Source organism: Pseudorhodoplanes sinuspersici (genome assembly GCF_002119765.1).
GTDB classification, from domain to species: domain Bacteria; phylum Pseudomonadota; class Alphaproteobacteria; order Rhizobiales; family Xanthobacteraceae; genus Pseudorhodoplanes; species Pseudorhodoplanes sinuspersici.
On record NZ_CP021112.1, the window covers coordinates 2726247 to 2837740 of the forward strand.

General features: G+C 61.4%; 112 protein-coding genes, 1 other RNA gene and 1 pseudogene (2 of these 114 cut by a window edge). 57 read left to right on the top strand and 57 right to left on the bottom strand.

Annotated features, from left to right (window positions below; all coding sequences use genetic code 11):
• The 3 genes from CAK95_RS13115 to CAK95_RS13125 form a co-directional block, all read left to right on the top strand.
• On the top strand, positions 1-80 hold the end of the coding sequence (locus CAK95_RS13115) for a TRAP transporter small permease subunit (RefSeq protein ID WP_245303850.1). It extends 415 nt beyond the left edge of the window; only the last 80 of its 495 coding nucleotides appear in the window; its start codon lies off the left edge, out of view; its stop codon occupies positions 78-80.
• Positions 81-1406 carry a TRAP transporter large permease gene (locus tag CAK95_RS13120; RefSeq protein ID WP_086088321.1) on the top strand — a complete coding sequence of 442 codons (1326 nt, stop codon included), beginning with the start codon at positions 81-83 and terminating at the stop codon, positions 1404-1406.
• A 105-nt stretch (positions 1407-1511) separates the two neighbouring features.
• Positions 1512-3365 carry an NAD(P)-binding protein gene (locus CAK95_RS13125; protein WP_086088322.1) on the top strand — a complete coding sequence of 618 codons (1854 nt, stop codon included), beginning with the start codon at positions 1512-1514 and terminating at the stop codon, positions 3363-3365.
• A gap of 115 nt (positions 3366-3480) precedes the next feature.
• On the opposite strand, the gene CAK95_RS13130 is transcribed toward CAK95_RS13125, so the two are convergent.
• Both CAK95_RS13130 and CAK95_RS13135 read right to left on the bottom strand, forming a co-directional pair.
• The gene (locus tag CAK95_RS13130) at positions 3481-4296 is read right to left on the bottom strand and encodes a C1 family peptidase (RefSeq protein WP_157699615.1); all 816 of its coding nucleotides are present in this window, start codon (positions 4294-4296) and stop codon (positions 3481-3483) included.
• A gap of 196 nt (positions 4297-4492) precedes the next feature.
• Positions 4493-5458 carry a metal ABC transporter substrate-binding protein gene (locus CAK95_RS13135; protein WP_157699616.1) on the bottom strand — a complete coding sequence of 322 codons (966 nt, stop codon included), beginning with the start codon at positions 5456-5458 and terminating at the stop codon, positions 4493-4495.
• Between the two features lie 223 nt (positions 5459-5681).
• Between CAK95_RS13135 and CAK95_RS13140 the strand changes: the two genes are divergently transcribed.
• Positions 5682-6101 carry an META domain-containing protein gene (locus CAK95_RS13140; protein WP_086088325.1) on the top strand — a complete coding sequence of 140 codons (420 nt, stop codon included), beginning with the start codon at positions 5682-5684 and terminating at the stop codon, positions 6099-6101.
• A gap of 44 nt (positions 6102-6145) precedes the next feature.
• Here the strand turns inward: CAK95_RS13140 and CAK95_RS13145 are convergent, their stop codons facing one another.
• Positions 6146-7312: a hypothetical protein gene (locus CAK95_RS13145; protein ID WP_086088326.1), complete on the bottom strand. Its 1167-nt coding sequence runs from the start codon at positions 7310-7312 to the stop codon at positions 6146-6148.
• 475 nt (positions 7313-7787) lie between these two features.
• Here CAK95_RS13145 and CAK95_RS13150 point away from each other — a divergent pair, with 475 nt between their 5' ends.
• Positions 7788-8606, top strand: coding sequence for an outer membrane protein (locus CAK95_RS13150; protein ID WP_086088327.1), 819 nt, complete (start codon positions 7788-7790; stop codon positions 8604-8606).
• A gap of 158 nt (positions 8607-8764) precedes the next feature.
• Here CAK95_RS13150 and groL read toward each other — a convergent pair whose 3' ends face one another.
• Both groL and groES read right to left on the bottom strand, forming a co-directional pair.
• Positions 8765-10408, bottom strand: coding sequence for a chaperonin GroEL (gene groL, locus CAK95_RS13155; RefSeq protein WP_086088328.1), 1644 nt, complete (start codon positions 10406-10408; stop codon positions 8765-8767).
• Between the two features lie 146 nt (positions 10409-10554).
• Positions 10555-10851, bottom strand: a complete 297-nt coding sequence (gene groES, locus CAK95_RS13160; protein WP_086088329.1) for a co-chaperone GroES — start codon at positions 10849-10851, stop codon at positions 10555-10557.
• A 326-nt stretch (positions 10852-11177) separates the two neighbouring features.
• Here groES and CAK95_RS13165 point away from each other — a divergent pair, with 326 nt between their 5' ends.
• The 4 genes from CAK95_RS13165 to CAK95_RS13180 all read left to right on the top strand — a co-directional run bounded on the left by CAK95_RS13165 (position 11178) and on the right by CAK95_RS13180 (position 14666).
• On the top strand, positions 11178-11681 hold the full coding sequence (locus tag CAK95_RS13165; protein WP_086088330.1) for a hypothetical protein: 504 nt from the start codon (positions 11178-11180) through the stop codon (positions 11679-11681).
• Positions 11682-11767: 86 nt separating this feature from the next.
• Positions 11768-12409 (top strand): DUF47 domain-containing protein, encoded by a 642-nt coding sequence (locus tag CAK95_RS13170; protein ID WP_086088331.1) that lies wholly within the window; start codon positions 11768-11770, stop codon positions 12407-12409.
• An 11-nt stretch (positions 12410-12420) separates the two neighbouring features.
• Positions 12421-13425 (top strand): inorganic phosphate transporter, encoded by a 1005-nt coding sequence (locus CAK95_RS13175; protein ID WP_086088332.1) that lies wholly within the window; start codon positions 12421-12423, stop codon positions 13423-13425.
• Positions 13426-13463: 38 nt separating this feature from the next.
• Positions 13464-14666 carry an MFS transporter gene (locus CAK95_RS13180; RefSeq protein WP_086088333.1) on the top strand — a complete coding sequence of 401 codons (1203 nt, stop codon included), beginning with the start codon at positions 13464-13466 and terminating at the stop codon, positions 14664-14666.
• A 23-nt stretch (positions 14667-14689) separates the two neighbouring features.
• Here the strand turns inward: CAK95_RS13180 and CAK95_RS13185 are convergent, their stop codons facing one another.
• Both CAK95_RS13185 and CAK95_RS13190 read right to left on the bottom strand, forming a co-directional pair.
• Complete coding sequence (locus tag CAK95_RS13185; protein WP_245303744.1) at positions 14690-15565, bottom strand: prenyltransferase/squalene oxidase repeat-containing protein; 876 nt, start codon at positions 15563-15565, stop codon at positions 14690-14692.
• A gap of 74 nt (positions 15566-15639) precedes the next feature.
• On the bottom strand, positions 15640-16353 hold the full coding sequence (locus CAK95_RS13190; protein ID WP_086088335.1) for a protein phosphatase CheZ: 714 nt from the start codon (positions 16351-16353) through the stop codon (positions 15640-15642).
• 269 nt (positions 16354-16622) lie between these two features.
• Here CAK95_RS13190 and CAK95_RS13195 point away from each other — a divergent pair, with 269 nt between their 5' ends.
• Positions 16623-17414 (top strand): L,D-transpeptidase, encoded by a 792-nt coding sequence (locus CAK95_RS13195; protein WP_425349686.1) that lies wholly within the window; start codon positions 16623-16625, stop codon positions 17412-17414.
• 72 nt (positions 17415-17486) lie between these two features.
• Here CAK95_RS13195 and CAK95_RS13200 read toward each other — a convergent pair whose 3' ends face one another.
• The 3 genes from CAK95_RS13200 to CAK95_RS13210 are packed head-to-tail and all read right to left on the bottom strand — an operon-like array spanning position 17487 to position 20285.
• Positions 17487-18314 carry a DUF2076 domain-containing protein gene (locus CAK95_RS13200; protein WP_086088336.1) on the bottom strand — a complete coding sequence of 276 codons (828 nt, stop codon included), beginning with the start codon at positions 18312-18314 and terminating at the stop codon, positions 17487-17489.
• A gap of 59 nt (positions 18315-18373) precedes the next feature.
• Positions 18374-19210 (bottom strand): ChbG/HpnK family deacetylase, encoded by an 837-nt coding sequence (locus CAK95_RS13205; protein ID WP_086088337.1) that lies wholly within the window; start codon positions 19208-19210, stop codon positions 18374-18376.
• A gap of 10 nt (positions 19211-19220) precedes the next feature.
• Positions 19221-20285 carry a glycosyltransferase family 2 protein gene (locus CAK95_RS13210; RefSeq protein ID WP_086088338.1) on the bottom strand — a complete coding sequence of 355 codons (1065 nt, stop codon included), beginning with the start codon at positions 20283-20285 and terminating at the stop codon, positions 19221-19223.
• Between the two features lie 111 nt (positions 20286-20396).
• Between CAK95_RS13210 and CAK95_RS13215 the strand changes: the two genes are divergently transcribed.
• The 5 genes from CAK95_RS13215 to CAK95_RS13235 all read left to right on the top strand — a co-directional run bounded on the left by CAK95_RS13215 (position 20397) and on the right by CAK95_RS13235 (position 25486).
• On the top strand, positions 20397-20882 hold the full coding sequence (locus tag CAK95_RS13215; protein ID WP_245303746.1) for a GtrA family protein: 486 nt from the start codon (positions 20397-20399) through the stop codon (positions 20880-20882).
• Between the two features lie 115 nt (positions 20883-20997).
• Positions 20998-21930: a LysR family transcriptional regulator gene (locus CAK95_RS13220; RefSeq protein ID WP_086091390.1), complete on the top strand. Its 933-nt coding sequence runs from the start codon at positions 20998-21000 to the stop codon at positions 21928-21930.
• A 163-nt stretch (positions 21931-22093) separates the two neighbouring features.
• Positions 22094-23503 carry a nucleobase:cation symporter-2 family protein gene (locus tag CAK95_RS13225; protein WP_086088339.1) on the top strand — a complete coding sequence of 470 codons (1410 nt, stop codon included), beginning with the start codon at positions 22094-22096 and terminating at the stop codon, positions 23501-23503.
• 27 nt (positions 23504-23530) lie between these two features.
• Positions 23531-24370: a factor-independent urate hydroxylase gene (gene pucL / locus CAK95_RS13230; protein WP_086088340.1), complete on the top strand. Its 840-nt coding sequence runs from the start codon at positions 23531-23533 to the stop codon at positions 24368-24370.
• Positions 24371-24478: 108 nt separating this feature from the next.
• The gene (locus CAK95_RS13235) at positions 24479-25486 is read left to right on the top strand and encodes an SDR family oxidoreductase (RefSeq protein ID WP_086088341.1); all 1008 of its coding nucleotides are present in this window, start codon (positions 24479-24481) and stop codon (positions 25484-25486) included.
• A gap of 1 nt (position 25487) precedes the next feature.
• On the opposite strand, the gene hisG is transcribed toward CAK95_RS13235, so the two are convergent.
• Positions 25488-26459, bottom strand: a complete 972-nt coding sequence (gene hisG, locus CAK95_RS13240; protein WP_086088342.1) for an ATP phosphoribosyltransferase — start codon at positions 26457-26459, stop codon at positions 25488-25490.
• Positions 26456-27595 (bottom strand): ATP phosphoribosyltransferase regulatory subunit, encoded by a 1140-nt coding sequence (locus CAK95_RS13245; protein WP_086091391.1) that lies wholly within the window; start codon positions 27593-27595, stop codon positions 26456-26458. The genes hisG and CAK95_RS13245 overlap by 4 nt, the downstream gene beginning before the upstream one ends.
• Before the next feature lie 194 nt (positions 27596-27789).
• On the opposite strand from CAK95_RS13245, the gene CAK95_RS13250 reads away from it, so the two are divergent.
• Complete coding sequence (locus CAK95_RS13250) at positions 27790-28254, top strand: nuclear transport factor 2 family protein (RefSeq protein WP_086088343.1); 465 nt, start codon at positions 27790-27792, stop codon at positions 28252-28254.
• Positions 28251-28766, top strand: coding sequence for a nuclear transport factor 2 family protein (locus CAK95_RS13255; protein ID WP_086088344.1), 516 nt, complete (start codon positions 28251-28253; stop codon positions 28764-28766). Before CAK95_RS13250 ends, CAK95_RS13255 begins: the two co-directional genes overlap by 4 nt.
• Positions 28767-28848: 82 nt before the next feature.
• On the opposite strand, the gene hisS is transcribed toward CAK95_RS13255, so the two are convergent.
• Positions 28849-30357 carry a histidine--tRNA ligase gene (gene hisS / locus CAK95_RS13260; RefSeq protein WP_086088345.1) on the bottom strand — a complete coding sequence of 503 codons (1509 nt, stop codon included), beginning with the start codon at positions 30355-30357 and terminating at the stop codon, positions 28849-28851.
• A gap of 176 nt (positions 30358-30533) precedes the next feature.
• On the opposite strand from hisS, the gene aptA reads away from it, so the two are divergent.
• Positions 30534-31883, top strand: a complete 1350-nt coding sequence (gene aptA / locus CAK95_RS13265; protein ID WP_086088346.1) for an omega-aminotransferase AptA — start codon at positions 30534-30536, stop codon at positions 31881-31883.
• A 126-nt stretch (positions 31884-32009) separates the two neighbouring features.
• On the opposite strand, the gene CAK95_RS13270 is transcribed toward aptA, so the two are convergent.
• Positions 32010-32987, bottom strand: coding sequence for a glycosyltransferase family 2 protein (locus CAK95_RS13270; RefSeq protein ID WP_086088347.1), 978 nt, complete (start codon positions 32985-32987; stop codon positions 32010-32012).
• 125 nt (positions 32988-33112) lie between these two features.
• On the opposite strand from CAK95_RS13270, the gene CAK95_RS13275 reads away from it, so the two are divergent.
• From CAK95_RS13275 to CAK95_RS13285, 3 genes are all read left to right on the top strand, one after another.
• Positions 33113-34633 (top strand): glycosyltransferase family 39 protein, encoded by a 1521-nt coding sequence (locus CAK95_RS13275; protein WP_086088348.1) that lies wholly within the window; start codon positions 33113-33115, stop codon positions 34631-34633.
• 127 nt (positions 34634-34760) lie between these two features.
• On the top strand, positions 34761-36215 hold the full coding sequence (locus tag CAK95_RS13280) for an EAL domain-containing protein (protein ID WP_157699617.1): 1455 nt from the start codon (positions 34761-34763) through the stop codon (positions 36213-36215).
• 108 nt (positions 36216-36323) lie between these two features.
• Positions 36324-37181 (top strand): TIGR01459 family HAD-type hydrolase, encoded by an 858-nt coding sequence (locus tag CAK95_RS13285; RefSeq protein ID WP_086088350.1) that lies wholly within the window; start codon positions 36324-36326, stop codon positions 37179-37181.
• Positions 37182-37205: 24 nt separating this feature from the next.
• On the opposite strand, the gene CAK95_RS13290 is transcribed toward CAK95_RS13285, so the two are convergent.
• Positions 37206-37604 carry a response regulator gene (locus tag CAK95_RS13290; RefSeq protein WP_086088351.1) on the bottom strand — a complete coding sequence of 133 codons (399 nt, stop codon included), beginning with the start codon at positions 37602-37604 and terminating at the stop codon, positions 37206-37208.
• 206 nt (positions 37605-37810) lie between these two features.
• Between CAK95_RS13290 and CAK95_RS13295 the strand changes: the two genes are divergently transcribed.
• From CAK95_RS13295 to CAK95_RS13330, 8 genes are all read left to right on the top strand, one after another.
• Positions 37811-38287, top strand: a complete 477-nt coding sequence (locus CAK95_RS13295; protein WP_183044259.1) for a MaoC family dehydratase — start codon at positions 37811-37813, stop codon at positions 38285-38287.
• Between the two features lie 58 nt (positions 38288-38345).
• Positions 38346-39329: a bifunctional riboflavin kinase/FAD synthetase gene (locus tag CAK95_RS13300; RefSeq protein WP_086088352.1), complete on the top strand. Its 984-nt coding sequence runs from the start codon at positions 38346-38348 to the stop codon at positions 39327-39329.
• Between the two features lie 143 nt (positions 39330-39472).
• Positions 39473-42457 carry an isoleucine--tRNA ligase gene (gene ileS / locus CAK95_RS13305; RefSeq protein ID WP_086088353.1) on the top strand — a complete coding sequence of 995 codons (2985 nt, stop codon included), beginning with the start codon at positions 39473-39475 and terminating at the stop codon, positions 42455-42457.
• 116 nt (positions 42458-42573) lie between these two features.
• Positions 42574-43095, top strand: a complete 522-nt coding sequence (gene lspA, locus CAK95_RS13310; protein ID WP_245303747.1) for a signal peptidase II — start codon at positions 42574-42576, stop codon at positions 43093-43095.
• A 55-nt stretch (positions 43096-43150) separates the two neighbouring features.
• Complete coding sequence (locus CAK95_RS13315) at positions 43151-43882, top strand: hypothetical protein (protein ID WP_147413656.1); 732 nt, start codon at positions 43151-43153, stop codon at positions 43880-43882.
• Positions 43883-44031: 149 nt separating this feature from the next.
• Positions 44032-45414, top strand: a complete 1383-nt coding sequence (locus tag CAK95_RS13320; protein WP_086088355.1) for a M16 family metallopeptidase — start codon at positions 44032-44034, stop codon at positions 45412-45414.
• Positions 45411-46745, top strand: coding sequence for a M16 family metallopeptidase (locus CAK95_RS13325; RefSeq protein ID WP_086088356.1), 1335 nt, complete (start codon positions 45411-45413; stop codon positions 46743-46745). The genes CAK95_RS13320 and CAK95_RS13325 overlap by 4 nt, the downstream gene beginning before the upstream one ends.
• A 129-nt stretch (positions 46746-46874) precedes the next feature.
• On the top strand, positions 46875-48191 hold the full coding sequence (locus CAK95_RS13330; RefSeq protein WP_086088357.1) for a hypothetical protein: 1317 nt from the start codon (positions 46875-46877) through the stop codon (positions 48189-48191).
• A 58-nt stretch (positions 48192-48249) separates the two neighbouring features.
• Here CAK95_RS13330 and CAK95_RS13335 read toward each other — a convergent pair whose 3' ends face one another.
• On the bottom strand, positions 48250-48537 hold the full coding sequence (locus CAK95_RS13335; RefSeq protein ID WP_086091394.1) for a GIY-YIG nuclease family protein: 288 nt from the start codon (positions 48535-48537) through the stop codon (positions 48250-48252).
• Positions 48538-48665: 128 nt separating this feature from the next.
• Between CAK95_RS13335 and arfB the strand changes: the two genes are divergently transcribed.
• Both arfB and mutL read left to right on the top strand, forming a co-directional pair.
• Positions 48666-49085: an alternative ribosome rescue aminoacyl-tRNA hydrolase ArfB gene (gene arfB / locus CAK95_RS13340; protein WP_086088358.1), complete on the top strand. Its 420-nt coding sequence runs from the start codon at positions 48666-48668 to the stop codon at positions 49083-49085.
• Between the two features lie 659 nt (positions 49086-49744).
• Positions 49745-51586, top strand: a complete 1842-nt coding sequence (gene mutL, locus CAK95_RS13345) for a DNA mismatch repair endonuclease MutL (protein ID WP_086088359.1) — start codon at positions 49745-49747, stop codon at positions 51584-51586.
• Here mutL and rsmD read toward each other — a convergent pair whose 3' ends face one another.
• Positions 51587-52138 (bottom strand): 16S rRNA (guanine(966)-N(2))-methyltransferase RsmD, encoded by a 552-nt coding sequence (gene rsmD / locus CAK95_RS13350; RefSeq protein ID WP_086088360.1) that lies wholly within the window; start codon positions 52136-52138, stop codon positions 51587-51589.
• Positions 52138-53211, bottom strand: a pseudogene (locus CAK95_RS13355) (pseudouridine synthase); the annotation flags it as partial. The pseudogene CAK95_RS13355 and the gene rsmD, both read right to left, overlap by 1 nt.
• Positions 53212-53343: 132 nt before the next feature.
• Here CAK95_RS13355 and CAK95_RS13360 point away from each other — a divergent pair.
• Entirely contained in the window at positions 53344-53790 is a 447-nt protein-coding gene (locus CAK95_RS13360; protein WP_086088362.1) for a nucleoside deaminase, read from the top strand.
• A gap of 2 nt (positions 53791-53792) precedes the next feature.
• On the opposite strand, the gene CAK95_RS13365 is transcribed toward CAK95_RS13360, so the two are convergent.
• From CAK95_RS13365 to purD, 4 genes are all read right to left on the bottom strand, one after another.
• Positions 53793-54617: a patatin-like phospholipase family protein gene (locus CAK95_RS13365; protein ID WP_086088363.1), complete on the bottom strand. Its 825-nt coding sequence runs from the start codon at positions 54615-54617 to the stop codon at positions 53793-53795.
• Complete coding sequence (locus tag CAK95_RS13370) at positions 54614-55699, bottom strand: phosphotransferase family protein (RefSeq protein ID WP_086088364.1); 1086 nt, start codon at positions 55697-55699, stop codon at positions 54614-54616. The genes CAK95_RS13365 and CAK95_RS13370 overlap by 4 nt, the downstream gene beginning before the upstream one ends.
• 5 nt (positions 55700-55704) lie before the next feature.
• Complete coding sequence (locus CAK95_RS13375; protein ID WP_086088365.1) at positions 55705-56604, bottom strand: alpha/beta fold hydrolase; 900 nt, start codon at positions 56602-56604, stop codon at positions 55705-55707.
• Between the two features lie 112 nt (positions 56605-56716).
• Positions 56717-58000, bottom strand: coding sequence for a phosphoribosylamine--glycine ligase (purD, locus tag CAK95_RS13380; protein WP_086088366.1), 1284 nt, complete (start codon positions 57998-58000; stop codon positions 56717-56719).
• 68 nt (positions 58001-58068) lie between these two features.
• Here purD and xseA point away from each other — a divergent pair, with 68 nt between their 5' ends.
• Positions 58069-59499, top strand: coding sequence for an exodeoxyribonuclease VII large subunit (gene xseA, locus CAK95_RS13385; protein ID WP_245303749.1), 1431 nt, complete (start codon positions 58069-58071; stop codon positions 59497-59499).
• A gap of 14 nt (positions 59500-59513) precedes the next feature.
• Here xseA and CAK95_RS13390 read toward each other — a convergent pair whose 3' ends face one another.
• Positions 59514-60353, bottom strand: coding sequence for a dienelactone hydrolase family protein (locus tag CAK95_RS13390; RefSeq protein WP_157699618.1), 840 nt, complete (start codon positions 60351-60353; stop codon positions 59514-59516).
• Positions 60354-60505: 152 nt separating this feature from the next.
• Between CAK95_RS13390 and CAK95_RS13395 the strand changes: the two genes are divergently transcribed.
• Complete coding sequence (locus CAK95_RS13395) at positions 60506-60727, top strand: DUF2093 domain-containing protein (RefSeq protein WP_183044260.1); 222 nt, start codon at positions 60506-60508, stop codon at positions 60725-60727.
• Here CAK95_RS13395 and lpxK read toward each other — a convergent pair.
• Genes lpxK through CAK95_RS13425 form a run of 6 tightly spaced genes read right to left on the bottom strand, consistent with a single transcriptional unit; the run spans position 60724 to position 66191 of the window.
• Complete coding sequence (gene lpxK, locus CAK95_RS13400; RefSeq protein ID WP_086088369.1) at positions 60724-61737, bottom strand: tetraacyldisaccharide 4'-kinase; 1014 nt, start codon at positions 61735-61737, stop codon at positions 60724-60726. The two genes, CAK95_RS13395 and lpxK, sit on opposite strands and share 4 nt — an antisense overlap.
• Entirely contained in the window at positions 61730-63034 is a 1305-nt protein-coding gene (locus CAK95_RS13405; RefSeq protein WP_183044261.1) for a 3-deoxy-D-manno-octulosonic acid transferase, read from the bottom strand. Before CAK95_RS13405 ends, lpxK begins: the two co-directional genes overlap by 8 nt.
• Positions 63027-63740, bottom strand: a complete 714-nt coding sequence (locus CAK95_RS13410; protein ID WP_086088370.1) for a lysophospholipid acyltransferase family protein — start codon at positions 63738-63740, stop codon at positions 63027-63029. Before CAK95_RS13410 ends, CAK95_RS13405 begins: the two co-directional genes overlap by 8 nt.
• Before the next feature lie 18 nt (positions 63741-63758).
• On the bottom strand, positions 63759-64010 hold the full coding sequence (locus CAK95_RS13415) for a DUF4170 domain-containing protein (RefSeq protein WP_086088371.1): 252 nt from the start codon (positions 64008-64010) through the stop codon (positions 63759-63761).
• A gap of 17 nt (positions 64011-64027) precedes the next feature.
• Positions 64028-64852, bottom strand: coding sequence for an inositol monophosphatase family protein (locus tag CAK95_RS13420; protein ID WP_245303750.1), 825 nt, complete (start codon positions 64850-64852; stop codon positions 64028-64030).
• Positions 64839-66191 (bottom strand): TldD/PmbA family protein, encoded by a 1353-nt coding sequence (locus CAK95_RS13425; protein ID WP_086088372.1) that lies wholly within the window; start codon positions 66189-66191, stop codon positions 64839-64841. Before CAK95_RS13425 ends, CAK95_RS13420 begins: the two co-directional genes overlap by 14 nt.
• 240 nt (positions 66192-66431) lie before the next feature.
• Between CAK95_RS13425 and CAK95_RS13430 the strand changes: the two genes are divergently transcribed.
• Positions 66432-66980: a DUF6101 family protein gene (locus CAK95_RS13430; protein ID WP_342588005.1), complete on the top strand. Its 549-nt coding sequence runs from the start codon at positions 66432-66434 to the stop codon at positions 66978-66980.
• Here the strand turns inward: CAK95_RS13430 and ubiA are convergent.
• Together ubiA and CAK95_RS29200 are read right to left on the bottom strand one after the other, a co-directional pair.
• Positions 66977-67912 (bottom strand): 4-hydroxybenzoate octaprenyltransferase, encoded by a 936-nt coding sequence (gene ubiA, locus CAK95_RS13435; RefSeq protein WP_086088374.1) that lies wholly within the window; start codon positions 67910-67912, stop codon positions 66977-66979. The genes CAK95_RS13430 and ubiA overlap by 4 nt on opposite strands.
• Positions 67909-68565 carry a hypothetical protein gene (locus CAK95_RS29200; RefSeq protein ID WP_147413658.1) on the bottom strand — a complete coding sequence of 219 codons (657 nt, stop codon included), beginning with the start codon at positions 68563-68565 and terminating at the stop codon, positions 67909-67911. The genes ubiA and CAK95_RS29200 overlap by 4 nt, the downstream gene beginning before the upstream one ends.
• Positions 68566-68730: 165 nt before the next feature.
• Here CAK95_RS29200 and CAK95_RS13445 point away from each other — a divergent pair, with 165 nt between their 5' ends.
• From CAK95_RS13445 to CAK95_RS13460, 4 genes are all read left to right on the top strand, one after another.
• Positions 68731-69477 carry a 16S rRNA (uracil(1498)-N(3))-methyltransferase gene (locus CAK95_RS13445; RefSeq protein WP_086088376.1) on the top strand — a complete coding sequence of 249 codons (747 nt, stop codon included), beginning with the start codon at positions 68731-68733 and terminating at the stop codon, positions 69475-69477.
• A gap of 315 nt (positions 69478-69792) precedes the next feature.
• Positions 69793-70884: a Gfo/Idh/MocA family protein gene (locus CAK95_RS13450; protein WP_245303751.1), complete on the top strand. Its 1092-nt coding sequence runs from the start codon at positions 69793-69795 to the stop codon at positions 70882-70884.
• A complete protein-coding gene (locus tag CAK95_RS13455) occupies positions 70881-72008 on the top strand; it encodes a Gfo/Idh/MocA family protein (RefSeq protein ID WP_086088378.1) in 1128 nt (375 codons plus the stop codon). Before CAK95_RS13450 ends, CAK95_RS13455 begins: the two co-directional genes overlap by 4 nt.
• Before the next feature lie 62 nt (positions 72009-72070).
• Positions 72071-73057, top strand: a complete 987-nt coding sequence (locus tag CAK95_RS13460; RefSeq protein WP_086088379.1) for a Bug family tripartite tricarboxylate transporter substrate binding protein — start codon at positions 72071-72073, stop codon at positions 73055-73057.
• Here the strand turns inward: CAK95_RS13460 and CAK95_RS30195 are convergent.
• The 4 genes from CAK95_RS30195 to CAK95_RS13475 are packed head-to-tail and all read right to left on the bottom strand — an operon-like array spanning position 73054 to position 75368.
• On the bottom strand, positions 73054-73188 hold the full coding sequence (locus tag CAK95_RS30195) for a hypothetical protein (protein ID WP_280949875.1): 135 nt from the start codon (positions 73186-73188) through the stop codon (positions 73054-73056). The genes CAK95_RS13460 and CAK95_RS30195 overlap by 4 nt on opposite strands.
• Positions 73189-73213: 25 nt before the next feature.
• A complete protein-coding gene (locus CAK95_RS13465) occupies positions 73214-74425 on the bottom strand; it encodes an MFS transporter (RefSeq protein ID WP_086088380.1) in 1212 nt (403 codons plus the stop codon).
• Complete coding sequence (locus tag CAK95_RS13470; protein ID WP_342588006.1) at positions 74422-74910, bottom strand: MaoC family dehydratase; 489 nt, start codon at positions 74908-74910, stop codon at positions 74422-74424. The genes CAK95_RS13465 and CAK95_RS13470 overlap by 4 nt, the downstream gene beginning before the upstream one ends.
• Entirely contained in the window at positions 74907-75368 is a 462-nt protein-coding gene (locus tag CAK95_RS13475; RefSeq protein WP_086088381.1) for a MaoC family dehydratase, read from the bottom strand. The genes CAK95_RS13470 and CAK95_RS13475 overlap by 4 nt, the downstream gene beginning before the upstream one ends.
• Positions 75369-75513: 145 nt before the next feature.
• On the opposite strand from CAK95_RS13475, the gene CAK95_RS13480 reads away from it, so the two are divergent.
• A complete protein-coding gene (locus CAK95_RS13480; RefSeq protein WP_086088382.1) occupies positions 75514-75807 on the top strand; it encodes a DUF4282 domain-containing protein in 294 nt (97 codons plus the stop codon).
• Between the two features lie 17 nt (positions 75808-75824).
• Here the strand turns inward: CAK95_RS13480 and ychF are convergent, their stop codons facing one another.
• From ychF to CAK95_RS13500, 4 genes are all read right to left on the bottom strand, one after another.
• The gene (ychF, locus tag CAK95_RS13485; protein ID WP_086088383.1) at positions 75825-76922 is read right to left on the bottom strand and encodes a redox-regulated ATPase YchF; all 1098 of its coding nucleotides are present in this window, start codon (positions 76920-76922) and stop codon (positions 75825-75827) included.
• 18 nt (positions 76923-76940) lie between these two features.
• The gene (gene pth / locus CAK95_RS13490) at positions 76941-77549 is read right to left on the bottom strand and encodes an aminoacyl-tRNA hydrolase (protein WP_086088384.1); all 609 of its coding nucleotides are present in this window, start codon (positions 77547-77549) and stop codon (positions 76941-76943) included.
• Positions 77550-77585: 36 nt separating this feature from the next.
• Positions 77586-78266, bottom strand: coding sequence for a 50S ribosomal protein L25/general stress protein Ctc (locus CAK95_RS13495; protein ID WP_086088385.1), 681 nt, complete (start codon positions 78264-78266; stop codon positions 77586-77588).
• A 200-nt stretch (positions 78267-78466) separates the two neighbouring features.
• Positions 78467-78775, bottom strand: coding sequence for an accessory factor UbiK family protein (locus CAK95_RS13500; RefSeq protein WP_086088386.1), 309 nt, complete (start codon positions 78773-78775; stop codon positions 78467-78469).
• Between the two features lie 200 nt (positions 78776-78975).
• Here CAK95_RS13500 and lgt point away from each other — a divergent pair, with 200 nt between their 5' ends.
• From lgt to CAK95_RS13540, 8 genes are all read left to right on the top strand, one after another.
• Positions 78976-79806 carry a prolipoprotein diacylglyceryl transferase gene (gene lgt / locus CAK95_RS13505; protein ID WP_086088387.1) on the top strand — a complete coding sequence of 277 codons (831 nt, stop codon included), beginning with the start codon at positions 78976-78978 and terminating at the stop codon, positions 79804-79806.
• Complete coding sequence (locus CAK95_RS13510) at positions 79803-80900, top strand: class I SAM-dependent methyltransferase (RefSeq protein ID WP_086088388.1); 1098 nt, start codon at positions 79803-79805, stop codon at positions 80898-80900. Before lgt ends, CAK95_RS13510 begins: the two co-directional genes overlap by 4 nt.
• A complete protein-coding gene (gene pgeF, locus CAK95_RS13515) occupies positions 80897-81667 on the top strand; it encodes a peptidoglycan editing factor PgeF (protein ID WP_086088389.1) in 771 nt (256 codons plus the stop codon). Before CAK95_RS13510 ends, pgeF begins: the two co-directional genes overlap by 4 nt.
• Positions 81668-81770: 103 nt before the next feature.
• Positions 81771-82454 (top strand): hypothetical protein, encoded by a 684-nt coding sequence (locus CAK95_RS13520; RefSeq protein ID WP_086088390.1) that lies wholly within the window; start codon positions 81771-81773, stop codon positions 82452-82454.
• Positions 82455-82665: 211 nt separating this feature from the next.
• On the top strand, positions 82666-83616 hold the full coding sequence (locus CAK95_RS13525; protein WP_086088391.1) for a ribose-phosphate pyrophosphokinase: 951 nt from the start codon (positions 82666-82668) through the stop codon (positions 83614-83616).
• Positions 83617-83963: 347 nt separating this feature from the next.
• Positions 83964-84464: a type III secretion system chaperone family protein gene (locus tag CAK95_RS13530; RefSeq protein ID WP_086088392.1), complete on the top strand. Its 501-nt coding sequence runs from the start codon at positions 83964-83966 to the stop codon at positions 84462-84464.
• A 93-nt stretch (positions 84465-84557) separates the two neighbouring features.
• Positions 84558-85397: a pyrroline-5-carboxylate reductase gene (gene proC, locus CAK95_RS13535; RefSeq protein WP_086088393.1), complete on the top strand. Its 840-nt coding sequence runs from the start codon at positions 84558-84560 to the stop codon at positions 85395-85397.
• A gap of 275 nt (positions 85398-85672) precedes the next feature.
• The gene (locus tag CAK95_RS13540; RefSeq protein ID WP_183044262.1) at positions 85673-86344 is read left to right on the top strand and encodes a TetR/AcrR family transcriptional regulator; all 672 of its coding nucleotides are present in this window, start codon (positions 85673-85675) and stop codon (positions 86342-86344) included.
• Positions 86345-86379: 35 nt separating this feature from the next.
• Here the strand turns inward: CAK95_RS13540 and CAK95_RS13545 are convergent, their stop codons facing one another.
• The 5 genes from CAK95_RS13545 to CAK95_RS13565 form a co-directional block, all read right to left on the bottom strand.
• On the bottom strand, positions 86380-87666 hold the full coding sequence (locus CAK95_RS13545; protein ID WP_086088394.1) for an NRAMP family divalent metal transporter: 1287 nt from the start codon (positions 87664-87666) through the stop codon (positions 86380-86382).
• A gap of 43 nt (positions 87667-87709) precedes the next feature.
• Positions 87710-88678: a DMT family transporter gene (locus CAK95_RS13550; protein ID WP_086088395.1), complete on the bottom strand. Its 969-nt coding sequence runs from the start codon at positions 88676-88678 to the stop codon at positions 87710-87712.
• A 78-nt stretch (positions 88679-88756) separates the two neighbouring features.
• Positions 88757-89213: RNase P RNA component class A (rnpB, locus tag CAK95_RS13555), an RNA gene on the bottom strand.
• 78 nt (positions 89214-89291) lie between these two features.
• A complete protein-coding gene (locus tag CAK95_RS13560) occupies positions 89292-90089 on the bottom strand; it encodes a peptidoglycan recognition protein family protein (RefSeq protein ID WP_086088396.1) in 798 nt (265 codons plus the stop codon).
• 141 nt (positions 90090-90230) lie between these two features.
• Complete coding sequence (locus CAK95_RS13565; protein WP_086088397.1) at positions 90231-90779, bottom strand: PRC-barrel domain-containing protein; 549 nt, start codon at positions 90777-90779, stop codon at positions 90231-90233.
• A gap of 420 nt (positions 90780-91199) precedes the next feature.
• Between CAK95_RS13565 and CAK95_RS13570 the strand changes: the two genes are divergently transcribed.
• From CAK95_RS13570 to CAK95_RS13590, 5 genes are all read left to right on the top strand, one after another.
• Positions 91200-91688, top strand: a complete 489-nt coding sequence (locus CAK95_RS13570) for a division/cell wall cluster transcriptional repressor MraZ (protein ID WP_425349687.1) — start codon at positions 91200-91202, stop codon at positions 91686-91688.
• Positions 91688-92722 carry a 16S rRNA (cytosine(1402)-N(4))-methyltransferase RsmH gene (rsmH, locus tag CAK95_RS13575; RefSeq protein WP_086091400.1) on the top strand — a complete coding sequence of 345 codons (1035 nt, stop codon included), beginning with the start codon at positions 91688-91690 and terminating at the stop codon, positions 92720-92722. The genes CAK95_RS13570 and rsmH overlap by 1 nt, the downstream gene beginning before the upstream one ends.
• 2 nt (positions 92723-92724) lie before the next feature.
• A complete protein-coding gene (gene ftsL, locus CAK95_RS13580; protein WP_183044276.1) occupies positions 92725-93105 on the top strand; it encodes a cell division protein FtsL in 381 nt (126 codons plus the stop codon).
• The gene (locus CAK95_RS13585; RefSeq protein WP_086088398.1) at positions 93102-94835 is read left to right on the top strand and encodes a peptidoglycan D,D-transpeptidase FtsI family protein; all 1734 of its coding nucleotides are present in this window, start codon (positions 93102-93104) and stop codon (positions 94833-94835) included. The genes ftsL and CAK95_RS13585 overlap by 4 nt, the downstream gene beginning before the upstream one ends.
• A 76-nt stretch (positions 94836-94911) precedes the next feature.
• Positions 94912-95580: an epoxyqueuosine reductase QueH gene (locus CAK95_RS13590; protein ID WP_086088399.1), complete on the top strand. Its 669-nt coding sequence runs from the start codon at positions 94912-94914 to the stop codon at positions 95578-95580.
• Here CAK95_RS13590 and CAK95_RS13595 read toward each other — a convergent pair.
• Genes CAK95_RS13595 through CAK95_RS13610 form a run of 4 tightly spaced genes read right to left on the bottom strand, consistent with a single transcriptional unit; the run spans position 95565 to position 99156 of the window.
• Positions 95565-96428 carry a metal ABC transporter permease gene (locus tag CAK95_RS13595; protein WP_086088400.1) on the bottom strand — a complete coding sequence of 288 codons (864 nt, stop codon included), beginning with the start codon at positions 96426-96428 and terminating at the stop codon, positions 95565-95567. The two genes, CAK95_RS13590 and CAK95_RS13595, sit on opposite strands and share 16 nt — an antisense overlap.
• On the bottom strand, positions 96425-97309 hold the full coding sequence (locus CAK95_RS13600) for a metal ABC transporter permease (protein WP_086088401.1): 885 nt from the start codon (positions 97307-97309) through the stop codon (positions 96425-96427). Before CAK95_RS13600 ends, CAK95_RS13595 begins: the two co-directional genes overlap by 4 nt.
• On the bottom strand, positions 97306-98202 hold the full coding sequence (locus CAK95_RS13605; protein WP_086088402.1) for a manganese/iron ABC transporter ATP-binding protein: 897 nt from the start codon (positions 98200-98202) through the stop codon (positions 97306-97308). The genes CAK95_RS13600 and CAK95_RS13605 overlap by 4 nt, the downstream gene beginning before the upstream one ends.
• A 30-nt stretch (positions 98203-98232) precedes the next feature.
• The gene (locus CAK95_RS13610) at positions 98233-99156 is read right to left on the bottom strand and encodes a metal ABC transporter substrate-binding protein (RefSeq protein WP_086088403.1); all 924 of its coding nucleotides are present in this window, start codon (positions 99154-99156) and stop codon (positions 98233-98235) included.
• Between the two features lie 265 nt (positions 99157-99421).
• Here CAK95_RS13610 and CAK95_RS13615 point away from each other — a divergent pair, with 265 nt between their 5' ends.
• Complete coding sequence (locus CAK95_RS13615; RefSeq protein ID WP_157699619.1) at positions 99422-100279, top strand: transporter; 858 nt, start codon at positions 99422-99424, stop codon at positions 100277-100279.
• A 90-nt stretch (positions 100280-100369) separates the two neighbouring features.
• On the opposite strand, the gene CAK95_RS13620 is transcribed toward CAK95_RS13615, so the two are convergent.
• From CAK95_RS13620 to CAK95_RS13645, 6 genes are all read right to left on the bottom strand, one after another.
• A complete protein-coding gene (locus CAK95_RS13620) occupies positions 100370-100873 on the bottom strand; it encodes a hypothetical protein (RefSeq protein WP_086088405.1) in 504 nt (167 codons plus the stop codon).
• 88 nt (positions 100874-100961) lie between these two features.
• Positions 100962-101324 (bottom strand): hypothetical protein, encoded by a 363-nt coding sequence (locus tag CAK95_RS13625; RefSeq protein ID WP_086088406.1) that lies wholly within the window; start codon positions 101322-101324, stop codon positions 100962-100964.
• 505 nt (positions 101325-101829) lie between these two features.
• Positions 101830-102156, bottom strand: a complete 327-nt coding sequence (locus tag CAK95_RS13630; protein WP_086088407.1) for a hypothetical protein — start codon at positions 102154-102156, stop codon at positions 101830-101832.
• The gene (locus tag CAK95_RS13635; RefSeq protein ID WP_086088408.1) at positions 102153-102461 is read right to left on the bottom strand and encodes a hypothetical protein; all 309 of its coding nucleotides are present in this window, start codon (positions 102459-102461) and stop codon (positions 102153-102155) included. The genes CAK95_RS13630 and CAK95_RS13635 overlap by 4 nt, the downstream gene beginning before the upstream one ends.
• A 121-nt stretch (positions 102462-102582) precedes the next feature.
• Positions 102583-104550, bottom strand: coding sequence for a sodium:solute symporter family protein (locus tag CAK95_RS13640; protein ID WP_086088409.1), 1968 nt, complete (start codon positions 104548-104550; stop codon positions 102583-102585).
• A 14-nt stretch (positions 104551-104564) separates the two neighbouring features.
• Entirely contained in the window at positions 104565-104846 is a 282-nt protein-coding gene (locus CAK95_RS13645) for a DUF4212 domain-containing protein (protein ID WP_086088410.1), read from the bottom strand.
• Between the two features lie 306 nt (positions 104847-105152).
• Between CAK95_RS13645 and CAK95_RS13650 the strand changes: the two genes are divergently transcribed.
• From CAK95_RS13650 to CAK95_RS13660, 3 genes are read left to right on the top strand one after another with little or no spacing between them, the layout of a single operon-like run.
• Positions 105153-105776 (top strand): hypothetical protein, encoded by a 624-nt coding sequence (locus tag CAK95_RS13650; RefSeq protein WP_086088411.1) that lies wholly within the window; start codon positions 105153-105155, stop codon positions 105774-105776.
• Between the two features lie 21 nt (positions 105777-105797).
• A complete protein-coding gene (locus CAK95_RS13655; RefSeq protein WP_086088412.1) occupies positions 105798-107933 on the top strand; it encodes a DUF294 nucleotidyltransferase-like domain-containing protein in 2136 nt (711 codons plus the stop codon).
• Between the two features lie 27 nt (positions 107934-107960).
• Positions 107961-108422 carry a DsrE family protein gene (locus tag CAK95_RS13660; protein ID WP_157699620.1) on the top strand — a complete coding sequence of 154 codons (462 nt, stop codon included), beginning with the start codon at positions 107961-107963 and terminating at the stop codon, positions 108420-108422.
• Positions 108423-108472: 50 nt separating this feature from the next.
• Here CAK95_RS13660 and CAK95_RS13665 read toward each other — a convergent pair whose 3' ends face one another.
• The 3 genes from CAK95_RS13665 to CAK95_RS13675 all read right to left on the bottom strand — a co-directional run.
• On the bottom strand, positions 108473-109381 hold the full coding sequence (locus CAK95_RS13665) for an ABC transporter permease (RefSeq protein WP_086091402.1): 909 nt from the start codon (positions 109379-109381) through the stop codon (positions 108473-108475).
• Positions 109382-109386: 5 nt separating this feature from the next.
• Positions 109387-110340: an ABC transporter permease gene (locus CAK95_RS13670; protein ID WP_086088414.1), complete on the bottom strand. Its 954-nt coding sequence runs from the start codon at positions 110338-110340 to the stop codon at positions 109387-109389.
• Between the two features lie 133 nt (positions 110341-110473).
• Positions 110474-111494: the 3' portion of an ABC transporter substrate-binding protein gene (locus tag CAK95_RS13675; RefSeq protein ID WP_086091403.1), read on the bottom strand. The gene runs 563 nt beyond the window's last position; only the last 1021 of its 1584 coding nucleotides appear in the window; its start codon lies beyond the right edge, outside the window; the stop codon is at positions 110474-110476.

The following is a 111494-nucleotide window of genomic DNA, read 5'->3' on the forward strand; positions in this document are numbered from 1 at the left end:
TCCCGATCGGCTTTGCCATCCTGTTTCTGCAATCGCTGTCCGAAGCGATCAAGAATTACATCGCAATGCGGAGAGCTTAAATGCCGGCGTCGGAAATCCTCGCCATCCTGATGCTGGTATCGTTTTTCGTGCTGCTGATAGCCGGCATTCCTGTTGCGCTGACATTGGCAACGGCAGGCCTTGTCTTCGGCTATCTTGGTTTCGGCAGTCTGCTGTTCAATCTTCTCCCCAGCCGCATCTTCGGGGTGGTCACCAATTCGACGCTCCTCGCGATTCCTCTGTTCGTGTTCATGGGAATGATGCTGGAAAAATCGAAACTGGCCGAAGATCTGATGGATGTGATCGGCCATCTCGCAGGATCGCTGCGCGGCGGACTGGGGATCGGCATCGTGCTTGTCGGCGTTCTACTCGGGGCCACGACGGGCATTGTCGGCGCGACCATTGTCACGCTTGGCCTGCTCACGTTACCCGGCATGCTGCGGCGCGGTTACGATAAGAGGCTTGCTTGTGGTGTGATCTGCGCGTCCGGAACGCTTGGTCAGATCATTCCGCCAAGTCTCATTCTCATTCTGCTCGCCGACATTCTCAATGAATCGGTCGGCACACTGTTTGCCGCGGCGATGGTTCCGGGGCTGCTGTTGGCGGCGATTTATGTCATCTACATTCTCGTACTCGGCATCATTCGCCCCGATATGGTGCCAGCCTTCTCGCAAGAGGAGCGCGACCTTATTTCGAAAAAAGAGCTCTTGACGAAATCCTTCAAGGTGGTCGCGCCTCCGGTCGCCCTTGTCGGTGCGGTGCTCGGTTCGATCATTGCCGGAATCGCGGCGCCCTCGGAGGCCGCTTCGATGGGAGCGCTCGGCGCCATCGTCGTTACGGCCATCGGTGGGCGCCTGAATTGGAGTGTCGTCCGCGAAACCGCGCAAGCTACGACGAAGATCACGGCGATGATGATGTTCATCCTGATCTGCGCGCAGGCCTTTGCGCTCGCCTTCCGCGGATTGCAGGGTGAAAAAATTGTTCACGATCTCTTTGCGTTCCTGCCGGGTGGCGTCAATTCGGACATCTGGTTCCTGATGCTGATCATCTTCATCCTCGGTTTCTTCATCGAGTGGATCGAGATTTCCTACATCGCGGTGCCGTTATTCCTGCCGGTGTTCATTCAGGCCAATGTCGATCTGGTCTGGCTCGCGGCCCTGATATGCATCAATCTTCAGACGTCGTTCCTGACGCCGCCCTTCGGCTGGGCATTGTTCTTCCTGCGTGGTGTGACGCCGCCGGAGGTGACGACCGGCGACATCTATCGCGGGGTGATCCCATTCATCATCATGCAGTTCGTCGCGCTGGTGCTGGTCTTCCAGTTCCCGGCGCTGGCGACGTGGCTGCCCAAGGCGATCGGCTGGTAATTCACCAAGCGAATGCTGTAATCTGTGCTCATATCCCGGGAAGGTGGGATCCAGGATATTTCTGGTTGCCTGCTGGCCTGGGCATGAGCGGAACTTCAGCGTATTATGCCGCACATCACGCGTCGCGATTTCTTCAATGGTTTTGCGCTCGGCATTGCCGCCGGCCTGACACCCGTCCAGCAGCTTTTCGCGCAGGATGCCGTTCGCTATCCGCCGGCTCTCATGGGCATGCGCGGCCAGCATGATGGCTCGTTCGAGGCGGCGCATGCGATGCGCGATGGGCAGACGCCATCGTTCGATCATGTCGCAATCGACGAGCGTTACGATCTCGTCATTGTCGGTGCCGGCATCAGCGGCCTGTCGGCGGCCTTTTTCTACCGGCAGCAGAATCCCGATGCCCGCATCCTGATCCTCGACAATCACGACGATTTCGGCGGTCACGCCAAGCGCAATGAATTTCGCATCGGCGATCGTCTCGTCCTCAGCTATGGCGGCAGCGAGTCGCTGCAATCGCCGATGGGCCTTTACAGCAATGTCGCCAAACGACTGCTGCGCGATCTGAATGTCGATATCGACCGCTTCCGGACGGCGTTCGATCGCAATCTCTATCCCTCGCTCGGCCTGTCGCGTGGCGTATTCTTTCCGCGCGAGCATTTCGGCCGCGATGTCCTGGTGAATGGCGATCCGACCGCAATGGTGGCCGACGATCTTGGTCCCGGATTGCTGAATGAAAAGACGCCGCAGGACTTCGTTGCCGGCTTTCCGCTGCCGGACGACGAGAAGGCTCAGGTCCTCGCATTGTATGATCGGACACGCGATCCGCTGGTGGGAAAGACCACCGAGGAAAAGACCGCTTTTCTCGAAACAGTCAGCTACCGCGATTATCTGATCAAGACATGCGACCTGAGCGAAAAGGCCGCGAACTGCTTCCATGGCCGTTCGCTCGATTTCATGGCACTGGCGAGCGACATGATCCCGGCTGCGGGTGCGCGCGAGATCGGATTGCCCGGTTTTGCCGGCCTTGGGCTACCGGAGCAGGCGAGTCCCGAACGCGACGAGCCCTACATCTATCATTTTCCCGACGGCAATGCCTCGATCGCGCGGCTCCTGGTGCGCGCGTTGATTCCTGGTGCCGCTCCCGGCAACACGATGGAAGACATCGTGCTGGCGCCGTTCTTCTATGAACGCCTCGATCGCGACGGCAATGCCGTGTGTATCCGTCTCGACAGCACCTGCGTGAACGTCAAGTCAACACCGTCAGGCGCAGAGCTGGCTTATGTCCGGCACGGCAAAATGCATCGCGTGAAAGCCACGCACACCATCCTTGCCTGTTTCAACATGGCCATTCCCTACATGATGCCGGACTTGCCGGAAGAGCAGCGCAACGCGCTTCTCCGCAACGTCAAGGCGCCACTCGTTTATACCAAGGTGCTGATGCGCAACTGGAAGGCTTTCGCCAATCTCGGTGTGCACGAGATTTCCGGGCCAATGTCGTTCCACAGCCGCGTGAAGCTCGATTACCCGGTCAGCATGGGCGGTTATCGTCATCCGCGCGATCCTTCGGAGCCCATGGGGCTGCATCTCGTGCATGTGCCGAACGAGTCCAATCCGGGCATGGAAGCGCGCGACCAGTTCCGTCTCGGCCGCATGCAGCTTCTGGACATGACCTTTGCCGATTTCGAAACGCGCATACGCGACGAACTTGACCGCATGCTGGGGGCAGGCGGCTTTTCCAGTGCGCGGGATATCACTGCGATCACGGTCAACCGCTGGTCGCATGGATATTCCTATGGCGCCAATTCACTGTTCGATTCAGGAGAACTGGCAAACACGATCGAACGCGCGCGTCAGCCCGCCGGCCGTGTTGCCATCGCCAATTCGGATTCGGACTGGCACGCCTATGCGCATTCCGCGATCGATCAGGCGCATCGGGCCGTGCGGGAAGTGCTGATAGGGTGAGCTTGGCTGACGTCCTAGAGCTTTCCGGCTTTGATGGAATCAAAGCCGCGGCTCTAGCTTTTTGTTTTGGCGCGTTTTCTGCACGCGAACCGTGCCCACTTCGCTCGAAAACGCTCTAATCTGCGACGTAACAGGCCTGTCCTTCAGCCAGGGCCTGGAACGTGCTGTAGGCCATCCAGACATAGCCGTTGCTGCCCCAGGCCGTTCCCTGGCTATTCTGGATCAGTACCGCGCCTACACCTTCACCGCCCTTGTTGTCGTCATAACCGATGATCAGCATGCAATGCCCAACCGGCTTGCCGTTCTTGCCGACCTTGGGATCGCCATTGCCGACATAGGGCACCGGCTCACCTTGGTATTCTGACCAGTCCGTATAGAGATGCGTTCCATAGGCAAGCGCTCTGTCCGAGGCCAGGACCTGTTTCACGCTGTCGAGGTCGCTGACGTCCACCCACTTGATCGGCCCGATTTTGAACGCAGCATCGGGAGTAAGATTGGCCTTGCCGTATTTCTCCCAAAGCTGCGCGCAATTTGCCACATAGGGCGCAGTCTGCATGGAAGGCGTACCATCGAAGGCAAGGCGACTGAAATAGGAACTGAAACTCGTGTCGCCGCAAGTTCCTGATTGGCCGTTTCCGTTCAACACCTGGATGTAAATGAAAGCCGGGCTTGCCTGGCCAGCGGTTGTAGACGGATCGACCTTTCCCGCTTTTGCTGCCGTGTAGGTTGCGAGCCCGTAAGTCGTGGCCCAGGCGCAGCACGAGCCGGGATAGCCTTCGTTTTCCGTTGTGCCCTGCTGCCCGACGGGCGGTAAGAACTTGCTCGGTATGTTGTGCGAGGACGGCAATGTTTCGACATATCGCGGCCGGGTGACTGGCCTTGCTTCGTGGATTGTCGGATCGTAACCGTAGCCATCAACGTCGGTCGGCATCGAGACAGTCTCCATGCATTCGGATGTGCAACAGATGAGACCGTTTTTATAGCCGCGGGGCTATTGCAGCCGTGTTACCAGATTACTTGCGAACAGATGTTTTGCATTAGACGTGCGATCGCTGTGCAACCGCATTGCACGTACAATGTCCGCGTCGATCATGCGGCAGACAACGCCTTGCAGCCGATGACGACGGCTATTTTTTCTCGTTATTGGCCGCCACCAGCGCATTCACATTGGCATCGAACAGCGCAATGTAATCGTCGGTGTTGGGCAGCATGCCGACAGTGCCGGCCAGATGCACCACCTTGGCGCCGGTGCGGTCAGCCAGCATGTTGGAATGCCGCTCCGGCTGGTTGGCTTCGGCGAGGATCAGGCGGATATTCTTGTCCTTGATGAGCTTGGTCAGTTCGCCGATGCGGCCGAGCTTTGGCGGCGCACCGTCGCGCGCGGTGATGAAATCGACGATGTTCAGGCCGAAGCGATTGGCGAAATAATCCCAGTCGTCGTGGAAGGCGAGCAGCGGCTCTTTCTTCAGCGGCTCAAGCCGTGCCTGCCATTCCTCCAGCTTGTAGTTCAGCCGCGACAGGAAGGTCTTGCGGTTGTCTTCGTAATATTTCTTGTTCTCGGGATCGACCTCCGAAAACGTCTTCACCATCGCGGCGGTGATGGCATCGGCAGTTTTCGGATCGAGCCAGTAATGCAAAACCGGGGCGCCGCGCATGGCGCGCCGGTTGCGCGGGGCGAGGCCGGCGCTGACCAGTGTTGGATCGTTGGCGGCGACGGCGGCGGACGCGTCGAGATGACCTTTCTCGCCACGCTCGATTCCGGTGCGGCCATTCTTCTGCGCCGCGCGTGACAGCAGCTTGTCGAACCAGGGATCGATGCCGGGGCCCGCTCGCACGACGACGCGGGCGCCTTTCAGGACCGAGGTTTCCTGCAGACGCGGGGCATAGCGCTCCGGGCGTTCGCCGGCCGGCACGAGACTGGAGACCACCACGCGTTCCGAGCCCACTGCTTTGACGAGCGCGCGCAGGTCACTGGTCGTCGTGACGACGCGGAGCCGTTCTTGTGCCGAGGCGGTGGAAAGAAGCGCCAGTGAAATCGCGCCAAAAGCGATCAGCTGTTTTCGGAGCAGTTGTGTCCAAAGCAGTTGTGTCATTGTCCCCATCCCGGCCGGCACTATAATGTGTCGCTGGCCGTTAATCCAAGGTCCAGAATTCCAGAAGCCGGCGCCCGTCCCGCGCGGCGCCTCTCATACAGGGGCTGCAATCGAAACGTCATCATTTCGGTGTGATCCCGAAGGGAGCGGTTCCGCCGTTAACCCTGGCCCTCTGTTTCCTCACCATTGTCTCCGCTGATTGTCTCGCCTGACCGGAGTTTGTATGTCGTCTTTGCAAATTCGCCTGCCCCTCGCTTTTTGCCTGCTCACCGGCCTTGCCATCATGGTGTTCGCGCCTGTGCCCGCGGCGGCGCAAAAGGCGTTTCCGTTCGATGCTGAATTGCGGCTCGAGGCCAAACCGCTGCCGGGTTCCAAGCGGGTTCCGTGGCTGCAATTCTCGGAGAATGGCGCGGTCGAGATCGATCTGTGGTGTGCGAACGGGCGCGGGCAGGCGGTGATCGTCGATCAGACGATCACCGTTGTGCCGACCTCGCTGCGCGACAACCAATGCTCGCAGGATCGATTGCAGATGGACAAGGAATTCCTCACCAGCCTGACGCAGGTCACCACCTGGCGCTGGGACGGTGCGCTGCTGGTGCTCGAGGGGCCGCAGGTTTTGCGCTGGCGTCCGGCATCGAATTAATTGATCTGACCCTCCCCACGAGGAGGAGGGTCAACGCCCAAAGTCTACTTCGCCCAGGTCTCCTTGTCCGTATCCCAGACCTGTCCCTTCAGCTCCTTCGCCAGGGCGGCCTGCAATTTATCGCTGCCGACCGGCTCTGATGAATCGCCGTCGTCCTGGGCCGTGTTGATCTGTAGGCGCGGGCCGCTGCCGATATCCTGGATTTCGCTGTCGAGCTGGCCGATGCGCACCACGATCGTGTCTTTCCCACCCGGCTTCTCGCTGCTGAACACGAACGGCGCGCCAATCACCTCGGTAAGACCGAGGCCGGGCACCGTGACATCGGGGCGTTTCACCAGCACGCTGAGTTCGCCGGTGATATCATCCCATTCGATCGTGTCTTGCTCCGCCGACAAGGCCTTGGCTGTTACCGCTGCGATCGTCTTGCCGAGTTTCTCGCGATCCAGCTTGCCGCTCGCATCGCGCCATTCTGCGGCGGGGAAGCGGATCGAGCGGCTGAGATCGATGCCGCCGCTGATCCAGCCTGCACGCGTCACGCCGGGATGCGATTTGGCCTTGGCAATCACATCCAGCGCCCGTTCGGGATCGACCTCGGCTTGGACGTCGAAATATCCGCGTCGCAAGGCTTCGCAACTTGGCGCAATGCTGTAGGCCTGCACCTTCACATTGTCCGAACGCAGGGCCTTCAGAAAGTCGACAAGCGCCGAACGGTTGACGCGAAAGGCGATGGTGCTCGGCGTGACCTCGTGGAAGCTTGCCGGACTCTCGGTGATCGTCTCCTCGACCGCAGTCTGCTCCTGGAATTCCTTGGCGGTCATGTCGGTGACATCGCCAGACGAGGCCTTGAAAGTGCGGTCGCCGTATTTCACCGTGCCGTCGAACGAGAAGGTATCGCCCGACCCGCTACGGACGAGATCGACAGTGACCGGAGTTTTGCTTTCCTGTCCCTGTCCGGTGCCGATAAGCCGCTTGCCTTGCGGTTTCAGTGTCACCACCACGCGGTCGCGGAGCGGCGATCCGGGCGCCAGCGCGTGGCAAAGATCAAGCTCTGCCGATACCACCTTGTCGCCGGCGCGCGTCTCTTTGAGGAAGGCATCGGTCTCGACATCGTCCAGCAGACCATAGACGCCGTTGAAATAGCGAACATTGTTCTGTGCGGCTGCAGCAAATCCGCTGCCCAGCAAGGCAGCAAGCACAACAAGAAAACGCATCAAGATTCTCCCGCGATCCTTTTGCGAATCTAGCATCGGGGTGGTGCGTGGTCACGGTAGAAGCGTGTTCGTCACGCGGCAAAGCAGGAGCTTTGCCGCTATTGGTTGAGGCCAGGTTGGAAAGACCAGCAAGTGTCAAATCAATAAAGGTCGAATCAGCGACATCGCCTGAGAGACGCGCGTAACGGCTCAGCCTTGTGGCACAGCGTGGCCTGGCGTGACCAGAAGGCACCCGTTGAAATGTTGCGGTGGCGATGGCGATCTTGCGGACCGCTCAGGCATGCGATGAACCGTGATGCTGCGCTATGCGCTATTACTGCCTGTGATGGCGGCTGTTGCATCTTTGCATCGTTGACCAAAAAAGCTGGGGTAGTGCCTCCCAGGCAAAGCTGAGTGCGCTCTAAGCCAAGCGGCTCGCGAGAACATCGGCTAAGAATGTCCAGCGTTTGGCTGTATTTTAAAGGACCCCTATTGCATGCGCGCACTGATGCTTGGCGCTCTCGCCGCCACGTTTGTTGCACCGGCCTTGGCCGCGGACATTGCGCCGCGCATGCCGGTCAAAGGTCCGGTGATGGCGCCGGCCTATAATTGGACCGGGTTTTATGTCGGTGGCCATATCGGCTATGGCTGGGATCCTGCAAGCGCCACGTTTAATCCGGCGACATACGCGGCAGCGACCGCACCCACGTTGATCGTCTCCAGCGCCACTGCGCCGTTTGGTTTGTCGGTCGATCCGTCCGGCGTGCTCGGCGGTCTGCAAATTGGCGGCAATATCCAGAACGGTGCGTTCGTTTATGGCCTCGAAGCCGACATCACGTTTGCCAAGTTAAAGGAAGAAGCCAATCGCGGCTTTGCCGTCACGGGCACTGTGGGTGGTGACAACGGCGATTTCACCGGCAATGTCTATCTGCGCCAGAAAATGGATTATTTCGGCACCGTGCGTGGTCGGCTGGGTGTCGCTCATGACACTCTGTTGCTTTATGCGACAGGCGGTCTTGCCTGGGGCCGCGTGAACACGACCTTCGGGGTCAACAACATTGTGCTGGCCAATCCGGCAAACTGGGGTGGCCCCAATCCGCCGCCCTATCCGGTCAGCGCGTCGTCCAGTGACACACGCTTCGGATACGCTGTCGGCGGTGGTCTGGAATGGGCTTTCGCGCCGAAATGGACGATGCGGGGCGAGTATCTCTACATGGATCTCGGCTCGGGTGACGCGCTCATCATTCCAGGTGGCGTCGCCCATTCCGATCTCACAACGCACATTGCCCGCTTCGCCATAAACTACCGCCTCTAAGCGGCTCCGGCCTCGGCCCTAGTAAAAGAGCGGGGCAGCAGCCCCGCTCTTTTGTTTCCAATGCATCAACCCAGAGACCGCCAGACATCGAATGCAAAAAAAGGCTCCGGCATATGCCGGAGCCTTTCGCATTCAGACGATGGCCTGGTAGGACGGGCTTAGAAGCCCATGCCGCCCATACCACCCATGCCACCGCCGCCCGGCATCGCCGGCGCCGGTTCTTTCGGCAGCTCGGCCACCATGGCTTCGGTGGTGATCAGGAGACCGGCGACCGAGGCCGCATCCTGCAGCGCCGCGCGCACGACCTTGGCCGGATCGACGATGCCGGCTTCCAGCATGTCGACATAGCTTTCGTTCGCTGCGTTGAAGCCGAAGGTCTCGGACTTGTTCTCAAGCACCTTGCCGACCACGATCGAGCCTTCGACGCCGGCATTTTCCGAGATCTGACGGATCGGCGCTTCGATCGCCTTCAGGACGATGTTGATGCCGGCCTGGATGTCGGAGTTCTCATTGGTGATCTTGCCGACCGCCTTCTTGGCGCGAAGGAGAGCGATACCGCCGCCCGGAACGATGCCTTCTTCAACAGCAGCCCGGGTGGCGTTGAGCGCGTCTTCGACGCGATCCTTCTTTTCCTTCACTTCGATTTCGGTCGCACCGCCGACCTTGATCACCGCAACACCGCCGGCGAGCTTGGCCAGACGTTCCTGCAGCTTTTCCTTGTCGTAGTCGGATGTGGTTTCCTCGATCTGCGCCTTGATCTGCGCAACGCGGCCCTCGATGTCCTTGGGCTTACCCGCGCCTTTGACGATCGTGGTCTTTTCCTTCTCGATGATCACCTTCTTCGCGCGGCCCAGCATGTTGAGGGTCACGGTTTCCAGCTTCATGCCGAGATCGTCGGAGATGAGCTGGCCGCCGGTGAGGATCGCGAGGTCTTCCAGCATGGCCTTGCGGCGATCGCCGAAGCCCGGAGCCTTCACCGCAGCGACCTTCAGGCCGCCGCGCAGACGGTTGACCACGAGGGTCGCCAGCGCTTCGCCTTCGACGTCTTCAGCGATGATCACCAGCGGCTTGCCCGATTGTACGACGGCTTCGAGCAGCGGCAGCATGGCCTGCAGACCGGAGAGCTTCTTCTCGTGCAACAGCACGTATGCGTCTTCCATCTCCGCGATCATCTTCTCGGCGTTGGTCACGAAATACGGCGACAGATAGCCGCGGTCGAACTGCATGCCTTCGACGATGTCGACTTCGGTGTCGAGGGACTTGGCTTCTTCGACAGTGATGACGCCTTCATTGCCGACCTTCTGCATCGCCTGGGCGATCATCTTGCCGATGGTCTGGTCGCCGTTGGCGGAGATGGTGCCGACCTGTGCGACCTCGGCGGACGAAGCGACCGGCTTCGCGCGCTTCTCGATGTCCTTGAGGACGGCGGTTACGGCGATATCGACGCCGCGCTTCAGGTCCATCGGGTTCATGCCGGCCGCAACCGACTTCGCGCCTTCGCGAACGATGGCCTGGGCCAGCACTGTCGCCGTGGTCGTGCCGTCGCCGGCGCGATCGTTGGTCTTCGAGGCGACTTCGCGCACCATCTGTGCGCCCATGTTTTCGAACTTGTCTTCAAGCTCGATTTCTTTCGCCACCGTCACGCCGTCCTTGGTGATACGCGGTGCACCGAACGACTTGTCGATCACGACATTGCGGCCTTTCGGGCCGAGCGTGACCTTCACCGCATTGGCGAGAACATCGACGCCGCGCAGCATCCGCTCGCGGGCATCGCCGGAAAATTTTACGTCTTTCGCTGACATTGGAAACTCCGATGTTGGTTGCTCCCTATCCGTCGTCATCGCCGGGCTTGACCCGGCGATCCCGCTTAGGGAGGCAGTGTGCTCTCCTCATCGGGATGGCCGGGACAAGCCCGACCATGACGAACGAGAGAGCGCGAAAACTCTGATCAGGCGATCACGCCCATGATGTCCGACTCCTTCATGATGAGGAGTTCTTCGCCTTCGAGCTTCACCTCGGTGCCCGACCACTTGCCGAACAGCACGCGATCGCCCGCCTTCACGTCGATCGGGATGAGCTTGCCGGCTTCGTCACGGCCGCCCGGGCCAACAGCGACGACTTCGCCCTCCTGCGGCTTTTCCTTCGCGGTATCGGGAATGATGATGCCGCCCTTGGTCTTTTCGTCAGCCTGGATACGACGCACAACCACACGGTCATGCAGGGGGCGGAATTTGGTCTTGGCCATGTTTTCCTCGTGGGGATTGCACGCTATCGCGTCTGAATTCGCTGAATTTGCAACTATTTGGCACTCAGCTGAAAAGAGTGCTAGCGGGTTGCGGACATACGGGGCGGAAGGGTCTTCTGTCAAGACAGGATGACGGTCGTTGGCTGTCGCTTGGCCGTCTGCCGCCACCGATCCGGCGGATATCTTCCGGTATAGTGTGGCCGTCTGTGGATGCTGCGCGGGCCGTTTTGCCCAAATGTCTTGCACATTCGAGGACTTAGCCGCAGAGTAGAGAAAATGTGATGTAAAATGGGAGTTTGTACACTCCCTGCAGTCGAGGTTGAACCATGGTGTTTGTGCGGCGTTCTGATCCGATCAAGACTGGTGTGCTTGTTCTGCTTGCAGGACTTGCCGTCGCCGGCTGCGCGAGTCAGGGCCCGTCCGAAGGCACGATCGCACCGGCTGCGACGCCGCCAGATCTTCCGCCGGCGATCAAGCCACAGGAAATCACCGGACGTTGGGGACTTGCGGCCTTCCACAATCAGAGCGACCTCAAGCGAACCGAAACCGCAGCCCGTAACGGCTGCAAACAGCCCTACAATATCGGGATGGGTCCGACCGGCGGCGTGATCATGCATATGCCGGACAAGGCGCAGCCTGAAGAGCTGCGCATGAAGGGCGGCCCGGGTAACAAGACTTATATCGGCCCACCCGGTGAGCCGGCTGGCGGCACGCAGGATCGCGAAATCACCTCGTTCGATGGTCGTACCATGACGGTGCGCTTCCTCGATCCGGAAGTGTCCAGCCGTTATGGCACGCAGATCTACGTCCGCTGTGCGCCGCGGGCGTAAGGCTGAAGCATTGTCATAATAACGTCATCTGCCAGCCTCGAATCGGATAGCGTCCGGCGCGACTGAGCCGTGCCGGAGATGCGCTCATGATGCGCTGGTTCAACGCGCTGCTCCCGAAGGAGGAGCGCTTTTTCGATCTGTTCGCGCAGCATTCGAAAACCCTGGTGGCAGGCGCCGATGCGTTGCGGACCATGCTGGATGGCGGCGATGCCGTCGCCGAGAATTATCAGCTTGTGATGGATCGCGAACACGATGCCGACGTCATCACGCGCGACATTCTCATTGCCGTCCAGCGCACCTTCATCACTCCGTTCGACCGCGGCGCGATCAAAGAGCTGATCACGTCGATGGATAATTCCATCGATCAGATGCAGAAGACCGCGAAGTCGGTGATGATCTTCGAATTGCGCGAATTCACGCCGCAGATGCGCGAGATGGCTGACAAGATCAAGCGCTGCGCGGCTCTTGTCGAAGAAGCCATCCCGCTCCTGCAATCGATCAGCGCCAAAGCCGGACGGCTCAGCGAAATCACCGAAGAGATTTCCAGTCTGGAAGGCCAGGCCGACGAGCTCCACGACAGCGGATTGAAGGAACTTTATCGGCAGCATCGGTCGGACCCGATGGGCTTCATCACCGGCAATGAGGTCTATGACCATCTCGAAAAAGTGGTCGACCGTTTCGACGACGTGGCCAACGTGATCCACGCCACCGTGATCGAACACGTCTGACGGACATCATTGTGGACGGCTCGCTTGTTCTTCCGCTGCTGATTGCCCTGATTGCAGTTGCGCTTGCCTTTGACGTCATTAACGGCATGCACGATGCCGCCAATTCGATTGCGACCATTGTGTCGACGCGGGTGTTGCGACCGCATTACGCGGTCGCCTGGGCGGCCTTCTTCAATTTCATCGCATTCCTGGTGTTCGGGCTGCATGTCGCGAACACGATCGGTACCGGCATCGTATCCGCCGAGATCGTGGATTCACGGCTGATCTTTGCCGCGCTCATGGGTGCAATCTCGTGGAATCTGATCACCTGGTATTACGGCATTCCGTCCAGCTCCTCGCACGCGCTGATCGGCGGTCTGGTCGGCGGCGGTCTCGCCAAGGTCGGCTTTTCCTCCATCGTCTGGTCTGGCCTTGCAAAGACCAGTGCGGCCATCGTGTTGTCACCGCTGACCGGATTCGGACTCGCGCTGATCCTTGTTCTGATGGTGTCATGGGCCTTTGCGCGGTCGACGCCATACGGCGTCGATCTTATCTTCCGGACCGGCCAGTTTCTCTCCGCGTCGCTCTATTCGCTCGGCCATGGCGGCAACGATGCGCAGAAAACCATGGGCATCATCGCCGTGCTGCTCTACTCGCAAGGCTATCTCGGCAGCGAATTCTATGTTCCGTTCTGGGTGGTGATCGCCTGTCAGGCCGGCATGGGTCTTGGGACGCTGATGGGCGGCTGGCGCATCGTCAAAACGATGGGCTCGCAGATCACCCGGCTGACGCCGGTGCAGGGCTTCTGTGCGGAGACCGGTGGTGCGATCACGCTGTTCATGGCAACGGGGCTTGGTATTCCGGTTTCGACCACCCATACGATCACCGGCGCCATTATTGGTGTCGGGGCGGCGAAAAGGGTCTCCGGTGTGCGCTGGAGTGTGGCCAACGGCATCGTCATGGCCTGGATCATCACCATCCCCTGCACCGCGGCGATTTCCGCTCTTTGTTTCTGGGCGACACGTCTGTTCGGTTGAGTGAATCCCCGTGGCGGCGCTAATGTAGGCGTCGCCTCATGCCCCATCCCCGCGATTTCATTTTTGGTCCCTGGCGCGCCGTGCTGGTTCTCGGCGTCACGCAGATTATCGCATGGGGCATTCTGTTTTATCCGCCGGTACTGATGATGCCGCTGATCGCAGCGGAACGCGGCTGGTCGTTGTCCTTCGCGATGGGCGGTTTCTCGCTGGCACTGTTGGTGGCCGGGCTCGTCGCGCCGACAATCGGCGGCTGGATCGACCACTTCGGCGGACATATCGTGATGGCCTGCGGATCGCTGACCGGCGCGCTTGGGCTGGTCCTGCTGGTCACGGTCGCGCATCCCATAGCTTATCTCGGTGTCTGGGTCATTCTCGGCGTTGCGATCGCTGCCAATCTGTACGATCCGGCCTTTGCCTCGCTTGGCCGCATCTTCGGTGCGGCTGCGCGAAAGCCCATCACCATCCTCACACTGGCTGGCGGCTTTGCCTCGACCGTAAGCTGGCCGGCGACACAGCTCTCGCTGACATTCACCGACTGGCACGGGACCTACCTCATTTTCGCGGCTGTTCTTGCTTTTGTATCGGCGCCGCTTCATGCCTTCTTGCTGCCGCGCATGCGCGCCAAGCCGATGCCTCCGGTCGCAGGCGCAAGCGAGGTGGCGACGTCCGCCATTGTCCCGGCCAACGGTTTGATCTTCTTTCTCGTGGCGGCCGGCTTTGCGGTCTATGCGTTCATCCCGTCCGGCCTTGCGGCGCACCTCCTCGCGATGTTCGGCCGCGCCGGTATCGATCCGGCAACCGCCGTGATGATCGGTGCGCTGTTCGGCCCCTCGCAGGTCGCGGCGCGAATTTGCGAGTTGTCCTTTGCCGGGAATGTCCAACCGCTCAATCTTGCGCGTTTCTCGGTTGCGCTGATCCTGCTGGGCTTTGCGCTGCTGGCGATGTTCGGTTTTGCGTTGCCAGTCGCCATTGCCTTCGCCGTGATGTTTGGCGCCGCCAATGGTTTGATGACCATCGCGCGCGGTGCCGTGCCGTTGTCGCTGTTCGGCTATGTTGGTTATGGCCGGGTGTTGGGGCGGATCGCCAAGCCGTTCCAGATCATGCAGGCCTTCGCGCCATTGGCGCTAGCCTTCGTGGTCGAGCGGGCCGGCGATCCGGTGGCGCTATCAGTGACGGCGGCTTTTGCGGTGGCGTCGCTGACGTGTTTGCTGCTGATCCGCAGACCGCTTCACACAACGTGATCGATAGCGGCGAACGGCTCCGCTTATCCTCCACCGGTACATTCTGGCCTTGAACACCAATCGAGCACGCGTAGTGCGCGTAATGTGTTCCAGCGGCTCGCATGCCCGATATCCGTCTCGATGTCGAACGACAGCCGTTTAATGTGATCTTTGTGAATGCCATCGAGAGGCCAGTATCCGGCTTCATCGCGCCGCGCTTTCACCAGCGTTGTGGCCTCGGTGACCCGTTCGTCGGGTGCAACGCTGGCGCTGCGCAGATAATCCAGTCCACGCAAAATGTCGTAATGCCATACGGCTGGAAACGCGAAGCGCATCCAGTGTTGATTGATGATCGCGCCGGTGGTGAGCGATCTCAGCATGGTGCGTTCAAGCAGATAGTCTTGCCCGCGAGTCCGTGCGTCCGTCACCGCGCTTGTGGAGCCGTATGTCTTTTCGTATTCCAGCAGTCCTTCAAGCACACAGATCGTGGAATGAAACGATGATCGCTTGCTCGGCGGCGCCTCGCAATTCCAGCCGCCGTCCTCGAGTTGCTCACCGAGAAGGTGGTCGAGCAACCGATTGCTCGCGACGCCGAAATAAGCGCCCGCCGCGAGAATCCTGCCGTTGATGCAGGCCTCGGTCTCGCCATCGAAAAACGGCCGGCCGTCGAGTTGCCACCAGGTGACGCGGTTCTGCACGAGATCGATCGCGTTACGGACTTTTTCATTTGCGGGATCGACACCGAGAGTCTTCAGTAGAACCAAAGCGTCGATGGTGGTCATCCAGCCATGCTCCTGGTCGTCGTCCCAGTGGCCATCCGATGTCTGACGATCGAGGAGACGCGCGCCCCAGCCTTCGGAGGCAACGCGTGATCGCTCGGCTGCGACCACAGTGTCGGGTTGACCGGTGAGGTCACGCATGACCTGCCACCGTATCGACGGGTCCGAATCAAGCAACCATGTGATGATTGTCGTTCGGTTGTTCATACCGTCGTTCAGTGAAACAGCTTGTCGATATCGTCTTGCGTCGAATGTCCGCTCTCACCGGCGAGTTTCGGGCCATTGATCAATTTGTCGAGGCCGGTTGCCGCCGATTGTGCGGCATCGACATTGAAGCGTTCGATCACGCTCCAGATTTCCATCATCCGCGCGAGATGGTCCTCGACCATCTTCAGAGTCGCGCCGACCTTTGAAATGCGCTGGCCGGTCAGGTCGTGGAAATTGCAGGCTTCGAAGATCGCCGTGACGCGATCCTGAATGTCCTGCGCCAGACCCTGTTCGTGTCCGCCTTTCAACAGGCCCATCAGCGCATTCGCATTCTCGTCGATGTCTTCCGCCGCCTTCAGGATGCGATCCGTTGCGCCGGACGTGTCGTTAAAAACGGCATCCATTTCCTGGATCACGCGCGTGACGCGCGAAGAGTCGAAACCTTGATCCTGCAGCGATACGATTTCCGACCGCGTCTGCTTGATCGCGTTGCCTATGACATCGAGTTCGATCTTGAGCTTGCGCACTTCCTGCGATTGGATCTCGGGACGCGGCTCGGCCGGCGCTGGCGTGCGGGCTTCCATCGCGGCGCGGAGCGCTCGGATCTCGGCAAGGATTTCGGCATGTGCGGCGTTTTCGTTCCGCGTCACCGAAGCGTCGTCCGGCTTTGAAAATTCCTGCAGCGTCTCTTCGATCCGGAAGATCTTGCGTTGTTCCGGCATGCTGTGTCCCTGTGGCCCGGCACCATCAGCGATAAGGCATGCGGCTTAACGCAAAGTTCATGGGTCGATGGATGCTGAGGCAGCAAAGCATTAACCAAGGTCTTTGACTCAAAATAAACGCTAATTTCACGTAAAGGCTGATGGGTCGTGGTTAAGCGCGCGTTGCCTTCGCCGCATTTACCAAACGGATTGAATTTTCGCCTGTAGTCGCTTCGCACGGCGGTGGCGTTTCGTCGCCGGCTTGTTGTTCATGTGTGTGAGTAGCGTCGATGAAGCGTATTAATCGATTGATGTTTGCTGCTCTGTCTTGCGCGGCGTTGCAGGCTGCACTGCTCGATAAGACCCAGGCGCAGGCTTATGGTGAGCCCAATCTCGGCGGCGGGTTCATCGAATTCCTGTTCGGCGGACAGAATGCGCGGTCGCAGCAATTCGCCGGGCCACGCGCAGCCTATCCGGCAGCGCCCGCCTATCAGGACCAATATCAGCGCGCGCCGGGCTTCTATGAACCGGGCATGTATGGCCGGCGCGACGTGACGCCGGAGATGGTGGAGCGTTCATCGCCGCCGCACATGCGGATGGTTGGCGGTGAGCCGGGCGCAATGGCGCAAGGCCGTTTCGATCCGCGCTTTGCCAAACAGATCGTGCCTTATAACGGCGCGGAAAAGCCGGGCACCATCATCGTCGATACGCCGTCGCGTTTCCTGTATCTCGTGCAAGGCGATGGCCAGGCGATCCGCTACGGCATCGGCGTCGGACGTCCGGGCTTCACCTGGGCTGGCGTGAAGTCGATCACCCGCAAGGCGGAATGGCCCGATTGGGTGCCGCCGAAGGAGATGTTGCAGCGGCGTCCCGATCTTCCGCATTTCATGGCCGGCGGTCCGGACAATCCGCTGGGGGCGCGGGCGCTCTATCTTGGTTCCTCGCTCTATCGCATCCACGGCTCGAACGAGCCCTGGACGATCGGCCAGGCGGTGTCGTCCGGATGCATCCGCATGCGCAACGAAGATGTCACCGATCTCTATGAGCGCGTGAAAGTGGGAACGCGCGTTGTCGTGATCTGACATTTACTCCTTTCAAAAAAAAGGCCGCTGCGGGTGACGCAGCGGCCTTTTTCATGTTCGCGCCGATTGCGACTAGACGAAATCGGAATCGCCGAGATCGAAATCGGAATCGTCGCCGGCATCCATGTCGGCGTCGTCATAGCCATCATCGGACGGATCGTAGCCTTGGTCGTAACCCTGATCCTGTCCCTGGCCGGATTGATCGGAAAATCCTGCGCGATCGCTTGCGCCCGACTGGCCGACATGATCGACCCCGGCCTGTTTCGCGAGATCGCTCGACGAAGCGTCGCCGCTGCCGCCCCATGGGTTAGCGTCTTTCGAGCCGCCAAGATCGGCCGCACTCGCGGTCCCGCTTTGCTTTCCGTGCCCAAACATGCCGCCAAGGCTGTTCATCAGCATTGCGCCGCCGATGGTGCCGACAGCCGCGGCTGCGGCCGTACCAAGAAATGATCCGCCGCCCTGCTGCGGTGCCGGCTGCTGTGGAACACCGCCTTGCGGGGGAGCACCCGCGCCGGGATAACCCCCTGCCGCAGGATTGTCGCTGCGATAGCCGGGTGGCAGGCCCATCGGCCGGTCGCTGCCGCCGACAGGCGGAACGGAGCTGCGCGGCCGGGCGCCGCCACCAAAGATCGTATCGCGCATCGAATCGAGGAAGCCGCCGCCTTGCTGCGGCTGTTCCATTTCCATTTGCGCAGCTTCGAGTTCGCGAATGCGGTCGGCGGCGTTGCGCAGGGCTTCGTCCTGCAGCAGCACGGTTTGCACCAGCGCGTAAGTCGCATTCGGTGCCTTGCGCAAACCGGCCATGATGGCCTGTTCGGCATCGGGCTCGCGCGGTTGCGTTTCCAGCGTCGCAAGCTTTTCGAATAAGTCCTCGACGAGCCTGCGTTCCTGCGGTGTCATGGATACCTCCCTCTGGTTCCGCGATGCATGTAGGAAGCAAAAATGCTAGCGGCGAGAGGTCACGCCAAAGTGACGCGGTTCGCCGCCATAATTTTTGGAAAGGTTTCCGCTGAAAAAAAGGCGTATTCGCGTTCCCGCAAATCCGTCAGCGGATCGAGCCGTTTCAGCATGTCGTCGACAAAGCCGGGATGGCACATCACGACGCTGTCCGCAGGTAATCCGTCGAGGAAGCGCGGAAACAAAACCGCAAAATTCGGGTCGGCATGGAAGTCGTAGCTGCCGGCGAAGGCCGGGTTGGTGCGAACGCCCAGCCGCGCCGCACGCGTGCGAAAGCCGGCGCTCAGGATATCGAGCAACAGACCCTTGCGATCGGACAGGCGCGACGTCACCGGCGTGACCCGTCCGCATTGCCGCACCCAGGCCTTCGGCAGATCGCGACTGACCACCTCCAGAAACGCGTCGCGCACCTGCGGAAAAATCTGCACGTGCTGATGGCCGTCGAGATAATCCGGCGGCGCGCCGAACGTGGCGGTGAATTTTTCGATCTGCGCCCGGATTTCGGCTGCGATCAGCGCCGACCGCAAACGCCGCAGCATCGCTGCGCCCAGCGTCTGCCCGATTGACAGAAGAGCGCCATCGCGCAGTGGCGCATAGTCCGCAGTCAGCGGACGGAACGGCGCCGTCAGCGTCACATGCAAGCCGATGGCGATATTTGGCTCTTGCGACTTGATGGACGCAAGGGCATCCGCTTCCGCGCGATCGATCGCCGGCGTCACCATCATCACTGAGGTAGCGTTGATGCGGCCGCGGGTCAGCAGATCGCGGATGGCCCTATTCACACCGGGTGACAGGCCATAATCGTCGGCACACAGGACGATGCGGCGAAACTCGGCCATATCGATCCCGTTATTCGGCGGCGTCCGGCCGCGTGGCGCGTTGCGATGCGTTGTCGTGCGCGCTTTCGTCGGCGTTGCGCGTGTGATGATCGGCGACGAAGTAGACTGGCCGCGCCTTCTGCTCGGACAGGATCTTGCCGATATATTCGCCCATCACCCCGATCATGATGAGCTGTACGCCGCCCAGCACCATCAGGCCGACCGCCATCGAGGGATAGCCGGGCACCTGTTTGCCGTAGACCAGCGTCTCGTAAAGGATCGACGCGCCGAAGATCAAAGCGATGCTCGCCAGAATGAGGCCGAGCAGGCTAGCCACGCGCAGCGGAGCGACCGAGAACGAGGTGAGCCCTTCGATCGACAATCCGATCAGCGAAGCGATATTCCAGTTCGTCTCGCCGTGCGCGCGGGCGACCGGTTCGTAATCGACCCGCAATTGCCTGAAGCCGATCCAGCTCGCCATGCCCTTGAAGAAGCGGTTGCGCTCCGGCATCTGCCGCAGCGCGTTGGCGGCCCGCGGCGACAGCAAGCGGAAGTCGCCGGCGTCGTGCGGCAGCTTGTAGCGGGCGCGGAAATTGATCAGAGCATAAAACACCTTCGCCATCACCCGCCGCGAGATCGGCTCGGACTTGCGGTTGGCCTTGGCCATGTAGATCACGTCATAGCCATCATCCAGCCAGTGCGAGACGAGGCGTTCGATCAGGTCAGGCGAATGCTGGCCATCGCCATCCATGAAAAGAAGGGCTCCGTGCCGCGCATGATGCAGGCCGGCGGTCAAAGCCGCTTCCTTGCCGAAATTGCGCGACAGCGACAGCACCTGCACATCGAGGTTCGCTGCCGGCAGGCCGCAGGCTACGGCATAGGTGTTGTCGCGGGAGCCGTCGTCGATATAGACGACCTCGATCCGCAGGCCGCGCTGCGCCCACAGTTTTTGTGCTGTTTCGACCAGCCGGCCATGGACGCCGGGCAGGTTCTTCGCCTCGTTGAAACAGGGCACGATAATGGACAGGCCGTGATCACCGCGCTTGCGCGCGGGCGACCCTGGTGTATGCACATCCCGTCCAGTCCTGCTCGGCATCGCGCCCGGTCCTGATTTGCGCGTGATTTCCGCAACATATAGCGCGTTACCCCCCAGAAGTCGCATGAGCTTTTATTCAGGAAGCAGCATCAACGTGTTAACGAGCAGGCGATGATGCAACCGTCCAACAACGAGGGGCTCCCAAGCCGGATCGTGGCCGCTTTGCGGCGGCAGGCCTGGGTGTTCAAGGCCATGAGCTTCGCCTCCATCGGCGTCGTCAATTCGCTGGTGGATCTCGGCCTGTTTCTGCTCGCCCTCAGATATCTGACCGCGTCGCTGGTGGCCGCCAATATCCTGTCCTGGTGCGTCGCGGTCAGCGGTTCCTATGTGATGAATTCGTTCATCACCTTTGCCGCCGAATCCGGCCGCAGCCTCCGCTGGCGCACTTACGCAACCTTCGTCGCGGCGCAGGTTCTGGGTCTCGTCGCCAGCACCGGTACGCTGGTCGCGGCGGCGCTGGTGATGCCGGTATTGCCGGCCAAGCTGCTGGCGATCGGCGCGGCCTTCCTTGTCAACTTCTCGATGTCGCATTTCGTGGTGTTCCGGAAGCGGGCGACCGTGCCATCCGGACCGGATCGGGAATCCAGTACGCAGTAGCGCTCTTCAATGGTATAGCTGCCTTGCTGCATGTGGTTGGACAGTCGCCGGGGACGATCCAAGCCTTCAGGCTACCGTGCGCAATCGGAATGGCCGGTTGCAAGAAGGATCGACATTGGCCCCGCGCATTCATTCCTCGGCGATCCGTTATTTCGACGCTGCCCGCCGCGCCAAATCGATCCGCGAAGCGGCCCGTCAGCTCAACGTAGCGTCGTCGGCGGTCAATCGTCAGATCATCAAGCTTGAGGAGGAGATCGGCGCGCCGCTGTTCGATCGTCTCTCCAACGGACTTGTCCTGACGCCGATCGGCGAAGCGCTCGCGCGGCATGTTATTACGGTCCTTCAGGATCTTGAGCGCACCGGATCGGATATCGCCGACCTGCAAGGCACGCGTGCCGGCCATATCACCGTCGCCGTGGTCGAGAGCGTCGCGTCGTCGGTCCTGCCGAATGTCATCGATCAGGTGCGCAGCCGCTCGCCGCGCGTGACCTTCACCGTCGCGGTGATGGGATCGTTCGACATTCCGGACGCCATCGCGAAAGGCGAAGCCGATGTCGGGGTCGCCTTCGCGTTGCGCAAGTCGTCGGACCTGCATCAGGTCTTTCTCTCGCAGTTCAGGCTCGGCGCGGTGGTGAAGCCGGATCATCCCCTGGCGAAGAAGAAATCCATCACGCTGTCGTCCTGCCTCGGCTTCCCGCTCATTCTGGCGACGCCGGATCTGTCGATCACCAATCTGCTGGAGCCGATCCTGTCCAACGGGCCGTCATTCCTGTCGCCGGTCATCACCTGCGGCTCGGTCGAATTGATGCAGGAACTGGTCATTCGCGGCCACGGCATTGCCTTCCAGACCCGGGTCGGGCTCGAGCGCAAGCTCGCCGAAGGCCTGCTGGTGCATATCCCCATCGACGCCAAGGGACCGCTGTGGAGCGATCTTGGCATCTACACCCGGTCCGGTCGGCTGTTGCCGACAACAACCGACAATTTCGTGCAGATGCTGAAGGTGGAAATCCAGTCGCGGCAGCAGGCGGAAGAGGGCCGGAAGACCTGATGCCGTTTCGGCATCAGCTTGGGCGACATTCGCTGCTATGCGGCAGCGCGACATTCTGAAATCGTTTTGACGCTGGGGATCAATTGGCGGGGCTCGCGCTTCAACCGAAGCGCTCCGGACCTATTGGTCGCATCCTTTTCGCGGATCACTGTCGGAGCGCGCTATGTCCACCACCGTACCGTCCATCGTCGACCCCGTCGAAGAAAAGCTTCCTTTGCCGCGTCTGGTGCCGCTCGCCCTGCAACATGTCCTTGTGATGTATGCGGGTGCAGTTGCCGTGCCGCTCATCATCGGCCGTGCGCTCAAGCTGCCGCCGGAAGACATTGCATTCCTGATCAGCGCCGACCTGTTTGCCTGCGGAATTGCGACGCTGGTGCAATGTCTTGGCTTCCCCGGCGTTGGCATCAAGCTGCCGGTGATGATGGGCGTGACCTTCGCCTCGGTCGGCCCGATGCTGTCGATGGCGGCGTCTCCGGAGATCGGATTGCTCGGCATCTATGGTTCGGTCATTGCGGCCGGTATCTTCGGCATTGCGGTGGCGCCATTCGTCAGCCGGCTGCTGCCGCTATTCCCGCCAGTGGTGACCGGCACGATCATCATGGTGATCGGTATTTCGCTGATGCGGGTCGGCATCAACTGGGCCGGCGGCGGCCTGCCGAGTTTCACCCGCGTCATCAATGGCGAGACCGTGCAGGTGAGCAATGCTGCTTACGGCTCGCTCGACGGTCTCGCGATTTCCGCCTTCGTGCTGGTGGTCATTCTCGCGCTTATCAAATGGGGCAAGGGCTTCGTCGCCAATGTCGCGGTGCTGCTCGGCATCATCGCTGGCGCCGTGCTCGCCGCCATTCTCGGCAAGATGCATTTCGACAAGGTGGCTTCGGCGGCGTGGTTCGACATCGTGCTGCCGTTGCATTTCGGCGTGCCACAATTGCATCTGATCCCCATCGTCACGATGTGCATCGTCATGGTTGTGGTGATGATCGAGTCGCTCGGCATGTTCCTGGCGCTCGGTGAAATGACCGGCAAGAAGATCGATCAGGAAGCGCTGACCAAGGGCCTGCGCGCCGACGGCGTCGGCACATTCATCGGCGGTCTGTTCAACACATTTCCCTATACGTCGTTCTCGCAGAATGTCGGCTTGGTCGGCGTTACCGGCGTGCGGTCGCGCTGGGTGACGGTGGCGGGCGGCGTGATCATGCTGATCCTCGGGTTGCTGCCGAAAATGTCGGCCCTGGTCGAAGCGGTGCCGCTGGTCGTGCTGGGCGGCGCGGGCCTTGTGATGTTCGGCATGGTGGCCGCGACCGGCGCACGCATTCTCACCTCGGTCGATTTCAAGACCAACCGCTACAACCTGTTCGTGGTGGCGATCTCGGTCGGCTTCGGCATGATCCCGCTGGTGGCGCCGAACTTCTTCAAACATCTGCCGCACGAACTGCATCCGCTGCTGGAATCCGGCATTCTGCTGTCAGCCATCGTCGCGGTGGCGCTGAATTTCTTCTTCAACGGTGTCGTCAGCGCGGAGCGGGCGAGGGCAGACGCATCGGCTGCGGCAGCGAGCGCCGAGCACGCCTGATCACCGCAAACCGCACAGGGCAGCATCATGGCACTCATCAGCAATACCTACGGCAAGGGCCGTGTCCGCGTGATGCGGATCAAGAAGGATGGTCCGGTTCAGGAAGTGCGGGAACTCAACGTCAAGGCCATGCTCACCGGCGGCTTTGCCGCGGCCTTCACCGATCACGACAATTCGGCGGTGATTTCGACCGATACCGTCAAGAACGTTGTCAACATTGTCGCGCGCGAAAATCTCGGGCTCGACACCGAAGCCTTCGGCAAGGTGCTGGCGGCGCGGTTTCTCGACCGCTATCCACAGGTGGAATCGGTGAGGATCGAATTGCACGAGGTGAAGTGGGTGCGGATGTCGATCGGCGGCAAGCCGCATCCGCACAGCTTCGTGCTCGACAATAATGGCCAGCCTTTCGTTATCATCACCGCGTCGCGCGCGGCGATGGAGGTCGTGTCCGGAATCACCGGCTTCACCTTCATGAAATCGACCGAGTCGGGATGGGACCAGTATTACAAGGATGAATATACGACCATCGCCGAGACCCGCGACCGCATGTGCGCGACCGCGATGGATGCGCGATGGCGCTGGAGCCGGGAACCGGAGGATTTCGCCACCGCCAACGCGAAAATCCTCTCGACCATGCTCGAGGTGTTCGCGACCACCTACAGCGAAAGCGTGCAGGATAGTTTGTACCGCATGGGAACGGCGGCGCTCGCCGCCGTTCCGGAAATCGAGGACATCAGCCTCGCCTGTCCGAACAAGCATTACCTGCTGATCAATCTGCAGCCATTCGGGTTGACCAACGAGAATGCGGTCTTCCTGCCGACCGACGAACCGCACGGCCAGATCGAGTGCACCATCGGCCGGTGGTGATATCGTGCTGCGCGCTTTGTAGCGGCTGTTGAAGGTTCTCGCGGAACTTCGTCGCCGCGCGCCCGTTACTCATCATCATTGAATGATTGATGCGAGTGAGGTGCGTCCATGGTGCAAACCAAGTCACAAGCCCGCAAGGATCAGTTTGCGCAGGCCGCGGAACAAACGGCCGCCGCCGAGCGCGAGATCCAGAAAACCATCGACCGCAAGGACAAGACACCGCCTCAAAAGAAACAGGGCGCGATGCAGGCCGGTGCGCGACTTTATCCCGAGCCGCCCTTGCCGGCGCAGCATCTCGCAAAGCCCGGCAACGAAGCCGATCTCGATCTCGCGCCGATGTATGACGCGCCGCATTACAAGGGCTCGGAGAAACTGAAAGACAAAGTCGCACTGATTACGGGCGCCGATTCCGGCATCGGCAGGGCTGTCGCCGTCCTGTATGCGCGCGAAGGTGCCGATGTTGCCGTTGCCTATCTCGACGAACATGAAGACGCGGAGGAAACGAAGCGCGCGGTGGAGAAGGAAGGGCGTCGCTGCATTCTCATCTCCGGCGATGTCGCCGATTCAGCTTTCTGCAGAGCGGCCGTCGCCCGCACCGTCAAGGTACTCGGCAAGCTCGATATTCTCGTCAACAATGCCGCATTTCAGGAGCATGTGCTGGATTTCGGAGATCTTACCGACGAGCATTTCGACCGCACGCTGAAGACCAATCTCTATGGCTATTTCTATATGGCCAAGGCGGCGGTGCCGCACATGCAGAACGGTTCGGCGATCGTCATGACCGGTTCGGTGACCGGCCTGCTGGGCAACGACAAGCTGCTCGATTACTCGATGACCAAGGGCGGCATCCACGCCTTTGTGCGCTCGCTGGCGACGCATCTGATCGACAAGGGCATCCGTGTGAATGCGGTGGCGCCTGGCCCGGTCTGGACGCCGCTTAACCCGGCCGACAAGGATGCGGCCCATGTCACGCAATTCGGCAGTGACGTGCCGATGAAGCGGCCGGCCCAGCCGGAAGAAATTGCGCCGGCTTTCGTGTTTCTCGCCGCGCCGAGTTGCTCCAGTTATATCACCGGCGAGATTTTGCCGATCATCGGCGGCTATTCGGGCGGATAGCTTACAACCCCGCCTTCAGCTTCTCGAACAGCGGATTGTCCTGCGTGAACACGTAATCGATCTCGCTGACCGAAATCGCCTGCGCGCCTTTATCGCGCAGGAAGTCCGCCAGTGCGAACACCTGGCTCGGCGGACAATGCAGAGTCAACATACCGGACGATGTCGGTCCGCCGAACGGTGTGACGATGCCGAAGCGCTCGCGAGCCTGTTCAAGCAAGCGTTCGTCGCAACCCTTGAAGCGCGTGCGCATCTCGCGGAAGGCGCGGGCGCGATCCTGTCCGGCAATGCGATCCAAAATCATGCGCGCGGTATCGAGCGTGCCGGTGCTCCAGTCCGCCTTGCGTGAGGCAACCAGATTGGCTTGCGAGCGCAGCATCGTGCCGTCATCGATGATCTTCAGCGCATTGGCGGCGAGCGTGTTGCCGGTGGTCGTGATATCGACGATCAGTTCGGCGGTGCCGGCGGCTGGTGCGCCTTCGGTCGCACCGAGGCTTTCGACGATGCGATAATCGGCAATGCCGTTTCTGGCAAAAAAGCCGCGCGTCAGGTTCACATACTTTGTCGCGACACGCATCTTGCGGTTATGGCGCAGCCGGAAAGCGGTCGCGACATCATCGAGATCGGCCATGCTGCGCACATCGATCCAGGCCTGCGGCACGGCGACGACGACATTGGCGTAGCCAAAGCCCAGGCCGTCGAGCAGGATCACCCGCGTATCGGCATCGGGGATCATCTCGCGCACGAGATCTTCGCCGGTGACGCCCATATGCGCGGCGCCTTGCGCAAGCTGCGAGGTGATTTCGCTGGCCGAGAGATAGGCGATCTCGACACCGTCCATGCCCTCGATGGCGCCGCGATAATCGCGCACGCCGCGCGACTTGACGAGGCGCAGGCCCGCGCGCGCGAAAAAGCTGTCCGCATTTTCCTGCAAGCGCCCCTTGGCGGGAACAGCGATGATCAGCGGCGCGGTCATGCTGCACCTCCCGCCAATCGTTCGATCCAGACCGAGAAGCCGACGGCTGGAATAGGCGAGGGCGAACCCAGCCGCGTCATCAGGTCGTCGTAGCGTCCGCCAGCGACCAGCGGTTCAGCCGCCGTGCCGTCGGTCAGTTCGAAGACGAAGCCGGTATAGTAATCCATCCCGCGTCCGAACGCCGACGAGAAGGCGATGCGTGTCAGATCGACGCCGCGTTTGGCGAGTTCGGCGTTGCGCGCGTCGAACAGATCGAGCGCCGGCGTCAGCACGAGCCCGCCGTCGCTGGCGATCTCGCGCATCGTCACGGACGCGTCCAGCGGGTTGCCGGAGACGGCGAGGAAACGCTCCACCAGGGTCCGCGTATAGGGCGGCAATGTCGAAAACGCACCGAGCGTCGATTGTTCGAGGAAACGATCCGCGATTTCGCCAACCGAGCGGCCGCCGACGGTGGTGATGCCGGCAATCGAGAGCAGGTCGGTCACGAGCGCATGTGCCGCCTTGGGATCGGCCCCGGCCATCGCGGCCAGCACGCCCTGATATTCCGGTTTGCCGTTGGCGGTGCCAAGCGTCAGCCGGTCGAGGTCCTGTTCCAGCGAGGCCTTGCGGTTGAAATCCTTCGCCAGCCGGCGCTTCCAGGCCGGCGTGAGGTCGAGCGCCGACACCAGCGCCGTGAACAGTCCGACATCGCCGATGCGGATGTCCGGGGCCGTCCGGCCGAAATGCGCGGTCGCGTCCAGCCCCAGCGCCAGCGTTTCGGCGTCGGCTGCCGCCTTGTCGGTGCGGCCAAATGACTCAATGCCCGCCTGCAGGAATTCCCCCGGCAGGCTGCCGCGATCGCGGAAGACCGGACCCAGATAACAGAAGCCCTGAGCGTGCCCTACAGTTGTGGAGGCAAGGTAATCGCGTGAAACGGGAATAGTAAAATCAGGCCGCAGGCACAATTCCTCGCCGGACTGCCCGGCCGTCAGAAACATGCGGCTGCGGATATCCTCGCCCGACAGGTCCAGAAACGGCTCGGCCGGCTGCAGAATGGCCGGATGGGCCCGCACATAACCGGAGCGTTCATAAGCAGAAATAAGGGTTTGAGCGGAAACAAGCGTTTCCGCCCGCGGATCGGCCAGGCTTTGGGTCATCGATTTGGACATAGCGGCGGGGCTTTAGCACAGGCGATTTAAGGATTCGACGACAGCCCGGGCCATCGGGGAACGGCGGCGAGCCATGGCCACCGTTGTTAACGGGCGGCGAATTCGGCCAATCGGCAGGCTTCTACGCTATCACGAAAAATAAGGAATTCCTTTTTAGTGTTCCGCTGTTGAGAGCAGCAGCAATGGATGTTCGTATCACCCGCGCCTTGGTGGAAGCCCTTTATGAGGCTTACGCTGCGTGCGACCCGGTCCGGATCGCCGGCTATCTGGCCCATGATGTCGAATGGCAGATGGATGGCCCGGTCGCGATCTTTCCCTTCTGCGGCTACCGGCGCGGCAAGGCTGCCGTTCTCGACCTTCTGACCCGGCTGAAGCCTGCCGTATTGCCGACCAAGCGCATGGATCCGGAAGACGTGGTGATCGAGGGGGACCGTGCCGCCGTCTTTGTCAAGACGACGGCAGTGCACAAGCAAACCGGCCGCGTCGTCGTTTTTCATGGCGCCCATTTCTTCACGTTCCGCGACGGTCAGGTCGCTGCCATGCATTGCGTCGCCGATACCTATGACGCTGCCGAGCAAGTGGTGGGGCACCGGATCGATGTTTATCACGAGCCGGTCAGCAGCTCCGAGGATGTCATTGCAATATGAATGCCGTGGTCAATGTCAGCGGACCGGGCGTAGCCGGTCCTGCGTCCCATCTGTGCGATTGCGTCGCTGCTTTCTATGCGGCCTATCGGGCGCGCGACCTTGAATTGCTGAATGCCATTCTCGACGATCGGATCGAATGGTTTCTGGCCGGCCCGGTCGACCAGTTCGATTTCTATGGTGCACGCCATGGCAAGGAGGCGGTGATCGAAGTGATCACGCGCGTCATGCCGTGTTACTTCCATGTCACTGATTTCGAATTCGACCAGACCTTGACCGACGGCGAGCGCGTCGCAACGCGCGGGTGGATCCGCGCACGTCAGCGCGATACCGGCCGTTTGATCCGGTACGGCTTTGCGCATTTCATGCGCTTCGAACGCGGCAAGCTGGTTTCGCTGCGCGGCGTCGCCAATACATTCGATGTTGCCGAACAGGTGGTCGGGCATCCGATCGACGTCAATCGGGTGATGGAATGCGTTTCGCTGGCGTCTGAGGATGATGTCTCGGCGGTGTGAGGGATAACGGTCGTCCCCCGCGCAGGCGGGGATCTATACGCCGTGACGTTTCAATAGGATCCCCGCCTTCGCGGGGACGACATCACGCCATCATCGTCTTGACGCCGTGCCGCGCCAAAATCTCCTGCACGGTCTTGACCATCTGGTCGCGCCGCACCTTGCGCTGCGCATCGGCCTGCTTCTGCAGATATTCGTCGCGGCCTTTTTCCAGCTTCGACAGCTCGGCACCCAGAATGAGGTCCTTCACCACCACCTGTTCGCCCGCCGCATCGTTCTTCTCGTCGCTGCCCTGGATCACCACACAGGGCGCGTTGCGCTTGTCGGCATATTTCATTTGCGGTCCGAATTTCCCTGACCCGAGATACAGCTCGGCACGGATTCCTGCCTGACGCAGCTCCGCGACCATCTGCTGATAATCTGCGATTCGATCAGAATCGAAAACCGTGACGACAACGGGACCGAAATTTGGTTGTGTATCGGCCTTGTTCACAAGCGCGAGAGCAGCGGCGAGGCGCGACACGCCGATGGAAAAGCCGGTCGCGGGTACAGGTTCACCGCGAAACCGCGAGACGAGACCATCGTACCGTCCGCCGCCGCCGACCGAGCCGAACCGGACCGGGCGGTTCTTCTCGTCCCTGGTTTCGATCAGCAACTCAACCTCGTAGACCGGGCCGGTATAATATTCGAGACCGCGCACGACAGATGAATCCACAATCACGCGATCATCGTAGCCTGCGGTTGCAACGAGTGCAGCGATCTGTCGCAATTCATCGATACCCTCAAGGCCTTGTTTCGACGTCGCAACGACATTGGCAAGATTGGCAACGGTGGCGTGCGACGTTTCACCCTTCGCCGCGGTGAAGGCGAGCACGGTGTCGATCGCCTCATGTGTCAGCCCGGCGCCCTTGGTGAAGTCGCCGCTTTCATCCTTACGGCCCTCACCGAGCAGCAGTTTCACGCCATCGGGTCCAAGACGATCCAGCTTGTCGATCGCGCGCAGCACCGTGAGCCGCTTGCCGGCATGTTCGGCGCCGCCAAGGCCGATGGATTCCAAGACGCCATCCAGCACTTTGCGATTGTTGACCTTCACGATGTAGCTGCCGCGCGGAATGCCGAGCGCTTCCATCGTGTCGGCGGCCATCATGCAGATCTCGGCATCGGCTGCCATCGAAGCGGAGCCGACGGTGTCGGCATCGAATTGCATGAACTGGCGGAAGCGGCCCGGTCCCGGCTTTTCGTTCCGGAACACATAACCCTCGCGATAACTGCGGTAGGGCTTGGGCAGGGCGTCAAAATTCTCGGCGACGTAGCGCGCGAGCGGCGCGGTCAGGTCGTAGCGCAGGCTCATCCACTGTTCGTCGTCGTCCTGGAACGAGAACACGCCTTCGTTCGGGCGGTCCTGATCGGGCAGGAACTTGCCGAGCGCGTCGGTATATTCGATCGCCGGGGTCTCCACCGGGTCGAAGCCATAATGCTCGTAGACCTTGCGGATTTTTTCCAGCATCGCCCGCGTGGCGGCGATATCGGCCGGGGTCCGGTCCACAAGTCCGCGCGGCAGCCGCGCCTTCAGTTTGTTGCTTTTGTCGCTCATGGATATAAGTCAGTATTGATTTAAGCGGCGTGGTACCAGCGCCGTGTCGCTTTGTCACCCAATCCGCCCTCATCCTGAGGAGGCGCGAAGCGCCGTCTCGAAGGACGAGGGCGGCCCCATGGTTCGAGACGCATCGCTACGCGCTGCTCCTCACCATGAGGCCGAGAAAGGCCGCCATGAGCACCCAAGCCGTTCGCAAGCCCCAAGCCAGCACCATCCCCAACGACCTTGAAGCCTTCTGGATGCCGTTCACGGCCAACCGCGCCTTCAAGGCGCGGCCGCGCATGGTCTCGCGCGCCAAGGACATGCATTATTACGCTCCGGACGGACGGGCGATCATCGATGGCGCCGCCGGCCTGTGGTGCACCAATGCCGGTCACAGCCGCGAGCCGATCGTCAAGGCGATCCAGGCGCAGGCGGCGGAAATGGATTTCGCGCCGCCGTTCCAGTACGCTAACCCCAAGTCTTTCGAACTGGCCAGCCGCATCGCCGCCCTGGCGCCGGGCGATCTCGACCACGTGTTTTTCTGCAATTCCGGATCGGAAGCGGTCGATACCGCGATGAAGATCGCGCTCGCCTACTGGAATGTGAGCGGGCAGGCGCAGCGGGCGCGCTTCATCGGCCGCGAGCGCGGCTATCACGGCGTCGGCTTCGGCGGCATGTCCATCGGCGGCCTCGGCAACAACCGCAAGGCTTTCGGCACCATGCTGGCGGGCGTCGATCATCTGCCGCACACTTATAATCGCGAGCATCAGGCCTTCTCGCGCGGCGAGCCGGACTGGGGCGAGCATCTCGCCGACAACCTTGAGCATCTGGTCGCTCTGCATGGCGACAACACCATCGCCGCGGTGTTCGTCGAGCCGATGGCCGGATCGACCGCCGTGCTGCCGCCGCCGAAAGGCTATCTGCAGCGGCTGCGCGCCATCTGCGACAGGTACAAGATCCTGCTGGTATTCGATGAAGTGATCACCGGCTTTGGCCGTCTCGGCCACGCCTTCGCCGCCGAACGCTATGGCGTGATCCCCGACATGATCACCTTCGCCAAAGGCGTGACGTCGGGCGCGGTGCCGATGGGCGGCGTGCTGGTGCGCCATGACATCCACCAGGCCTTCATGAACGGCCCCGAACACGCGATCGAGTTCTTCCACGGCTATACCTATTCGGCGCATCCGCTCGCGGTCGCGGCCGGTCTCGCGGCGCTCGATCTCTATCGCGACGAAGGTCTGTTCGAACGCGCCAGGACACTCGAGCCGCTCTGGTACGACGCCTGTATGTCGCTGAAGAGCCTGCCGCATGTGCTCGACATCCGCTGCGTTGGCCTCACCGTCGGCATCGATCTGTCGTCGAAGCCCGGCGCCGTCGGCATGCGCGGCTTCGAGGCGATGGAGCGCGGCTTCCATGACGAAGGCCTCATGCTGCGTGCGGTCGGTGACTCGCTCGCCATGTCGCCGCCGCTGATCGTCAGCGAAGCGCAGATCGGCGAGATTTTCGAGAAGACTGCGAGGGTGATCAAGGCCGTGGCTTAGCGCCTTCTTATCCCTCCCCCGCTTGCGGGGGAGGGTGGCAAGCCGCAGAGCGGCGAGCCGGGTGGGGGATGACCCCACCCCGTCTGCTTCGCTTCACTCCCCTTTCAGGGGAGGGATAAGCAGGGCTCACTCCGCGCTCTGCACGAGCTTCGCGGAAGCCTCGCCCGATACGAGATCGGTCTCGGTCTCGGCAATGACATAAGTCGGCCGGCCGCGGGCCTCGCGCAGCGTGCGGCCGACATATTCGCCGATGATGCCAAGCACCAGCAATTGCGCGGCGCCGAGGATGGCCACCGTCGCCATCAGTGAAGTCCAGCCGGTGACGGTGCTCTCGATAAAGAAAAAGCTGACGACAGAATAGACGACCAGCAGGAAACCGATCGCCGCCGCGGCGAGCGCGAGCCAGATCGCCAGCCGCAACGGTTGTACGCTGTGCGCCGCGATGCCGGTGACGGCGAGATCGATCATTCGCTTCAGCGTGTATTTGCTTTTGCCATAGGTCCGCGAACCGCGCGAAAAGGTGACGGTCCGCGTCGGATAGCCGAACCAGCGCACGGTGCCGCGCAGGAATACATCCTGATCGGCGAAATTGTTGATGGTGTTCACCACATTACGGTCGAGCAGCATGAAGTCGGCGCTGCCGGGCTCGATCCGCACATCGCCGATCGCATCGAGGAATTTGTAATAGAGCTTCGAGGTGAAGCTCTTCATCGGCGGCAGCGATGCGTCGCCGTCTTCGCGTTTGGTTGCGACGACTTTCGCCCCGTCATGCCAGGCCGCGATCAATTGCGGAATGAGTTCGGGCGGATGCTCGAAGTCGGCATCCATCACGATCACGGCGCGGCCGCGCGCATGACGAAGGCCGGCGCGCAACGCTTCCTGATGGCCGAAATTGCGCGTGAACGACAGATAGCGCACGGAGGAACTGCCGGCTGCCGCATCACGGATCGCTGAAAGCGTGTCGTCGTCCGAACCATCATCGACGAAGACGATCTCATAACGCCCCTGGTCCTTCAGGATGCGTTCAAGCGTCGCGGTCATGCGCGTGATATTGCCGGCTTCGTTATGAGCCGGCAGCACCACGGAGATATCAGGTTCGTTCATCACTCAAAATCCGGTGCGGCCCAGCGTCCCCTCGGTTGACGGGTCAGGTTTTGCCGGGCACTCATGCGCCCGGCCAGCCCTTCCGGGCGTCGAGGCCGGGTGGCTTGGCATACTACGACAGCGGCATGGATGCGAGAACGGCGGTAGCAGACGGCGGGTTTTTCGCCTCGGTCGTCGATTTTGCGGCCCGCAAGCCTTTACAGACGCTCGCTATTGTCCTCGGTGCGCACCTCGTCGTGTGGACATTGTTGCCGCTTTTGACGAGCTCCAATCTGGAGCTCGATCTCGCCGAGGACCTGGCGCTCGGCAAGGAATGGCAGCTCGGCTACTGGAAGCATCCGCCGCTGCCATGGTGGCTGGCCGATCTCGGCTATCGCATCACCGGCCATATCGGCGTCGTCTATGCGCTCGGCCCGCTCGCGGTCGTGGCCTGCTTCATCGGCGTGTATCTGCTCTCGCGCGACATCGTTGGCCCAGTGCAAGCCCTGATCGCGACGCTGTCGCTGGCCGGCATCCATTTCTACAATTATTCGGCCGTGAAATTCGCGCATGACCAGATGCAATTGCCGTTCTGGGCGCTGACCGGTCTGTTTCTGTATCGCGCCCTCGTTTCCGGCCGGATGCTGAACTGGATGCTCGCCGGCGCCATGATGGCGCTGTGCTTCTGGTCGAAATACGCGGCCTTCGCGCTTGGGGTCAGCATCGCGCTGTTCCTGTTGATCGATCCAGTCGCACGCCGCAGTCTTCGCACGCCCGGGCCTTATGTCATGGCGGCGGTCTTTCTTGTGGTGATCGCCCCGAATGCGTGGTGGCTGATCGATTCCGGCTTTCTGCCGATGCGTTATGTGAGCGATCGCGCCAAGGCCGTCCTGTATCCGTATCAGTTCATCACGCTGCCGCTGCAATGGGTCGCAAGTCAGGTCTTCTTCACATTTCCGGCCTGGGTCTTGTTGGGCCTCACGTTATTTCCCCGCCAGGCCGGATCGGAACCCGTGCGGCAATCGGGCTCCTTCGCCCGCCGCTATGTCACGATGCTCGCATTCGGCCCGTTCGCGGTCGTGACACTGATCGGCATTGCCACCGGCCGGGCGCCGATCGCGACATGGGGATATCCGCTGTGGTCGTTTCTGCCGCTGGCCGCGTTGCTCTGGTTCGGGCCGGTGTCGGACCCGCAACGCAAGCAGCTTTTCGCCGCCGGGTTTATCTTTCTGTTCCTGCTGGCCCCGGCCATCTGGATCGGTGTCTGGATCGCCGAACCTCATGTCCGGACGCGTCCGAAAGCCACGCAATTTCCCGGTCAGGCGCTGGCGACCCGCATGACAGAGATATGGCGGGAGAAAACCGGAACGCCGCTTCGTTATGTCGCCGGCACCGAATTCGCCGCCAACAATGTCGCGGTCTATTCGCCGGATCGACCGCATGTGATCGTGCATGGCCGGCCGGCGATCAGTCCCTGGATCGATATGAACGACGTGAAGAAGCGCGGCGCGATTGTCATCTGGGAGGTGGGCCTGCCCTTCGCCTATGTGGACGAGTGGCGAAAGACATTCGGCGCCGAGGGCGATCCCGTTATCATCGAGTTGCCGCGGCAGCACGGTGGGCGGCCGGCGCATATCGGCTATTGGATTGTTCCGCCGCGCAACTAACCTATTGATGTTGCGGACTGTGTTGCCGATGCGCTTGCGCTTGTCGTGCCGCTCGTGGACAGTAATGCTCGGGCGGACGAATCATGCGGCGGAGGGCCGTCTTGTATCCCCCGGCGATGGGACTTCGATGCTGAGGCTGACGGCGATATTTATTGCGATCTGCGTTGTTGTCATCGCAGCGTCGCTCGGTGCTGTCGGTTATCTGGTCTTTGGTCTCTCCGGAACCGAAGCAAGCCTGTTGGCGCTGGCTGCTATGTCCGGTCTTGCTCTGTACAATACGGTGACGGCGCGGCTGCATGATCGCGATCTTGTCGGCAAGCAGATTGCCGATCTCTCGCGCGGCACGGCGGACCTTGCGCGTCAGGTCGCCGAAATGACCCGGCGCCAGATCGCCATCGAACATCAGGAAGCGGCACGGCGGTCGCCGGGTCCGAACGAGGCGCTGGCCGCCGAGATCGGTGAGCTTGGAGAATTGCTCAAGCAGCTGGCCGAGACCATTGCCGACCATGAAACGCGCTTGACCGAGCTGCGAGAGGAACCGTCGGCGATCCTGGCCGCACTGGCTGCGGCAGCGCCGGCACAGGCCGCGGCCGAAATGCCCGTTGCCGTCGCAGCGTCTCAGGACGACGCGACGCGGCCGCATGTGGTCGCGGCTCAGGCGGTCGCGGCTGCCCCGCCGGTCGATGCATTGACGGCAAGCGGTCCGTTCAAAGGCAAGAAGCACGACGAGATCGCGGACATCATCCGCACCGCCATCGATGAAAACAGGATCGATCTCTATCTGCAGCCGGTGCTGACACTGCCGCAACGCAAGGTGCGCTATTACGAGGCGATGACGCGATTGCGGAGGGATGACGGCACGCTGATTCTGCCGGCCGACTTCCTGGCACATGCCGAGAAAGCCAATCTGCTCGCCCGCATCGACAATGTACAGCTCTTCCGCTGCGTGCAGGTGCTGCGACGCCTTCTGTTGCAGAATCGCGAAATCGGCTTGTTCTGCAACGTGTCGGTGCCGACCCTGAACGACACCGACGTCTTCCGGCAATTCTATGACTTCCTGGAAGCGAACCGCGCACTGACGACCGCGCTCACGCTGGAATTCACGCAAGACTCGCTACGCAGCCTGGGACCGCTGGAACAGGAGAGCCTCGCTTCGCTGAGCTCGCTCGGATACCGCTTCTCCATGGATCGAGTCACCGATCTGCGCATGGGACCGCGCGACCTGGCCGATATGGGCGTGCGTTTCGTCAAGGTGCCGGCCGACCTGTTGCTCAGCAAGGGCAGTTCGTCATCCGACATTCACGCCGCCGATCTGTCGGACCTGTTGGGCCGTCACGGCATCAGCCTGATTGCAGAGCGGATCGAGACCGAAGCGACGGTGATCGATCTGCTCGATTACGATGTGCGCTTCGGCCAGGGCTTCCTGTTCTCGGCGCCGCGCCCCGTCCGGGCGGAAGCGTTGCAGGCCGGTCCGGCACAACGGCCCGATCCGGCCCCGGCGGCCGGGACCGGCACCGCGGAGCCGCAGCGATCGGCGCCATCTCCGGTCATGGGCGGCCTTGTGGCTCACGCGGCGATGTAACCCCCCGCAATCCGGCGTGACGGCGGCGCGTCGCCGCGCTAGATCACGCTGATCTTGGATCGGTTCCGATCCAATCGACCAGCCTCTCTGTCATCGATCGGGTTCCCCTTGACCATTTTCTCCGAAAGCTTGGCGGCTCTTGCGCCGGAATACGATGTCATTTTGTCCGATGTCTGGGGGGTCGTGCATAACGGCGTCGCTGCCTTTCCGGAGGCCTGCGAGGCGCTGACGCGTTTTCGCGAGGGCGGCGGAACCGTGGTGCTGATCACCAATGCGCCGCGTCCGAACGGCGTGGTCGCAGCGCAACTCGAACATTTCGGCGCGCCGCGCAGCATCTACGATGCCATCGTCGCCTCCGGCGATGTGACGCGCAACGTGATCGTGCAGCGTCCGGGGCAGACCATTCTGCATATCGGGCCGAAGCGCGATCTCGCGACGTTCGAAGGACTGGATGTGCGTTTCGCGCCGGTCGAGAGCGCCGATTATGTGATCTGCACCGGCCTGTTCCACGAAGATACTGAAACGCCGGACGATTATCGCCCGATGCTGGAGGCGATGCGTGCGCGCGATCTATTCATGGTCTGCGGCAATCCCGATGTCGTTGTCGAACGCGGCGACACGCTTCTCTATTGCGCCGGTGCGATCGCCGATCTCTATGTGAAGATGGGCGGCGACGTTCTCTATGCCGGCAAGCCCTATGCGCCGATCTACGATCTGGCGCTCAAGCTCGCGCAGGACGCGCGCGGCAAAGCGGTGGATCGCCAGCGCGTGCTGGCGATCGGCGATTCGGTGCGTACCGATTTTGCCGGCGCAACCGCCTACGGCATCGATTGCATGTTCGTGACCGCCGGCATCCACGCGGCCGAATTCGGGGGCCGCGATGATCCTGATCCCGATGCGGTCGAGCGCGTGCTGGTGGCGGCCGGCGGCAAGCCGCGGGCGATTGCAAGACGGTTGAAGTGGTAGCTCAGCGGTCTTGATTTTGCTGAACTAAGCCGCCTGTGTCTGGTCAGCAAAAACCGCTTCGATCTTGGCCTTCAGCGTCTGCGCGTTGAACGGCTTGACGATATAGTTGTTCACGCCGGCCTGTTTCGCAGCGATCACATTCTCGGTTTTCGATTCCGCTGTGATCATGATGAACGGCACGCTCGCAAGCTGCGGGTCGGCGCGCATTTCCTTCAAAAGATCGTAGCCGGTCATCGGCTCCATGTTCCAGTCGGAGATGACGAGGCCGTAAGGCCGCTCGCGCAACCGGCGCAGCGCCGAGGTGCCGTCCGAGGCGTCGTCGATATCCTGGAAGCCGATCTGCTTCAGCAGGTTGCGGATGATACGGACCATGGTGTTGTAATCGTCGACGACCAGAATGGGCATCGCGAAGTTGACCGGCATCGTCGCAGCTCCGTCACTGCGGTCCGCTACGTTGCGGCTCCGCATCTTGGGCATCAGTCCAATAGTGGCGACGGTAGCCGTGTGCGTTGAAAAACACGTTAATCCCTCAAAATTTGCGCGACGCTGAAAATCGCCAAAAACGTGCATTATACGCAGCCGATGGTAGTATCTGCTTACGTGTTGTTAACTGACCGGCAAAATTTTTGATGAACGCAACGCCCACCAAAGCCGCCGTCGACCCGCGCATGGTCCGGACCTTGTTCTTCGAGGACCTCGCCGTCGGCATGCGCGAAACGCTGATGAAGACGGTGATGGAGACTGACGTCGTCGGCTTCGCCAATGTCTCGGGCGACGACAATCCGATCCATCTTTGCGACACCTATGCCGCCGGCACGCGCTTTGGCCAGAGGATCGCGCATGGGCTCTACACCGCCAGCCTGATTTCGGCGGTGCTGGGCACGCGGCTGCCCGGCGCAGGCGCCGTCTATCGCTCGCAGACGCTGAATTTCCATGCGCCGGTGAAAATCGGCGATGTGGTCAACGTCATTGTCGAGGTGACGGAACTGGTCCGTGAGGGGCGCAAGGTGAAGCTGCATTGCGAGGCGCTGGTGGACAACATGCTGGTGCTGGACGGGGAGGCCATCGTCTCGGTCCCCTCCCGGCCGAAAGCCGGCCTGTCTTGACTTGGCTGCCCACCGGGCCGACACCGTGCGGCCATTCATTCATCCTGCCGTATAAGACATGCCGCCAGTCTCGAAGGACAAGCCATTCGTCGTCGTCCGTGACGACGGGCCCGACATTGCCAAACTGCGCACTGCGGTCGTCGCCATCGGTAATTTCGACGGCGTGCATCGCGGCCACCGCTCGGTCATCGCGCTGGCGCAGCGCCGTGCCGCGGCGGCGGGCCGTCCGGCGGCGGTGTTGACGCTCGAGCCGCATCCGCGCTCCTACTTTCGCGCCGACGAAAAACTGTTCCGGCTGTCGGACGAAACGCAAAAACTGCGGCTGCTGGCGGCCACCGGAGTCGACGGCGCGGTGGTGCTGACCTTCAACGCCGCTTTGGCCAGCCTGCCGGCCGAGCAATTCGTCTCGAAAATCCTGGTGGAGCGGCTGGCGGTGAGCGGCGTCGCCATCGGCTTCGATTTCCATTTCGGGCAGGGGCGGGGCGGATCGCCGGCCTTTCTGAAGGATGCCGGCGCCCGCTATGGCTTCCCGGTCGATGTGGCGCCGCCCCTGGAGGATGAGGGGCGGCCGGTGTCTTCGGGAACGATTCGCTCAGCGCTCGAAGCCGGCCGCGTGGTCGAGGCGACCGAACTGCTCGGCTATCCCTGGTTCGTGTCCGGGGAGGTGATCCACGGCGAAAAGCGGGGCCGCGACCTCGGCTTTCCCACCGCCAATCTCAAGCTCGACCCGGCCTGCGGCCTGAAGCACGGCATTTATGCGGTGCGGGTCGGGATCGGCGACAAACGCTATGACGGGGTGGCGAGTTTCGGTCGCCGTCCCACCTTCGATAATGGCGCGCCGCTGCTGGAAACCTTTCTGTTCGATTTTTCCGGCGATCTCTACGGCAAGACCGTGGATGTCGCGCTGATCGGCTGGATCAGGCCGGAGGAGAAATTCGACAGCATCGCTGCGCTGGTTTCGCAGATGACCATCGATTCGGAGCGCGCCCGCGACGCCCTGAAGCGGTCGGGCGATGCTTTTCCACCGCTGGGCATGAATTAGCTCCGTCCGCTCATTCCCGCGAAGGCGGGAATCCAGACTTTCTGGGTCCCCGCTTTTGCGGGGACGAACGGAGAAAAAGTCATACGTCTTTGCGCGTTGCAGCACCCCCTGCTACACACGGCCCGCATCCTAGAGCCCCCGACATGACCAAGCCTGAACGCGACTATTCCGAGACCCTGTTCCTGCCGCAAACGCAATTTCCGATGCGCGCCGGCTTGCCCGAGCGCGAGCCGATGCTGCTCAAGCGCTGGAAGGAGGAGGACCTCTACGGCAAGCTGCGCGAGGCCGCGAAGGGGCGCCGCAAATTCATCCTGCATGACGGCCCGCCTTACGCGAACGGCAACATCCATATCGGCCACGCGCTCAACAAGGTGCTGAAGGACGTCGTCGCCCGCAGCCAGCAGATGCTCGGTTTCGACTCCAATTATGTGCCGGGCTGGGACTGCCACGGCCTGCCGATCGAATGGCGGGTCGAGGAAGAGAACTATCGTTCGAAGGGCAAGACCAAGCCGGATTTCAGCGATCCGCAGGCGATGATCGCCTTCCGTCAGGAATGCCGCGCCTATGCGCAGCATTGGCTGAACGTGCAGCGCGCCGAATTCATCCGCCTCGGCGTCGAGGGCGACTGGGATCATCCCTACACCACGATGAGCTACCCGGCCGAGGCGCAGATCTCGCGCGAGATCATCAAGTTCGCGAAGAACGGCACCCTCTATCGCGGCAGTAAGCCGGTGATGTGGTCGGTGGTCGAAAAGACCGCGCTCGCCGAAGCCGAAATCGAATACGAGGATTACACCTCGGACATGGTCTGGGTGAAATTCCCGGTGCGCTCCGCACGCGGCAAGCGCCACAAGGAACTGGAGAAGAAATACGACGGCGCATCGGTGGTGATCTGGACCACCACGCCCTGGACGCTGCCGGGCAACCGCGCGATCAGCTATTCGCCGAAGATCGCTTACGGCCTTTACAAGATCACCGACGCTGCGCCAGATAACTGGGCGAAGTTGGGCGACCTGTTGATCCTGTCGGACAATCTCGCCGGCGACGTGTTCAAACAGGCGCGTGTTGCTGCCTACGACAAGATCGCCGACGTACCGGCGGATGATCTCGCCGATCTCGCCTGCGCGCATCCGCTGCGCGCGATGGGCTACGACTTCACCGTGCCGTTGCTGGCCGGCGATCACGTCACCGACGATACCGGTACAGGTTTCGTGCATACGGCGCCAAGCCATGGTCGCGACGACTTTGAAATCTGGATGGATTACGCCCGCGATCTCGAAGCCGATGGCATCAGTACTGTTATCCCATATCCCGTCGACGAAAACGGCGCCTATACCGCGCAGGCGCCGGGCTTCACCGGCAGGCGCGTCATCAACGACAAAGGCGATAAGGGCGACGCCAATGACGCGGTGATCAAGGCGCTGGTCGAGGCCGGCAACATCATCGCGCGCGGCCGTCTCAAGCATCAATATCCGCATTCCTGGCGATCGAAGAAGCCGGTGATCTTCCGCAACACGCCGCAATGGTTCATTGCGATGGACAAGGGCATTGCCGCCAAGGGCGATACCTTGCGCGAACGCGCGCTCGACGCCATCGCCGAAACGCAATGGGTGCCGCCGGCCGGCGAGAACCGCATCAACGGCATGATCGAGAGCAAGCCGGACTGGGTGATCTCACGTCAGCGTGCCTGGGGCGTGCCGATCACCGTCTTCATCAAGGAGAAGAACGACGGTTCGGTCGAGATCCTGAACGATCCGGCGGTCGACAAACGCATCGGCGATGCCTTCGAAAAGGAAGGCGCGGATGCCTGGTATGCGGAAGGTGCTGCCGAGCGCTTCCTTGGCGATCGTGCGAAGGAAGGTTGGAAGAAGGTCGACGACATTCTCGATGTCTGGTTCGATTCCGGCTCCACGCACGCATTCGTGCTGGAAGACCCGAAGCATTTCCCGCAGCTTGCGAGCATTAAACGCAAGCCGAAGGGCGACGACGTCGTCATGTATCTCGAAGGCTCGGACCAGCATCGCGGCTGGTTCCAGTCGTCGCTCCTGGAAAGTTGCGGCACGCGCGGCGTTGCGCCCTTCGACATGGTGCTGACGCACGGCTTCGTTCTCGACGAGAACGGCCGCAAGATGTCGAAGTCGCTCGGCAACACCACGGCGCCGCAGGACGTGATCAAGAATTCCGGCGCCGATATCCTGCGCATGTGGGTGTGTGCGTCGGATTATGCCGACGATCTGCGTATCGGGCCGGAAATCCTCAAAGGCACGGTCGAGACCTATCGCAAGCTGCGCAACACCATCCGCTGGATGCTCGGTTCGCTCGCGCATTTCCATGACGACGAGCGCGTCAAGGCCGATGCGATGCCGGAGCTGGAGCGGCTGATGCTGCACCGGCTCGCCGAACTCGATGTGGCGGTGAGGGAGGCCTATCGCGCCTTCGATTACAAGCGCATCTTCGCGCTGCTCAACGCCTTCATGACCAGCGAGCTGTCGGCCTTCTATTTCGATATCCGCAAGGACACGCTCTATTGCGATCCGATCTCGTCGCACAAGCGCAAGGCGGCGCTGACCGTGATCGATTATCTGTTCCGCTGCACGGTGATCTGGCTCGCGCCGATGCTCTGCTTCACCGCGGAAGAGGCGTGGCTGTCGCGTTACGGCGATGATGCGGAGTCCGTGCATCTGCAGGAATTTCCGCATGTTCTGCCGGCCTGGCGCGACGATGCGCTGGCCGAGAAGTGGCGCAAGATCCGCAGCATCCGCCGCGTCGTCACTGGTGCGCTCGAACTCGAGCGCGCGCAGAAACGGATCGGTTCGTCGCTTGAAGCGGCGCCGGTGGTCTATGTCTCGGATCAGGATTTGTTCGCTGCGATCGTCGATGCTGACTTGGCTGAAATCTGCATCACCTCGGCGGCGACGCTGGTGGACGGCGAGGGACCGGCCGAGGCCTTCCGCCTCGACGATGTGCGCGGCGTTGCCGTCGTGCCCGAGCGGGCCCATGGCAGAAAATGCGCGCGCTCGTGGAAGATCTCGGAAAGCGTCGGCGAAGACCCGCAATATCCGGAGGTCACCCCGCGCGACGCGCAGGCGCTGCGTGAATGGGACACGCTGCGAAAAGCTGCGGAGTAATTCAATGGCTTGCGGTGAGGTGTAGGGCGGGTTAGCGAAGCGTAACCCGCCGCCACGTCGAACAAACGGCGGATTACGCTTCGCTAATCCGCCCTACATTCACTCTCCATGCTGCAATGATGAAGCTTGCCAATTATCTTTGGGGCCCGCTCACCCGCGACGGTGTTGCCGCTGCGCTGGTCACTGCGTTGCTCGATCAGGCCAGCAAGCTGTGGCTGCTCTATGCCTTCGATCTCGGCTCGCGCGACCGGGTTCCGGTGCTGCCCTTTCTCGATCTGGTGCTGGTCTGGAACAAGGGCATCAGCTACGGGCTGTTCGCGCAGAATTCGGCGCTTGGCCAGATGCTGCTCCTGGGGTTCAAGATCGTGGCCGCGGTATTCCTGTGGGGGTGGCTGGCGCGGGCCGAAAACCGCCTGATGGCGGTCTCGCTCGGCCTGATCATCGGCGGTGCCATCGGCAACGCGGTCGATCGGCTGGCGCACGGGGCGGTGGTGGATTTTGTCCTCCTGCACCTGACCACGGCCACATTCACCTTCAACTGGTATGTCTTTAACCTCGCCGACGTGGCCATCGTTGCCGGGGTGGCGGGTTTGATGTATGAAACCCTCCTGGGGGCACGCGCCGCAAAAGCGCCCTGATCCTTGGGCAATGCCAGAGCAGGGATGGCGGCAACTGACCGTGCGGGGAGCAGTCTTGCGCAAACGCATCGATAGCTTTTCGAGCCGATTTCTGTCGCTTGTGCCGGGTTGGCGCCGGCGGCTGACATTGAGCTTTGCTGTTTTCGCCGTGGCTCTGGCGGCATCGGCCGCGATCGTGCCGCAGGCTTATGCCGCGGACGATGACGACGAAGAAGACACCATCGAAACGAAATTCATCAAGGGCCTTCTCGGCATCAACGACAAGGACCGCATCGATTATCGCGAGCGCCCGCCGCTGGTGGTGCCGCCCAATATCGGTACTTTGCCGCCGCCCGAAACCACTGCCGTGACTAACAGCCCGGCCTGGCCGAAGGATCCGGAAGTGGTCGAGCGCAAGAAACGGCAGCAGGCGAACAAAAACCAGCGCCGCAAGACCTTCGAGGAAGAGGCGCGGCCGCTGACGCCAGCCGAACTCGACGCGCCTGGCCGCGCCGCCCGTGGCAGTTCGCGGCCCAATCCGACCGGTCCGCAGGATTCCGAGGGACCGGATGCACGTGCACTCCGCCCCGACGAGCTTGGGGTCAAGGGCAGCCTGCTCGGCAATCTCTTTAAGGATAACACCCAGCCGGAACAGGCGACCTTTACCCAGGAGCCGGCTCGCACTGATCTGACCCAGCCACCGCCGGGCTATCAGACGCCATCGCCCAGTCAGGTTTACGGCATTGCGCCTCGGAAGGAGCAACCGAAGCCGTTTGACTGGATTAACAAACACGGCACCTCGGATTAACGTCGGAATTGATGTCGCGGCGCAGCAAACCCTTCGAAACTGTAATGTCCGAAGGGCTGAGCGCCTCTTTTCAAATTCCGAGCCGATCCTCATGTTTATGTTGATACTGCGCTGCGCCATACCGGCCGGTTCAGCTTTTGAGAGTTCGTATGATCCACATCACGCGCCGATTTCTCCCGGCACTCTTCGCGGCATCGGCCGCGTTTTTCGTGCTCGGTCCATCCGTCGACGCCTTGGCGTCCACGGGTCCGGACGTCTCCCACTTCAAGCTGGGCAACGGCATGGAGGTCGTGGTGATCCCCGACCGCCGCGTGCCGGTGGTCACCCACATGGTCTGGTACAAGGTCGGTGCCGCCGATGAGCAGCCCGGCAAGTCCGGCATCGCCCATTTCCTCGAACATCTGATGTTCAAGGGCACCGAGAAAAATCCGGCCGGCCAGTTTTCCAAGACCCTCTCCACCATCGGCGGACAGGAAAACGCCTTCACCTCGAGCGATTACACCGGCTACTTCCAGCGCGTCACCAAGGACCGCTTGAAGATGGTGATGGAGTTCGAAGCCGACCGCATGACCGGTCTCAAGCTCACCGACGAAGCGGTGCTGCCGGAACGCAATGTCGTTCTTGAAGAACAGAATAGCCGCGTCGCCAACAGCCCGTCCGCCAAGCTCGGTGAGGATGTGCAGGCGGCGCTTTATCTCAATCATCCTTACGGCCGGCCGGTGATTGGCTGGCGCCATGAAATCGAAAAGCTCGACCGCAAGGACGCGATCGATTTCTACAACAAATGGTACACGCCGAATAACGCGATCCTGGTCGTCGCCGGTGACGTTGACGCCGATGAGGTGAAGAAACTTGCCGAGGAGACTTACGGCAAGGTTGCGCCGCGCGCCGAGATCGGCCCGCGCATCCGCCCGCAGGAGCCGGAGCAGCGCACCGTCCGCACCGTGCTGTTCGCCGATCCGCGCGTCACCCAGCCGAGCCTGCAACGCAGCTATCTGGTGCCGTCCGCACACACCGCAAAGCCCGGTGAATCGGAAGCGCTGGAAGTGCTGTCGCAAATTCTCGGTTCGGGCAGCAACAGCCGCCTCTACAGCAAGCTCGTCATGGAGAAGCCGCTCGCGACCTCGATCGGCGCCTGGTACCAAGGCACGGCGCTCGATGACACGCGCTTTGGCGTCTATGGCACGCCGCGCGCCAATGTGACGTTGAAAGACCTCGAGGATGCGATCGATTCCGTGATCGCCGAAGTCGCCGACAAAGGCGTCACCAACGACGAGCTCGAACGCACCAAGATCAAGCTGGTGGCCGATGTCGTCTATGCGCAGGACAGCCAGGCGACGATGGCGCGCTGGTATGGTGCTGCATTGACCTCCGGTCTCACCGTTGAAAGCCTCAAGACATGGCCTGACCGCGTGCAGAAGGTGACTGCGGATCAGGTGCGTGACGCCGCCAAAAAATGGCTCGATAAGCGCCGCTCGGTAACGGGCTATCTGGTCAAAGACCTTCCCAAGCCGGAGGAGCGGCGTTCATGATGCATTTTCGTCAATTCGCTTTCGCGGGCGCCGCACTCGTCACGTCGTTTGCGTTCGCGCCTTCCGCGCAGGCGATGACCAAGATCGAGCGCGTGGTCAGCCCCGGCGGCATCGAAGCCTGGCTGGTGCGCGAGCCTTCGGTGCCGCTGGTGGCGATGGAGTTCTCCTTCAAGGGCGGCGCCAATCAGGACCCGTCCGACAAGCCGGGCGTGTCCTACATGACCGCCGCGACGCTCGATGAGGGCGCGGGCGATCTCGATGCAAAGGCGTTCCAGCAGCGCCTCGAGCGCAACGCCATCGAATTGTCCTTCCGCGCCAGCCGCGATGAATTGCGTGGCACGCTGAAGGTCATGACCAACAAGCAGGATGAGGGCTACGATCTGCTGCGCCAGTCGCTGACCGCGCCGCGTTTCGATGCGGAGCCGGTGGAGCGCGTGCGCGCGCAGATGCTGACGGCGCTGAAGCGCGAGACCACCAGCCCCAACGATATCAGCGCGCGGCTGTGGTGGCGGACGGCATTTCCAGGTCACCCCTACAGCCAGCCGACCAACGGCTCGCTGGACTCGGTGCCGGTCATCGTGCGCGACGATCTGAAGGCCTATGCCGGCCGCGTTCTCGCCCGCGACAATCTCAAGATCGGTGTGGTCGGCGATATCGATGCCAAACAGCTCGGCGTCGTGCTCGATCGGGTGTTCGGCGGCCTGCCGGCGAAAGCCGATCTTCGCAAGCTGCCTGAAGCCAAGATGCAGTCGATCGGCAAGAAGCTGGAAGTCGAACTCGATGTGCCGCAGACGGTGGTCAGCTTCGGCGGCCTCGGTGTGCCGCGCAAGGATCCGGATTTCATCCCGGCCTATATCGTCAATCATATTCTGGGCGGCGGCTCGTTCTCCTCGCGTCTTTACAACGAGGTGCGTGAGAAGCGCGGCCTGGCCTATTCGGTCTATTCCTATCTTCTGCCGCTCGATGCGACGGCCCTGTTCATGGGCGCCACTCAGACGCGGGCCGATCGTGCCAACGAGACCGTCGGCCTGATCGAGCAGGAGATCAAGCGGCTGGCCGAGAATGGTCCGACCCAGGACGAGCTCGACAAGTCGAAGTCCTATCTCCGTGGTTCCTACGCGCTGAACTTCGATACCTCGACGAAGATTGCCGCGCAGCTCGTGCAGTTGCAGGTCGACGATCTTGGCATCGATTACTGGGAACGCCGCAACGGCCTGATCGAAGCCGTGACGCTCGATGACGTGAAGCGCGTTGCCAAGCGTCTGCTCGATGGCGGTGTGCTGGTCACGATGGTCGGCCGCGCTCCGGTGATACCCGCCAAGGGTGGCTAGCGTTTCGTTTCAATCGTTGCTTCTCTCCGCTCATGCCCGCGAAGGCGGGCATCCAGCCTTAAACAGATCTGGGTCCCCGCCTGCGCGGGGACGAGCGGCTTGAGGCGCAGTCGACGAGTACGGGGGCACATGAGCATTTCTCAAAACATCGAACTCGCCCGCGAAAGCGCGATCGGCCGCGAGGGCGTGTCCGATACGGCGTTGAGTGGTGCGCTGAAGCGCAGCGAGGCTGCGCTGGACTGGTTGCGCGCACGCCATGCCGATGGCGGCTTGCGCCTGTTGCAGTTGCCGGCCGAGCGGGCTGACATCGCTTCGGTGCAGGACGCGGCGAAGCGGCTGAAAGCTGGCGCCACCGATATCGTGTTTCTCGGCACCGGCGGCTCGAGCCTCGGCGGCCAGACGCTGGCGCAGCTCGCCGGCTACGCCGTGCCGGGCGTCGGAAGCTTGCGCGATGGTCCGCGCATCCATTTCATGGACAATCTCGATCCGGCAAGTTTCGGTGCGCTGCTGGAAAAGCTGCCGCTCGCCACATCGCGCTTCGTTGCGATCTCGAAATCCGGGGGGACCGGCGAGACGCTGATGCAGACCATGGCGGCGCTGTCGGCCTGCAAGGCGGGCGGCCTGCAGTCAAAGATCGGCGAATTGTTTCTCGGCCTCAGCGAGCCTGTGAAGGGCGGCAAACGCAATGCCTTGCGCGATCTTCTGGAGCCGGAAGGCGTCGCCTTTCTTGAGCACGACACCGGCGTCGGCGGCCGCTTTTCGGGACTGACCAATGTCGGCCTTCTTCCCGCGGCCATTCTGGGGCTCGATATCGTGGCGTTGCGCGAGGGCGCGGCGAATGCGCTGGCACCGGTGCTGGCGAACAAGCCGGCACGCGAGGTGCCGTCGGCGCTCGGCGCTTCGCTGTCGATCGCGCTTGCCGAGAGCAAGGGCAAGACCATCTCGGCGGTGATGGCCTATGCCGACAAGCTCGAGAAATTCGCCAAATGGTATGTGCAGCTCTGGGCGGAAAGTCTCGGCAAGGATGGCAAGGGCACGACGCCGATTGCCGCGCTCGGTCCGGTCGATCAGCACAGCCAGTTGCAGTTGTTCATTGCCGGTCCGCGCGACAAGCTGTTCACGGTGCTGACAACCGGCGTTGCCGGCAAGGGGCCGAAGATCGATGCGGAGCTGGCCAAGCGTGCGCATGAGGCGGATTTCGGCGGCAAAACCATCGGCGATCTTGTCGCCGCGCAGGGTAGAGCCACCGCCGAGACGCTGGCGAAGAACGGCTGCCCGGTCCGCACCTTCCATCTCGACACCATCGACGAAACCTCGCTCGGCGAATTGCTGATGCATTTCATGCTGGAGACGATCATCGCCGCGCATCTCCTCGGCGTCGACGCCTTCGATCAGCCGGCGGTGGAAGAGGGCAAGATCCTGGCGAAGAAGTATCTGGCTGGTTGAGAATACTTTTGTCATTGCGAGGAGCGCAGCGACGAAGCAATCCATTCCCTTCGGCGTATCAGAACAGGCTGGAATACAAATCCCGCCATTCCGGATTGGCGGTGGTGATCAACGCGATTTTCTTTGCGCGTGATCCGCCTTTGATTTGCTTTTCGTGTTCGATTGCTGCGATCATATGATCGTGCAGCTCGTACCACACCAGCAGTTTGCATCCATAGCGGGCTGCAAATCCGGTTCCGATGCCTTCACGATGCTGCCAAGCGCGCTGTTGAATATTGGAAGTGACGCCGGTATAGAGCGTGCCGTTCCGCTTGCTGGCCATGATATAGACCGCCGGTTGTTTCATTTCGGCGACGCTGTGATTGAGAGATGGATTGCTTCGTCGCGCTTCGCGCGCCTCGCAATGACGGTCTACCATATCTTCCTCGTCATTGCGACGAAGCAATCCATTGGGAGACCTCCGGTCGTATAACAATGATCCGCGTCACCGACACCATCAGCATCGACGAAGAGGAAATCGAGGAAAGCTTCGTGCGGTCCTCGGGGCCGGGCGGGCAGAATGTCAACAAGCTGTCCACCGCCGTGCAATTGCGTTTCGACGTGCGGCGCTCGCCATCGCTGCCGAACGATGTCGCCATTCGTCTGATGCGGCTCGCCGGCAAGCGGCTGACCAAGGATGGCGTGCTGGTGCTGATTGCGCAGAACAATCGCACACAGGAACGCAACCGCGCCGAGGCGCGCGAGCGGCTGATCGAACTCATTCGCGAAGCTGCGGTGAAGCCGGTGCCGCGTAGAGCCACCAAGCCGACGAAAGCCTCGAAGACCAAGCGTCTTGAGGGCAAGAAGCTGCGCTCGAACGTCAAGGATATGCGTGGCAAGGTGCGGATGGATTGAGGCTTAAAGCCGCGATCGCCATGTCGCGTGATGTTGTCGGTTGTTTTGTCGCGACCTAGCCCCACCCGCTCATTCCCGCGAAGGCGGGAATCCAGCACAGAAAAATGCAAATGAGCGTGATGCTCTGGGTCCCCGCCTTCGCGGGGACGAGCGAGGTTACTTGTCTTCGCCAAACTACAGCTTGACATTCTTGGATTTCTAGGATTTAAATCCTTCCATCCCGTCCCGCTGAAGGGGCGTTTCATGAGCGTCGTGAGACGCGGGGCGGGGAGCGGTGGCCGTGCGGCGGGCAGACGTAACCCGCTGTGCGGTCGGTTCAAGCCGCGTCCCGCCAGGCTAGCTGCCCGGCGTTTCGGTGGAGGAACGTCCACTGGGGACGATGGAGCAGACCGTCAAACACCGCGCGCGGAACGCCGAGTGATCGGCTTTTCCGTGGTGCTACCAATCTCATGCGCTTTCACACTTTGCGCATGGGGCCATGGGCTGGCCAGAAAGCCCGGCGTTCCGCGCGCCCTTCGTTTTGAAGGGCATCAAGCGGCGGCTTTGGACGACGGCGTACCTCGCGCCGGTAAAAAACAGGGGCGTTTTCGCGCGTCTGGCTTTCTTTACCCTCCCCACAGGGGGAGGGTAAGAGGCCCCGAATCCTGTAAAACCAACCCATGCCTGTTCGCCAACTCTCCGAAGCCATTATCAACCGCATTGCCGCCGGCGAGGTCGTCGAGCGGCCGGCCAGCGTGGTGAAGGAACTGGTCGAGAACGCACTCGATGCCGGCGCCAGGAAGATCGAGATCGTCACCGATGGCGGCGGCCGGCGGCTGATCCGCATCACCGACGACGGCAACGGCATGACGCGGGACGATCTCACGCTCGCGGTCGAGCGCCACGCCACGTCGAAACTGTCGGACGACGACGACCTGATGGCGATCGCGACGCTCGGCTTTCGCGGTGAGGCGCTGCCGTCGATCGGCTCGGTGTCGAAATTATCCATCGTCACGCGCCATGCCAGCGAGCCGCATGCCTGGGCGCTCGGCGTTGATGCCGGCGTCAAGTCGCAGCCTGTGCCCGCCGCGCTGAATGCCGGCACCCGCATCGAGGTGCGCGATCTGTTCTACGCAACGCCCGCGCGCCTGAAATTCATGAAGAGCGAACGCGCCGAAAGCGATGCCGTGCGCGAGGTGGTGCGGCGGCTGGCGATGAGTAGGCCCGATGTCGCCTTTACCCTCGCGGGTGAAGAGCGTGCGCATGTCACCTGGCCCGCGGCGTTGCCGGGACTGCCGGGCTCGCTGGCGCGGCTCGGCGATATTCTCGGCTCCGATTTCCGCGCCAATGCCGTCGAGGTGATGGCCGGCAAGGAAGGCCTCGGCGTGGTCGGCTTTGCCGCGCTACCGACTTACACGCGCGCCAATTCGCTCGGCCAGTATCTGTTCGTCAACGGACGGCCGGTGCGCGACAAGTTACTCGTCGGCGCGGTGCATGGCGCTTATGCCGATTATCTGCCGCGCGGCCGTCAACCTGTCGTGGCGTTGTTCGTCAGCATCGATCCGCGCGAGGTCGATGTGAATGTGCATCCGGCAAAAACCGAAGTGCGCTTCCGCGATGGCGGTCTGGTGCGCAGCCTGATCTTTGGTGCTTTGCGCGATGCGCTGGCGCGCGAGAGTGGACGCGCGGCCTCGACCGGCGGTGATGCGACCGTTGCGGCCTTTCGTCCGGCGTCATCGGTACCGCGCGGCGGCTGGGACTTCCGGCGCTCGCCGGCCGCGCCGCCCTCGTTTCCGGTACGAAATTGTCCGCAGCAGGGTTTTGCAACGGACGGCAATGCCGCTGCGGGCTTTGCCGAAGCGGCGCAGGCGGTGTTCGATGTCGGCGCTGCCGCGACAAGCGCGCGGGTTGAGACCTTCGAGCCCGCGGTCGATGCGCTCGATCGTCCGCTCGGCGCAGCGCGCGCGCAGGTGCATGACAATTACATTGTCTCGCAGACCCGCGATGGCCTTGTCATTGTCGATCAGCACGCCGCGCATGAGCGGCTGGTCTATGAACGGCTAAAAGCCGCGGTCGAGAAGCAGGGCGTGGCGCGGCAGATCCTGCTGATCCCGGAAATCGTCGAGCTCGACGAAAGCGATGTCGAGCGTCTGGTCGCGCGCGCTGACGAACTGGCAAAGTACGGCCTGGTGCTGGACAGCTTCGGCCCCGGCGCTGTCGCCGTGCGCGAGACACCTTCACTGCTGGGTGAGATCGATGCGGTGTCGCTCGTTCGCGATCTCGCCGAGCACATGGCGGAATGGGATGACGGTTTGCCGCTCGAACGCCGCCTGATGCATGTCGCCGCGACCATGGCCTGCCATGGTTCGGTGCGGTCGGGCCGCCGTTTGAAGGGCGAGGAGATGAACGCACTGCTGCGCGAAATGGAAGTCACGCCCAATTCCGGCCAGTGCAATCACGGCCGGCCGACCTATGTCGAACTTAAGCTCAGCGATATCGAAAGGTTGTTCGGGAGGCGGTGATCAGGCGAGGTTCAGAAAAACAATCTCGGTGTCGTCATAGTCGCGCCGTTCGATTTCGTTGAAACCGTCCGGCGTCTGGAACGCGCCCTTGGCTTCCTCGATCATGACCAGCGCATCCGGCGTCATCCAGCCGCCCTCGCGTGCCGAAAGGAGCGCCTTTTCCGCAAGTCCCTTGCCATAGGGTGGATCAAGGAACACCAGCGAGAATGGCTCATTCGGATGCACGCTACCCAGCTTCGTCGCATCTCTTCGGAAGATGCGGGTAACACCGGCGGCACCCAGTGTTTCGACATTCTGCCGGATCAAGGCGCGCGCTTCCGCGCCGTCATCGACAAACAGGGTGAAAGCGGCGCCACGCGACAAGGCTTCGAGCCCCAAGGCGCCGGTGCCGGCGAACAGGTCCAGCACCCGTGCGCCGGTGACTGGATCGCCATAGGCATGCATCAGGATGTTGAAGATGGATTCGCGCAGGCGATCCGCGGTCGGACGGATCTGCTGCGTGCTTGGGCCGGCGAGCGTGCGGCCGCGGAATTTTCCGCCAACGATCCGCATCAGCGCTTCCGCTTGCCGCGCGGCGAATGCTGCGTGTTGCGTCCGCCCGTTCTCTTATCCCCGCGTCGCGGATCGGCATTATCATGGTCTCGTCGATGCGGCTTGGCTGATGCCGCGCGTTTGGGAGGGCCACCCCGTGCCGGTCGATGCGAATGCGGTTTGGTGCGTTCTTCATCCCTTCCCCGCTCGTGGAGGATGCGGCTCGGCGAAGCCGTGCGAGTGGGGGAGGCAGTCTTGCCTGATTTTGTTTTGTTGCGAACGTCCGATGGCTTGCGCGGTGCCGGCTTCGCGTCATCGGCATCGTCGCTTTCGATCTCTGAAATCGGTCCCGAAAAATCCGCTTCCGCCAGCGTTGCGATGCGTTCGCCCAATTGCTCGCGCAGATGCCGGGTGCGGATTTCCTCCACCGCGCCTTCCTTCAGATCGCCGAGCTGGAACGGCCCGAACGAGACGCGGATCAGCCGGTTCACCTTCATACCGAGATGTTCCAGCACATTGCGCACTTCGCGGTTCTTGCCTTCGCGGATCGCAAAGGTCAGCCACACATTGGCGCCCTGCAGGCGATCGACCGTCGCCTCGATCGCGCCGTAGCGGATGCCGTTCACCGTCACCCCCTTGCGCAGGGCGTCGAGTTGCGGCTGCAGGATGGCGCCATGCGCGCGCACGCGATAGCGGCGCAGCCATCCGGTCTGCGGCAATTCCAGCGCGCGCGCGAGGCCGCCATCGTTGGTCAGCAGCAGGAGACCTTCGGTGTTGAGATCGAGCCGCCCAACGCTGACGAGGCGCGGCAGGCCCTTCGGCAGTTTCTCGAAAATCGTCGGCCGCTTTTCCGGGTCGGCATGCGTGGTCACGAGGCCACGCGGCTTGTTGTACAGGAACAGCCGCGTGCGCTCCCGCTGCGGCATCGGCTTGCCGTCAACCGCGATCTTGTCTTTGGCGGTGACATTGAGGGCGGGCGAGGTGATCGGCGCGCCATTCACGGTAACGCGTCCGGCGGCGATCCAGGCCTCGGCCTCGCGCCGCGAGCACAGGCCCGCGCGCGCCATCACCTTGGCGATGCGGTCGCCCTCTCTTGCGGTTTGCTGCTCTTTTGTCATCTTGCCTTGGCCGGTCTTGTGCCGGTCGTCTACATCGTTAGATCATCTGTATAGAGACGTGGGTGTCCGGAACAAGCCCGGGCATGGCGAAGAAAGTCCCGCCTTTCAATGACCAAATCGACATTTATGGATATGGCGCTCACGGAGGCGCAGAACGCGGCCGAAGCCGGGGAGGTGCCGGTCGGTTGTGTGCTCGTGCGCGGAACCGAGGTCTTGGTCCGCACCAGCAACCGCACGCTGATGGATCGCGATCCGACCGCGCATGCCGAAATGCTGGCGATCCGGCAGGCGGCGCATCTCCTTCAGACCGAGCGGCTGACCGATTGCGATCTTTACGTCACGCTCGAGCCTTGCGCGATGTGTGCCGCGGCGATCTCCTTCGCCCGTATTCGCCGCGTCTATTATGGCGCGGCCGATCCGAAGGGCGGGGCGGTGGACCATGGTGTCCGTTTCTTCAACTCTCCCACATGCCACCATCGGCCGGAGGTCTATGGCGGCATCGGCGAAAAGGAAGCGGGCGCGTTGCTGAAGAATTTCTTCGCCGAGCGGCGCTAACGTCAATCGGAGAGCAATGCCGACAGCTTGCCCTTCAACTCGGCCTTGATCGGTTCTGCCGCGCGCAGGATGGCACTGACCCGCAGGAAATCGAGTGTGCGGAACACACCGACATTCGGCCGCAAAATGATGTCCGGTGCGCCATGGCGCAGTTTCTCGTCGATGATGGTCTGGCCCATGACCAGAATGGTGGCAAGGTAGCTTTCCAGTGCCAGTGGTATTTCCGTTCTCGCTTCGGTGGGCGGGCCAGCTACATCGACCGCAATGATGATGTCGGCTTTGCCGCGCAACCGATCGAACGGCAACGGGTTGGTCGCGCCGCCATCGACCATGACGCGGCCATCGACCAACACTGGCCGGCTCATGCCCGGAATCGCCATCGAGGCCGCGACGGCGGACCTGAGCGAACCGGACGACATCGCCAGCTCACGACGCGCATAAAGATCAGAGGCGATGACTGTCAGCGGAATTTGCAATGTGCTGAAATCGTCCGGCACGATATCGGGCAGAAATTGCGCACAGAATTTCTCCGCGTCGATCAGCGTCGCATCGCGAAGGCCGGACGCGATCAGCGAGCCGATGCCGCCGGCGCGCACCGCCAGCAGCTTGCGGAACAGGCCGGAGCGGTCGCGCGCCAACGTGACGACATGCTTGCGAATTTCGCTGCCGCTCATGCCGGCGGCATAGGGCGCACCGAGCAGCGCGCCGATCGACGTGCCCGCAATCGCGACAGGACGGATGCCCATCTCGTCCAGCACCTCGAAGACCGCGATATGGGCAAGCCCGCGCGCGCCGCCGCCACCGAGCGCGAGCGCCACGCTCTTCATCGTGCGCCTGCCTTTTTGGCGAATTGCCAGGCCGTTGCGGCGAGCGGGCGGATCATATCCGCCTTGCCAGGTGCATGGTCGCTGGTTGCAGTACCGTCGCGGACGCGGCCGATGATGCCCTGCAGGATCGCAGCGATACGGAAGAAATTATAGGCGAGATAGGCGGGCAAATGCGGGCGTGGATCGAACCCGGTGCGCGAGACATAGAGATCGACGTATTCGGCAAGCGAGGGCAGGCCGAGCGCTGCAAGATCGCGGCCAACGAGAGAACCGGTTCCGGCCCGGCTCTCCGAGTGCGGCATATGCCATTGCATCAGGTGATAACTAAAATCGGCGAGCGGATCGCCGAGGGTCGACAATTCCCAGTCCAGCACGGCGATGATGTCCGGCATGCCGTGAGAGATGATCGTGTTGTCGAGCCGGTAGTCGCCATGGACCACGCGCACCGCCTGTTGCGGCGGCACGTTGCGCGGCAGCCATTCGATCAACGCATCCATATCGTCGATCGGTTCCGTTTCGGAGGCGCGATATTGTTTTGACCAGCGTTCGACCTGGCGGGCGACGTAGTTTTCGCCACGGCCGAAATCCGACAATCCGATTGCGGCCGGGTCGAAGGAATGCAGCCTCGCCAGGGTGGCATTCATGGAGTCGTAGATCGCTGCGCGCTCGCCTGGATTGGAACTGGGCATGTCCGGTTCCCAGAACACGCGGCCATCGGCGAAGCTCATCACATAGAATGCCGTGCCGGCGATGCCGTCATCGTCGCAATAAAGAAACGGCGTGGGGACAGGAAAGCCCTGCCGATGCAGCGCGGAGATGACGCGGAACTCCCGATCCACCGCGTGCGCGGAGAGCAGCAGTTTGCCAGGCGGCTTGCGGCGCAGGACGTAGCGGCGCTGCGTTGTTTCCAGCAGATAGGTCGGATTCGACTGCCCGCCGCGAAACTGCCGGATCGACAGCGGCCCCGAGAAATCGGGAATATGCGTGCGAAGATAATCGGAAAGCCGGTTCGCATCGATCGACAGGCTGGGCGCGACCTCCTTGGTCCCTGAGAATGCCGCCTGCCGGTCGATGTTTGTCATTGGCGTCAGGGCCGAAAGAACTCGAGCAGCGCCGCTGCGGTCGCGTCCGGGTTTTCCTCGGCGACGAAATGTCCCGAATCGATCGGCTTGCCGCTCACCTCTTTCGCCCAGTCTTTCCAGATCGTGAGAGGGTTGCGCTCACTTGGAATACCCGCCGAACCCCACAGCACCAGCAGCGGTGCGCTGATCTTGTTGTGTGCGGCATGGTCGACCTCGTCGTGACCAAGATCAGTCGTAGCGCCGGCGCGGTAATCCTCGCAGGTGGCATGGATGCGCAGCGGATCGGAGAAGAAGGCATGATAATGCGCAAGCGCTCGTGGATCGAAAGCGGACAGGTCCTTGGCCTTGGTCCAGCTCGCCATCTTGTAATCGAGATATTGGATCGGCGCCTTTTCCAGCAGCATTTCCGGCATTGGGAATTTCTGCGCAAGGAACGGCCAGTGCCAGACTTTGATGGCCATCACGTGGTCCATCCTGTTCCACATCTCGTAGGTTGGGATGATGTCGAGCACGGCGAGCTTGATCAGCCGGCCGGGATTATCGAGCGCAAGGCGATAGGAGACGCGTCCGCCGCGATCGTGCCCGGCGAGATAGAAGCGCACGTAGCCCAGTTTCTCCATCACCTCGATCATCGCGCGCGCCATCGAGCGCTTGTCGTAAGGTGTGTGTCCTTTGCCGGAGCGCGGCGCATCCGACCAGCCATAGCCCGGAAGGTCCGGAATGATCAGTGTGAATTTCTGCGCCAGCGCTGGCGCCACCTTGTGCCACATCACATTCGATTGCGCGTAACCATGCAGCAGGAGCAGCGGCGGGCCGTCGCCGCCGGAGCGCGCGAAAATGCGCCCAGCCTGCGTGTCGATCCAGTGCGATTCAAATCCGGGAAAGAGATCGGCGAGGTCGGACATACGCTTAGTCTTTCAAAACTGCGCTGACAAAACGGGCTTCGTCATAGTGCCATCGTTCATTGTCCACGAATGCCGTTTCGGCATCAATTCATGCGAGCCACTTATAGGGCGGTCAGGAGCCACTTCTCTCCCGTTCAATCGCCCGTTTCCCGATGTCTCGGCGGCAGAAACCATCCGGCCAGTCGATCTTGTCGACGGCAGCATAGGCCTGCTGCTGAGCCTCCGCCACTGTGCGACCGATGGCGCAGACATTGAGCACGCGGCCGCCATTGGCGACGATCTGTCCGTCGCTTTCCTTCGTGCCGGCGTGGAAGATCTGCACGCCTTCGACCTGCGCGGCCTCATCGAGACCGCCGATCACGGTGCCCTTCTTGTAGTCGCCGGGATAACCCTTCGCTGCCATCACAACCGTGAGCGCCGCGTCGGGATACCAGCGCAGATCGAAATTCTTCAAGACGCCATCGCGCGAGGCGAGTAGCGCCGGCACGATGTCCGACATCATGCGCAGCATCAGCACCTGCGTTTCCGGATCGCCGAAACGCACATTGTATTCGATCAGCTTCGGTCCATCCTTGGTGATCATCAGGCCGGCGAACAGCACGCCTTTGTAAGGTGTGTCCATGGCCGCCATCGCACGCAATGTCGGCTCGATGATCTCGCTCATCGTGCGCTGTGTGATCGCGTCCGTCATCACCGGCGCGGGCGAATAAGCACCCATGCCGCCGGTATTGGGTCCCTGATCGTCGTCGAAAGCGCGTTTGTGATCCTGCGCCGATGCAAGCGGGATGGCCGTCGTTCCATCGCAGAGTGCGAAGAAGGAGGCTTCCTCGCCGTCGAGAAATTCCTCGATCACGACTTCTGCGCCGGCTGTGCCAAGACCGCCGTCGAACATCATGTCGACGGCGGCTTCCGCCTGCTCGATGGTCTCGGCAACGACCACGCCCTTGCCGGCCGCGAGACCGTCCGCTTTCACAACGATAGGCACGCCCTGTTTGCGGATATAATCCTTCGCCGGACCTGGCGCGGTGAAGCGCTCGTAGGTTGCGGTCGGGATGTTGTTGGCGCGGCAGATATCCTTGGTGAAGCCCTTGGAACCCTCAAGCTGCGCCGCGGCTTTTGAAGGCCCAAAAGTCTTGATGCCGGCGGCTTCAAGGGCATCCACGATACCGGAGCAGAGCGGCGCTTCTGGTCCGACCACCACAAGGTCGATTCGCTTGTCCTTGGAAAAGGCGGTCACCGCCGCATGATCGCCCGGATCGAGCGCCACACATTCAGCGTCCTGCGCGATGCCGGCATTGCCGGGAGCGCAATAGAGCTTTTGCACCAGCGGGCTCGCCGCCATTTTCCAGGCCAGCGCATGTTCGCGGCCGCCGGAGCCGAGCAGGAGGATATTCATACGGTCAAAGACGCCTTATTTCGAGGCGGCTGGTGTAGCATGAGAGACCGGACCCGCAAGCGAATCGCATGAAGATGAACGAAGCTCCTCGCCTCAATATCGTGGAATTGACCGTTTCCGAGGTCTCAGCGGCGCTGAAACGCACGGTTGAGGACAATTTCAGCTATGTGCGGGTGCGCGGTGAAATCTCCGGCTATCGCGGGCCGCACTCTTCCGGCCATGCCTATTTCGCCATCAAGGACGAGGGTGCGCGGCTCGATGCGGTGATCTGGAAGGGGGTGTTCGGCCGCATGCGGATCAAGCCCGAGGAGGGACTTGAGGTCGTTGTCACCGGCAAGATCACAACCTATCCAGGCCGCTCCAATTACCAGATTGTGGTCGACACGCTGGAGCCGGCCGGCCTCGGCGCGCTGATGATGCTGCTCGAGGAGCGCAAGAAGAAGCTCGGCGCCGAGGGTCTGTTCGACGAAGCGCGCAAACAGCTGCTGCCGTTCCTGCCGCGCATTGTTGGCGTGGTGACATCGCCGACCGGCGCCGTGATTCGTGACATCCTGCATCGTCTGGAAGACCGCTTTCCGCAGCATGTCATCGTCTGGCCGGTGCGCGTGCAAGGCGAGGGCGCGGCGAATGAAATCGCTGCCGCAATCGAAGGATTCAACGCATTGCCCGAGGACGGGCCGACGCCGCGTCCCGATATATTGATTGTCGCGCGGGGCGGCGGCTCGTTGGAGGACCTGTGGTGCTTCAACGAAGAGATCGTGGTGCGGGCCGCGGCGGGTAGCATGATCCCGCTGATTTCGGCGGTGGGGCACGAGACCGACATTACGCTGATCGATTTTGCGTCAGATCGGCGGGCGCCGACGCCGACGGCTGCGGCCGAAATGGCGGTGCCGGTCCGATCCGAATTGCTATCGCGGATCGCGACACAGACGCGCCGCATGAGCGCCTGCTGGCTGCGCGGGCATGAAAGCCGCCGGACCGAGTTGCGCGCGGCTGCCCGTGCGCTGCCGTCGCTCGATATGTTGCTGGCGATTCCGCGCCAGCGCCTCGATGCGGCGTCGGAGCGGTTGCCACGGGCGTTACGGGCGAATGCGCATGTGCATCATCAGCAATTCGCGCGGATTGCCGGACGGTTGTCATTGCGGCTTCTGACCGAGCGAACGGTCCAATGTAAAGATCGCGTCAAAGCATTGGCCGAGCGTGGGACGAGAGCGCAGAAAACAAACCTTGCCCGCAAATTGGATCGCCTGACATCTGCCGGACAGTTGCTCAAGGCATTTTCCTATCATGGCGTACTCAGGCGCGGTTTCGCGCTCGTTCGCGATGCGGATGGGCTTCCATTGCGTGCAGCGTCTTCGGTTGGCGCCGGGGCGCGGATCGAGATCGAGTTTGCCGATGGCCGCGTTGGCGCAACGGCGGATGGACCCTCGTCATCCCCCGCTACTGCCGCGAAAGCCAAACCGCGCGGCGGACCGAGCGGGCAGGGCAGCCTGTTCTGACTTCCGATTAACGCTCAGCGTGCAAACCATTCCGGGATGCGCTTTAACGCATCAGCGCGCGCTTCGGCATTGGCATTGCGAGCCGCGCGTCCGGGTTCTTTCCAGGGAACAGATTTGCCGCTCTTGTGCCGGACACGCAGAAGATCGCGATCGAAGGCGTGACGAGCACCGCGATACTTGACGATCACAGCTCCGGCCGATCGCCCGCGTGCGCCGGCCACCATCTGTTCGCAGGTCTTCGCCGGGGTCAAATCGTCGAGAGCGCCAATGAGAATGAGCGTCGGAACGCGCGCGCTCCATGCCGTATCGTTCAGCCGCTGGCAGCCAGGATAAAAAACGGCGGCGGAACGAAAATCCGGCCGGTCGTCGTCCGGTTCGACATTGGGACGGACCGCCCAGAGAACGGCAATGGCGCCGCTGTCCCAGCCCAGCAGCGCAATCCGATCCTTTCGGGCGAAAGCCTGCTGCTGCAGCCAGTCGCGCGCAGCCCGCACATCGGCAACACGTTCGCGGTCGGGGCTGACCTTTGCACCCTTGTCCCGATGGGGCAGCTTGTCGCGGCATTGAGGAGACTGACTGCGTGACGCTTCGCTGTCCGGAAAGAGAACGCCAAAGCCTGCTGCCGAAAGACGCTGACCCCATTCATCCCACGTGGCGCGAATTGTTCCAGACTCCTTCCTGAGTCCCTCGCAGCCGGCGAGTGCAACGATGACGGGAAACGGTCCTTCGCCCGGCGGTCGGTACAGGACCGCCTGGAGCGGCTTGTTGTCGGTCGGAATCTGTATCTGTTCGAATTCCGCCCGCGCCACGCCACAAAGGCACAGGAGGGTTGTAATCAAGAAAATGAATCGCATGGCTCGCCTGCATTGGGCAGTCTGATCGGATATGGGCATCATGGCGGGAAAGCGGCAGACCTTCCCTTTGACCTTCGTCGCCGGACCATTATCTTGAGGCCCGCAGCAGCGTTCACACTATTGTTTTCGATCACCGTCCAGGAGGAAGTCCCTTGCTCAATCGCTTCGATCGCCCCCCACCCATGGCCGGCGAGGCCGAAGTCAAGTTCCTGGACGGTGATTTCCGGATCGTCCGGCCTGGTGCCTTCGTGCGTTGTGCGGTGACCAACGTCCCAATTCCGCTCGAAGAGCTGAAATATTGGAGCGTTGACCTGCAGGAGGCCTATGCAACGCCGCAGGCCGTGATGCAGCGCCTGACGACCCAGAAGGGTTAATGTCGGGCGCGGGCTGCGAGTGCATTGCGCAGCAGCTTGCGAAGATCCTCGCTCTCCTCGAGAATGAGCGATACAGGTATCGCCTCCGCCGCCGCCGCCAACCGGCCTCGCTGGCCTGATGCCCCCGCCAGCCGGGCAAGATCTTTCTCTGTCGTGACCGGGATCAGCTTTTCGCGTTTGCAGCGCGCAAGGATGCGCTCGGCATCTTCCTCGGAATAAGGATGATGATCGGGGAACCTCTCTTCCACCTGCGCTTCGACGCCCGCCGAAACCAGAGTTATAAAGAACTTTTCCGGATCGCCGATGCCGGCAAAAGCGTAGGTCTTGCGGTGGTTCAAGGATTTGAGCGCTTCAGGCGAAGGTTCGAGCCACGCCCGTAGAACCGGGATCCCGTTCGTACGCGCCGCATCTGTGATCTGGCCGACACCTGCGCCTTGACCAATCATCAGCACAGCTTGCACGTACTTGAATTGACGCGCCAGCGGCGCACGCAAGGGGCCGGCGGGAAAGACAAAGGCGTTTCCAAAACCGCGCCGCGCATCCGCAACGGCAATCGATACGTTTTTCATCAACGACGGGTTTTGCAATCCATCATCCATGACGATCACGCTCGCGCCCAATGATGTTGCCAGGACAGCGCCGGCGGCGCGGTCACGCGAAACGATGACGGGCGCCTGGCGCGCGAGCAGCAACGGCTCGTCGCCGACATCCTCTGCCTTGTGCTGCGAAGGATCGACGCGAATGGGGCCGTGCAAACGTCCGCCATAACCGCGTGTCAGGAAGAGCGGCTTCTCACCCTCGGCGGCCAGGAACTTTGCAATCGCGATCGCGGTCGGCGTCTTGCCGGTGCCGCCGAGTGTAAAGTTGCCAACGCAGATAACGGGAATATCGGCCCGCAATCCTTGGCGTCGCATCCGCGATGCGGTGATGGCGCCATAAATGGCCGAGATAGGCCATAGGAGATACGCGGCGATTCCGGGCTTGTGCCACCAGAATCCGGGGTCACGCATTGGACGCCTGATGTGACAGCCGCAACTGCATGAGATACGGCTCAAGTTCGTTGACAGTGCGGTCGAGCGCGCCACCGAGCCGCTGCACGGTTCGATATCCCGCGTCACCGACGGCCTTGCGCGTCACGGCGTCTTTCAAGAGGTCGCTGATTCGCATCGCCATGTGACCGATATTGTCGATTTCTTCTGCGCCGCGCGCGGCATCAAGCGCGGCGTAGATATCGGCGAAGTTCCAGATGTGCGGCCCATGCAGGATCGGCCGGCCGAGCTTCGCCGCCTCGATGGGATTCTGGCCGCCATGTTCGACAATCGAGCCGCCCATGAAGACAATATGCGCGAGGCGATAGAGCAATCCCAGTTCGCCCATCGTGTCGGCAACATAAATATCGGTGCGGTCGTCAGGCAGAACGCCGTAGGAGCGCAACATCCCGCGCGAGCCGGCGGCGACGGCGTGGCTCAATATGTCCTTGCCGCGATGCGGATGGCGCGGCGCAATGATCGTCAGCAGCCGTGGTCTGGTTTTGCGAACCCGCCGATGCGCTTCGATGATCGCTTCGTCTTCGCCGGGATGTGTCGAGGCCGCGACGAAGACCTGCCGGTCGGCAATGGCGAGCTGCAATTCCGCGAGCTTGTCTTCATCGGCGGGCGGCGCCGGCACATCGAGCTTGAGATTGCCGGTGACATGGACAATGGGCAGACCGAGTTCGGAAAAACGCTCCGCATCCAGCGCCGATTGCGCAAGACACATATCAAATTTGCCGAGGATCGCCTTTGCCGTGCGGCGCAGCGAACGCCATCCTTTGAAGGATTGTTCCGACATGCGGCCGTTGATCAGCACCAGCGGAATGCGCCCCTTGGCACTGGCAACGATCAGGTTTGGCCATAGATCGGATTCGATGAACAGGCCGAGGTCCGGCCGCCAGTGATGCAGGAAGCGGTAGACGAAGCGCGGCGCGTCGAGCGGGATGAATTGATGCAGCACATCGTCCGGCAAGCGATCCTTCACAACGGCCGCCGATGTAACGGTGCCCGACGTGACCAGAACACGGACATCGCGCTCCCGCAGCCGCTGGATCAGCGGAAACACCGCCGTTAATTCGCCGACGCTTGCGCCATGCAACCAGACCAGTGGACCGTCCGGTCGCGTCAGCGTCGGGGTTCCATGTCGTTCGGAGAGGCGCTCTTCCACTTCCTTGCCGCGGCGCAGGCGCCGCTTCAGCCACAGGCCAGCCAGCGGCGATGCCGCCGACATCGCGCGGCGATAAGCGCGCAATGTCATCGGCAGGCGTTCAGCCACGGACTTCACCTGTCGTTTTGCCGTCGACGATAGCGTAAGCTTGATCGGTCGCCGCATTCAGCTCGGTTTCGAGTCTGATGCGCGCAGCTTCAAGATCGGCGTTGGTTGCGTCAGGCCCGACGCGCACGGGCTCGCCGACCACACCGGCAATCAGGCTGAAGGGCAGATTGACCGCGCTTCGATCCCAGTTGTTGAGCTCTTTGCGGCGGCTCGACGCCAGCGCGACAGGATAGATCGCGCGGCCGGAATCGCGGGCCAGCCGGATGATGCCGGGCCCAGCGACGCGCGATATTTTCGGGACGTCCGCAGTCAAAGCCACATTGTAGCCCTCGGACAGCGCCGTCAGCATCTGGCGATAGGCGCTGACACCGCCCTTGCGATGGAACTCGGTGCCATGATCGCCCGAGCCACGAATGGTCTCAACACCTAACCACTCCGCGGCGACCGCATTCATTTCCCCATCGCGATGCCGTGAAATAAGGGTTTTGGCCTTATGGCCGTTCTTCTTGATGAACGGCGCCATGAAATGCTGGCCGTGCCACATGGCCAGGATAATCGGCAGGTCGGTACCGGCCCGCTCATAAATATCGCCGGGAACGGTGACGGTCCGGCTCGTCAGGTTGACGAAGCGCAGATACTCGGCCGCGACGATGCCGACGGTCTTTTGCACCCAGCGTGCGCGCGCAATACGCCGTGACGACAGCATCCCGGTTCCGTCGATCAGTTAGCGGGCTGCCGAGGTCGGCAATTCGGGATCGAGCAGGCGGTGCAGATGGACGATGAAATAGCGCATGTGCGCATTGTCCACGGTTTGCTGCGCCTTCGCCCGCCAGGCGGTATAAGCCGTCGCGTAGTTCGGAAACACGCCGACGATGTCGACCTTGGACAAATCTTTGAATTCGGTCCCATCCAGCTGCGAAAGTTCGCCGCCGAGAACAAGATGGAGAAGCTGTTTTTGAGGGGCCTGGTCGGACATGGCAGTCTTTCTAAGTCTCAGGCGAATTCCTTGTGGCGAGCCCGGACAAGCTCAAGCATCGCGTTATGCCGAGAACGTCCGGCCGCGAGAATCGCGCCGTGTACAGGATCATGCAAGTTGTAGACCAGCGTTTCACCGGTGAAATTGGTCATCACGCCGCCGGCTTCGTGCACCAAAAGATCGGCCGCGGCAAGGTCCCAATCGTAGGCATTGACAGAGGCAAAAGCAGCGTCAATCCGGCCTTCGGCGACGCGCGTCATGCGCAATGCAAGGGAGTGGATTTTCGGCTCCTGGATGGTCGCCGGGTCGATGATCGTGAGGCGTTCCAAAACCTTTTTAGGCCCCGCAATGCGGGCATGGGCAAGGCCGGTGCCGCCGGACGTTGCAATCGATTCGCCATTCCGGGTCGCGCCTTGGCCCGCTGCCGCCAGATAGAGATCGTCGTCGATGGGAGCATAGACAGCGGCGGCCACGGGGCGGCCCTTTTCGACCACGGCTGCTACGATGGTCCAGTCCGGCAGGCCGGCGAGATAGGAGCGGGTGCCGTCGATCGGATCGACGATGAATAGCCGCTCCGAGGACAGGCGGGCGCGGTCGTCCTTGCTCTCTTCCGAGAGCCAGCCATAGCCTTCGCGCGATAGCCGCTCGTGCAGGAACTGATCGACCGCGATATCGGCTTCGGAGACAGGTGAATCGCGGCCCTTGGTCCAGCTCCGGATCGTGCCGCGAAAGGTCTTGAGTGCAATCGGACCGGCCTCGCGCAGGGCCTGACCGAGTTCATCGGCAAGCCTCGCGTAGTCGTTTTGCGGCTCCAAGTTCTTCTGCGTCTCATTGTCCGGCAACAGTCAGACCCTCCACGCGCAACGTCGGCGCGTTCGTGCCGTATTTGAATGCCAAGTCATTCGCAGGCGTCAATGTCCGGAACATGTCGAACAGATGTCCGGCAATCGTCACCTCGCTGACCGCGTAAGTCAGTTCGCCATTCTCGATCCAGAATCCGGCAGCGCCGCGGCTGTAGTCGCCGGTCACGAGATTGGTACCCATGCCGATCAGATCGGTCACATAGAATCCGGTGCCGGTTTCGGCGATCAGTTGCTCCGGCGTCAATGCGCCGGGCTCGAGATGCAGGTTGGTCGGCGATGGCGACGGCGGCGAGGAGACGCCACGCGACGCATGGCCGGTGGTGGTCATGCCGAGTTCGCGCGCGGTTGCGCTGTCGAGGAACCACGATGTCAGCACGCCGTCCTCGACGAGATTCATCTTCTTCACGGCAACGCCTTCGCCATCGAAGGGATGCGAGCGCAATCCGCGCTTGCGCAGCGGATCGTCGACGACCCGGATGCCGGATGCAAAGATCTTTTCGCCCAGCTTGTCCTTCAGGAAACTCGACTTGCGCGCGACCGACGCGCCATTCGCAGCACCGGCAAGATGACCGATCAGCGAACTCGCGACACGCGGCTCGAAAATCACCGGGACCTGCTGGGTCTTCACCTTGCGTGGATTGATGCGGCGGATGGCGCGCTCGCCCGCTCTGCGGCCCACTTCTTCAGGGGCTTCAAGATCGCTCTCATGCAGCGCCGACGTATAGTCATAGTCGCGCTCCATGCCAGTGCCTTCGCCGGCAATGGCCATCATCGAAAATCCGCGGCGCGATGCGAGATAGGCTCCGTGGAAGCCGTCGCTGGTCACCAGCACCATGCCGCCAATGCCAGCCGATGCCGAAGCGCCGCCGGATTTGGAAACGCCTTTAACGGCGAGGCCGGCGCGTTCAGCCGTGTGGGCCCTGTTCTCAAGTTCCGAAACGTCGGGAATGTCGGGATCGACCAGATCGAGCTCCGGATGCCGATGAGACAGCCGTTGCTTGTCGGCGAGCCCTGCATAAAGGTCGTCAGGCGCAACGCGCGCCATCGCGACAGCGCGCGAGGCCAGTGTATCGACATCGGCGCGACCGATGTCATTGGTGGACACCACCGCCTGCTTGCGTCCGACAAAGACCCGCAGGCCAACATCGTCACCTTCGGATCGTTCTGATTCTTCCAGTGCGCCGTCCCGCACTTCGACGCCGATGGAGACGGAGCGGACGGCAACCGCGTCCGCCGCGTCGGCACCGGCTTTTTGAGCGGCTTCAACCAGCCTTTCGGCAAGGTCTGTGAGGGCGGATTGATCGAGGAGGGCTTTCATGTGTGTGATCGGATTTAGGCGCCGCGCCCCGGTCTGACAAGAACAAGGTGGCCGAAAAGCCTGACTTCTCCGTGGGCCGCGAAAGAAAATGTCAATCATGACAATCGACGGAATGCCGGAAACGCCTGATTAACCAGGCTTTTTAAGCGGTTTCCGACATCGCTGTGGCAAGGTGATGCCCATAACGGACGAAAAAGTCCGGGGGAGCAATTGAGGCGTCAAATGGAAACCGGCGGGGCCATGCCTGCCGGGTCGGGCCGTACCATGCGGCTCGACCCCTTCGCTTTGCCTATCCGCTTCCCGGCGAATGATGCCGGGGCAGATGGGCAGATGCGGCAGATCGAACTTGATCGTGATCGCGTGGTGCTGCGGCGCGCGGTCCGCGGAATGCGGATGAAAATCCATCTTTCCGTCGATGCATTCACGGGGATCACCTTGGTGACCCCGGCTGCGGATGGTGACACCGCATCCATCATTCTCGACCACTGCGATCCGTTGCTGTCGATTCCGCTGCTGGATGGCGTGGCAGTCGACGAAGCCACCGTCGTATGGAAGGCGTGGGGCCGTGTGCTCGGCCTTGCCTTGCGGCAGCGTGGGCAAGATGGTCAGGTCTGCGAAGTGCATCCCGGCCGTCGCACGCTACAGATGGAAGCGGTGGTCAGCCGCAGGCGCCGTCGTTCTTCGATCCGCAAGCGCCGTCCGTCGATCTTTCTTCGGCGCAAGCCCGGCCGCCATATTGCATTGTCGGTCGTGCACCGCGACGAGCGTGAGATCATCGCCCGCAACTAGCCGAGGTGCCTTGCGGCAGCATCGAGGATCATCGCGGCGAACAGGATCAAACCGGCGTCGCGATTGGACTTGAACAGCCGCAGGCATAAAGCGGAATCCGAGATGTCGAGCCGTTGCACCTGCCATGCGAGATGCAGGGCGAAGGCGGCGATGCCGATTGCAAAAATCAATCCGGCACCGGCGAGCCAACCGGCGATGCCGATCAGCACGACAGCGAGCGAAAAGAAAACCGCAAGCATCGGCTTGGTGTTTTGCGAGAACAGGATCGCGGTCGATTTGATGCCGATCAGCGCATCGTCTTCGCGGTCCTGATGCGCGTAGATCGTGTCATAGGCGATCACCCAGGCGATCGAACCCGCATAAAGAATGAAGGCCGCAGGATCGAGCCGACCGAATACCGCCGGCCAGCCCATCAGCGCGCCCCATGAGAACGCAAGGCCAAGCCCGATCTGCGGCCAATGGGTCACGCGTTTCAGGAACGGATAGATCGCAACGGTTGTCAGCGAAAGAATGCCCAACAGGATCGTGAAGGCATTGAATTGCAGCAGCACCACGAGTCCGATCAAGGCCTGCAGAATGAGAAACGCGAGCGCCTGTTTGACCGTCACCTGACCGGATGGAATAGGGCGTGATCGTGTCCGCTCCACCATGGCATCGAGATCGCGGTCGGTGATGTCATTCCAGGTGCAGCCGGCGCCGCGCATCACGAAGGCGCCGATGAAGAACAAGAGACATTGCCACGGATCTGGATACGGGCGTCCTGCGGCGATCGCGGCGAGGCCGGCTGACCACCAGCAAGGCATCAGGAGGAGCCAGGAGCCGATTGGCCGATCGAGCCGCGCCAGCCGAAGATAGGGCCGCAACCACAGCGGCGCGGCCGTATCGACCCAATTGCCGGTCGAATCGGCGACGCGCCCTGCGGCTCCGGTCATCGCTGCAGCGTATTGCCGGTCAGCGTGTCGAAGGCGCCGCCCCGTTTGGGTGTCGTGCTGTCCGACGGAGCGGTCGGGATGCGCGACGTCCCGAGCGCATCGCTGAGGCTCGGGGCTCGGGGCTGCGGAGCCGCGGCGACGTCACAGACCTTGGTCCGGATTTCGATCGTCTTGGCGTGATTGGCCTTCATCATCTTGATGGCATCGGCCGGGATCCGGCATTCGTCGCCGTGGTCCTCGGCATATTTCACGACCTTGGCTTCTGCCGCGGCGAAATTCCTGAAGGCTGCGCAGACGGCGGGCTGTTTCTTGGTCGCAGCAGCGGCCTTGATGGCGCCGGCCTTCTTCTCGGCATCCTGACGAAGCGGCATGAATTCACCGCCGCAATCGCGCTGCGGGCCGGAAGGAGCCCAGCCGCCAGGAAGCGGAGTGGAAGGAGCTGAGGCCGCCCCCGGCGCGCCCCAGCCCGCGGAGGGCGGTCGAGGGGCCGGCTGGGAGGCCCCGGGGGTGGTCCAACCGCTGGTGGGCGGTCCCGCCGGGGCCGCAGCCTGGGCGACCTGCAGGGGGCCGTTCTGTGCCAGTGCAAGGACCGGCGTTGCCGCAAGGGCGGCCAGCGTCATTGTCGTTGCGTAAAGGCTCTGAATCAGCCTCATGGATATATCTCTCCCGCTCCCGGTATGCCCAGGATCGCAATAGCGCTATCAAGCCGGAAAATCCGGCGAGACAGCGGCAAATCGCGATTCTCGGCATAATAGAGTTGCCATGCGGCGTGCCAAGTCACCGGCCCGCCAGAAATATCGATAGCCTTAAAGGCACAGATGCCGCCGCGATACGATTTCCGGACCCCACGACTATTCGTCGCAGACGCTCTCAGCGCCGGCACCGCCGTTCCGCTCGACAAAGGCCAGTCGAATTACCTGGCGAATGTGCTCCGGCTGGGTGCGGGCGATGCGGTGCTGGTGTTCAACGGACGGGACGGCGAGTGGCTCGCGGCGTTGCAACCGGAGGGCCGCAAGACCGTTTCGTTGTCCATCGCCGAACAGACGCGGCCCCAGCATGAACCTTGCGACCTGCATTATCTGTTCGCGCCGCTGAAGCATGCTCGGCTCGATTACATGGTTCAAAAGGCGGTGGAACTCGGGGTGTCGCGTCTTCAGCCCGTGACCACGCGCCACACCCAGGCGGCGCGCGTGAATCTCGAGCGCATGCAGGCCAATGCGATCGAGGCGGCAGAGCAGTGCGGCATCCTCACCATCGCCGACGTCGTTGAAGCGATGCCGCTCGCAAAAGTGCTGGAGACGTGGTCGGACGGGCGCGTCCTGATCTTTTGCGATGAGGATGCCGAGGTTCGTGATCCGATCGCCGCGTTGTCTGTGGTACAGAAGGGAACTCCCCTGGCTGTTCTGATCGGACCGGAGGGTGGCTTCGCCGAGGATGAGCGTACGATGCTGCTGCGCCAGCCGAATGTTGTGCGGCTCGCCCTTGGTCCGCGCATCTTGCGTGCGGACACAGCCGCCGTGGCCGCGCTGAGTGTGGTTCAATCCGTGCTCGGCGACTGGAGCTGAGCGAATGCCGGCCGCAACACAAAGCGAGCGTTAATGTGAGGATGACGAGCGCGGCAACCACGATGACGCCGCCGGTCCGTCCGGTCGCATCGCTGACGACACCGTAGATGATTGGCGCAATTGCACCCGCCCAATCGTGCCGGAGTAGAAAATGCCGAACGTGCTGGTTCGTCTTTCCGGTTCAAGATTCGTAATACGCGCTCCCCTTGAAACCTAATTTGCAGGCCTGTGCCTCTCGTGGTCTGATTTCCCGCAACAACCCGGTGAAAAATCGGCAAACGACATGGGGCAGGGAGGGTTTTCAGGATGTCACAAATGGAGGTGGCCGTCATTGGAACCGGCTGGTGCGGGGGAATCCGTTCGGAGACCCTGTCGCGGTCGGCTTTGGTGAAAAAGCTGCATGTCTGCGAAATCCGGCCCGACCGCTTGAAGGAAATCGCCGCCCTGACCAATGCGGCGACGGCGACACTCGACTACCAGGACATCGTCAAAAATCCGGACATCAAGGTCGTTTATATCTCCACCACGCCGGAGCAAACGCATTATCCGATCGCGCGCGATTGCCTAAAAGCCGGCAAGCATGTGCTTCTCGAAAAACCGATCGCGATGGAGTTGTTTGAAGCCGATGAATTGATCGCGCTGTCGAAGCGCAACAATGTGAAATTCACCATCGGCTATTCGCAGCGCTTCAATACCAAATTCGCCTACGCGAAGAAGAAGCTGGGCGACGGCACCTTGGGCAGGCCGGTGTCGGTAATGGTGAGCCGGCATCTGAGCCGCAGCCTCGGCAAGAAGATCGCAAGCCGCGTGCGGCTGTCACCCGCTGCGATGGAATCCACGCACGACCTCGACATGGTGTTCTGGCTGCTGGAGCCTGCGAAGCCCGTCCGCGTCTATTCGCAGGGTGCGTACGGTTATATGCAGCCGGTCAACGGCTCCTACGACGTCATGTGGTCGACGGTGACCATGGATAATGGCGTGCTGGTTGCGATCGGCGGCGGCTGGAATTTGCCGCCGAGTTATCCGAATTATTGCGCGACCTGGATCGAGGTCACCGGTACGGAAGGCTCGCTCTTTCTCGACGATACCCATCGCGACAATTGGCTGAATACGGTCAAGGAGGGCACGCAATATCCGATGTCGACCATGCCGGGCGAGCAGGTGGACCATGTCTTCGCCGGCCAGATGGGCCCTGAGACGATCCATTTCCTGGAAAGCTGCATCCTCGACCGCCCGGTGATGGTGACACCCGAAAGCGCACGCATGGTGATGCAATGTTATCTCGCCGCCGATCTGTCGGCGGAACTGAACGAGCCGGTCGATATCCCGCTCTCCAATCAGGCACTGTCGGCGCTCGCCGACATCAAGTCCGAACAGAACAACGTTGCGGCCGGCGGTGCGCGATGAAAAAGCCGGTCAAGAAGATCGGGCTCGCTATCGTTGGTGCCGGGCGCGTGGGACTGTTCCGCGGCGAAGTGGCGGCGCGGCATCCCGCGGTTGAATGGATCGGCGTCGCCGACATCAAGCCGGACCGTGCCAAGCTGGTGGGCGAAAAATGTGGAGCGGATTTCGTCACAACCGATTTCCGCGAATTGCTGAAACGGCCGGAAGTGAATGCCGTCATTGTCGCCACTGACGAACATCTGCATGTCGATCCGATCATGGCGGCCGTCGAACGCGGCCTGCCGATCCTGATCGAAAAGCCGCTGGCCACCGACCTCGGCGAATCCGCACGCGTGCTCGCCGCCATCGAACGCGCCAAGATCGACGCCGTCGTCGGCTATACGCAGCGCTTCCGTCGACGCTGGCTAGCCGCCAAGGAGAAGGTGCGTAGCAATGCTCTCGGCGATGTCACGCTCGTGACGTCGCGCGCCTTCATGAACCGCCTTGTCGCGATCGATAATTATGTCCGCACCGACGACCCCTCGACCATATCGCCGATGGTGATTTCAGGCACGCACGCGCTCGATATCGTCATGTGGTGCATGGAGGCCAAGACGCCGGTCGAATGTTACGCGCGCTCGATCGACAAGGTGCTGGGGCCATCGCATCAAGGCATCGACGCCACCGCCGGCATGATCATGTTCTCGGACGGCAGTGTTTATCATCTGAATATCTCCTGGGCGCTTCCCGTCACCTGGCCGGGCGCCGTTTACAGCTTAGAGGTTGGCATTGTCGGCGCCGACGGCGTGCTCACCATTGACGACACGCATCGCGACATCGTGCTCGCCGTCTCGAAACCGCAGGCGGAAGGCTACGCGCCCGACACGTCGCGCCTCGTCGATTTCATGGGCAGCTATCCGCCCGGCGACATGGCGCTCGGCGAATTGCGTGGCCCCATGCGTGAAGAAACCGATTCCTGGCTCAATCGCGTCGCACTCGGCATCGCGACGCCAGCGGCGACAGCGGCGGAAGCGCATAACCGGCTGATGCTGACGAAGGCACTCGACCTATCGGCAAAACTCAAAAAGCCGGTGGCGCTGCCGCTGGAGCCCGAACAACTGGAGAAGGAGTACCGCAAGAGCGCGTAGCTGTTTTGATCAACGGCCGGCACAACAAAACAACAAGCCGGATCGCATTTAGGGAGGACTGAATGAAGACCAGGCGACTGACCCGGCTTTTGGGGGCGCTGAGTGTTATTCTGAGCCTGTCGGGTGCTGCGGCGCAGACAACGAATTATCCGAACCAGCCGATCCGCATGATCGTGCCCTTCGCACCGGGCGGCGCATCAGATTTTGTCGCGCGAATCATTCAACCGAAACTCAGCGCATTGCTGGGTCAGCAGATTTACATTGAAAACAAAGCTGGCGCTGCCGGCAATATTGGCTTGGACGTTGCGGCACGAGCGCCTGCTGATGGCTATCATCTCTTTCTCGGTAACGTCGGTACGGTTGGAATCAACCCTTACATTTTCAAGGACTTGAACCTCAAACCGCTCGAGAGCTTCACGCCGATTTCGATTCTCGCGGACACACCTTCGCTGCTTGTCGCAAATCCGAATTTTCCGCCGAACAATGTCAAGGAGTTGATCGACTATGTTCGGGCGCGTCCGGGCAAGGTCAACTATGCATCACCGGGCTCCGGCAGCATGGACCGCCTCGAGATGGAACTGTTCCGACAACTGGCCAAACTTGACATGAACCACGTGCCCTACAAGGGTGGGGCTGCTCCGGCCGTCAACGACGTCATTGCCGGCCACGTCGAATTGATGTTCGCCACGATTTCCTCGACGCTGCCGCATGTCAAAGCCGGAAAGCTCAAGGCTTTTACGGTCTCGACACCGCAGCGCGTCGAAGCGCTTGCCGATGTTCCGACAATCATCGAGTCTGGATTCCCGCAGGCTCTCGCGAGTTCATGGCAAGGCCTGCTCGTTCCCGCCGGTACGCCCCAACCTGTCGTCGACAAAATTTATGACGCTGTCGTACAGGTCATGCGGGACGCAGAGGTTAAGAAGCGGTTTGCCGACGTTGGCGTCATCGCGACCTACAGCAAGTCGCCGGAAGACTTCCGGACCTACATCGTGAACGATGCAAAGAAGTGGGAGCCAGTCATCGCAGCGGTGAATGCACGCCCCGATTAATGCGGAGCACCTGCCGTCCATATTTTGCCAGCGGCGTGCAGCGCTTCAGCGCTGCCGCCCAGAATCAATACCCGCTGATCCTGCGGAATGGCCAGCGCCCGCACGCGCTGAACGCTGTTGTAGATTCCCATGTCGTAGGGATAGTCGCTGCGGGGTTCAATCCGCGCTCGGCGACTGGAGTTGAGCGAAAGCCGGCCGCAACGCAAAAGCAAGTGGCAACGTCAGAATGACGAGCGCGGCAACCACGATGACGCCGCCGGTCAGTCCGGTCGCATCGCTGACAACACCGTAGAGGATCGGCGCGATCGCGCCCGCCCCAATCGTGCCGGTGTAGAAAATGCCGAACGCGCGGGTTCGTTTTTCCGGTTCGACCAGGTCCGGCACCGAGCCATAGAGCACGGACGATGTACCGTTCAGCGCGATGCCGAGGATCGGCAGAATGATAAGCGCTGTCTCCAGAGAGGTTGGCAGGATCAGGAGGATCAATACCAGCGTCATGATCTCGGTGAGAAACACCGTCCCGATCACGCCGATGCGCGCGCCGATAAAGGCGCAAACCAGTTTTCCGACCGCGCCACCGGCAAAGACCAGTGTGAGTGCAATGCCGATGGTCGGTAGATTCGCGCCTTTCGCGGTGAGGATGAACGGCAGGAATGTGAGAAAACCCATGCGGGTGGCGCTGTCGATGATACCGATCGACAGAAGGGTCGGAAAGGCATAGTGGCGAATGCGCGGAACCTTGGTTGCGACTTCAGTCTTCGGTGCGGATGTCGTGATCGCTTGCGTGAAACGCGGGGTCAGCAGCAGGATCAGCAAGGCAGCGAGAAAACCGGCTGCGCCAAGGATGATGAGTGCAGGACGCCACGGCATCGCGACCAGCATCAGCGATGCGAAGGCGGGCACGGTCATCTTGCCGATATCGCCGGCAAAATTGTACCCGCCCAAGGCCTTCAACGATCGCGGGCCGGAAAAGGCGTGTGCCACCAGCGCCGAAGCAATGGGATGCTGCGCACTGGCGCCAAGGCCGCCAACAAAAAGTGCGATCAGCAGCATGCTGAAGCCGCCGCTCAAGCCGGCGAGGCAATAGCCAAAACCAGCCAGAGCCGTGCCACCTGCAAGGATGGCTGCGGCGCCATAGCGTTCGGACAAATGACCGGCCGGGATTTGTAGGCTTGCCATCGTGCCGGTGAACAGGCCACGCAGCAGGCCGACGGCCGCGTAGGAGAGGGCAAATTCGGCCTGCCAAATCGGCAGCATCACATAGATCAGGTCGGTGTAACCGTCGTGCAATGCGTGCGCGCCCGATGCGACCGACATCGCGCGGCGTTCGTCGCGCTTGGTCGCATTGGTATCGGCAAGGACGGTCATTCTGGTGGCGTGCTGCGTCTTTCGATGAAGGTCGTGCTGATGAAGGAAATCACCCGCGCACCATTCTGGTTGTCGCCGGTCGCCAGCGTTTCGATGATGCCGAAGCGGGGGCGGGATTGAGACACGCGTTTGGCGACCACCTCGATGGCATAAGTCACCGTGTCGCCGGCAAAGACCGGTTTATGCCATTTCAATTCGCGAAAACCGGGAGAGGGACCAAGGGCGGGAACTTGCTCGCCGCGTTCGCGAAACGCTTCTATTTCACCTTTGTGATAGTCGACCAGTTTACGCATCCAGATCGAGCCAGTGTGCCAGCCGGACGCGATCAGCGCGCCGTAAGGCGATAGTCTGCCCTGCTCTTCGTCAACGTGGAAGCGCTGCGGATCGTATTGGGCAGCGAATGTCTTGATGTCGTCCGCCGTGAAAAGATGAGAGCCGAGCAGCACCCGCTCGCCGACATGCAAATCCTCGAAAAACTTTATCATGACGGCACTTTCGAATCGCGCGTCCCGAACATTGTCGGAACCACCATAAGCATCACGCGGTCGCCATGCTGGTTGAACAATTCATATTGCATGCGCACGATGCCCATGTCCGCGCGGCTCCGCGAGCGGCGCGCGTCGAGAACCGTTGTGCGCAATGTCAGTTTGTCGTCAGGCCGGACCGGCTTCAGCCATTTCACCTCCTCGACGCCGCCGGCGCCCAGCGAGGTCGAGTCCAGCAAGAAACTGTCGCAGATCATGCGCATCATCATGCTGCTGGTATGCCAGCCTGAGGCACCGAGGCCTCCCAACATGGAGTTCCGTCCGGCCTCTTCGTCGAGATGCATCGGCTGCGGATCGTATTGCGCGGCGAAAGCGAGGATTTCTTCGCGCGTTACGAGCCTTGGACCATGCTCGATTTTCTGTCCGGGGATGAAATCTTCGAAATGGAGCTTGGACAAGGGCGGACCACCTGCGGAAGGACATCATGGGGTACCGCTCGCTGTGCGGGCCGTCAATGTTGTGGCGTCTGGTCGATTGACCGGGCAGCATGGCAGGGTAGCTTTATCTGCAAGGCCGGATTCGCGACCTGACTGAGAGCCTGTCATGATGAATTTAAACGACCTGATACAATGGGACCGGTTCATCACGCCGACGGTCATCCGGATTTTCTACTGGATGGCGCTGGGAGCGATCGTGCTGTCCGGCCTGTCTTTTCTCTTTTCGGCCTTCGGGTTGATGGCCGTCAATTTCTTCGCCGGCGTCTTCCTGTTGATCGCTTCGATCCTGTATGTCTGCGCCGGCATTGTGTTCGTGCGTATCGTCTGCGAACTTGTGATGGTGGTATTTCGTATCAACGACCATCTCGGTGCGATCCGCGACCAGGGCGAAAAGATATAGTGCGCCTTGATTGTGCGTCAGGTCGCGAATCGGAAATGCATCACGTCGCCATCGTTGACGATATATTCCTTGCCTTCGAGCCGCAGTTTGCCGGCATCGCGTGCCCCCGCTTCGCCTGACAGCGCGACATAGTCGTCATAGGCGATGGTTTCGGCGCGAATGAAGCCGCGTTCGAAATCGGTGTGAATGACGCCGGCTGCCTGCGGCGCCTTGGTGCCGCGCGTGATGGTCCAGGCGCGCGCTTCTTTCGGGCCGACGGTAAAATAGGTGACGAGATCAAGAAGGCCGTAGCCTGCCCGGATCAGCCGGTCGAGGCCGGGCTCCTTCAGGCCGACGGCGTCGAGGTATTCGACCCGCTCCTCCTTGGAGAGGACCGCGATTTCCGATTCGATCTTGGCCGAGATGACAACGGATACCGCGCCTTCCTCCTTGGCGCGTGCTTCCACCTTTGCCGAATAGGCATTGCCGGTTGCAGCCGCGCTTTCCTCGACATTGCAGACATAGAGCACCGGCTTTGCGGTCATCAGCCCGAGCATCGAGAATAACCGCTCTTCTTCCGGCTTGCGTTCAACGACGCGTGCCGGTTTGCCTTCGCGCAGCGGCTTTAATGCGCGCTGGACGAGATCGAGCGTTTCCTTGGCTTCGCGATCGTTGCCGCGTGCTTTTTTCTCGAGCGCATCGACACGCCGCTCAAGGCTATCGAGATCGGCCAGCATCAACTCGGTTTCGATCGTCTCGATATCGGCGATCGGATCGATCTTGCCTTCGACATGGGTGATATCGGTGTCCTCGAAACAGCGCACGACATGGGCGATGGCATCGACTTCGCGGATATTGGCCAGAAATTGATTGCCGAGCCCTTCGCCCTTGGATGCGCCGCGCACGAGACCGGCAATGTCCACGAAGGTCAGCCGTGTCGGGACGGTCTTTTCCGATTTGGCAAGGACGGCAAGCTTGTCAAGCCGTGGATCGGGCACCGAGACTTCGCCGACATTCGGCTCGATGGTGCAGAATGGATAATTCGCTGCCTGCGCTGCGGCCGTTTCCGTCAGTGCGTTGAAAAGCGTCGATTTGCCGACATTCGGCAATCCGACGATGCCGCATTTGAAACCCATGATGACGTCCCGTTGCCGTTAGCTTGGCTGAGCATTGTTGCCGTTGGTATCGAAGCCCTTCGCTACCATCGTCAGATGAATTTTGTTCTGGAAAGAGGAGTCCTGATCGCGTGCGAGAATGCCGGCATTGTCGGCAATGGCGTCGCAGAGCGTTTCGACCCAGGGCCGCTCCGCTTTGGCGAAATCCGACAACACATAGGAATGCACGAGGTCCTTGTTTCCCGGATGTCCAATGCCGATGCGCATGCGCTTATAGTCATTGCCCATATGCTCGGACACCGAGCGCAATCCATTGTGGCCGGCATTGCCGCCACCGGTCTTGATCCGCACCTTGCCGGGCGGCAATTCAAGCTCGTCGTGCAGGACGACGATCTCGTTCAAGCCGATCTTGTAGAAGTTGGCGGCTTCCGCCACCGCGCGGCCTGACTCGTTCATGAACGTGCCCGGCAGGAGCAGCAGGGCCTTCTGGCCGGCGAGCGAGCCTTCTGTGGCGACACCCTGGAATCGACGACGCCACGGCGCAAAGCCGTGGCGTTTTGCAATCGCCTCGACCGCCATGAAGCCGATATTGTGCCGATTGCCCGCATAGCGAGCGCCCGGATTGCCGAGCCCGACAAAAAGCAGCATGGGGCAAAAGGCGGGGCGCAGGGCCCCGCCATCTCGTTATTTCTTTTCGGCCGGCTTCTTGTCGCCACCGGCAGCAGCCGGAGCGGCCGCAGCAGGAGCACCAGCGGCCGGAGCGGCAGCAGCAGCCTCGGCAGACTTGGTTTCTTCGCCATAGCCTGACGGCGGCACGATGGTAACGAGGGTCATGTCCTCGCGGGCCACCGGCTTCACGCCTTCCGGAAGCTGAATATCGCTCAGATGCTTCGATGAGTTGATTTCGAGGCCGGTGACGTCGACTTCGATCGACTGCGGGATGCGATCCGGCGGGCAACGCAGTGGAAGCGAGTGGGTCACGATGTTGACCGCGCCGCCGCGCTTCACGCCGGGCGACTGGTCGGAATTGATGACGTGCACCGGCACGTTCACGCGGATCAGCGATCCTGGTGCGAGGCGCATGAAATCGATATGGATCGGGAAGTCCTTCACCGGGTCGAGCTGATAGTCGCGCGGGATCACGCGGTGTTTCTTGCCGTCGATGTCGATGTCGTACAGCGTGGTGAGGAAGTGACCCGCATAGATCTTGGTGCGGATGTCGATGTGATCGACGGCGATTGCGAGGGGGGCTTCGTTGGCACCATAGATCACGGCCGGGGTCCGGCCTTCGCGACGAACGCTCCGAGCGGCCCCCTTGCCGGCCTTCGGACGCAACGTCGCCTTGATTTCCTTGACGGTCGTCATAGCGATAAGTCCTTGTCAGATTGTGATGAAACAGACTGCGGCAAGCCTCCAGGGGTGCAGGGGCCGCAGGTCGGCGGGCTTATACCGGCAGGGCGCCGGAATAGCAAGAAAAGCCCGCAAAAAGGCTCGTTTGGCTAAAATAGCGTTTTCGAGCGAAGTGGGGACCGGTTCGCGTGAAGAAAACGCGTCACCCAAAAACCCTAACCGTCCAGCCGCATGTCGCTAATGTCTGGCTGGTCGCCGGAGGTGGCCGGCGTGGCGATGCCAAGTTTGGCTTCGAGGGCCGCGACGCGGGTCTTTAGCGCCTCATTTTCCTCCCGGGCCATCCTTGCCATATCCTTAACAGCCTCGAATTCCTCGCGCTTGACGAGGTCGAGATCGCGCAGCCAGCGCTCGGCCTGGGTCTTGAATACGGTGTCGAATTCGCGGCGGACGCCTTGGGCAACGCCGGCAGCGTCATTCATCAGCCGGGCGATTTCGTCGAAGAAGCGGCCGGAGGTCTGGGTCATGGCGAGGTCCTTAGGCGGTGCCCTTGGGCGGTGTTTAGCGTTACCTGAAAGATGCTTTGAGGGTCATATGGCGCAGTCGTTACGGGCCCGCAAGCGTTCGGCAGTTGCCGCGGTCGGATCGGTGCCGCATAAGGCAGCCCTTGCGTCGCTCCTTGGAATGCGTCGCTCCTTGGAATGCGTCGCCCTTGGAATATGCCACGATGCCGATAGCGGCCCTGCCATTCCCGAATTTCGATCCAGTCCTGATCAGCATCGGACCCTTTGCGATCCGCTGGTACGCCCTCGCCTATATCTTTGGCATCCTGCTCGGCTGGGTCTATGCCCGCTATCTGATCAAGCGGGAGCGGCTCTGGGGTGGCCCGGCACCGCTGACGGTCACCGACTTCGACGACTACATCGTCTGGGTGACCCTCGGCATCGTCCTTGGCGGGCGGATCGGCTATGTCCTGTTCTACAATCCGGCTCACTTCGCCGCACATCCGCTGGAGATTTTCCAGGTCTGGACCGGCGGCATGTCGTTCCATGGCGGCTTTGTCGGCTGTGTGCTGGCGGTGGTGCTGTTTGCCCGCCAGCGCGGCATTTCGATCCTCTCGCTCGGCGATCTGACCTGCGCGGCCGGCCCGATCGGGCTTTTCCTTGGCCGGATCGCCAATTTCATCAATGGCGAATTGTGGGGCCGCCCGACTGATGTCCCATGGGCCTTCATTTTTCCTGGCGGCGGCCCGCTGCCGCGTCATCCAAGCCAGCTTTATGAAGCGGCGCTCGAAGGCCTGCTGCTGTTCTGCATTCTGGCCTTTGCCATTCGTCTGGGCGCGCTGAAACGGCCTGGTCTGGTGGTCGGCCTGTTCGCCATCGTCTATGCGCTGGCCCGCTCGTTCAGCGAATTGTTCCGCGAACCCGATGCGCAACTCGGCTTTCTGTGGGGTGGCATGACCATGGGCATGCTGCTGTCGATCCCGTTGTTCATCGCGGGCATCGGCTTCGTCGTCTATGCGCTGCGCCGGCCGCCGCTTGGGAGCAAGCCGGCATGAGCGATACGCCGCTCGAGAAAGAGATCCGGCGGCTGATCGAGGTGGCCGGGCCGATGCCGGTGGCGCGCTATATGACTTTGTGTCTGACACATCCACAGCACGGTTATTACGTCACGCGCGATCCGTTCGGCGCCGGCGGCGACTTCACGACCGCGCCGGAGATCAGCCAGATTTTCGGTGAACTGTTGGGGCTATGGGCGTTGTCGGTATGGCGCATTCTTGGGGAGCCAGACGTGATCCGGCTGGTCGAAATGGGACCTGGACGCGGCACGATGATGCGCGATGCGTTGCGCGCCGCGAAAGTGCTGCCGAATTTCCGTTCGGCTTTGTCGGTGCATATGGTGGAAGTCAGTCCGACACTGGAGAGAACGCAGCGCCACACGTTGAGAGAGATCGAATTGCCGATTTCATGGCATCGCCATCTGCTCGAAGTTCCCGAAGGTCCGACAATCATCCTCGCTAACGAATATATCGATGCGCTCCCTGTACATCAGGTGGTGAGGCAGGACACAGGCTGGCACGAACGGGTCATTGGTCTGGATGCCAATGGCGATTTCGCTCTCGGTCTTGCACCCGATGCGCTGCCGCAATTCGATCGTTTCCTGCCACAGAAGATTAAGGACGCGCCGGTGGGGTCGATCTTCGAATGGCGCAATGATCTGGATGTCCTCGACATCAGCCGCCGTGTCGTCAGGAATGGCGCGGCATTGATTATCGATTATGGGCATACGCAAAGCGATGTCGGCGAGACGCTGCAGGCCGTCAATGAGCATGAATTCGCCCATCCGCTATCGGCGCCCGGCGAGATCGACATCACTGCGCATGTCGATTTTTATGCTCTGGGTCAGGCGGCGGAGAGCATGGGCGCGTCGGTTCAAGGGCCGGTGACACAGGCGCATTTCCTGACCGAGCTTGGCATCGAGCCGCGGGCCCATGCGTTGCGAAAGAACGCCACGCCGGAACAGGCCGAAGCGATTACGACGGCCGTCGCGCGTCTCACCGAGAGCGGCAAGACAGGGATGGGCGATCTGTTCAAGGTGATGGCGATCTGCGATCCGAAACTGGGGCCGTTGCCCGGGATGGTGCCCGCATGATGGTGCAGTCGCAATTGCTGTCGGAGTGCAGCGGCATTCGCCATGCCTTCTTCACGCGCGATGGCGGCGTGTCGAACGGCCTCTATGCGAGCCTCAATGGCGGTGTCGGTTCCGACGACGATGCGTTGCATGTTGCGGAGAACCGCGCGCGCATGGCGCGGTATCTCGACGTGGCGCCGGACCATTTTCTCTCCGCCTATCAGATCCATTCGCCGCAGGTCGTCGTCGCTGACACGCCATGGACGAGCGATACGCGGCCCAGGGCCGACGCCATCGTGGCGAACACACCCGGTCTTGCGATCGGTGTCAGCACGGCCGATTGCGGTCCATTGCTGTTTGCCGATGAGCAAGCGCGCGTGATCGGCGCGGCACACGCTGGCTGGCGCGGCGCATTGTCCGGCGTGATCGAGAACACGATCGAAGCGATGGAAAAACTCGGTGCCCGCCGCAACACCATCAAAGTGTCGCTTGGCCCGCTGATCCGGCAGGCGAATTACGAGGTCAGTCGGGATTTCATCGATCAATTCGTTCGCGAGAATGAAGCTTACCATCGTTTCTTTGCGCCGGCGGCGCGTGCGGGACATGCCATGTTCGACTTGCCAGGCTTCATTGCCGCGACGATTGCGAAAAGTGGCATCACCCAATTTCAGGATCTTGGGCTGTGCACCTATGCCGATCCGGATCGTTTCTACAGCTACCGGCGGTCCACGCATCGGGCTGAGCCGGATTACGGCCGGCATATTAACGCTATCGTCCTGACCCCCTAGGCTATCCGCCCGACCCGGCTGGACCGCACCCGCAAGAACGGTTACCAATTCGTTAACAGCCTGAAGGGTCCGCAAGAACCTTAAGGCCGATAACGGGGGTTTCATGCGGAGTGCAGCGGCGCGCATCGCCGGAACATTGGCGTTTGCCCTGTCGGTCGCGGCTTGCACCACGACCGGACAGCCGCAAACGGCAGGATTGCAAAGCAGCTCCCGCACGACCGTGGCGTTTGAATCGATCGATGGGCCGCCTCCGGCTGTCTTCCAGAAACTGGTCAGCAAGCTGAACGACGAGGCTGAGGCGCGGCAGGTCCCGGTCGTGACACGGGAAGGCTTCGCTCCTTATCGTGTCCGCGGCTACACGGCGGTCGGTGTTCTGAAAGGGCAGGCGGTCGTCTCCTGGGTCTGGGATGTCTACGATTCCCAATCCGCGCGGGTGCTGCGTCTCAGCGGCGAGGAAAAGGCCGGCCGCGCCGGCAAAGATGCTTGGCAGGCAGTCAATGACGAGGTGGTGGCCCGTATCGCCCGAAACGGCATGCAGCAGCTGGCCGGCTATTTCCAGGGCGTGCCCCAAGGCAACGACAGCGCGCCAGCCCCGGCTCCGGCCCCGGATATGCCGTCCACTGCCGTTGCCGCAAACGACGATTTCCGCCCGGAAACCTACGGAATCACGCGCCGTTCAGACCCCGCGCCGGATCTGGAAACAGCGGCTGCGGAAGCGCCCGTGCCGACACCACGGCGCCGGCCATCGGCCCATGCCGGACGGGTGGCGCTGGCAGCGCCTCAATAACCACGGCGGAAAAACTTTCGAACAATAAAACCAGCCGTATTGCACCGCTTCGGCCGCCCCTGTATCAGTCCGGCGCCGCACAGATCGCGACGGTCCTTGGCAACTGACCTGGGATCGCATCGCGGTCGTTTCTGATGATTTTGAGTATGATGCCAGCCGAACCCGCTTCGCCTCTTTCCGGCATCATCCTCCCATACGAGCGAGGTTAGGAATGGCGAAAAACGGAGCGATCAAGCTCGTCGCCGGCAATTCCAATCCTGCGCTCGCGGCGGAGATTTGCGAATACCTGAAAGTCCCCATGACCAAAGCGGTGGTGCGCCGTTTTGCCGACATGGAAATCTTCGTAGAAATCCAGGAGAACGTGCGCGGAGCAGACGTATTCGTGGTGCAATCGACGTCTTTCCCGGCCAATGATCATCTGATGGAGCTGCTGATCATCATCGACGCGCTCCGCCGGTCGTCGGCCCGCCGCATCACCGCCGTGGTGCCGTATTTCGGTTATGCCCGGCAGGACCGCAAACCCGGCCCCCGCACGCCGATCTCCGCCAAGCTGGTCGCCAACCTGATCACCCATGCCGGCGCCGACCGGGTGCTGACGCTCGACCTGCATGCCGGCCAGATCCAGGGCTTCTTCGATATTCCGACCGACAACCTGTTCGCAGCGCCGGTCATGGTGCGGGACATCAAGGAGCGCTTCGACCTGTCCAAGCTGATGGTGGTGTCGCCCGACGTTGGCGGCGTCGTGCGCGCGCGCGGCCTCGCTAAGCGCATCAATGCGCCGCTCGCCATCATCGACAAGCGCCGCGAACGCGCCGGCGAGTCCGAAGTCATGAACGTCATCGGCGAAGTGGCCGGTCACACCTGCATCCTGGTCGACGATATCGTCGATTCCGGCGGCACGCTGGTGAACGCCGCAGACGCCCTGCTCGATCAGGGCGCGACCGACGTTTACGCCTACATCACCCATGGTGTGTTGTCGGGCGGTGCGGTGGCACGCGTGAACAAGTCACGGCTGAAGGAGCTCGTCATCACCGACTCGATTCAGCCGACCAAGGAAGTGCAGGCGGCGAAAAATATCCGTGTGCTGCCGATTGCGCATCTGATCGGCGAAGCGATCGGCCGTACCGCGCACGAAGAGTCTGTTTCGAGTCTGTTCGACTGAAATCGCCCGGCGTTGATCGCGGCCGAATAAGAATTTTCACTTTTCGGTTCATAACGACGCCTTGAGTCAAACTGCCGCACCGTCCTTTGTGGACAGGCGCCATGGCGCCGTTGCGCCGATTCCAAGAATCCACGACCAGAGTCTCAGCGCTTAAATCTTGGCTTGGTTGCCCCGAATCGGTGCGGTTATAGTCGAAGCGCCAAGTGATTCGGCGATCGCGAGTCAATCTGCCGGTTCCGGCTTGGCCTGCGTCAGAAAGTCCCCTGTTGGGACGTTCAGTTGCGTGTGGTGCGCGTGCGTTGACTGAGCGCTGAGCGACCTCGCAAGCGGCAGGTAAAGGCGGAAAAATGCCACTGATGGAAATCGAATCTGGTGTGCGGATGAATCCGCTCGATGTCGTCGAACGGATGGCTTCGGTCAATGACTGGGCCTTCGAGCGCGCCTGCGATGACGAGATCAATATTCTCATCAAGGGCAAGTGGAACGACTATCAGGTGTCGTTCACCTGGATGGATAATCTCGAGGCGCTGCATCTGGCCTGCGCCTTCGATGTGAAGATGGCCGAGCGCCGGCGCGGCGAAGTGCAGCAACTCATCGCGCACATGAACGAACAGATGTGGATCGGCCATTTCGACCTCTGGCCGGACGACGGCATGGTGATGTTCCGCCATGCGCTCGTCCTGTCAGGAGGGGTCGAGCCGTCCGACGAACAATGCAAGGCTGTGCTGGGGACCGCGCTCGACACATGCGAGCGTTACTTTCCGGCGTTCCAGTTCGTGCTCTGGGCCGGCAAGTCGGCGCGCGAGGCGCTCGACGCCGCCATGTTCGAGACCTCGGGCGAAGCGTAAACCAGTTTCCCCGGTCATTCCCGCGCTTGCGTGAATCCAGCATATGATGTCGCTCTGGGTCCCCGCCTTCGCGGGGACGAGCGGACACATACTATGACGACAAAATCCGAAACGACCCGTCTCGACAATATCGGCATTCTGGCGCTGATCGGCGCTGGCAAGATGGGCAGCGCGATGCTGGAAGGCTGGCTCGCGCTTGGCCTCGATCCGCGGAACGTCGTGGTGATCGAACCGCAGCCGTCGCCGGAGATGATCGCGCTGTCGCAAAAGGGCATTGCCCTGAATCCGCCAGCCGGTGCGGTGTCGAACATCGCCACCATTGTGCTGGCGGTGAAGCCACAGGTCGCTGCCGAGGTCATGTCCAGTATTGCCGCATCGGTCGAACCGGGCACGCTGGTGCTTTCGATCATGGCCGGCAAGACTTTGGGCTTTCTGCAATCGGCGATGCCGAATGCTGCCATCATCCGCGCCATGCCAAACACACCAGCAGCGATCGGCCGAGGCATCACCGTTGCCGTTCCGAACGCCGCTGTGACGGCGGAGCAGAAGCAGCGCGCGCATGCGCTTCTCGCAGCCTCCGGCGCGGTGGAATGGATTTCAGACGAAAGCCTGATGGATGCGGTGACGGCGGTGTCGGGATCCGGCCCCGCCTATGTTTTCCTGCTCGCCGAGGCGTTGGCCCGGGCTGGCGTGGCGGCCGGTTTACCGGAAGGTCTCGCCGCGACGCTGGCGCGTGAAACGGTGGCAGGGGCCGGCGAATTGCTGCATCGCTCCTCGCTGGATGCCGCCACCTTGCGAAAGAATGTCACCTCGCCCGGAGGCACAACGGCGGCCGCGCTCGAAGTGCTGATGCAGGGCGATGGCGGCCTCGATCCCTTGATGCGGGACGCCGTGGCGGCCGCGACAAAACGGTCGCGGGACCTGGCCGGCTAATGCGTATTTCTCTGTCAGCTATCGGTTAGTGCAGTTCCACAGTCATGGAAGTGCAGTCATGGAAGTGCCGCCTTCGGCGCATTACATTGACACTAGCGCCGCGATTTCGAAGTTTCTGCGCCGTTTGCAGCAAGCTCTATCGGGAACTTCAAAATCAAAGCGGCACTAGAAACATCGACTTGCTAGTGCACCTTTGTTTCCGAAGTCGTGTATGAGATTGCTGCGGATACGGCACGAACTTCGAAAACGGTGCACTAGACGATCAGGAGAGCGCCATGACTGAAGGCATTGTCACGCCTACATCCCGCCGCAGCCAAATCATCGAGGCGTTACTGGCATTGCTGGCCGTACATCCGATCGAGCGCATCGGGCTGGGCGATGTCGCGAAACAAGCCGGGGTATCGCTCGCCGATCTGCGGGAAGAGTTTTCGTCGGTCATCGCGATCGTCGCAGCTTATACGAAGGAGATCGACCGGCAGGTCCTGGCGGCGGACATGTCGGACATGGACGAGGAGCCCGTGCGCGAAAAGCTGTTCGACATTCTGATGCGTCGGCTGGAAGCGCTTGCGCCGCACAAGGCGGCGATCCGCTCGCTATTGCGGTCGAGCTTTCGCGATCCGCCACTTGCACTGGCCCTGAACAGTTTTACGGCGCGCTCGATGAGCTGGATGCTGACGGCGGCCGGCATTTCCACCGCGGGACCGCGAGGTATCGTCCGGGCACAAGGGTTGGCCTTGTCGTATGCGCGCGTTGTTTCCACTTGGGTAGAGGATGACGATCCGGGTCTTGCCCGGACCATGTCGGCGCTCGACCGCGAGCTTGCGCGCGGGCAGCAATTGTCCGGCTTCCTCGATGCGCTGCTTGGCATTCCCGAGCGTCTGCAGACGGCCCGTTGGCGCGCGCGCCGCCACCGCGATACGAATCCAGACGACGGCGTTGCGGCCTAACAGGCCTCTTCCCGCATCGCCTGCCTTGCGGCGGTTCAGACCAGCATCGACACGATCATAGCGACAACGGTGGCGCCCATCAACGCAGTCGCACCCCAGCCGGTGATTGTGAGCCTGCGATTTGCGCGAAAGCGCCCCATCGCGCCTTCGTGCGAGATGATCAGCATCATCATGATCATGATCGGCACCGCAATGACCCCGTTGATAACGGCGCTCCAGATCAACATGCGGATCGGATTGATGGGCGTGAAGGTCAGGCCGAAGCCGATCGCCGTTGCGGCGGCGATGATGCTGTAAAAGCCCAATGCCCGTGGCAGTCTCGCTTCCAGCGATGAGGGCCATTCATACAGTTCGGCCACCGCATAGGCTGCAGATCCTGCCAGAACCGGGATCGCCAGCAACCCGGTGCCGATAATGCCAAGAGCGAACAGAAAAAACGCCAGATCGCCGGCGATTGGCCGCAGCGCTTGCGCGGCATCGGCGGCGGTATCAATGTTGGTGATGCCATGCGCGTGCAGCGTTGCTGCCGTGGTCAGCATGATGAAATAGGCGACCGCGTTCGAGAAGATCATGCCGGCGGTCGTATCGATCTTCATGCGCCGCATTTCGTTGCCGCCACCACGCGTCAATGTGTTAAGCGGACGCTTGTGGTGCCGGCGCTTCATGTCTTCCACTTCCTGCGAGGCTTGCCAGAAGAAGAGATAGGGGCTGATCGTGGTGCCAAGCACGGCGACCAGCAACGTGAAATAGTCCGAGGTCAGTTCGATACGCGGCAGAAAAGTGCCGAGGATCACTTGGTCCCACGGAATCGTCACGGTGAAGACGACGCCGACATAGAGAAACAGAACGAGCGTCAGCCATTTCAGGAATGGTGCATAATGCCGATAGCGCACGAACACCTGCAGCAGCACCGACATCGCGGCGAAGATCAGCGCATGTTCGTGCTGCAGCCCACCGACGACAAGGTAAGCCGCTTCCGCCATCGCCGCGATGTCGGCCGCAATGTTGATGACATTGGCGATCAATAGCAGCGCGACAAGGCCAAACAGGATGTTGCGGCCATAGAGGGCTTTGGCATTGGCGGCGATGCCTTTGCCCGTGGTGCGGCCGATATTGGCGCTGACCAGCTGGATGGCGATCATGAAGGGCGTGGTGAGAAAGACGGTCCAGAGCAGCCCGAAACCGAATTGAGCGCCCGCCTGGGAATAGGTCGCAATGCCGGACGGATCGTCATCGGCTGCGCCGGTGATCAATCCAGGGCCGAGCAACGATAGCTTCGAGGGCTTCTGCTTCGAGGAGCCAGGCGCTTTCAGCGGATCCATTCTTGGATCATACAGCAGGTGAGCCGCTGGCCGGGGAGCTATATCAAGGTTTATGCAGGCCTGAGCGGCGGCGTCGGGTGGGAGCAGCGACCCGCATCCGCGTGCCGATGGCGACGGTGACCACGACCGCAGCGGCAAAGAATAACGTCTGCCAGTCGAGTTCTTCACCGGCAAAAGTCGCGGCGATAAGAACGACAAAGAACGGCTGCAGTAGCGAGATCTGTCCGACCCGCGCAATGCCGCCCATAGCCATGGCGGCGTTCCACAGGAAGAAGGCGGAGTACTGGGCGACCAGCCCGACATAGAGAATGGCCGTCCAGCCGCGGGTGGTGATAGCGCCGATATTGTCCGGCCAGGTCAGTGCGGTTGCCACCAGCGCGACCGGCAGCGAGAAGGTGACGACCCAGGAAATCACCTCCCAGCCGGGCATGATGCCGCTGAGCCGGCCGGACAGCGTGTAACCGATCCCACCGCAGACGACGGCGACCAGCAGAAATGCGTCACCGGGGGAGAGTGTATGTCCACCGCTGCGATAGAGCGCAAACGTCATCACGAGGGCAGAGCCGATCACCGCAGCGATCCAGAAACCAGGGCTGGGGCGTTCGTGCTGGATGACCGCTGCCGCCGCAGCGGTGGCCAGCGGCAGAATTCCCATGATGACGCCGCCATGGGAGGACGGCACCGTCACCATCGCGATTGCGACGGCGAGCGGAAAGCCAAGCACGACCATCGATGCGCAAACGATCAATAGCGGAATCGCGTCGCGTGGCGGCAAGCGCCGACGCGTCACGATCAGCATCGTTACGCCGGCGAGACCCGCAATCACGGCGCGGATTGATGTCAGAAACCAGGGATTGGTATCGAACAATGCAATCCTGGTGGCCGGCAAAGTTGCTGCAAAGAGGCAGACGCCGAGCAGGCCCAGAAGCAATCCGAAATTTTGTTTATTGGACAGCATGACGATGCGGCGTGTAGCGGCGATTGCCACATCCGGCCAGTGCGGCGCGCGCACAGCGCTTATGCGTGGTTACACTTCACATCACGAAATTGGCGAGGGCCCGGTGCGTTTCGGCACCGAGCCCTCTTCAACGTCATCAGCCGACCTGTAAGCCGGGTTCTGTATGGCTCGCCGCTTGCGCGGCGAACGTGACGGCCATTCGTCTGGGACGCCGGTTGCCCGGCGCCTCAAGCAACCTACCCGAGCGGCTGGTCCGGACGGACCCAAGGACAAAGGCAAGCCTTTGCCCTCGCACCGCTCCTATTCGGTTTTGCTCCCGGTGGGGTTTACCGTGCCGTTTCCGTTGCCGGAAACGCGGTGCGCTCTTGCCGCACCGTTTCACCCTTGCCGCAGGCTGGTACGCAACGCGCCCGAGGCGGTCTGCTTTTCTGTGGCACTTTCCCTAAGCCCGTCTGCCGCTTTGGGCGGAAGACACACCCGCCGGACGTTATCCGGCACCGTTCGTCCGTGGAGCCCGGACTTTCCTCCCCGCCGCCCTTTCGGGATCATCCTTTCGGAATTTTGGCGGAGCGGCCGTCCGGTCGACTGACGGTGAGAGGAATGGGGATGAAAGGCACCGTCGTCAACCCTGAACGCGGGACGCCGTCGGCGAAAGCTGATCGTTGGCTTACGGCGCCAGCGGGATGTTGGGTTCGACGAACGGCAGCCGATGGCCTTTCATGGTTTCCAGCAGCATCCGCAATGTGACGAGCGTCGATGAATCGAGCCGCCCGTCGCAAAGGGCGGGACGGAAATGACGCTGGAAGGCGACCACGACATCGTGCGTTTGCTGATCGAAAACGCCGGTGACGGGGACGGCGTAACCATAGTCATGCAGGGCCGCCTGAAAGCTGCGGATCGCATCGTTGCTGTCGCCCAGTTCGAAACTCGGCCCCGGCTTGATCGGTCCCGGCTTCACCCAATGGCCGACGCCGGAATGATGCAGCGTCATCCACGGGAATTTTTCGCCGGGGTCCTGCTTTCGTGACGGCGCGGTATCGGAGTGAGCGAGAACACGTTCCGGCTTGATGGCACGCCGGCGCAGGATGGCACGGCTCAAGGCCGCCACCGCTGCGATCTGCCGGCGGGGAAAATCCGGATAACCATAGTCATGTCCCGGATTGACGATCTCGATACCGATCGAGGATGAATTGATATCCGTCTCGCCGGCCCACGATCCTTCGCCGGCGTGCCAAGCGCGGCGCTGCTCCGGCACGCATTGAATGATGCGCCCTTCCTCGGTGATGAAGTAGTGACAGGAGACGTCCGAATCCGGCGAGCACAATCGCTTGAGCGCGGCGTCCGCACTGGTCATGCCGGTATAATGAAGCAGCAGCATGTCGGGATGCCGACCGCCGGCACGCTCGCCGTGATTGGGCGACGGCACGACCTCATGGACCAGCATGGTGTCGGGTTCGAAACTCATCGGTCGGTTTTGCGCTGCCTATTGAGGCGAAATTGTAACGCCTGGTTTCTTAAGGGCCATATTCCTGGATTGTGCACGCAAAGAGGTGGCCGGTCGGAGACCGGCCACCGAAGCGTTACTGACGCTCACTTTGATGTTGCTTTATTTCGGCGCGGGGCGGCTCGTGCCGCCACCACCTGGAGCCGGCTGCGACGCGGCCCGGGCTTTCGCATCCTGCTCGCGCTTGGATTCAAATGACGCGGCCTGCTGCAACTGATCCTTGGTCATATTCAGCTTCAGCTTCACGTCATCCGAACTTGCGGTAGTGCCTGTCGTCGAGCCGGTCGTGCCGGCAGCGGCTGGCATCACCTGGAACGAGGACGGAGCAAGCGCGACATTCTTCGCGCCGATCCCGAGGAAGCCGCCGACGCCGACAATATAACCGACGACATTACCGTTCTTGTCGAACAGGATGTCGGCCACATCGCCGATCTTCGCGTCATCCGGACCGATTACGTCCACGCCGATGAAGCTCGATGACAGCCATTGGTCGGGGCTCTGCGAATTGATAAACTTTGCATCGCCGCTGGCCGGCGCCGTTGTGCTGGCTGTCGGAGCAGTCGTTGTATCCGATGATGATGGTGTTTGCGCTGCGGCAGCGCCGATCACCATCGTACCCAACGCCGTTGTGATCATGAGTTTCTTCAACATGCATCGCCTCCTTCATTGCGAATTCAAACAACCCGGACCGCGCAAACGTCGCGGTGGGACGATGCGCGATACGCGAATGCCGAGGAGCAACGCATGTCGGAAGCGGGCGTTCCGAGACATGGTGGAATTGTGACTCACGAGCACGCTATTTCGTCTGAAAAAGCCGAACGCCAGCGCGCTTGAATTTCGCGGAACAAAATGCCCTTGGGCGAGTCAAGGACGGGCGGTGAGGTGCTTTTCCCGTGCGGGAGAAAATGTCCTCATCGATGTCGAAGTCGGACCCGGCTTTAACCTTCTTTAAGCATAACAGGGCTCAATGAGACGGATGCTGCGTCACCGTGCGCGGCCCAGCCCGTTTCCATTGACGCCCATTTGCTCCCATGATAGCCCATATAGTCCCATCCCGGCGCGGCGGGCTTCATGGAACGCTCATTGGACCGGTTTTTCTCCCACTTCATTCTTCGGCTCGATTCGAAGGGCCGGATCTCGGTACCGGCGTCCTTCCGTGCGGTTCTGGCGCAGGAGGGCGGCGAGGCGCTGTTCTGCTATCCGGCGTTGGACCGGCCGGCGGTCGAAGCGGGCGGTCGTGCGCTGATGGCCGAGATCGAGGATTTGATCGGCCGGTTTCCGCCATTCTCGGACGAGCGGGAGCAATTCGCGACGGCGCTCTACGGGACCAGCGAGACTTTGAAGATCGATACGGAGGGCCGTGTGACCCTCAGCGAACAGTTGAAAGATCATGCCGGGATCATGGACGCGGCGGCGTTCGTGGGTCTTGGCCACAAGTTCCAGATCTGGGCGCCGGATCGCTTCAGCGCCCGCCTTTCCGAGGCCACCGGAAAGATGCGGGCGTTGCGCAAGCGGTTGGGCGCCGAGCGTGCGGTAGACCCGCAAGGGGCACGGGAATGATGACGGGCCGCGACAGCGGAAACGCTGTCGATGGCGGACTGGCCCGGCACATTCCCGTGCTCGCTCAACCGGCGCTGCATTATCTCTCGCCGCGTGACGGCGGCATCTATATCGACGGCACCTTCGGCGCAGGCGGCTATAGCCGGGCGATACTCGCGGCCGCCGGTTGCAGGGTCATCGGCATTGATCGCGACCATAGCGCGATCGTGCGTGGCGCCGATCTGGTGGCGCAATCGGATGGCCGGCTGACCCTGATCGAGGACCGCTTCTCCAATCTCGACGAGGTCGTGCGTTCTGCGGGTTATGATGCCGTCGATGGCGTGGTGCTCGATATCGGCGTCTCGTCCATGCAATTCGACGAGGCCGAACGTGGCTTCTCGTTCCGCTTCGATGCGCCGCTCGACATGCGCATGGGCGGCGCCGGGCCGAGTGCGGCCGATCTTGTCGCCGCAGCATCCGAGCGCGATCTCTCGTTCATCATCTCCATCCTCGGCGAGGAGCGTTTCGCCCGCGGCATTGCCCGTGCCATCGTCCGTGCGCGCGCCGAGGCGCCGATCCGCACCACGAAAGAGCTTGTCGCGATCATCGAGCGCGTGGTGCGCGCGAAACCCGGTGCGATTCACCCGGCAACGCGGACATTCCAGGCGCTGCGTATCTTCATCAATGAGGAATTGTCGGAACTCGCCGTGGCGCTGTCGGCGGCGGAGCGGATTCTCAGGCCCGGCGGACGGCTGGTCGTCGTTTCGTTTCACTCGCTGGAAGATCGTATCGTCAAGATGTTCCTGGCCGAACACAGCCGCGTCGTTGCCGGCTCGCGTCACGCACCGGAAGTCCACGGTCCGGAGCCGACCTTCACCGCGCTCACGAAAAAGCCAGTGGTCGCCGATGATGCCGAGATCGCAGCCAATCCGCGCGCCCGCTCGGCAAAATTGCGCGCCGCCGAGCGGACCGATGTGCCGGCCCGTGAAAGCGATATCGGCGATCTCCTGCCACGCTTGCCGTCACTCGACGATGCGATGAGAGGCGGCCGATGATCATCCGCATCATTCATTTCTGCGTCATTGTCGCGATGATTGCGGCTGCGACTTACGTCTATGACATCAAATTCGAATCCACCATGCAGGCCGAGCGTCTCGCCAGGATCCGCGGCGAAATCCGCCGCGAGCGCGATGCCATTGCCGCATTGCGTGCCGAATGGGCGAAGCTCGATTCGCCTGATCGCATTGAGGGGCTTGCACAGCGGCATTTGCCGTTGAAAGCCACGGATGCACGGCAGTTCGATCAATTCGCGAATCTGCCCGAGCGTCCAAAGCCGCCGCTTTTTGCCGATGAGCCCGATCCGATCGGGGCGCTTCTCAGCATCGAACAGGAGAAGGATATCCCGACTGGGTCGACCGGAGGGCGAAACCAACGATGACTGACAGCGCAAAGCCCAACCCGGCAAAGCCGAAACTCAGCCTCGTCAATCGGCTGCTTTACGGCAATGTTGATCGCGATGCCAAAGGCCGCGCGCGGGTTGGGCTGGCGATTCTCGCCTTTGCCTGCATCTACACAATCATTTGCGGGCGCCTCGTTTATCTTGCGTCGACGTCCGATGCCCAGGGGGGGCGCCGCGGCGGTGGCGACATCATCGCAACCGCGCGGCCGGATATTCAGGATCGTAACGGCGAAGTGTTGGCCACCGATGTGCGCATGCCGTCACTGTTCGGCGAGCCGCGCCGCATCATCGACGTCGATGAGGCTGTGGAGCTGCTGACCGCCACGGTCCCCGATCTCAACGCCAATGAATTGCGCGAGCGGCTCTCGTCCAAGCGCGGGTTTGTGTGGCTCAAGCGCGAGATCACCAAGGAGCAGCAGCGGCAGATCCATCGGCTTGGCATTCCCGGCATTGGCTTTCGCTCCGAGAACAAGCGTGTCTATCCAAACGGTCCCGCCGTGTCGCATGTCATCGGCCATGTGAATATCGACAATCAGGGCATCGCCGGCATCGAGAAATGGCTCGATGCGCGCGGCCTTGCCGACCTGCATTCGCTTGGCTTTGCCAGCGACCGGCAGCAGGAGCCTGTCCAGCTTGCCGTCGATCTTCGCGTCCAACACGCCTTGCGTTCGGAACTGATTGCGGCGCGGACGAAATACAAGGCTAAGGCTGCAGCCGGACTGATCACCGACGTCAATACCGGCGAGATCGTCTCAATGGTGTCCGTGCCGGATTACGATCCGAACGATCCGCGGGAAGCGCTGGACAAAGATCGCATCAATCGTCTGACGACCGGCGTGTTCGAAATGGGATCGACCTTCAAGGCGCTGACCGTGGCGATGGCGCTGGATTCAGGCAAGATCACGCTCGGTTCGTCATTCGATGCCCGTCATTCGCTGCGCTACGGCAAATTCAGCATCAACGACTTCCACGCGCAGCGCCGCATCCTGACGGTGCCGGAAATCTTCACTTATTCATCGAATATCGGCACCGCCCGCATGGCGCTCTCGCTCGGCGTCGAGCATCACAAGGCCTTTCTGAAAAGGATGGGGCAGCTTGACCGCTTGCGCACGGAAATTCCGGAAAGCGCCGAGCCACTGGTGCCCAAACGCTGGGGCGAACTGAACACCGTCACGATTGCATTCGGGCATGGTCTGTCGGTTGCGCCGTTGCAGGCGGTGATGGGCATTTCCGCGCTGATGAATGGCGGCAAGCTGATCCCGCCGACCTTCCTCAAGCGCACCGAAGCCGAAGCCAACGAACTCGCCAAGCAGGTGGTCCGGCCGGAAACCAGCGACCGCATGCGCTATCTGATGCGGCTCAATGCGGAAAAGGGCTCGGCCAGGAAGGCCGATGTCGAAGGCTATTATGTCGGCGGCAAGACCGGTACGGCGGAAAAAGTGGTCGGCGGCCGCTATTCCAAGACTAAACTGTTGACCAGCTTCACCGCGGTGCTGCCGGCCGACAAGCCGCGCTACCTCATCCTCATCATGCTGGATGAGCCCCAGCCGCTGCCGGAGACCCATGGCTATGCGACATCGGGCTGGAATGCGGTGCCGGTCGCCGGACTTGTGATCGGCCGGGTCGCGCCGCTGCTCGGCATCGCGCCGCGCTTCGATCTGCCTCCGGCCGATCGGCTCATCCTCGCCGCCACAGCCTCGACACGCTGATTTCGGCCGCTTTGGCCTCCTTCCGCCCATTCTGGAACGGTGGCGCGGCTGGGCGGTTTCCGCTAAAAGGCGCCCCATGCTTCCGATCGAACGCAAAGAGCTGATCCCACCTGGCGGCCACAAGAAGGTGCTGCTGCATTCCTGCTGCGCGCCGTGTTCCGGCGAGGTGATGGAGGCGATGCTGGCCTCCGGCATCGACTACACCATCTTTTTCTACAATCCGAATATCCATCCGGAGCGCGAATATCTCCTGCGCAAGGAGGAGAATGTCCGCTTCGCCGAGAAGCATGGCGTCGCCTTCGTCGATGCGGATTACGACAAGGACAACTGGTTCGCGCGCGCCAAGGGCATGGAATGGGAACCGGAGCGTGGCATCCGCTGCACCATGTGCTTCGACATGCGATTCGAACGCACGGCGCTTTACGCGCACGAACACGGCTTCCCGGTCATGACCTCCTCCCTCGGCATCTCGCGCTGGAAGAACATGTCGCAGATCAACGATTGCGGGAAGCGCGCGGCCGGCCGCTATGAAGGTCTCAGCTATTGGGACTTCAACTGGCGCAAGGGCGGCGGCGCCGCCCGCATGATCGAGATCTCAAAGCGCGAGGAATTCTATCAGCAGGAATATTGCGGCTGCGTCTATTCATTGCGCGACACCAACCAGCATCGCCGCAATCAGGGCCGCGAGCCGATCGAACTCGGCGTGAAGTTTTACGGTCAGGGCGACGATCAGGATGCCGGCTGATCGGGCTGCGATTGACTCCGCCTGAGAATTCCGCGTTTCGGTGCAAACAGAAAAGCCGCGACGAAGAACAGCGCCTGCGTCAGCACGATGCAGGCGCCGGTCGCGCCATCGATATGGAAGCTGATGAGGGTACCAAGCGCGGCTGATAGCATGGCGACCGCCGTTGCGATCACCAGCATTCGCTCGAAACTGTCGGTCAAGAGATAGGCGGTGGCGCCCGGTCCGATCAGCATCGCGATCACGAGGATGATGCCGACCGCCTTCAGCGACGCGACGATGGTCAGCGACAGCAGCACCAGTAGTCCGTAATGCAGCACGCGTACCGGCAGGCCGATCGACCGGGCGTGATTGGGATCAAAACAATAGAGCAGGAGATCGCGTCGCTTGAGCAGCACGACCAGCAGGGTGCCGCCGGCGACGATGGCGGTCTCGACCAGGTCCTGCATCGTCACGCCGAGGACATTGCCGAACAGGATGTGATTGAGATGCTGTTCAGTCTCGACCTTGGTGAAGATCACGAGGCCAAACCCGAACATGCCGGAAAACACGATGCCCATCACCGTGTCCTCCTTCACCCGGCTGTTTTCTTTCAAATAGCCCGTGAACAATGCGCAGGCGAGACCGGCGACAAAGGCGCCGACAGCGAGCGGGATGCTCAGCACATACGCAATCACGATGCCGGGCAGCACCGCATGCGAGATGGCATCGCCCATCAGCGACCAGCCCTTCAAGACGAGGTAGCAGGACAACACGGCGCAAACGGCGGCCACGAGTAGCGACACCACCAGCGCCCGTTGCATGAAAGGGTAGGCGAGGGGCATTGCGAAGAAATCGATCAGCGTGGTCATGCCGTGCCCTCTGCCGCTGCGCCCGACGTGACGGCCATGCGGCGGCGCCGTGCCGCCAGCACGCCATGCTTCGGCGCGAAATAGAAGGCGAGGAGGAAGATCAGCGTCTGCAAGGTGACGATCACGCCACCGGTCGCGCCGTCGAGGAAATAGCTGATATAGGCGCCGACGAAACTGGTGATCACGCCGAGCGCAACGCTGATGACGATGAGTCGACCGAACCGGTCGGTGAGGAGATACGCCGTGGCGCCGGGCGTCACCACCATCGCAATCACGAGACATGCGCCGACGGTCTGCAGCGCGGCGACTGTACAAGCCGAGAGCAAGGTAAAAAACAACACCTTGAGCAAACCGGTTCTGATGCCGATCGAGCGCGCATGGCTCTCGTCGAAGAAAGTCACCATCAGGTCCTTCCAGACCAGCAGCAGGATGGCGAGGGATACCGCGGCGATGATGGCGACCTGCACAACGTCCTCGTCGGAAATCGCAAGGATATTGCCGAGCACGATGGTCTGGATGCTGACCGATGTCGGCCAGATCGATGCCATCAGCAATCCGAGCGCGAACAACGCCGTGAAGACGAGGCCAATGACGGCGTCCTCACGCAGGCGCGACTTCTGCTTGACGAATTGCATGGCGAAGGAGGCGAGAATGCCAGCAAAGAAAGCCCCGACGGCAAAGGGCGCACCGAGGATATACGCGCCAGCCACACCGGGCACGATCGAATGGCCGAGGGCGTCGCCCATCAGCGACCAGCCCTTCAGCATCAGATAGGCAGAAAGGAAGGCACAGACGCCACCGACCAGCGCGCTCACCCACATCGCCTTCCACATGTAATTGTAGCTGAACGGCACCAGCAATTCGGTGAGAAGCTCGGTCATTTGGAGTCCGGCTCTTTGCGTTTCTCCGGACGGTCGCCGTAGAAGACCAGCGGCCGCTCGTCGTCGGTCAGCACCGTGACGCTGCGGGCATCGTCATCGTCATGCAGGTCGCGTCCGCCGAGCTGGAAGTTGCGCAGAACGCCGCCGAAAGCCTTTTCGAGATTCTTCTGCGTGAACACTTCGGCGGTCGGGCCCGCGGCAAGCACGGTGCGATTGATCAGGACAACCTGATCGCAAAAGTCCGGGACGCTGCCGAGATTGTGGGTCGATACCAGCATGAGATGACCGGACGCGCGCAACTCGCGCAAAAGGCCGATGATTGCGGTCTCGGTCTTCACATCGACGCCGGTGAACGGTTCGTCGAGCAGGATGATCTTGCCCTCCTGCGCCAGCGATCGCGCCAGGAACACGCGTTTCTTTTGCCCGCCGCTCAGTTCGCCGATCTGCCGGTGGCGGTAGGCGCTCATGCCGACCCGCTCCAAAGCCTCATCCACCTTGTAGCGGTCGGCGCGCGAGGGCATGCGCAGGAAATTCATGTGGCCGTAGCGGCCCATCATCACCACAGTTTCAACGAGAACCGGAAAATTCCAGTCCACGTCCTCGCTCTGCGGCACATAGGCGACGATGTTCTTCTTGACGGCGTCGTCGACGGGCATGCCGCACAGACGGACTTCGCCGGCCGAGGGCCGAACGAATCCCATAATAGCTTTGAAGATCGTCGATTTGCCGCTGCCGTTGATGCCGACCAGGGCGCAGATGCTGCCAGGATCGAGCTGGAAATTGGCATCGTGAACGGCGGTGAAGCCGTTCGGATAAGTGACGCTGAGGTTACGCACGGAAATGCTGGCGCCAAGGTTGGCAGCAAGTTGCAAGCTCTGCGCCGGTGCATTCATCTCTCGGACCCTGTCATTGCTTGAAACTCGTCATTTCCCAAAGCCTTTGGCGATGGTGTCCACCGTGACATTCAGGAGGTCGAGAAAGGTCGGCACGGGTCCGTTGGCGGCACTGAGCGAGTCCACATACAGGACACCACCGTAGCGGGCGCCAGTTTCTCGCGCCACCTGTTTTGCGGCACGATCGGAAATCGTGCTTTCGCTGAACACCACAGGGATCTTGTTCTTGCGAACAAGATCGATCACCTTGCGCACCTGTTGCGGCGTACCCTGTTCGTCCGCATTGATCGGCCAGAGATAGGCTTCGCGCATCTTGTAGTCGCGTGCCAGATAGCTGAAAGCGCCTTCGCTCGTCACCAGCCAGCGCTGGTTCTCCGGAATGGCCGACAGCCTCTTGCGCAACGGTTCGTCGAGCGCCTTGATCTTTTCCGAATAGGCGGCAGCGTTTTTGTTGTAGCTCTCGGCGTTCTTCGGATCGAATTTCACCAGCGCCTTTCGAATGTTCTCGACATAGATCAGCGCATTCGAGGGCGACATCCAGGCATGCGGATTGGGTTTGCCGGTATAAGGACCTTCGGTAATTCCCATTGGCTCGATGCCTTCGGTGACGATGACACTCGGCACCTCTTTGACATTGTCGAAAAACTTCTCGAACCAGCGTTCGAGATTGAAGCCGTTCCACAGCACGAGGTCGGCCGATTGCGCGCGTACGATGTCGAGCGGCGTCGGCTGATAGTCATGGATTTCGGCACCGGGCTTGGTGATCGATTCCACAATCGCTTTGTCGCCGGCGACATTTTGCGCGATGTCCTGGATGACCGTGAATGTCGTCACCACCCGGAATGGTTTGCTGGACGCGTTTTGCGCGCTGGCCGGTATCGCCGGCAACGTGCAGGCGGCCAACGCCGCCAGAACAAGACCTGTGGCCGCGCGTCGACCCAACCGGAAACTCATCGGCTCTCTCCTCCTTGCGTCTTCGAGCCCCGCGAGGAGGCGCCTGAGATGCAACTGCAAATTATTCGCAAGAAGATTGACAGATCGCAACCCGCACGTCAAGCTAGTTGCGAACGAGTTGCAATTAGGTGGCTCAAACCAGAGGCCCGAATCAATTGTCACGGGTTCTGGTTACATGGTGTGGAATTTGGGGGACGAGTTGATGGTCAGTTGGAGTAATTGGGGTGGGAACCGCGTGTGCGGTCGAAGCCTGTTGGCGGGCGTGATGATTCTGGCGTTCGGGGCGGTTCCGGCACTGGCAGCCGAGCCGGAGGACAACGCGTCCGACAAGAGCCGCTACTGGCTGTTCAATCCGACGCCCGAAAACCTCATGCGCGATCTCACGACGGATCGCCCCGACATGACCGAAAGCCCGTTCACTGTGGATGCGGGCCATGTGCAGTTCGAGACCAATATTTTCGGCTATACGCGTTCGCGGGCGGACCAGGACGGCACGATCTCGAAATCCTACGACTACGCCACCACGAATATCCGCATCGGCCTGACGAACTCCACGGAATTGAATGTCGTGGTCGCGCCATATGGCGTCGTCCGCACCAAGCCGCTCGATCCGGTGCTGGCGACCCGCAGCTCCGGTCTTGGCGGCGTCGATCTGCGCATGAAGATCAACCTCTGGGGTAACGACACATTCGAGAAGCCGGGCGCAACCGCGTTGGGCCTTCTGCCCTTCATTACGCTGCCGACCGACCGCAATAACGGCATCGGCCCGACAGGCGTCGAAGGTGGCTTCATATTGCCCTTCGCAATGAAGCTGTCGGAGAAATGGTCGCTCGGCCTGAATGGCGGCTTTCATATTGTCCGCAACGACGATGCGTCCGGCACGCATACCGAATGGTTGTCCTCGGCCGCGGTGTCCTATGATTGGACCGAGAATTTGAGCACTTATTACGAGGTGGCCGGACGCTTCGGCACACGCGATCCCCGTGGCGATATCGGCATTCTGGCCACCGGGGTAACTTACAAACTGAGCAGGAACGTGCAGCTCGATGGCGGTGTGAATTTCGGCGTCACGCGTGCGGCGGACAAGATCAATCCGTTCGTCGGGATTTCAGCGCGGTTTTAGTTCTTTGGCCTCATCCCGAGGAGCGGGCGAAACCCGCGTCTCGAAGGATGCTGCCGTCCTCGCCTTCGAAACGCATCGTGGAAATTTCGCTCAGCGAAACACCTGATAGCTGATCGACGGCGGGGGGCGCCGCGGCTCGGCGGATGTCACCGAAGCACTGACGGGCTCGATTTTGGCCGCAACAGCGGGGCGGGGAGGTGGTGCCTCCTCGCCGGCGAGCGTTGAACGCGTGCCGGCGAGCGAGAATAGAAACGCAAGCGTCCACATCGTCACCGAGATCAATGACGTCCACATCGCAAAGGTGAGATAGACGTCGCGCAAGACCGTCGAACTGGCCCATTGCGCATAGGCTTCCGGCGGACGGAAATCCTTATCGATATAAAGCCACATCTCGGTGCGGCGATAATCCTTGGTCAGCGCTTCGCGCGCCTTCAGGATCAGAATGAAAGCCATCATCATGGTGAGAAATCCGCCAGCCTGAAAGGCCAGCCTGGGATCGAAAGACATGCCGACCATGACGCAGAAGATGCCAAGCGAGGCGAAGCCGCAGGCGCGCAGGACAGTCTCATACGCAATGCGGCGCATATGCTCCATGATCGCCCCGGTTTTGGCCCTCAACGATTCAACTGTAGCAAACGCCGCTGGTCCGGTTCGGTCACGAACCGGTGTAGTTGTTCAGTCGCTAGGCCCAGGATGTCAGCAGGCCCAATCCGAACAGGATGGATGCGACGCCCGCCGCGCTCTTGGCGCCGGTCAAAAGCATTGTTTCCAGTTGCTGGCGGGCATGAGCCCGCCCCTCATCCCCGACCGGACGTTCTTCCGGCTGCATCACCAGCCAGGGTTCGGTTGCGACAATGCGATCCTCGGTCAGGAAAAGCGCGCGGATCAGCATGACGGCGGTGAAGAACATGGCCACTGAAGCGCCGATGACAAACGCCAGTGACAGGTCGAAGCTGTACGCGACCATCAAGATGCCGGCCGCCAAAGCCGAAAAGCTGGCATCCCGCGCCACGGTGAAGAATGCGAACCGGCGGAATGTATCCATGCGGGCCTCCTTATCGAGTGGACACCTGCTCCTTTGAAAATTTCCTCTCCGGAATTGCTCGACTTTAATTTTTGCGCTGGATGCACCCGAAACGGATGCAAATGCCATGCCGGACGCAAAGATCCGGAAAGCGCTGTCCTAACGCAGCCGTTGGAGGCTGGTTCCGAAAAGCGGCAGGAAAACGTCGGGCAAGGCCTGTGACGGAGTGGCCTGCGACGGCGTTGGCCGCGTCAGAGCATGACGCCGAAAAGTGCGAAGCGGCTTTCGGACGACATCATGCTCTAACGTATTAGAATCGATCACGTTTATGATTTGGGATCGATTCGATCCAAAATCATCGTGATCTAGTGTGGTGGTTCGCAAGTCTGCATCATTTCTGCAGCGCGTTCTTTTGCGGACTTGCGAACCAAAACCACACTAGAATTATAGGTTCCTAGTGTCCTTTTGAATCCGAAGTTCGCCAGGGAGCGCGCTGCAAAATGAGGCGAACTTCGGATTCAGGACACTAGAGGCCGATCGCGAGGAAATTGCCGATCGCCGGCAGGGTCAGGATCGCCGTGCCGGCCAGCCAGATCCACAGCGAGGTGACCGTCGAATCATTCTTCGCGCCAATGAAGCGCTCGTAGAGTGCGGCTGGTATCCCGCCCAGAATCACAGTGCCGGTCGACAGCATCAACGAGGAAAAATAGGCGATGGCCGCGGTGCTGCCAAACAGCGGTTCAGCCATCAGGTAAACCGATATCTGGAAGACAAAGAAGAATAGCGGATTGAAGATCCCGTTGATCATTCCGAAAAATGCGATGCCGATGTAGTAAAAACTGCGCTCGTTCATGCTGCACCCACACGCAGAATACCGAGCGAAAAGAAAACGACCAGCAAGAGAACGCGCAGCCAGAACAACCACACGAAACCAAACAGCCATTGCACAACCGGCGCCGTCGCTTTTGGCGTCACCAGTGCGAAGACCTTGAGGAACGGATCGGTGATCGCGCAGAATCCTCGCCAGATATAATTCGTGGAATCGTGTTCGACGAACAGGCCGAGCAGAGCGCGACCCAGCATGGTGTACATCACCACGGCCAGAATGAAATTCGGCACATGGAAATACCAAAGACTCCAGAACGAGGCCGTTTGCACGCTGACAATCTCCGGCGAGGCAGAGAGGTGATGTAACGCAAACCTGTTGCGTAGTGTTGGAAAAAATTGCGGGGTCCCAAGTGACTTGGGACCCCGCTTTGTTTGACGCCGTTTCTTGGACTTATTCTTTTTCCTGCAGGATCGTGCCGCCGCGCGGTTTGCGGATGGAGTCCACGAATGCCTGCATTTCCCTCGACGGTTCCTTACCCATCAAGCTGACAACATAGATCAGCAGGAAGCCGACAGGCATGCCGATCAGACCCGCAGCAATGTTGTTGATGCCAAACCAGCCAACCTTGCTGGCCATGGGATGGCTTGCCGCAACCCAGGTCTCCATCGCATTCGGAGCCGCCATCGCCTTGGCCAGATCGACCAGCGGAGTGCCGGCCGGGCTGGGCAGGGAGGACATCCCGAAATATGACACGCCATAGCCTGGGAAGTAGCGGGTGCACACCAGATAGAATATGGCGATACCGAAGCCGCCGATGATACCGGCAATGGCGCCGGCTGTCGTCGCGCGTTTCCACCAGATACCCATCACCAGTGCCGGGAAGTTACCGGCCATGGCGAGCGAGAACGCCCAGCCGACCATCGCAAGGATGTCCGCTGGTCGTGTCGACGCAGTCCAGGCCGCGGCGACAGCCACCATCAGCAGCAGGATACGGGCGACCATCAGACGCCGCACCGTCGGCGCGTTCGGATCGATCATCTTGTAGTAGATGTCGTGCGACAGCGCGTTGGCGATGGCGAGCAGCAAGCCATCGGCGGTCGAGAGCGCAGCGGCGAGGCCGCCGGCCGCGACCAGACCGGAAATCACATAGGGGAGACCCGCGATTTCCGGTGTGGAGAGCACGATCACGTCTGTGTTGATCGAGAAGTCCTGCAGACGGACGACGTTCGTGCCTACAGCCTTACAGGCATCGATCACAGTCTGAAGACTTGCGGCATCCTTTCCGCAAACCTTGATCAGCCCGAGTTCGCCCCAGGTGAACATCCACGGCCGGATATCTTCAATGCTGCGGCCGATGATGTTGGTATAGACCTCCAGCTTCGAGAACGCCGCATAGGCTGGCGCCGAGAAGTACAGGAGGAAAATGAAAAACAGCGACCAGGCCACAGACTTGCGCGCCTCACGCACCGACGGTGTCGTGAAGTAGCGCATCAGAATGTGCGGCAGCGAGGCCGTGCCCACCATCATGCAGAAGATGATCGCAAAGAAGTTCAGCGGTGTGTAGTTGATCCACGGCTGGATATGCGGCTTGAGATTGGCCGCGGTTGCCAGACCTTCCTTGATCATTTGGCCTTCGCGGGCGGTGATGTCCGCAATCGCCTGCCCGTAGGTGAGTTCCGGGATCGGAAGGCCGTAATTCTTTGTTGAAAGGATAACGATCGGCGTCAGGTAGGCGACGATCAGCACGATATATTGCGCGATCTGCGTCCAGGTCACCGCGCGCATGCCACCCAGCATCGAGCAGAGCAGGATGCCGGCAAGGCCGACGAACACCGCCACTTCGAACGGCATGCCAAGGAAGCGTGAGGCAATGATGCCGGTGCCGTAAATCTGCGCCGTCACATAGGTGAAAGAGCAGGCGACCAGCACGATCACCGCCAGGAAGCGCGCGAAGTTGCCGCCGAACCGGAACGACATGAAATCGGGAACGGTGTAGGCACCAAATTTGCGCAAGTACGGCCCGACCAGCACGGATACAAGCACGTAGCCGCCGGTCCAACCGAGCACCCAGGCCAGGCCGTCATAACCGAGCAGGAACAGCGTGCCGGCCATGCCGACGAACGATGCCGCCGACATCCAGTCTGCGCCCGTCGCCATGCCGTTATAGAAGGCCGGAACGCGCCGGCCGGCGACGTAATATTCGGACACCTGTGCCGTGCGGGAGAGAACGCCGATCACGCCGTAAACAACGATCGTGAAGAACACAAACAGATAGCCCAGAATTCTGTTCGGTACGCCCACCTGCTCCAGGATTGCGAGAAGGATCACGAATGCAAGGAAGCCGCCGGTATAAAAACCGTAGATTTTTGCGAGGTTCTTGATGAACTCGTCGCCGCCGCGTGACGTTTGCGTTGCCATGATTGTTTCCTCCCTCAATCGTCTTCGGCAACGCCGAATTCACGGTCGATCTTGTCCTGCTGCTTTGCGAACAGGAAAAGCTGGACCACGAATGCGATCAGCGATCCTTGCGCGGCCATGTAGAAGCCGAGCGGAAAGCCGAGGATGATGATCTTGTTCAGGGCGGGTGCGAACATGTGCACCACATAGCCAAAGAAGAACCAGATCCCGAGATGCGTCCACATCAGATTGGTCGTCTTGCGCCAATGCGCTTCGTCATTGGCAGACGTCTGATGCGCTGTTGTTTGCTGTGACATGGGCCGCTCGCCCTCCCTCTTGAATGACCGGATGCGCGCATCCGGATACGAATATGCAAGGGGTGCCGGTTGCCCGGCTGGTTTGCGGCACCCCCTAAGCTGCCGCCATTCGTGCTCGGTCTTTATGCCAAGCTGCGAAGAAGATATGGAAAAGTAACACTGTCCGGCGGTGGGCCCTTATAAGACTTTCGGCCAAAAGGCGGCTTTTACTGTCGGAAGTTGTTAGACTTTCGACTTCGAATAACGTTCGCAGTTGCGAGAAGTGCGCTGCACTGCAAATAAATTGCATCGCGCGACAGGTGATGAATGGGTCTTCTTGATTTTCTCCGCCGTAGCAAGCCGCCGATCAAGGATGTCGGCCAACTCGGCGATTTCATCGATGAGCAATCGGCCTTTCTCGTTCAGAAAGGCATCTACGATTACACACGGGCGCGCTCCGGCCACTTCGCCAAAGTGATGCTAACGGACAAAGGCTTTCAGAATGCGCTCGATCGCTCGCGCTGGCGTGCTTATCCGCTGGGCCTTGCCATGGTCGGCGAGACGGTCGAAGGAATGCTCGCGGTCCATTCCATGGAAGATCGCCGCGCCACACTCGATCCGCTGATTAAACTGGTGCTGTCGGTATTCGACCGCTATCCGAAGCCGGCCGCTGTGTCGGATGACGAATGGGAACAAGCGCGCGCCGATCTGGCGCTGCATCTGCAACGTCTCAGCACGCATCCGCCAAAACGTGTGATCGATATTCCGGAGCCGTTCGCCGAACGCTATTTTGCAATGATGCCGTTCGACAAACCTTTCCTGACCCCGGACGCGCCGACCGCACGCAGCTTCATGCAGTTGCAGCTTGTCACCGTGCAGGAAGAATTGCTGAAGCGCATGGATGCGGCACAGATCCTGCAGAACCTCCGGCAAACGTTCGGCGACGTCTGATCCTCGGCAAGGGAGCGAACGATGGCAGCGGTTACCAACGCTACGCCGCTGATTTCGCTCGATGCGGTGGTCATCGATACCGAAACCACCAGTCTGGAGCCGCGCAAGGCGCGCATTCTGGAGGTGGCTGCCGTCCGCATCGAAAGCGGCCGTATTGAAGGATCGAACAGGTTCGACCGCCTGATCAATCCGGGCGAACCGATATCCGCTTTCTCCACGGCGATTCACGGTATCGACAACCAGAAGGTGGCGGATGCGCCGGACTTTGCAGCCGTGTGGCCGAAACTGCAGGCCTTCATCGGCGATGCCATCGTCATCGGCCATACCCTGGGATTCGATCTGGCGGTGCTGCAGCAGGAATGCAAACGCGCTGGTCTGCCCTGGCGGATGCCGCGCACACTCGATACCCAACATCTTGTCCAACTCGTCGATCCTCGCCTTCGCCGCTACTCGCTCGAAGATCTCGCCGAGTTGTTTGATATAGAGATCACCGATCGTCATTCGGCGCTTGGCGACGCCTTCATCACCGCGCGCCTGTTTCAGGCGCTGGTGCCGAAGCTGCGTGAAAGCAGCATCCGCACCTTTGCCGAGGCATCACAGGCGTGTCGCGGGCTGGCAAAGTCGCTCGACAGGCAACACCGGGCCGGTTGGGTGACACCCGATGTCGCGGGGGATCGCGCCGCCACCGAGCGGATGCTGAGCCGGGTCGATAGTTATCCTTATCGCCACCGCGTTCGCGATGTGATGTCGTCACCCCCCAAAATCATTGCTGCCGACCGCTCGCTGGGGGATGCTCTTGGACAACTTATTGGCGGCCGCATCTCATCGCTGTTCGTCGCGCCGGCCGGCACTGCGCAAGAGAAACTTCCATCATTCGCCGCCGGCATTATCACCGAACGCGATATCTTGCGTGCGATGGCGATCGATGGCGAAGGGGCGCTCAAGCTCGGTGTAGAACAATTCATGAGCCGTCCGCTCGCCACCATTCCGACTGAGGCGTTTGTCTATCGAGCCATCGGCCGCATGAGCCGGCTCAAAATTCGCCATCTTGGTGTTATCGATGAAGCCGGATGTCTTGTCGGTGCGTTGTCGGCGCGCGACCTTCTCCGGTTACGCGCCGGCGAGGCGGTCTCGCTTGGTGATGAGATCGACGAGGCTGACGATGTGCACGCGCTTGGCGCCGCCTGGGCAAAGCTTCCGCATGTCTGTGCTTCGCTATTGGCAGAAGGCATTGCCGCGCGCGACGTCGCGGCCATCATCTCGCGCGAGCTCGGTGCGCTGACGCGGCAGGCGACGGTGATTGCCGAACGCCGCATGGTGGAGGCCGGGGAGGGCGAGCCACCATGCCCCTATGCGATGACCGTACTCGGCTCCGCCGGCCGTGGCGAAAGCCTACTGGCGATGGACCAGGATAATGCGTTGATCTTCGAATCCGGTCGGCCTGACGGCGCCGAAGACAAATGGTTCGCGATGCTGGGGGCGCGTGTTGCCGACATTCTGAATGAAGTCGGCGTGTCCTATTGCAAGGGCGGCGTGATGGCGAGCAACGCGGATTGGCGCGGCTCGGTCGCCACCTGGCAGGCGCGGGTGGGTGAATGGATCGGCCGCTCGCGGCCGCAGGATTTGCTGGCCGTTGATATCTTTTTCGACATGCGGGGTGTGCACGGACACCTTCCGCTCGCCGACTCATTGTGGCGTTACGCCTATGATGCCGCGGACGGAAACGTGGTCTTTGCTAAGCTGCTCGTGGAAGCGTCCGGGCCTGTCGAGCGCGGCCTTAATTTCTTTGGCGGTATTCGCACAGACAAAGGCCGCATCGATCTCAAACACACCGGCCTGTTCGGTATTGTCGCCATGGCGCGAGCGCTGGCGATTCGCCATCATATTCTGGAGCGCGCGACGCCGGCGCGATTGCTCGGCATCCAGGCGCTTGGTATCGGCGGCGATCAAGACATCGAAGCTTTGATCGATGCTCAGGCGACATTTCAGGCTTTCGTCCTGTCGCAGCAACTCGCCGATATCAACGCCGGCAAGCCGGCGAGCAACGCAGTCGCGGTGAAGCGCCTTACTGCGCAGGAGCGGCAGCGGTTGCAAACGGCATTGCAGGCAGTCCGCCATCTTGACGAGCTGACTCGCGATTTGCTGTTCAGGGACTGATCGGCCTAGATGCAAGGGAATGCTGCGATGACACGTGTCGCCATGTTGATTTTCGGAATTGCTCTCGGCTTCGCTGCAACCAATATTCCGGTTCATCGGATGTTCGAGGCGGTGGCGCAAACCCCATCCGCCAAACCTGCGCTGTTCGTCAACATGACCACGGGCGACACATGGCGCGGTTGGATGGGGCTGCATTTCGCGCACAACACCATGAAGCAGGGCCACCAGGTCACGATTTTTCTTAACCTCGATGGAGTGAAGCTTGCGACGAAGGCCGGCGAGCAGGAAAAGAGACCGTCGATGCAGCGAGTGCCCCGCGACATCGTGGCCGATTTTATCAAGGACGGCGGCAAGGTGCTGATCTGCGGTCCCTGCCTGTCGGAATTCGGATTGAGGATGGAGGACCTTGTGGCCGGCGTTGAGCTTGGCAAGCCCGGCTATACGCAGAGCTTCATCTTCGCCGAGAACGCGAAAACACTGACGTGGTAAATCTCGTCATTCCGGGTCTGGCCCTTTGGGCCGTCCCCGAATAACGGCGACTAAGATTTGAACCGCGGATCGAGGAAGTCCCGTAGACTGTCACCGAACAGATTGAACGCGAACACCGCCAGCGAGATGGCGGCGCCCGGGAACAGGATCATCCATGGCGCCTCGCGATAGAAATCGGCGGCATTGCCGGACAGCATCAAGCCCCAGGCTGCGGTTGGCTCGGCGACGCCGAGCCCGAGGAACGATAGCGAGGCTTCCGCCAGAATCGCCTGTGCGATGAACGCCGTCAGCATGATCAGATACGGCGCGACCACGTTTGGCGACATATGACGGAAGATGATGCGGCTGTTGGAATAGCCAGCCGCGCGTGCTGCATCGACATAGGGCATCACCCGCACCGATAAGGCGGCAGCGCGAACGACGCGGGCGACACGCGGGATAATCGGGATGGCGATGGCGAAAATCAGGTTGACGTCGACGCCGCCGAGCACGAAGCGCTTCAATGCCGCGACCACCACCAGCGCCAGCACGATCAGCGGAAACGCCAGCAGGATATCCATGAAGCGTTGGATGACGTTGTCGATCCGCCCGCCGAAATAGGCCGACGCGACGCCCAGCATCGCGCCCAGGGTCGAGCCTATGAAGGACGAGAAGAAACCGATCACCAGCGCCGTGCGGGCGCCGTAGATCAACCGCGAGCAGATATCGCGGCCGAACGCGTCGGTGCCGCACCAGTGCTCCAGTGATGGCGGCGCAAGGATCGAGGCAAAGTCGATCGCCAGCGGATCATAGGGCGCGACCCATTCGCAGAAAATGCCGGCGAACATCATCGCGACGATAATGACAAAACTGACTGCGCCAAGCGGCTGCTGATAGATGAATTCAGCAATCGCCCCGCGCGGCTTGCGGACAACAGGCGTTGCAACGGCGGCAATGTCGTCGGGCGTGATAACGGACATCGCGATCACCCGTAGCGAATGCGCGGATCGAACACGGCGTAAAGCAGGTCGATCGCGAGATTGACGAAGACGTAAAATGCGGCGATCAGCATCACCATGCCCTGGATCAGCGTGAAGTCGTTGCGCGAGATGCTCTGCACGAAGAGCTGGCCGATGCCATTCAGATTGAACACCTGCTCGGTCACTACGAGGCCGCCGATCAGGAAGGTGAATTCAAGTCCGATCACGGTAATGGCCGGCAGCAGCGCATTGCGCAGCGCGTGGCGCGAGATCACCAGCTTTTCGTAGACGCCCTTGGCGCGCGCTGTGCGGATGTAATCCTCGTTCAGAACTTCAAGGAGCGAGGAGCGGATCATGCGTGCCACCACCGCGCAGTAGCGATAGCCAACCGCCAGCGCCGGCCAGATCAGTTGCGTCAGATTGGCGACCGGATCAACATAGATCGGTGTGAAGGTGATCGGCGGCAGCCAGTTAAAGAAAGAGAGCAGCGCCAGCATGATCAGCATGCCGAACCAGAAGGACGGGATCGACAGCCCGCCGATGGTAACGATGCGGACGACGTAATCGATCCAGGTATCGCGATAGAGCGCCGCCAGCGTGCCAAGCGGGATTGCGATCAGCACCGCGATGATCGTCGCCATGATCGCGACCTGGAATGACAGCTCAAATCGTGTGCGGATTTCCTCGGTGACCGGGCGCTCGGTCCACATCGAGTTGCCGAAATTCAGCGTCGCGACGCCGACCATCCAGTCCGCGAATTGCGTGGCGAGCGGCTTGTCGAGTCCCATCCGCTTGCGTTCCGCATCGATGGTTTCTTGCGAGACGCTGCCGCCGTCACCGCGCAGCTTGATCTCGACCACGTCGCCCGGAACGACGCGCAGCATGAAGAAGACCAGCACCGCCACGCCGAGTAGTGTCGGGATCGTCAGAAGCACGCGGTTGATGGTGTAGCGGAGCATTGGTTCACTCTTGTGTCCCGGGCGCAGTGCAGCGTGAAACGATTCGCTGCAGATCCGGGACCTATTGATGTTTGGGGCCCGGATCAGCGGTGCAGCACTTCGCGCCGCACCGCGTCCGGGACACGAGACCTGTTTATTGTTGCAACCACACCGTGGCGAGATCGGCGCCGAGATTGTGGCTGGGCGACATCTTCCAGCCCATCAGCGTCTTGTGGGTCGGCACGATGCGGTGCCACCACAGAAGCGGTTGCTGATACCCTTGTTCGAACAGTCGCTTTTCGAACGCCTGGATCAGCGCCTTGCGCTTTGCCGGGTCGCGCTCGCGCATGTGATCGTCATAGATCTTGTCGAGTTCGGCGTCCTTCGAACGCGAGCGATTTTCCGGCGCGCGCGTGACCGACAGATATTTGGCAAGGCCAAGGCTCGAGTCATCCATGAACAGGTTGGAGAAGTCGATCGCGACATCGAACTGGCCTGACGACATGGTGGCGAGATACTTGCCAGTGTCGGACTGCACGTGTTCGACATCGACCCCGATCTGCCGCCACTGGTCGACGAGGAAAATGCCGGCCGGTGTATAGGGCATGGCGAGATTGCGGTTCCACAATTGCAGTTTGAGGTTTGGCACGCCGGCTTCCGCCAGCAGCTTTTTGGCTTCCTCGCGCGATTTCTTGATGTCTTTGGAGAAGCCCGGCAGCTTCACGAGTTCTGCTTCCGGTGTTGCCATCGGCGAGCCCGGACGGATCACGCCACCGACCGACCGCAAAGTCGAAATGCGCGAGAGGCCCTGGCTGCCGCCCCAGCGATCGATCGCCATCAGCAATGCCTTACGGACCCGCACGTCGTCGAACGGCTTCTTCTCGGTGTTGAAGACGACAAGCAGGTTCAGGGTCCAGCTCGACTCCTCGATCCGGATCTTGTCACCCATCGCCGAGACGAGCCGATCACGTTCCGCCGGCGAGATGCCGCGGAATTCGCCCATCACCTGTCCGCCCTGCACGGCATTCAGCATCGCCGCTGCTTGCAGCGTGAAGATGCCGCGGAAGCCGTCGAGATAGGGCAGGCCCTTCTTGAAATAATCCGGGTTTTTCTTGCCGGCGACGTGGCTGCCTTTCACGTGTTCGACGAAGATGAAGGGGCCGGTGCCGTTGATC

What these genes read in the sequence shown, in the direction of transcription:
- CAK95_RS13120 (WP_086088321.1), top strand. Translation starts at nt 81, where the DNA reads ATGCCGGCGTCGGAAATCCTCGCCATCCTGATGCTGGTATCGTTTTTC.
- CAK95_RS13125 (WP_086088322.1), top strand. Translation starts at nt 1,512, where the DNA reads ATGCCGCACATCACGCGTCGCGATTTCTTCAATGGTTTTGCGCTCGGC.
- CAK95_RS13130 (WP_157699615.1), bottom strand. Translation starts at nt 4,296, where the DNA reads ATGCCGACCGACGTTGATGGCTACGGTTACGATCCGACAATCCACGAA.
- CAK95_RS13135 (WP_157699616.1), bottom strand. Translation starts at nt 5,458, where the DNA reads ATGACACAACTGCTTTGGACACAACTGCTCCGAAAACAGCTGATCGCT.
- CAK95_RS13140 (WP_086088325.1), top strand. Translation starts at nt 5,682, where the DNA reads ATGTCGTCTTTGCAAATTCGCCTGCCCCTCGCTTTTTGCCTGCTCACC.
- CAK95_RS13145 (WP_086088326.1), bottom strand. Translation starts at nt 7,312, where the DNA reads ATGCGTTTTCTTGTTGTGCTTGCTGCCTTGCTGGGCAGCGGATTTGCT.
- CAK95_RS13150 (WP_086088327.1), top strand. Translation starts at nt 7,788, where the DNA reads ATGCGCGCACTGATGCTTGGCGCTCTCGCCGCCACGTTTGTTGCACCG.
- groL (WP_086088328.1), bottom strand. Translation starts at nt 10,408, where the DNA reads ATGTCAGCGAAAGACGTAAAATTTTCCGGCGATGCCCGCGAGCGGATG.
- groES (WP_086088329.1), bottom strand. Translation starts at nt 10,851, where the DNA reads ATGGCCAAGACCAAATTCCGCCCCCTGCATGACCGTGTGGTTGTGCGT.
- CAK95_RS13165 (WP_086088330.1), top strand. Translation starts at nt 11,178, where the DNA reads ATGGTGTTTGTGCGGCGTTCTGATCCGATCAAGACTGGTGTGCTTGTT.
- CAK95_RS13170 (WP_086088331.1), top strand. Translation starts at nt 11,768, where the DNA reads ATGATGCGCTGGTTCAACGCGCTGCTCCCGAAGGAGGAGCGCTTTTTC.
- CAK95_RS13180 (WP_086088333.1), top strand. Translation starts at nt 13,464, where the DNA reads ATGCCCCATCCCCGCGATTTCATTTTTGGTCCCTGGCGCGCCGTGCTG.
- CAK95_RS13185 (WP_245303744.1), bottom strand. Translation starts at nt 15,565, where the DNA reads ATGCGTGACCTCACCGGTCAACCCGACACTGTGGTCGCAGCCGAGCGA.
- CAK95_RS13190 (WP_086088335.1), bottom strand. Translation starts at nt 16,353, where the DNA reads ATGCCGGAACAACGCAAGATCTTCCGGATCGAAGAGACGCTGCAGGAA.
- CAK95_RS13195 (WP_425349686.1), top strand. Translation starts at nt 16,623, where the DNA reads ATGAAGCGTATTAATCGATTGATGTTTGCTGCTCTGTCTTGCGCGGCG.
- CAK95_RS13200 (WP_086088336.1), bottom strand. Translation starts at nt 18,314, where the DNA reads ATGACACCGCAGGAACGCAGGCTCGTCGAGGACTTATTCGAAAAGCTT.
- CAK95_RS13205 (WP_086088337.1), bottom strand. Translation starts at nt 19,210, where the DNA reads ATGGCCGAGTTTCGCCGCATCGTCCTGTGTGCCGACGATTATGGCCTG.
- CAK95_RS13210 (WP_086088338.1), bottom strand. Translation starts at nt 20,285, where the DNA reads ATGCCGAGCAGGACTGGACGGGATGTGCATACACCAGGGTCGCCCGCG.
- CAK95_RS13215 (WP_245303746.1), top strand. Translation starts at nt 20,397, where the DNA reads ATGATGCAACCGTCCAACAACGAGGGGCTCCCAAGCCGGATCGTGGCC.
- CAK95_RS13225 (WP_086088339.1), top strand. Translation starts at nt 22,094, where the DNA reads ATGTCCACCACCGTACCGTCCATCGTCGACCCCGTCGAAGAAAAGCTT.
- pucL (WP_086088340.1), top strand. Translation starts at nt 23,531, where the DNA reads ATGGCACTCATCAGCAATACCTACGGCAAGGGCCGTGTCCGCGTGATG.
- CAK95_RS13235 (WP_086088341.1), top strand. Translation starts at nt 24,479, where the DNA reads ATGGTGCAAACCAAGTCACAAGCCCGCAAGGATCAGTTTGCGCAGGCC.
- hisG (WP_086088342.1), bottom strand. Translation starts at nt 26,459, where the DNA reads ATGACCGCGCCGCTGATCATCGCTGTTCCCGCCAAGGGGCGCTTGCAG.
- CAK95_RS13245 (WP_086091391.1), bottom strand. Translation starts at nt 27,595, where the DNA reads ATGACCCAAAGCCTGGCCGATCCGCGGGCGGAAACGCTTGTTTCCGCT.
- CAK95_RS13250 (WP_086088343.1), top strand. Translation starts at nt 27,790, where the DNA reads ATGGATGTTCGTATCACCCGCGCCTTGGTGGAAGCCCTTTATGAGGCT.
- CAK95_RS13255 (WP_086088344.1), top strand. Translation starts at nt 28,251, where the DNA reads ATGAATGCCGTGGTCAATGTCAGCGGACCGGGCGTAGCCGGTCCTGCG.
- hisS (WP_086088345.1), bottom strand. Translation starts at nt 30,357, where the DNA reads ATGAGCGACAAAAGCAACAAACTGAAGGCGCGGCTGCCGCGCGGACTT.
- aptA (WP_086088346.1), top strand. Translation starts at nt 30,534, where the DNA reads ATGAGCACCCAAGCCGTTCGCAAGCCCCAAGCCAGCACCATCCCCAAC.
- CAK95_RS13270 (WP_086088347.1), bottom strand. Translation starts at nt 32,987, where the DNA reads ATGAACGAACCTGATATCTCCGTGGTGCTGCCGGCTCATAACGAAGCC.
- CAK95_RS13275 (WP_086088348.1), top strand. Translation starts at nt 33,113, where the DNA reads ATGGATGCGAGAACGGCGGTAGCAGACGGCGGGTTTTTCGCCTCGGTC.
- CAK95_RS13280 (WP_157699617.1), top strand. Translation starts at nt 34,761, where the DNA reads ATGCTGAGGCTGACGGCGATATTTATTGCGATCTGCGTTGTTGTCATC.
- CAK95_RS13290 (WP_086088351.1), bottom strand. Translation starts at nt 37,604, where the DNA reads ATGCCGGTCAACTTCGCGATGCCCATTCTGGTCGTCGACGATTACAAC.
- CAK95_RS13295 (WP_183044259.1), top strand. Translation starts at nt 37,811, where the DNA reads ATGAACGCAACGCCCACCAAAGCCGCCGTCGACCCGCGCATGGTCCGG.
- CAK95_RS13300 (WP_086088352.1), top strand. Translation starts at nt 38,346, where the DNA reads ATGCCGCCAGTCTCGAAGGACAAGCCATTCGTCGTCGTCCGTGACGAC.
- ileS (WP_086088353.1), top strand. Translation starts at nt 39,473, where the DNA reads ATGACCAAGCCTGAACGCGACTATTCCGAGACCCTGTTCCTGCCGCAA.
- lspA (WP_245303747.1), top strand. Translation starts at nt 42,574, where the DNA reads ATGATGAAGCTTGCCAATTATCTTTGGGGCCCGCTCACCCGCGACGGT.
- CAK95_RS13320 (WP_086088355.1), top strand. Translation starts at nt 44,032, where the DNA reads ATGATCCACATCACGCGCCGATTTCTCCCGGCACTCTTCGCGGCATCG.
- CAK95_RS13325 (WP_086088356.1), top strand. Translation starts at nt 45,411, where the DNA reads ATGATGCATTTTCGTCAATTCGCTTTCGCGGGCGCCGCACTCGTCACG.
- CAK95_RS13330 (WP_086088357.1), top strand. Translation starts at nt 46,875, where the DNA reads ATGAGCATTTCTCAAAACATCGAACTCGCCCGCGAAAGCGCGATCGGC.
- CAK95_RS13335 (WP_086091394.1), bottom strand. Translation starts at nt 48,537, where the DNA reads ATGAAACAACCGGCGGTCTATATCATGGCCAGCAAGCGGAACGGCACG.
- arfB (WP_086088358.1), top strand. Translation starts at nt 48,666, where the DNA reads ATGATCCGCGTCACCGACACCATCAGCATCGACGAAGAGGAAATCGAG.
- mutL (WP_086088359.1), top strand. Translation starts at nt 49,745, where the DNA reads ATGCCTGTTCGCCAACTCTCCGAAGCCATTATCAACCGCATTGCCGCC.
- rsmD (WP_086088360.1), bottom strand. Translation starts at nt 52,138, where the DNA reads ATGCGGATCGTTGGCGGAAAATTCCGCGGCCGCACGCTCGCCGGCCCA.
- CAK95_RS13360 (WP_086088362.1), top strand. Translation starts at nt 53,344, where the DNA reads ATGACCAAATCGACATTTATGGATATGGCGCTCACGGAGGCGCAGAAC.
- CAK95_RS13365 (WP_086088363.1), bottom strand. Translation starts at nt 54,617, where the DNA reads ATGAAGAGCGTGGCGCTCGCGCTCGGTGGCGGCGGCGCGCGCGGGCTT.
- CAK95_RS13370 (WP_086088364.1), bottom strand. Translation starts at nt 55,699, where the DNA reads ATGACAAACATCGACCGGCAGGCGGCATTCTCAGGGACCAAGGAGGTC.
- CAK95_RS13375 (WP_086088365.1), bottom strand. Translation starts at nt 56,604, where the DNA reads ATGTCCGACCTCGCCGATCTCTTTCCCGGATTTGAATCGCACTGGATC.
- purD (WP_086088366.1), bottom strand. Translation starts at nt 58,000, where the DNA reads ATGAATATCCTCCTGCTCGGCTCCGGCGGCCGCGAACATGCGCTGGCC.
- xseA (WP_245303749.1), top strand. Translation starts at nt 58,069, where the DNA reads ATGAAGATGAACGAAGCTCCTCGCCTCAATATCGTGGAATTGACCGTT.
- CAK95_RS13390 (WP_157699618.1), bottom strand. Translation starts at nt 60,353, where the DNA reads ATGCGATTCATTTTCTTGATTACAACCCTCCTGTGCCTTTGTGGCGTG.
- lpxK (WP_086088369.1), bottom strand. Translation starts at nt 61,737, where the DNA reads ATGCGTGACCCCGGATTCTGGTGGCACAAGCCCGGAATCGCCGCGTAT.
- CAK95_RS13410 (WP_086088370.1), bottom strand. Translation starts at nt 63,740, where the DNA reads ATGCTGTCGTCACGGCGTATTGCGCGCGCACGCTGGGTGCAAAAGACC.
- CAK95_RS13415 (WP_086088371.1), bottom strand. Translation starts at nt 64,010, where the DNA reads ATGTCCGACCAGGCCCCTCAAAAACAGCTTCTCCATCTTGTTCTCGGC.
- CAK95_RS13425 (WP_086088372.1), bottom strand. Translation starts at nt 66,191, where the DNA reads ATGAAAGCCCTCCTCGATCAATCCGCCCTCACAGACCTTGCCGAAAGG.
- CAK95_RS13430 (WP_342588005.1), top strand. Translation starts at nt 66,432, where the DNA reads ATGCCTGCCGGGTCGGGCCGTACCATGCGGCTCGACCCCTTCGCTTTG.
- ubiA (WP_086088374.1), bottom strand. Translation starts at nt 67,912, where the DNA reads ATGACCGGAGCCGCAGGGCGCGTCGCCGATTCGACCGGCAATTGGGTC.
- CAK95_RS29200 (WP_147413658.1), bottom strand. Translation starts at nt 68,565, where the DNA reads ATGAGGCTGATTCAGAGCCTTTACGCAACGACAATGACGCTGGCCGCC.
- CAK95_RS13445 (WP_086088376.1), top strand. Translation starts at nt 68,731, where the DNA reads ATGCCGCCGCGATACGATTTCCGGACCCCACGACTATTCGTCGCAGAC.
- CAK95_RS13450 (WP_245303751.1), top strand. Translation starts at nt 69,793, where the DNA reads ATGGAGGTGGCCGTCATTGGAACCGGCTGGTGCGGGGGAATCCGTTCG.
- CAK95_RS13455 (WP_086088378.1), top strand. Translation starts at nt 70,881, where the DNA reads ATGAAAAAGCCGGTCAAGAAGATCGGGCTCGCTATCGTTGGTGCCGGG.
- CAK95_RS13460 (WP_086088379.1), top strand. Translation starts at nt 72,071, where the DNA reads ATGAAGACCAGGCGACTGACCCGGCTTTTGGGGGCGCTGAGTGTTATT.
- CAK95_RS30195 (WP_280949875.1), bottom strand. Translation starts at nt 73,188, where the DNA reads ATGGGAATCTACAACAGCGTTCAGCGCGTGCGGGCGCTGGCCATTCCG.
- CAK95_RS13465 (WP_086088380.1), bottom strand. Translation starts at nt 74,425, where the DNA reads ATGACCGTCCTTGCCGATACCAATGCGACCAAGCGCGACGAACGCCGC.
- CAK95_RS13470 (WP_342588006.1), bottom strand. Translation starts at nt 74,910, where the DNA reads ATGATAAAGTTTTTCGAGGATTTGCATGTCGGCGAGCGGGTGCTGCTC.
- CAK95_RS13480 (WP_086088382.1), top strand. Translation starts at nt 75,514, where the DNA reads ATGATGAATTTAAACGACCTGATACAATGGGACCGGTTCATCACGCCG.
- ychF (WP_086088383.1), bottom strand. Translation starts at nt 76,922, where the DNA reads ATGGGTTTCAAATGCGGCATCGTCGGATTGCCGAATGTCGGCAAATCG.
- pth (WP_086088384.1), bottom strand. Translation starts at nt 77,549, where the DNA reads ATGCTGCTTTTTGTCGGGCTCGGCAATCCGGGCGCTCGCTATGCGGGC.
- CAK95_RS13495 (WP_086088385.1), bottom strand. Translation starts at nt 78,266, where the DNA reads ATGACGACCGTCAAGGAAATCAAGGCGACGTTGCGTCCGAAGGCCGGC.
- CAK95_RS13500 (WP_086088386.1), bottom strand. Translation starts at nt 78,775, where the DNA reads ATGACCCAGACCTCCGGCCGCTTCTTCGACGAAATCGCCCGGCTGATG.
- lgt (WP_086088387.1), top strand. Translation starts at nt 78,976, where the DNA reads ATGCCGATAGCGGCCCTGCCATTCCCGAATTTCGATCCAGTCCTGATC.
- CAK95_RS13510 (WP_086088388.1), top strand. Translation starts at nt 79,803, where the DNA reads ATGAGCGATACGCCGCTCGAGAAAGAGATCCGGCGGCTGATCGAGGTG.
- pgeF (WP_086088389.1), top strand. Translation starts at nt 80,897, where the DNA reads ATGATGGTGCAGTCGCAATTGCTGTCGGAGTGCAGCGGCATTCGCCAT.
- CAK95_RS13520 (WP_086088390.1), top strand. Translation starts at nt 81,771, where the DNA reads ATGCGGAGTGCAGCGGCGCGCATCGCCGGAACATTGGCGTTTGCCCTG.
- CAK95_RS13525 (WP_086088391.1), top strand. Translation starts at nt 82,666, where the DNA reads ATGGCGAAAAACGGAGCGATCAAGCTCGTCGCCGGCAATTCCAATCCT.
- CAK95_RS13530 (WP_086088392.1), top strand. Translation starts at nt 83,964, where the DNA reads ATGCCACTGATGGAAATCGAATCTGGTGTGCGGATGAATCCGCTCGAT.
- proC (WP_086088393.1), top strand. Translation starts at nt 84,558, where the DNA reads ATGACGACAAAATCCGAAACGACCCGTCTCGACAATATCGGCATTCTG.
- CAK95_RS13540 (WP_183044262.1), top strand. Translation starts at nt 85,673, where the DNA reads ATGACTGAAGGCATTGTCACGCCTACATCCCGCCGCAGCCAAATCATC.
- CAK95_RS13545 (WP_086088394.1), bottom strand. Translation starts at nt 87,666, where the DNA reads ATGGATCCGCTGAAAGCGCCTGGCTCCTCGAAGCAGAAGCCCTCGAAG.
- CAK95_RS13560 (WP_086088396.1), bottom strand. Translation starts at nt 90,089, where the DNA reads ATGAGTTTCGAACCCGACACCATGCTGGTCCATGAGGTCGTGCCGTCG.
- CAK95_RS13565 (WP_086088397.1), bottom strand. Translation starts at nt 90,779, where the DNA reads ATGTTGAAGAAACTCATGATCACAACGGCGTTGGGTACGATGGTGATC.
- CAK95_RS13570 (WP_425349687.1), top strand. Translation starts at nt 91,200, where the DNA reads ATGGAACGCTCATTGGACCGGTTTTTCTCCCACTTCATTCTTCGGCTC.
- rsmH (WP_086091400.1), top strand. Translation starts at nt 91,688, where the DNA reads ATGACGGGCCGCGACAGCGGAAACGCTGTCGATGGCGGACTGGCCCGG.
- CAK95_RS13585 (WP_086088398.1), top strand. Translation starts at nt 93,102, where the DNA reads ATGACTGACAGCGCAAAGCCCAACCCGGCAAAGCCGAAACTCAGCCTC.
- CAK95_RS13590 (WP_086088399.1), top strand. Translation starts at nt 94,912, where the DNA reads ATGCTTCCGATCGAACGCAAAGAGCTGATCCCACCTGGCGGCCACAAG.
- CAK95_RS13595 (WP_086088400.1), bottom strand. Translation starts at nt 96,428, where the DNA reads ATGACCACGCTGATCGATTTCTTCGCAATGCCCCTCGCCTACCCTTTC.
- CAK95_RS13600 (WP_086088401.1), bottom strand. Translation starts at nt 97,309, where the DNA reads ATGACCGAGCTTCTCACCGAATTGCTGGTGCCGTTCAGCTACAATTAC.
- CAK95_RS13605 (WP_086088402.1), bottom strand. Translation starts at nt 98,202, where the DNA reads ATGAATGCACCGGCGCAGAGCTTGCAACTTGCTGCCAACCTTGGCGCC.
- CAK95_RS13610 (WP_086088403.1), bottom strand. Translation starts at nt 99,156, where the DNA reads ATGAGTTTCCGGTTGGGTCGACGCGCGGCCACAGGTCTTGTTCTGGCG.
- CAK95_RS13615 (WP_157699619.1), top strand. Translation starts at nt 99,422, where the DNA reads ATGATTCTGGCGTTCGGGGCGGTTCCGGCACTGGCAGCCGAGCCGGAG.
- CAK95_RS13620 (WP_086088405.1), bottom strand. Translation starts at nt 100,873, where the DNA reads ATGGAGCATATGCGCCGCATTGCGTATGAGACTGTCCTGCGCGCCTGC.
- CAK95_RS13625 (WP_086088406.1), bottom strand. Translation starts at nt 101,324, where the DNA reads ATGGATACATTCCGCCGGTTCGCATTCTTCACCGTGGCGCGGGATGCC.
- CAK95_RS13630 (WP_086088407.1), bottom strand. Translation starts at nt 102,156, where the DNA reads ATGAACGAGCGCAGTTTTTACTACATCGGCATCGCATTTTTCGGAATG.
- CAK95_RS13640 (WP_086088409.1), bottom strand. Translation starts at nt 104,550, where the DNA reads ATGGCAACGCAAACGTCACGCGGCGGCGACGAGTTCATCAAGAACCTC.
- CAK95_RS13645 (WP_086088410.1), bottom strand. Translation starts at nt 104,846, where the DNA reads ATGTCACAGCAAACAACAGCGCATCAGACGTCTGCCAATGACGAAGCG.
- CAK95_RS13650 (WP_086088411.1), top strand. Translation starts at nt 105,153, where the DNA reads ATGGGTCTTCTTGATTTTCTCCGCCGTAGCAAGCCGCCGATCAAGGAT.
- CAK95_RS13655 (WP_086088412.1), top strand. Translation starts at nt 105,798, where the DNA reads ATGGCAGCGGTTACCAACGCTACGCCGCTGATTTCGCTCGATGCGGTG.
- CAK95_RS13660 (WP_157699620.1), top strand. Translation starts at nt 107,961, where the DNA reads ATGACACGTGTCGCCATGTTGATTTTCGGAATTGCTCTCGGCTTCGCT.
- CAK95_RS13665 (WP_086091402.1), bottom strand. Translation starts at nt 109,381, where the DNA reads ATGTCCGTTATCACGCCCGACGACATTGCCGCCGTTGCAACGCCTGTT.
- CAK95_RS13670 (WP_086088414.1), bottom strand. Translation starts at nt 110,340, where the DNA reads ATGCTCCGCTACACCATCAACCGCGTGCTTCTGACGATCCCGACACTA.